The sequence below is a fragment of the Pseudomonas sp. 1152_12 genome, from assembly GCF_052850675.1.
In genome coordinates this window covers 1-115343 of sequence record NZ_VXCW01000001.1, presented here as the reverse complement: position 1 = coordinate 115343, position 115343 = coordinate 1, and the positions used below count along the sequence as shown (strand labels likewise).

Below are 115343 nucleotides of genomic sequence, written 5' to 3'. Positions count from 1 at the left end.
ATCATTCTTGTCATTAACACAGGGTTATTTGCGAGCAAGGACGAGGTCGGAGGGTGGCGCACAGGACAGCCCTCGCACGCTGCGGGCGAGGAAGTCACCAAAGATGAGGGGGGAGCCGAGTAGCTTCATGGTTACATCAGTCTCTTACGGCCGAGGCTTGCGTGAGCGCAAGTCCATATTCTTGTATGCGTAAATCGATTCTACACAGCGTAACAACGTTTGTCCGCACTCTTATCAAATCCCCAATAGCTTGGCCGGTGCAAGGGGTTTGTTGCACAGATAGATACCCAGCAGGATCAGCGCCCCGCCCAGCAGCATCGGCGCGGTGAGTGGCTCACCCAGCAGCAAGGCGCCGCAGAAGACCGCCGTCAATGGGTTGAGCGCGATGAACACGCCGGCACGGGTCGCACCGATACGCCGGATGCCGTCATACCAGACGATGTAGGCCAGTGCCGAGCCGAGGATGCCTAGGTATAGCAGGCTGAGCAGTTGCGGCAAGTGGATCGTACTCAGGGCACTTAAGGTGAACTTGCCGGCAACGAGCGTGGTGATCGTCAACATCGCCGTACCCAGCAAGATCGACCAGGTCACCGTCTGCAATGGCCCCAGGCTCTGGTTGAGGCTTCGGGAAAACAACGAATACGCGCCCCACCCCACGACACAGCCGAAAATCAGTAGGTCTGCGGGCCAGGCATGCGCGGCTCCCTGGAGGAGCTGCGGGTTGCGACTGATGATGACCGCGCCAGCGCCGCCCAGGCACAAGGTAATGCCCAGACATTGGGTCGCGCCCAAGGGCTCCTTGTAAAGCAACCACGAAGCCAGGCCGATCACCGCCGGGGTCAAGGCCACGATCAGGGACGCCCGCGACGCATTGATGTACTGCAGGCCGTAGAAAAAGCACAGGTTGTAGAAAAAGATGCCGAAAAAACCCAGCATCGCCAACTGCCCGAGCTGGCGAGTACTGGGCCGCGCCAGGCGAACGCGTGCAAGGGCCATGAACCCCAGCAGCGCGGCACTTGCCAGGATAAAGCGCAACGTGGCAGCCAGCAGCGGGTCAACATCGGCAGCCAGGTAGCGGCCGGCCACGAAGGTTGCGCCCCAGATCATGGTGACGGCAGAAAGCTTTAAGTAGGTCAGGCGGTCGGGATACGTCATCAGCGGTGCTCAGCGAGTGTCGGGATTGGGGTATCCTCAGGCTAATGACCGATCATCGTAAAATGAGTTATTGCTCATGACCCTCACGCAACTGCAGCTCTTTTCCCATGTGGCCGAGCTGCAAAGCTTCACCCTCGCCGCGCACCGCCTGGGTATCAGCCAGTCAGCGGTGTCCCATGCGATCAAGGCCCTTGAGCAGGAATTGGGCGTCGAACTGTTTCGCCGCCATCAGTCCCGGGTCGAACTCAGCGACATCGGCCGGCAACTGCTGATACGCGCGCGTACGGTCTTGGGCGTTGCCGACACCCTGCAACAGGAAGCCTCGGATGCACGCGGCATGAAGCGTGGCACGCTGCGCATCGGCTCGTTTGGCCCGACCTCTTCCAACCGCCTGCTGCCGCGCATTCTCAAGCAGTACAGGATTGCGCATCCAGGCATTGAGGTGCATGTGGACGAAGGCCCCGATCGCCAAGTGATCCAATGGCTGGACGAGCGGCGTATCGACGTGGGTTTTGTGGTACTGGAACAGGAGCGTTTCGATACGTTTGCGCTGTACCGGGATCAACTGGTTGCCCTGCTCCCCGCTGGCCATCCGCTGGCCGCACAGACCTGCGTAGAATTGAAGGCGCTGTGTGACGATCCGTTCATCCTCACCGACGCCGGTTCGCAGGAACTGGTCACGCGACTGTTCAGCGCCGCGCGGCTGACGCCGAATGTACGTTATCGCTGCTCGCAACTGCTCAGTACCCTGGAAGCGGTAGGCCGAGGCGATGGAGTGAGCGTGGTGGCGCAGGCGTCGCTGCCGGAAGCGCCGGACGCGCGTTATCAGGTGCGCCCGCTGTCCCCCCGGATCAACCGTGATATCGGTCTGGCGGTGCTGGATCAACGCGAGTCGACGCCGGCGACCCTGGCGTTTATTCACTTGGCGCAACGCCTGGACTTCGAGCGATGACACCTATCCAAATGGCCAGGTACGACGAGCTTAATTCCCGCACGCCATCTATCATCTGAATAATCTGATCAGCCCTTCGGTGCTTTTCCCATCCTGCGACAGGCCATTCATGCCCCTGACCATCAACGGCACGCGAAACCGCGCCAACCGCTACTTGATCACAGCACTCAGTGGCCTGCTACCCATCGCGCTGGGCGTGGTCATCCTGTATTGGCAGGCCGAACGCACCCTGCAGCAAAGCACGGCGCAAACCGCCCGCGAAGCAGTGCGCCAGTTTGATCTGATGCTCGACAACACCGCCCTCGCCGCCCAGACCTTGTTGCCGCTGGCAGGTCAGCCTTGCGACAACGGTGCGCAATTAGCGCTGCGTGAACAAGTCACGCGTCGGCCCTTTGTGCGGGCCACGACGTTGTCCTGGCAGAAAAATATCTATTGCAGCTCGCTGTTCGGGGGCAATTACCAGTCCCCCGTCAACCCCGATGACTATGTGGACGGTACGCTGTGGCTGATGAACGGCAACCCGGTGACACCGGATACCGCGCTATTGGTTTATCGCCTGGTCGACGGTGACAAGGGCGCATTCGCCTCAATCGATGGTTACCACCTGACCAACGCTCTGCGCCTGATCAGTCGCTATGCTGACTTGATTCTGCAAGTGGGGCCCGACTGGCTGGACGCCGACGGCAAGGTTCGCAACACGGCCGTGCCGGAGTTTGCCGTGGCCCATCACCATTTGGCGTCCGAGCGCTATCACTACAGTGTCGATGTCGGCATGCCGGCCGGTGAAGTGTGGCGTTTTATGGAAGCGCGCTACCCCGCACTATTCAGCCTGCTGGTGTTCTTTGGTGTGCTGGCCGGCGTGCTTGCGCACTGGTTGCAAAAGCGTTCGTCTGCGCCCACCCATGAGCTGCAGCGCGCATTGGGCGCCAACGAATTCATTGCGTATTTCCAGCCAGTCGTACGGGGCGATACGCTTGCCTGGGCGGGCTGTGAAGTACTGATGCGCTGGCAGCATCCGAAGGAAGGCCTGGTGCGTCCAGATTTGTTTATCCCACTGGCGGAGCATTCCGGCCTGATCGTGCCAATGACTCGCGCCCTACTGCGCCAGACCGCCACGCAGCTCGCCCCGCATGCCGAGCGTTTCAATCCAGGCTTCCATATCGGCGTAAATATCACCGCCCTCCACTGCCAGGACCTGGACCTGGTAGAAGACTGCCGGGAGTTTCTCGCCGCCTTCGCACCCGGCCAGGTAACCCTGGTACTGGAGTTGACCGAACGCGAGTTGATCAAGCCGACCGTTATTACCCGTCAACTGTTCGATGCCCTGCATCAGCTGGGGGTGATGATTGCGATTGATGACTTTGGCACCGGTCATTCCAGCCTGGGTTACTTGCGCAACTTTAATGTTGACTACTTGAAAATCGATCAAAGCTTTGTGGCCATGATTGGCGCGGATGCACTCTCGCGGCATATTCTCGACAGTATCATCGAACTCTCCGGCAAGCTGGACCTGGGCGTCGTTGCCGAAGGTGTGGAAACAGCCGAGCAGTGCGAGTATCTGACGGCTCACGGTGTGGATTTCCTTCAGGGTTACCTATTTGGTAGACCGTTACCCTGCGACCAATTCATTAAGTCGCTGACCAGCCATTGAATAGCCAGCCCAAGCGCTTGATGAAATAATCTTGTTTAGGTAAACGATATGATTTACTCGTGGGGCATTAACTACTACAATTTTTCTTGCCTGTGCTGAACTCGCAGAAAGGCCTCTTTCTTTGAGTCACCTTATAAGCGCTTGGCTTATAGCTTTGTCTGCAGTTGATATCAGCAAACACTATTATTGGAGTACAGATTTTGTCCAGACTCGCCGAATTTCGCGCAGCAGAAAAAGCCCTTCAAGAGCAGCTTGCACAGCTGGAATCCTTGAAGAACGACGCCGGTTTGAAGAAAGAAATCGAATTCGAAGAAAAGCTGCAAGGCTTGATGAAGCACTACGGCAAAGGCCTGCGCGACATCATCTCGATCCTTGACCCAAACCCTGGCAAGGCTGGCGCCGCGCCCGCCGCACCAAAACAGCGCCGCGCACGCGTGGTCAAAGTCTACAGTAACCCGCACACCGGCGAGCTGATCGAAACCAAAGGCGGCAACCACCGCGGCCTGAAAGCGTGGAAGGAACAGTATGGCGCCGCCACTGTAGATTCTTGGCTGCGCGGCTGATCGGAACGCATTAGCAAAAAGCCCCGCATTGCGGGGCTTTTGTTTAAGGTTCGAAAAGGAACTTAACTAACCGTTCACTTCGTTCAAAATCGATCAACATCATGCATTAAAGTTTCAGGCTGTCGCGTACCGAGCCGACTTCCTCTTTGCTGGCCTCGTAGGCTTGCGCTTGACCGGCGTATGAAAAAACATAGGCTTTATCGGTATCAACTGCGCCTACCAATGTTTGCGACAACACGTGTCGCCCATTCTCAGTAATCACGCAAGTCGTTTCCAGTGCCTCAAGACGGCTCAGTGTGGTCGGGTGCATCTTGGTGCACACGCTTTGATAACCGCTACCGGCAAAATCTTTCTGGATGGATTTACGCATTTCCAGCAATACACCTTGAAGATTAACTTTATGACCGGACTCAATCGGTGTGCCCGTCAACTCCATAACCATCAAGGTATTGCCATTTTCATCATTCTTGATCGCGCGCAGGCGAGACACCGCCTGAGGTTTTACCCGCGCATCGCCGTCAGCCTCAACTTCCTCGACTTGCCAGCCGCTGGGCCAGTGAATTTCTGGGTCGGCCGCCCACACAGACGGGCTACCCAACAACAGACACAAAGCGCCCAACAACGATTTATGGAATTCAATCATTACGAGAAACACCCAAGGTTCAAGCGTCAAAGTTTGAGCCCCGGCACCCGCTGGTAGCAAGTGCTGCATGACCTTTTTCATTTGGCGCAGTGAGGGGCCTTGCGTATCATGGTTCGGCTGCATGGACGCTTGCCGCAAGCCAACGGACCGCGCCTCTCATTTCAAGTCGCGTTTGCCCCATTTTTTCTGGAGGGCCCATGAGCCTGCACGATCTGAACACTTTCCCGGGCGTCACCGCCCAGCCTGACACCGCCACCTCGAACTTCGTCTTCAACCACACCATGCTGCGGGTCAAGGACATCACCAAGTCGCTGGATTTCTACACCCGCGTCCTGGGTTTCTCACTGGTTGAAAAGCGCGACTTCCCGGAAGCCGAATTCAGCCTGTACTTCCTGGCGCTGGTGGACAAGGCCCAGATCCCGGCCGACGCCACTGAGCGCACCCAGTGGATGAAGTCGATCCCTGGCATTCTCGAACTGACCCATAACCACGGCACCGAAAACGATGCCGACTTTGCCTACCACAATGGCAACACCGACCCGCGTGGCTTTGGCCATATTTGCATCTCGGTACCGGACATCGTCGCTGCCTGCGAACGCTTCGAAGCACTGGGCTGTGATTTCCAGAAGCGCCTGACCGACGGCCGCATGAAAAGCCTGGCCTTCATCAAGGACCCGGATGCGTACTGGGTTGAGATTATTCAGCCAGCGCCGATGTAAAGCGTTCAAGCATTAAAAAACCCCATGATCACTCATGGGGTTTTTCATTTCCGGGCCCGGATTTACGCCGGTGCGGAGGTGCGAATCAGGTGATCGAAAGCACTTAGAGAAGCCTTGGCGCCCTCGCCCACCGCGATCACGATCTGCTTATACGGCACGGTCGTTACGTCACCGGCGGCAAATACACCTGGCAGTGAAGTCTCGCCACGCGCATCGACAATGATCTCGCCGCGCGGGGTCAGCTCCACTGTGCCTTTGAGCCAGTCAGTGTTGGGCAGCAAACCGATCTGCACAAAGATGCCTTCCAGGTCGAGGGTCTTGAACTCGCCACTGTCGCGATCTTTGTACGCCAGGCCGGTGACTTTCTGGCCGTCGCCTTTGACTTCACTGGTCAGTGCACTGGTGATCACGTCTACGTTCGGCAGGCTGTAGAGCTTGCGCTGCAACACGGCGTCGGCGCGCAGTTTGCTGTCGAACTCGAGCAAGGTCACGTGGCTGACGATACCGGCCAGGTCGATGGCTGCTTCAACGCCGGAGTTACCGCCGCCGATCACTGCCACGCGCTTGCCTTTGAACAGCGGGCCGTCGCAGTGCGGGCAGAAGCACACGCCCTTGGCTTTGTATTCCTGCTCGCCCGGCACACCCATTTCGCGCCAGCGGGCGCCAGTGGCCAGGATTACGGTCTTGGACTTGAGGGTCGCACCGCTTTCGAAGCGAATTTCGTGCAAGTCGCCAGCGTTTTTCGCAGGGATCAAGCTGCTGGCACGCTGCAGGTTCATGATGTCCACGTCGTATTGACGTACGTGGGCTTCCAGCGCGCTGGCGAGTTTCGGCCCTTCGGTTTCCTGCACGGAGATGAAGTTTTCGATGGACATTGTGTCCAGGACTTGCCCGCCGAAGCGCTCAGCAGCCACACCGGTACGGATGCCTTTACGCGCAGCGTAGATCGCTGCCGAAGAACCGGCTGGGCCACCGCCGACAACCAGTACATCAAAGGCGTCTTTGGCGCTGATTTTCTCGGCGGCTTTTTCGATACCGCTGGTGTCGAGCTTGGCGAGGATTTCTTCCAGGCCCATACGACCCTGGCCGAAGTTCACGCCGTTGAGGTACACGCTAGGCACCGCCATGATCTGGCGCTCATCGACTTCAGCCTGGAACAACGCACCGTCGATGGCGACGTGGCGGATGTTCGGGTTGAGCACTGCCATCAGGTTCAGCGCCTGGACCACGTCCGGGCAGTTCTGGCACGACAGCGAGAAGTACGTCTCGAAGCTGTAGTCGCCGTTGAGGGCGCGGATCTGTTCAATCATATCGACGCTGGCCTTCGACGGGTGGCCACCGACTTGCAGCAGGGCCAGCACCAGCGAAGTGAATTCATGGCCCATGGGGATGCCGGCAAAACGCAGACTGATATCGGCACCCGGGCGGCTGATGGAGAAAGACGGCTTGCGCGCATCATTACCATCGGTTCTCAGGGTAATCAGCGTGGTGAGGCTCACAACATCTTGCAAAAGGGCAAGCATTTCCTGGGATTTCGCACCGTCTTCGAGGGAGGCGACGATCTCGATCGGCTGGGTGACCCGTTCCAGGTATGACTTCAACTGAGCTTTAAGATTGGCGTCCAACATACGGGCGATTTCCTATTAATTCGATTTATTGCAGACAAAAAAACGCCCGAGCGAATCTCGCCCGGGCGTTTTGAGGGCGGATGCAGCTTACTTAGGTGCGGAATCCCGCCCTGGGTACTTCACTTAGATCTTGCCGACCAAGTCCAGGGACGGAGCCAGAGTGGCCTCGCCTTCTTTCCACTTGGCTGGGCACACTTCGCCTGGGTGGGCAGCAACGTACTGAGCGGCCTTGATTTTGCGCAGCAGCTCGGAGGCGTCACGGCCAACACCGCCGTCGTTCAGTTCAACGATCTTGATCTGACCTTCTGGGTTGATCACGAAAGTACCGCGGTCTGCCAGGCCGGCCTCTTCGATCAGTACGTCGAAGTTGCGCGAGATGGTCAGGGTTGGGTCGCCGATCATGGTGTACTGGATTTTGCCGATGGCTGGCGACGTGTTGTGCCAGGCAGCGTGGGCAAAGTGGGTGTCGGTGGAAACACTGTAGATTTCGACGCCCAGTTTCTGGAATTCGGCGTAGTTGTCAGCCAGGTCTTCGAGCTCGGTTGGGCAAACGAAGGTGAAGTCGGCTGGGTAGAAGAATACGACGGACCATTTGCCTTTCAGGTCAGCGTCCGACACGTCTACGAAGTTGCCGTTTTTGTAGGCGGTAGCTTTAAACGGTTTTACTTGGCTGTTGATGATAGGCATCGTTGACTCTCCGTCAGGGGTTAGTAAGTTGATGGGGTGAATCCTACCGACTCTTCCTCGCGATGGCTCATTGGCAAACCTGATGCTGACGATTGGTTTTCTCTATCAGGTAGGGGTATTAATAGAAGAAACCTCAAATCAGCGATTGGGTCGCCAAGGTCATGCCGAGAAAAGGCGTCGCTTCAACATAGCGCATGGCGGATTTCATGTCGCTCCAACCGACGTAACTCATCAATGACTTCAGGTCCCAGCCACTGCGATGGGCCCAGGTGGCAAAGCCTCGTCTCAGTGAGTGACTGGTGTATTGATCAGCTGGAATACCCGCACGCTCAAGCGCTTGGCGAAGCAGCGGGATCACACTGTTGGGATGCAGCCCCTCCTCGCCCAGGTTGCCCCAGCGATCAACTCCACGGAACACCGGGCCGCGTACCAGTGCCGACGCGCTGAGCCATTCGCTGTAAGCCTGCACCGGGCACAGTCGCAATAACGCCGGAGTCTGGTAGGTCTTGCCAAGGTTGTCGCGGTCACTTTTGCTGCGTGGCAGGTATAGGCTGATGCCTGCCCCCTGCACCGCTTGCACGTGCTCAATGCTCAAGCGGCACAGCTCATCGCTGCGAAACCCCCGCCAGAACCCCAACAGGATCAGTGCGGTATCGCGCTTGGCGCGCAGCAATCGGGGCGGGTCCTGGTCTTTGCTCGCCTGCAGTGCCTCTGCCTCCAGCCAGGCAACCACCTGCTCCAGGTGCTGGAGCTGCAGCGGCTCGGCCTGTTTCTCCTGCGCCGGGTGTACGGCGCGAATCCCCTTGAGCACCTTGCGCACTACCGGCGCCTTGGTCGGGTCAGGAAAGCCCTGACTGGTGTGCCACTGCGCCAGCGCAGAAAGCCGCAGCTTCAATGTATTGATCGCCAGCACGCCAGCATGTGCCACCAGGTAGCGCGCCACGCTTTCGCTGGTAGCTGGCAGGAACCCACCCCAACTCACTTCGAAGTGTTCGATGGCCGCACGGTAGCTGCGGCGTGTGTTGTCACGCGTGGCGGCGTTGAGATACCGATCCAGATCGCTCATGAAAGGCCCATTCGTACTGCTAAAAGGTGAATCCGCGCTTAAAACGGCTATGAGGCGGGATAATACGCCAATATCCCATCTGTTAAATCATGAATTTGAACGACTTTTTATTCATGATAGAGTATGTATCTACATACCCTGTACCACAGTACGAAATCGACGGAGACCCCATGGCCCGCGGCGGCATAAACAAAGCAGTAGTTCAAACGGCACGCTTGGCGATCCTGGCCCGTGGCGAAAACCCCAGCATCGACGCTGTACGCATCGAGATGGGCAATACCGGCTCGAAAACCACAATTCATCGCTACCTGAAGGAATTGGACGATAGCGAAAGCCGACTGACCATCACCGAAGCGCCGATCGACGACGAGCTCAGCGAACTGGTTGCACGGCTGGCTCTACGCTTGAAAGAGAAGGCTCAGGAACCTATCGACCTGGCCGTGGCGCAATTCGAACAACACAAGGCTGCCCTGCTCGGCCAGATAGAGACACTGGAAGCCGCTCACGCAGACCTCAGACAGCAATTTGATATCCAGGCCGCAGCGCTGGCAGAAGAAAGTGCCGCCCTGCAAACCGCCAGCACCAGCTTGCAGACCGAGCAAACCCGCAATGCCGGGCTCAGCCAGGCGTGCAGCGACTACGAACTGAGGATTAGCGACAAGGACGAACAGATTCGCTCGCTGGAAGAAAAGCACCTGCACGCTCGGGATGCCCTGGAGCATTACCGCAATGCGATCAAGGAACAACGTGAGCAGGAACAGCGACGCCATGAAGGCCAGTTGCAGCAGGTCCAAGCGGAACTGCGCCAGCTCCAGCAAAGTGCCATGGTGCGCCAGGACGAGATCACACAGCTGCACCGCGACAATGAGCGACTGTTAATTGAGCACCGCGTAACCGCGAAGGAACTGGTCGCCCTGCAGGAGCAAACCCGCAAAGACCAGGCCGTGCAGCAAAAGCTCAGTGAACAGGTGAACCTGATTGAAAGCGAACGCACCTTGCTTCAGGAGCGCCTGCGGGTTGCGGTGCTAGAGAGCCAGTCACGCCAGCAAGCGTTGAGCGAACACCAGCAGAGCAACAAAAGCTTGGAACTGGACCTTATCAAGGCCCAGGCGAGTATTGAGGCACTGCGCCTGGCAGCTGCCGTTGCAGCAGCGCCAGACGCAACCCCGCAAGCCTGATCAGTGCGCCACAGGCGTGCGCATGGTGACGAATTCTTCCGCTGCGGTGGGGTGCACGCCGATAGTTTCATCGAAATGCTGCTTGGTTGCGCCCGCCTTGAGCGCAATCGCCAGGCCCTGCACGATCTCGCCAGCGTCCGGGCCGACCATGTGACAACCCAGCACCTTGTCGGTGTCGGCGTCGACCACCAGCTTCATCAAGGTTTTTTCCTGGCAGTCGGTCAATGTCAGCTTCATGGGGCGGAAGCGGCTCTCGAAGATCTGCACCTTGTGGCCGTTCTTTTTCGCTTCTTCCTCACTTAGGCCCACAGTGCCGATGTTCGGCAGGCTGAACACCGCCGTCGGAATCATCGCGTAGTCCACTGGGCGATACTGCTCAGGCTTGAACAAGCGCCGCGCAACCGCCATGCCTTCGGCCAGGGCAACCGGCGTCAATTGCACACGACCAATGACATCTCCGAGCGCCAGGATCGACGGCTCGGCGGTCTGGTACAGGTCATCCACTTCAACGAAGCCGCGCTCGTCCAATTTGACGCCGGTATTCTCCAGGCCCAGATTGTCCAACATCGGGCGGCGGCCGGTGGCATAGAACACGCAATCGGCGTCCAGCACACGACCGTCTTTCAGCGTGGCCTTGAGGCTGCCATCGGCTTGTTTGTCAATACGCTCGATATCAGCGTTGAATTGCAGATCCAGGCCGCGCTTGGTCAGCTCTTCTTTCAGGTGCGTGCGCACCGCACCATCAAAACCGCGCAGGAACAAGTCGCCGCGATACAGCAGCGAAGTCTGTGCGCCCAAGCCATGGAAAATGCCAGCAAACTCAACGGCAATGTAGCCACCGCCCACCACCAATACACGTTTAGGCAGCTCTTTAAGGAAAAACGCCTCATTGGAGCCAATGGCGTGTTCGTGCCCCGGAACCTGCGGGATTTGCGGCCAGCCACCCGTGGCGATCAGGATGTGCTTGGCGGTAAAGCGCTCACCATTGATCTCCACCTGATGCGGCCCCACCAAGCGTGCGTGACCTTCATGCAGGGTGACGCCGCTGTTGACCAGCAGGTTGCGGTAGATACCATTGAGACGGTTGATTTCGCGGTCCTTGTTGGCGATCAGGGTCGCCCAATCAAAGTTCGCCTCACCCAGCGACCAACCAAAACCGCTGGCCTGCTCGAAGTCTTCGGCGAAATGCGCGCCATACACCAACAGTTTTTTCGGCACACAGCCGACGTTAACGCACGTACCGCCCAGGTAGCGGCTCTCCGCCACGGCCACCTTGGCGCCAAAGCCAGCGGCAAAGCGCGCCGCGCGAACACCGCCGGAACCGGCGCCAATTACATACAGATCAAAATCGTAGGCCATTTTACTCTCCTTGGCAGAACACCAGCATACCGGCTTACATTGGGCTGAAAAACGAGAAAACCACCCGAAGGTGGTTTTTTTAGAACAGTCAGGCAGGCGCGAATCAGTAAGCCTTGCCGGTCTTGTAGAAGTGCTCGTAGCAGAAGTTGGTTGCTTCGATGTAGCCTTCAGCGCCACCGCAGTCAAAACGACGACCCTTGAATTTGTACGCGATCACACAACCGTCTTTAGCCTGCTTCAACAGGGCGTCAGTGATCTGAATCTCGCCACCCTTGCCTGGCTCGGTTTCTTCGATCAGCTTGAAGATGTCCGGGGTCAGAATGTAACGGCCGATGATCGCCAGGTTCGACGGCGCATCTTCCGGCGCTGGTTTTTCGACCATGTCGCGTACGCGGATCAGGCCATCACCAATGTCATCACCGGCAATCACGCCGTACTTGTTGGTCTCTTGAGGATCAACCTCTTGAACCGCAACGATGGTGCAGCGGTACTTTTGGTACAACTTGACCATCTGGGTCAGCACACCGTCGCCTTCCAGGTTGACGCACAGGTCATCCGCCAGTACCACGGCGAACGGTTCATCGCCAATCAGTGGGCGGCCGGTCAGGATGGCGTGGCCGAGGCCTTTCATCTGGGTCTGACGGGTGTAGGAGAACGAGCACTCGTCGAGCAGTTTACGGATACCGACCAGGTATTTTTCCTTGTCAGTGCCCTTGATCTGGTTTTCCAGTTCGTAGCTGATGTCGAAGTGGTCTTCCAACGCGCGCTTACCGCGACCCGTGACGATGGAGATTTCGTTCAAGCCGGCATCCAGTGCCTCTTCGACGCCGTACTGAATCAGTGGCTTGTTCACCACCGGCAGCATCTCCTTGGGCATGGCTTTGGTCGCTGGCAGAAAGCGAGTGCCGTAACCGGCTGCTGGGAACAAGCATTTCTTGATCATATGAGTCCTTACAAAGGGCTGTGCGTACGGAATTCGGCGCAGTCTAATCAGGCCGCAGCCACCTTACAATGGGGTCCTGCTGGCGTTGCGATGTCATGATAGAGAAAAAATGTGCGCGTAAGTTCCATTGATCCTACGAAGGGCGTTACCAACGGCACCACCAACCAAGCCTTGGCCCCTCAGTTTCAACGAACGGTAAAGGTTTTAGCATGCTTTTCGCCGCCCGGCACTGACCGACAACAACTTGCGCGCCCCCAGGCCATTTGGCGCTATCATTGTACGCTTGAACCACACCACGAGATTGATAGATGTCAGAACCAAAAGGCGTAAACGGCTACCTGATCACAAAGCGTTCAGACGGCTGGCACCTGATCAACTTCCACGGCGACAGCGTCGCTGGGGTATTCGCGACCGAAAGCCAGGCTGCAGCGGTAGCTGAGGTATTTGTGGATGAAGCGGGCCACGCATCAAGCAAACGGCCCAAGAGTAAGTAAGCCTTTTTGATGAGTCTATAAAGCCCCGCTAAGCGGGGCTTTTTTGTGGGTGTCCATTTTCCCAACATATCCAGACCAAACTCGAAGTTGGACAACCCGATTAAACGCTATTATTTTCGGGGAATGTCATCCCGCTCTGACAGAACACCACCCGCCTGAACTATTCTCATTAAGCAACTTGTAGCCCTCTTCTGACAGCCCATCTTGATGTTTTGGCAAATCGCCATATTCCTCCTATGTCGCGTGCTCCTGTGCGACTACACAACTAAACGAATCCGGCGACTTACTTCCTCAGGCTCAGCACTGACAATGGCCTCGCTTCAAACGCACTCACGAATTGCAATGCAAGTAGTTGGAAAACATAACGCTTTCAACTGCAACTCCGGCGCTGGCTGGCCGGGTTTTCGGATGTCACGTTTGACGTGAAAAACAAGCCCTGTGCAACGCTGCGACGGGCTCTTTATTGACATTTCGTAGGCCTCTGTAAATGAAAACTAAATTTAAAACTGCGCTGTTAACTCTCGGGCTGTTGGCGGGTTCGATGTCCGTTGCTCAGGCGGCGGATGGAACAGTTACTTTTTTGGGATCGGTCCACTCGGGTGCCTGCTCTATCAAGCCTGAATCCGTCGATCAAACCGTTAACCTGGGCGCCATTGCCAAGCATCAATTGCAAGATGGCGGAAAGTCTGAAGCGCGGCGCGTACAGATCGAACTTGAAGGCTGCGATCTGTCGAACCTGGTCGATAATACAGTGACCACAACCTTCACCGGCGCGCCATCAACCGTCGTTCCGGGTGCGATTGGTACGGTCGGTAGCGCGGGCCTCGTCGGCATCATGATGACCCACGGCGGCAGCCCGATTGTATTAGGCACCCCTACCACGCCGCAAACCATTGTCGCTGGCAATAACACGCTTGAGTTCGGTGCCTTTGTACAAGGCGCCGCCACCGGCGATATCGTCCCGGGTGATTTCAGCGCCGTCACCAACTTCACCTTGGCTTATCAGTAAGTCTTTCCCCCGCCACTTCAGGGTGGCGGGGGAAACTGATGGGAGATCACGGTGAAAACATTCATAAGTCTCGCTATCACCTCTTCAATAACGATGTTGATCAACCCCTATGTTCTTGCACAGACACCTGCGCAAGGCGATGGGATTGTCACGCTGGGTGGAGAGGTCGTTGACTCAGCCTGCGGGCTGGAATTGACCAGTGCCGATCAATCCATCGAGATGGATCCGGAACCCATAGGTCGGCTCTTACGCAACACGGAGGGAGCGCCGCACCCCTTCCAACTGCGTCTGGTCAATTGCTCATTGACTCGTCCCGATCCGTCGCGGCCGGGGGCAACTCTGCCTGACTGGGAGCATCTGCGCGTGACGTTTGACGGGCCCCGCGATCGAGAAGGCCGCTCATTTGCCGCCTTGGGTGATTCGCAAGGGGTGGCCTTTCACATTTGGGATTCGGCTGGCGAGGAGAGTATTCCGGGCGAGCCGATGGCCCCGCATCCGCTGGCCGAAGGTGACATGACCCTGAACTACATACTTCGACTGGTCGGCAATGGGCTGCCGCTGGGAGCCGGTGCTCACCGCGTCGCAGTGCGATTCAAGTTGGAATACTTTTGAACATTGATGGGTTGCTTCCATGTTGAATGCGTCGAAGATCAAAAATACGCTTCGCCCCAGCCTCTTTGGTGGGTTGATATCGCTGGCGGGAACTGCATTGGGTGCCGCAGATATCGAGTTCAATACTGACGTACTTGATCTCAGTGATCGCACCAATATCGACTTGTCACAGTTTGCACGCAGCGGGTTTATTCTGCCGGGCACTTACGTGATGGTGGTGCAGATAAATGGCCAGCCTGTTTCCGAGCAGTCGGTGGCCTTTTACCCCCCCGACAACGACCCCAAAGGCAGCCAAGCCTGTTTATCCAGGGCGCTGGTGGAACAGTTGGGTCTGAAGGCATCCGAAGTTGACGGGCTTACTTGGTGGAAAGGCGGCGAGTGCCTGGATATTCGAGGTTTACCAGGCATGGAAGTCAGTGGTGACCTGGCCACCTCCTCACTGAACATCAGCCTCCCCCAAGCCTACCTTGAGTACAGCGCCATTAACTGGGACCCGCCCTCGCGCTGGGATGAGGGCGTGCCGGGGCTGCTGGTTGACTACAACATGACAGCTCAGTCCAGCCACCAGAAGAACGAGCGGTCTCGCAATAATATCAGTGGTAACGGAACACTGGGGGCCAATGCTGGGGCCTGGCGCCTGAGGGCGGATTGGCAGGGGCGTGTCGACAACGAGAAGGAGGGAGCGGCCGGCAATCGAAAGCTCGAATGGAGCCGTTACTACGCTTACCGCGCGATTCCTGCGCTGAAGGCGCGCTTGGTGGTGGGAGAAAACTACCTGTACTCCGATCTGTTTGACAGCTTCCGCTTTACCGGCGCAGCACTGAACTCGGATGAAAGCCAGCTACCACCTAACTTGCGAGGTTATGCACCCGAGGTCGTCGGGGTGGCCAAGACCAATGCCAGGGTTGTCATCAGCCAGCAAGGCCGTGTGCTGTATGAAGCCCTGGTTGCCGCAGGCCCTTTCCGTATTCAGGACCTTAATGACGCCGTCACCGGCACGCTGGATGTGCGCGTGGAGGAGCAGGACGGTTCGGTACACACCTTCCAGCTCAACACGGCAGGCGTTCCCTACCTGACGCGTCCTGGGCAAGTTCGTTACAAACTGGCGACTGGACGGCCCTCCAACCTGCAGTACAACGGTGATGGCAGGGTGTTCGGGACCGGCGAGTTTTCCTGGGGGATCAGCAACGGCTGGTCGCTATTTGGCGGTGGGATCACCGATAACAACTACCGCGCGGCGTCTATCGGCGCAGGCCGTGACCTGCTCGCGTTGGGCGCCGTGTCGCTGGATGTGACCCAGTCCCAGGCCGAGATCTGGAATGAAACGCTGTCAGGTAGATCCTATCGCCTGCAGTACTCCAAGAACTTTGAAGAGTATGACAGCCAAGTCACCTTCGCCGGCTACCGCTTTTCCGATAAGAACTTCTTGAGCATGAGTGAATACCTGGATGCTCATTATTACGGGATGAATGGCGAACTCGCCGGGCGCGGGGAATACAACGGAAACGGCGACCACCAAGCGCAATGGAAGCCTATCGGCGGCAGCAAGGCGCTTTATACCGCCACGGTGAACAAACAGTTTCGCGATCTGGGGGCCACCGTCTACGCCAGTTACAACAAACAAACGTATTGGACGCGGCCAGCGACCCAGCGCTGGAACGTATCGCTGTCGCGCTACTTCAACGTCGGCAGCGTTAAAAACATGAGCCTGTCCCTGAACCTGTATCGCACCCTCGACTACAACTATAAGGATAATGGAATGGCACTGACCGTCAGCCTGCCATTGGGCCCCACCGGCACACTGTCGGTGGACGCGAATAGGGCCGCCGGCACTAATAGCCTATCGACGCGTTACAGTGATCGCATTGATCAGCGCAACAGTTACCAGCTCAGTGCAAGCGACAACTCCGCCAGTGGTTATCTGAGTCACATCGGTGACCAGGCTGATTTCACGCTCGCTGCCAGCCAGCAGCAAGGCAACCACACCAACCTCAGCATGTCCGCTCGCGGCGGTGGCACGCTCACGCCTTACGGCGCAGCGCTGCATCGCACCAGTAGCACAGGCGGCACTCGCCTGATGGTCGACACCGGTGGTGTACCCGATGTGCCTGTGCGCGGCTACGGCACCCCAACCCGCAGCAATGCTTTCGGCAAAGCGGTGATTTCCGATCTGAGCAGCTATCAGCGCACGGCAGCCAGCGTTGACCTGGAGAGCTTGCCAAGCAACGTTGAAGCGACCCAATCCGTGACCCAACTGACGCTCACCGAAGGGGCGATCGGTTATCGATCTCTGGAAGTGATTGCCGGCGAGAAGGCCATGGCGGTCCTGCGCCTGCCGGACGGCAGTTCGCCGCCCTTCGGCGCGACGGTGAAAAACACCAGGCAGCAAGACACAGGCATTGTGAATGACGGCGGCAGTGTCTACCTCAGCGGCATTCAGGCTGGCGAGCAGATGACCGTCAGTTGGGGCGGAAGCGAGCGATGCGTCCTCACGCTTCCCATCACTTTACCGGCTGATGGCTTGACCAACGCCCTGCAACTGGGCTGCCGGATGGTAGCCACCGATCAACCCTTGTCCGAGCCGGCACAGCTGACCGGCAAGCCCACCGCTACGGAGAACACTTCCTCATGATGCTGAATACACGCCTCACACTCCACACCCTCGCACTGCTGGCGTTGAGCATGAGCCAAAGCGCCAACGCCGCGATTGGCTTGGATCGTACCCGAGTGATTTTCGATGGGGGCAAAGACGCCACCAGCGTGAACATCACGAACAACAACACCCAACTGCCGTATTTGGCACAGGGCTGGATCGAGGATGAAGCCGGTCAGAAAATCACCACGCCCCTGATCGTGCTACCGCCGGTTCAGCGCGTGGAACCCGGGAAGCAGAGCCAGGTAAAAGTTCAGGCATTACCGGCCGCCAAGTCCCTGCCGCAGGATCGAGAGTCAGTCTACTACTTCAACTTGAGGGAGATTCCGCCGCGCAGCGACAAGTCCAACACCCTGCAAATTGCGCTGCAGACGCGGATTAAGTTGTTCTACCGGCCGCAAGCCATTACCCCCAGCCAGCAAGACCTGTCCAACCCGTGGCAGGAAAAGCTGACCCTTACCCGGCAAGGCGAGCGGTATCAGGTGAACAACCCGACGCCCTACTTCGTGACCCTCGTGGATGCGCGCACCACCAAGGACGGCAAAACCGTGCCGGGTTTCGAACCGCTGATGGTCCCGCCCAAAGGCTCGCTGCCCCTGGGACCTACTGCCCAGGCGCTCGGCACCAGCCCTTATTTGGCCTACGTGAATGACTACGGCGGACGTCCGCTGCTGGCCTTCACCTGCAGTGGTGAAACTTGCAAGGTGAACTTGCAAGCATCACCGCTTAACCAGTAACGCCTGCCGCCGGAGCAAGTCATGAAATCGCACTATGTAAAGGTCGTGGGCGGCCTGTTACTGGCCTTTGTGGGGCGCGCGCATGCCGAGGATGTCGAGGGCATGAATGGCGTGCTGAACATATCCGGCTCCATGCATGAAACCCCCTGCAGCCTGGAGATGACATCACTGCATCAGACAGTTGACCTAGGCGACGTGTCGACCAACCAACTGCAACGGCCTGGCGACCAGGCAAAAGCCATCGCATTTCAGTTGCGCTTCAACGAGTGCAACCGCACTGCAGGCAGCATCCGCAATGAACGTACGGGGAACCTGACGTGGAGCGCCTTTCAACCGGTGCTGTCAGTCGCGTTTGTCGCGCCTGCCGATGCCGATGATTCACGCTTGGTCAAAGTGCAAGGCATCACCGGGATGGGCCTGTATTTGACTGATTCCCTTGGGCGCAATGTGCAACTGGGCTCACGGGGCGAACCATTGTTTTTGCCCCTGGGCGGCAGCACAAAGACCTGGAACGTTCAGCCCACGCGTACCTCCGCGCCGTTGACCAGCGGAGCATTCAAGGCCGTGGTGGATTTCAGGCTCAATTATGAGTAAGGGCAAAACAATGGCTAAGTCAAATGGCCCCTGGGCCATCATTTTCGGGAGCGGCCTGCTGTGGGCCGCAAGCCTGGGTGTACAGGCCCAGACCAACCTGACCATCCGCGCGGTCATCATTGCACCGCCGCCGTGCGTAATTAACAGCGGCAGCACACTGGATGTACCGTTTGGCAATGACCTGCTGACCTCACGGATCGACGGGGTCAATTACCGCCGCGATGTGCCCTACACGGTCACCTGTGATTCCCCTTACAGCAACGCATTGACGCTGGAACTCAAAGGTACGGGGGCCGCGTTTGACAGCCGTGTGCTGTCGACGCGCAAGACAGATCTTGGCGTGAAGCTGTTCGTCAATGGCGCAGATTGGCCGCTCAATACAGCTGTGAATTTTACTAACCCGAACTTTCCAGCCGTGCAGGCGGTTCCCGTCAAGCGCGAGGGCAGCAAGCTGACAGGAGGGGCATTTGATGCGACCGCCACCCTTGTGGTCGATTATCAATGAAGAGGAATGATCAATGACATTTTGGAAGCAGCGAGCGTTGCTCGCCTTGTGCTCCATCGGTCTGTGCAGTGGTGCGTCGGCCAACCTGACGTTCAGCGGAACCCTGAACGAGCCTCCGCCCTGCACGATCGACGCCGGCAACACCATTGAAGTCGATTTCGGCGATGTCGGGGTAAAGCGTGTCGATGGTGAGAAATACCGCAGAGCGGTCGGCTACACCATCAGTTGTGGCACCGATACGCTCCCTTGGTTGCTGAAGCTGAGTGTTAACGGCACACCCACAGGTTTTGACGGCGCAGCACTACAAACCAGTGCGTCGGATCTAGGCATTCGGATTTTTCAAAACAGCCTGCCGTTCCTCCTCAATACGCCCATGGACATAACCCTGTCGTCACCGCCGATATTGGAAGTTGTGCCCGTCAAACGGCCAGGTGCAATTCTGGCCCCCGCAAGCTTTACGGCGGTGGCCACGCTGCTGGCCGAATACGAGTAGGAGTTGAGTTCATGCACCATCAACGTGTTTCTAAGGGGTGGCCCTACCCCGTGCTGGCACTGGCACTGACCTTGGGCCTGACCGCCGAGGGGAAAGCAGCGGACAACCTGAAATTCAAGGGCAATCTGGTTGAAGAAGCCTGCACGATTCGCCCCGGCGACGAGGCCATTACCCTGGAACTCTGGGACGTGACCAGCAAGCACCTCTACATCAACACGCGCACACAAGGTAAGGGTTTCAAGGTGCATTTGGAGGAGTGTGACACCACGATTGGCAACACGGTGACGATCACATTGGGTGGTAACGAAAACCTGGCGCTTCCGGGTCTGCTCGCACTGGATGGCGGCAGCGGCGCTTCAGGGATTGGAGTCGGTATCGAGACACTGAGCAACAAACCGTTGCCCTTGAACACCGTCAGCGACAAACAGGTGTTGAGCGATGGCAGCAACAGCATCGAGCTCAAAGCCTATGTGCAGGGCGAGCCCCAAGCCATCCGGGATGAAACCATCGGGCACGGCGCGTATACGGTGACGTCCACTTTCACACTGGACTATCCCTAGCCAACCTCAGGCTTGAACAGCCGTGGGAAAACCTGTTGCTGCGGGTCGATTCTGCGCGAGATGAGCGCGTAATCGGCCTCCAGGCAATAAGAACAATGAGAATCCAAAATGAAACGACTCTATGGCGCCCTGGTGCTGCTTGTGCTGTTGGGTGTTACCCCCACCGCGCGAGCAGCGGATTGCCGCGTGAATGGCGGGCCGTGGCAAACGGTGAATCCTGGCGGGACCATAAGCTTGCAGATCCCGGTGAATGTGCGACTTGGCAGCGACACCACCCGCATTCTCTCACAACGTCTGTCAGCACCAACCGCAGGCTCACCTACTCATGCCCGGATGGCGGGATTAATACGCCGATCACCATCACTTACAAAGGCACGCCGACGTCATTCAACAATCGGTTGCTGACGATGACCCACCCGGACGTGGGCACGGCCCTTGTTCGTGCCGGCTCTGCGGTTCAAGTCAACGGTTCATTCCTGACTCGCATTACCAACAGTGGAGGTGGCGACGATGTGACGTTTTCGCTGGTTCGGCGAGCGGGGTCTCTGCCTGCCGCTGGAGCCATAAGCGGCAGCGGCGTACTCGTGATGGGGGTGCCATGACCTGCGCGCCTCAACACCCTTTATAGAAGGAACAAGAGATCAACATGAAACGACTTTATACAACCTCTGTGCTTCTCATCCTGATAAGTGCAAGTACGGCCGCGCTGGCCGTCGACTGTCGAGTCAATGGCGGGCCTTGGCAGAATGGCAATCCCAACTTGCAGGTTCCCGTTACGGTGACCTTGAGCGCAGACCGCAGCCGGATCTTTCTGGAGGGCGCACGGTTGGAATGTCGATTTACCTACAGTGGAGGCCCCGCCTGGCATGCGGACTTCTGGTCATCCGGGAGCGCAGCAGGCACCGCCTGGACGCCTGGTCCCAAGTTTGCCGGCGAAAGCACCGGTTTGCGCATCAACGGGGGGTTCTACAACACGCCTGTTCCGACGGGTATCGGGATAGTCACCGTCCCCAATAACGGGGTCTTTTACCCGATCAATGTCACACCCTACATTCTGATACGTAACTATCCGGCTAATCCGTTCGATGTTCGAATAGGCGATAACCTTGGCCTGTTGCGTCTCACCAGTTCAAACAACTACGACGGCACCCGTCCGCAGCTCACCGTCACGTATACCGCTGCCAACAACTTCACCGTCTCACCGTCAACATGCACGATCAACAATAACAACCCGATCGAGATCAACTTCGGCGACGTGCATCAGCGGGCGATTGGTACCGATCCGCTCACAACGTCTGTCACCACCAACCGCAGGCTCACCTACTCATGCCCGGATGGCGGGATTAATACGCCGATTACCATCACTTACAAAGGCACGCCGACGTCATTTAACAACCGACTGCTGACGATGACCAACCCAGACGTGGGCACAGCCCTTGTCCGTGCCGGGTCTGCGGTTCAAGTCAACGGCTCATTCCGCACCCAGATCAGCAACAGCACGGGAGGCGATGACGTGACCTTTTCTCTCGTTCGGCGTGCGGGGTCTTTGCCCGCCGCCGGGTCCGTCAGCGGCAGCGGCGTACTGGTAATGGGGGTGCCATGACACGCAAGAGCGGTTAAGTTCGATTGCCGGGGGGGCGTGCAGTCGTAGATCATATTTCTGCGACTGCACGACAGGTGGCAGTTCGCTATACTCTTGCGCCAACGCCCCACGACAGTGTCAGCGCCCTTCCCTTAGACCCTCGACGACGACCCAACACATGAACAAAATTCTGGCACTGACTGCGGTACTGGCACTCGCCGGCTGCACCACCACTTCCGACACATACCTGAAAAACGGCGAACAAGGTCTGACCATTGACTGTTCGGGTGAGGCCAATTCGTGGGCCAGTTGCTACGAAAAAGCCGACGCCTCCTGCGCAGGCACCGGCTACCGTATTGTCGGCACTGACGGCACGCCTTCGCTAAAAGAAAGCGACAAGACCCTGGGCAAGGACGTCGGCAACTTCAAAAGCCGCAGCGTCGTTGTGGTCTGCAAATAAGCCGTAGGCTAAAGGTGAATCTCGGCGAACTTGACCCCCAGGTCGCGCAATAGCTCGATCAGGTCATCCAGGCGCGGGAAGGACTCGACTTCGTCCTGATCATCCACCAGGAAGTAACTACGCCCGCCGCTTTTCTTGAAGAAGACGATCCACTCGCCCAAGTCGGCAGGATTTTGAATGATATGCGTGGCCGATATCTGACCCTCGGCATAGCGGGCTTTGACGTGTTCACGTTTCATGGCGGTTTTCCGAAAAAAGACAAATGCCGCGCGACTTTAAGGCTTGCGCGGCATTTTTTGCATTGAATACCCGACAGTTTAACGGATGCCTTGGCCGATCAACACGCCATCAACGGTTTGCCCGTACAAATTGACACCATCATTGGCGTGAAACTTGACGCGGGTTTTCTCCACTGAGCCTTCCACTAGGCGTGGATCCTGTGGCCGCTCATGGCTGTTGACGTAGGCGGCGACATCCCAGGCTTGCTGGTCGCTCAAGCTCCCGCCCTTGCCCAATGGCATATTGTGCTTGATGAAAGACGCTGCAGTATTGATTCGGTGCATGCCGGCCCCCCAGTTGTAGGAGTCTTTACCCCATAGCGGCGGCATCACGTAGCTGGCACCGACCTTCTGCCCCTGCCCTTCGGCGCCATGGCATACCGCACATTGCCCTTTATAGACCTCGGCGCCCTGGCCCAAGTTGTAACCTTTGGCCGGTTGCACCACATCGGGGTAACCACGCCCCGGCAGCTCTACGCCCAAGGGAGCCTTGCTTGCCAGCCAGTAGGCATACACAGACAACGCGGTAATCTCCGGGCTGTCCGCCGCAGGCGGAGTGCCGCCGTTCATACTGAACTGGAAGCACCCCTGCAAACGCTCGGCGAAGGTGTTGACCTTGTCATTCTTCTTTCGATAAGCGGGATACATCGGGTATGCGCCCCACAGCGGCGCAGAATTAGCCAGCCGACCTTGGTCCAGATGGCAGTTGCTGCAGTTCAGTCCGTTACCGACAAATTGTGGCGCCAGGCGCTTGGTGTCGACGAACAGCGCGTAACCCTGCCTGACTAATTTGCCATAGGCGTTGTCAGGCAATTCGCTTTCTTCAGGCGGTTGGAATTGATGGGCGGCCGCGTGCGCAGCGGACGGTTGCAATTGCGACTGGTCTTCCATGGCGATCGTGGCGGCATGGGTCTGCACGGTCAGCAGTAGGCCCAGCACGGGCGCAAACATGCACGGCTTCATGGCTTGGCCTCCGGGCTCAACGACGCGAAGTAGTGGGCGATGCCCTGCACTTCCTCGGCCGTTAGGGACTTGGCAATATGGCCCATCAAGTCATTGGGGTCATTGTGGCGAGTGCCGTTCTGCCACGCAGCCAGCTGCGCAATCAAATAAGCGGCAGGTTGGCCGGCCAGCGGTGGAAACGCATCGCCGACACCCGCTCCGGCAGGCCCATGGCAGCTGACGCAAGCCGGAATCTGCCGCTCCCAGGCGCCTTGCAATGCGAGCTTCTGCATCACGCTGCCAGGCATTTCGCTGCGGTGCGCCGTGGCGGGAGCCGGGAATGGCATCGCTGCCACAGCCTGGCTGACCGCAGCGATTTCGGCTTCAGTCAACGCCTTGGCCAGTGGCTGCATCACCGGATTGCTGCGCGCTGCACTGCTGAAGTCGACTAATTGTTTACGCACGTACTCTGCCGGCAAACCCGCCAAGCGCGGGAATCCGGCTGCGGCGAGTCCCAGCCCATCGGCGCCATGGCAGGCCACACAAGGCATCGCACCCGGCTGCGAGCCGCCCTGGGTAAAAATTTTTTTTCCATCCAGCGCGTGGGCATTGCCCAACAGCAACAACAGCGCGCCGCCGATAAAAACACGTTCCAGAAACATCATCACCGCTCCATTTTTATAGTTATAAGCTTAGCTCACCCGCACATAAGCCTACAGATAGTAGGGTAATGAACTTCTCGCTTCAACAGCCAAAATCCGCAAAAAAAAGCCCAGCCCTGCATCGGCAGGGCCAGGCTTTTTATCGGATTAAAGTGTGCGCGATGAGCCAGGGGCTCAGCCGGAAATACACGCTTCCGCAGCTTTTTTCACATCGCCCGGGCGGATCGGTACATTAGACATGCTCTCATAGAGCTTGATGCTGCTACCGCTTGAACGTTCTTCAATTTCAAAGATTGCCGACGGGTCAGCCGAGAATTTTTGCGGCACAATCACCTGAACACCGTCCTTATGCGGCTCGATCTGGGGTGGGCGCCGGGTTTCGGCCAGTTTGCGTACCACACACGCGGCATATTCCGGCGGCTTTTTCCCTGAAATGACCACCAGCGTTGGCGGGGTCTGCTTGATATCTGCAACCGAAGCACACCCACCTAACGCCAAGGCCAGAACCAACACACTCCACTTCATACTAAAACCTCCGATAAAGACCGTACGACAGCGTAGAGAGAAAATTTCTCCCGCCAGTGTAGGATTTATCTATAAAAACACTGTGAATAACTGTTTTAAATTGTCGAAGTCGTCGACGACGACCCGATAATAAACTCGCTGGGGCTGATAAACTCCATCTTAACCTACGTATCATTCTGATTTTTCAGAGAAAGCCCTTCTGGAGACCCCCCATGAAATTCATCCACCAGCGCGAGCACCTCAACGAGGGCGACATCGTTGTCATCGAATGCTCGCAAACCTGCAACATTCGCCTGATGAGCGACGCCAACTTTCGCAGCTTCAAGAACGGTGGCCGCCATACCTACCACGGCGGCGCATTCGACCAGTTCCCGGCAAAAATCACCGCACCCAGCACCGGTTTCTGGAACATTACCCTTGATGTGGTAACGCGCCGCGCTATCAGCGTTACGCGTAAACCGGCGTTGTCCCACAAAATTCGCATCGTTCGTCGCACCAGCACCAAGCTGAGCTGATCCAAGCACTCGATAGGAAAAAAGCTGTGACCACCACGACCAAATACGTCATCAAGTACAAGCTCAACGGCGAACGCCGCTTCGAATTCGCGCAGTTGCAGAACAACGACGTTGAAGAGGCCAAGCAAGCGCTGGCGAAAATCCACGGCACGACTGACAACATCACCGACATCAACGTGAGCAAGGCGTTGTAAGCCATGCCAGGCCCTACTGCCGATCTGTTCGCCGATGACGCCCTGCAACAACCGGGCGGGCGCGAACAGATTGGCGAAGAGTCTTACGTGTTAAGGGGCTACGCCCTGCCCTGGATTGAGCGTCTGTTACCTGAGCTGCGACGGGTACTGGCCCAATCACCCTTTCGGCAGATGGTTACGCCCGGCGGTTTTACAATGTCGGCGGCACTGAGCAGTTGCGGCGAACTGGGCTGGACCACCGACAGCAGCGGCTATCGTTACAACCCGCTTGACCCACGCAGCCAGCAACCCTGGCCAACCATGCCCGACACCTTGCGCGAACTGGCCGTGCTCGCTGCACAAGAAGCCGGTTTCAGCGATTTTGCCCCGGATGCTTGCCTGATCAACCGCTACGTGCCCGGCGCCAAGATGTCCTTGCACCAGGACAAGAACGAACGCTGCTACAGCGCTCCGGTTGTTTCAGTGTCCCTTGGCCTACCGGCCATTTTCCTGTTCGGCGGCCATGAGCGCAGTAACCGCCCGCAGAAAATCTCGTTGTTTCATGGCGATGTGGTGGTCTGGGGCGGCGTCGATCGTTTACGTTTTCATGGGGTAATGCCGATCAAGGAAGGCGTGCATTCGATCATGGGCTCGCAGCGCATTAACCTGACATTTCGCACCGCCGGCTAATTTGACCGCAAGCTTCAGGGTGCCCATCGTGATCGGCACGGTTAATCTGCCCATGACCCGTCAAGAGTGCAGGCCATGAATAACGAACAAGACCCCCGCTGGGCGGCCATCGTCGCCCGTGACGCCAAGGCCGACGCGCTGTTTGTCTACGGCGTAAAAACCACCGGGGTGTATTGCCGCCCCAGCAGTGCCTCGCGTTTGCCACGCCCGGAAAATATCGAATTTTTCGACACACCGACGCAAGCCGAAGCGGCCGGTTACCGGCCCAGCAAGCGCGCCTGCGGTGATCAGACTCAATTGGCTACGCACCATGCGCAATTGGTGGCTGATGCCTGCCGGCAAATACAACAGTCCGAAACGCCCCCCGGCCTGGAAGCGCTCGCTCGCGTCGCCGGGTTGAGTTCGTTCCACTTCCACCGTGTATTCAAAGCCATCACCGGCTTGACCCCAAAGGGTTACGCCAGCGCCCTGCGCTCGCACAAAGTACGCGAGCGCCTGAAGGAACAGCATTCGGTTACCGATGCGCTGTATGACGCGGGCTTCAACTCAAACAGCCGCTTCTATGAGTCTGCCGACCAGTTACTCGGCATGACGCCCAGTGATTACAAAGCTGGCGGCACCAATAGCGAAATTCGCTTTGCCGTGGGCGAATGCTCACTGGGGGCAATCCTGGTTGCCCAGAGTCAACGCGGCGTTTGTGCGATTCTGCTGGGCGATGACCCGGATAAACTGCTGCGTGACCTGCAGGATCAATTCCCCAAGGCTGAGCTGGTCGGGGCGGATAGGGACTATGAGCAACTGATCGCCCAGGTTGTAGGTTTTGTCGAGGCCCCGGCACTGGGCCTGGATTTGCCCCTGGACTTGCGCGGCACCGCCTTTCAGGAACGGGTATGGCAGGCACTGCGCGAAATCCCGGTGGGCAGCACCGCCAGCTACGCGCAGATTGCCCAACGCATCGGCGCGCCGAAGTCCTTTCGCGCCGTGGCCCAGGCCTGCGGCGCCAACCACTTGGCGGTGGCGATTCCCTGCCACCGCGTGGTGCGCAGCAACGGCGAACTCTCGGGCTACCGCTGGGGCGTCGAGCGCAAGCGCCAGCTGCTGGAGCGCGAGCGTCAGTAACAGCTAGCAGATACCGATATAGATCAGCGCCACGTCGTGCGCCTGGTACAACTCAAAATCAGTCACAAATGCACGCGACTCAACACCCGGCTGCTCGAAATACGCCCAGACCTGCTGCCAGGTACTGATAATTGCATCCGGCATCGGCCCGCGCGCCTCAAACACCAGATACCGCCCCGGCTCGATCACCAAGCTTTCATAGCCTGCAGCCGGTGCCTGCGTCGCGACTCCCGCAGTGACATCAAACAGCCCCTGCGCATCAGACTCATAGCCGCTGTACACCCCGTACATCGCTGATTCCGCCTGCTTGCCGGGGATTTTCTGGTAAAGCTCTTCAGCGAAAAACCGTTGCCACATCGGGCCGATTTTCGCGCGCGAAGGCACGGTTTCATCCGCATTTCGCGTGCGCACTTTCAGCCCCGAAATGCGAACGGCCGCCACCTGCTGTTCCTTGATCGTTTGCACCGCCCTCTCCTTTTAACGTTCCAGTTTGCGTTTACGAAACTCTGCAACCTTATGCCGGTTGCCACACAGCGCCATGCTGCACCAGCGGCGCTTGTGGGCCTTAGTCCGATCATAAAACCACAGGATGCATTCCGGATGCTCACAGCGGCGAATCAAGTTGAAATCGCCAGCCACCAATAAATTAGCCGCGGCTTCGGCAATCGGCGACAAAAATTGCTCCGCGGTCTGTTGCTTGCGCTGGCGCTCCAACTGAGGCGCCCCAGACGCCGGCCAGACTAACTGCGGGTGGCTCACTGCTTTGCGCAGAAAACTATTAAGCGCCGCAGGGTTGGCGGCCTGGCCGTTCTTGCGCGCAGCAACGAGCGCGCGGATGACCTCGCGCAATTCGCGCGCAGCCTTGAGCAACGCGCCCTCCTCAAACCCGGGGACTCGCCCCTCCTGGACCCATTCCAGGCGCACCAGCCAACGCGCGACGTCGGCATCGACTTGCCAGAAATCCCACGGCACGCCGTCGATATTCGCCAGGGTGTTGAGCATGTCCAGCACCGGATCATCGGCCAACACATAGGGTTCTGAAGGTGTCACTGCGGGTGTCGGGGTAGCCATGATTTTTCCTCTTGAGCACCGCGTGATCGTAACCGCTATTTTGCCGATTGGATAGTTACACCAGACAAGTTCATAACCGGAATAATACATTTGACAGGTTACAAAATTAAGTGCAACTTTGGAAAACGGTAACCCGTAATCTCAACTTATCAAGTTACAAAGGTGCTTCTATCATGTCGATCACAGCCCCCGTCGTTCGCCACCACCACGTCAATGCCGATGGTGTGTGCATGTTCTACCGCGAAGCTGGCGACCCCGCCGCTCCGGTCATGTTGCTGCTGCATGGTTTCCCTAGCTCTTCGCATATGTACCGCGACCTCATCCCGCTGCTCGCCACGCGCTTTCGGGTCATCGCACCCGACCTGCCCGGCTTCGGCTTCACCGAAGTGCCAGCCGAGCGCGATTACCACTACAGCTTCGATAACCTGGCCATCACCGTCGGGCATTTCGTCGATGCGCTGAAACTCGACCGCTACGCCCTGTACGTTTTCGATTACGGCGCGCCGGTGGGCCTGCGCTTGGCTGTCGCGCATCCGGAGCGGGTCAGCGCGCTGGTCTCGCAGAACGGCAACGCTTATCTGGAGGGGTTGGGTGATGCCTGGGCGCCAATTCGTGCCTATTGGGCCGAACCGAGCCAAGCCAATCGCGAGGTGATCCGCAACGCGGTGATCAGCCTGCAAGGCACGCGTTATCAATACCTGCATGGCGTGCGTGAGCCGGAGCTGATCGCGCCGGAGTCCTACATGCTGGATGTGCTGTTGATGCAACGCCCCGGCAACGATGAGATCCAGTTGGACTTGTTCCTCGACTACCGCAACAACCTCTCGCTGTACCCGGCGTTCCAAGCGTTTTTCAACGCCACGCAGTTGCCGACACTGGTGATCTGGGGCCAGAACGATCCGTTCTTCATCCCGCCTGGAGCCCATGCGTACAAAGGCGATAACGCCAACGCGGTGGTTGAGCTGCTGGATACTGGCCACTTCGCGTTGGAAACCCACGCGGCCCACATCGCCGAGCGCATTCACGCCGTGCTGGGGCCTACCATCGACTGATGGTCGCTGCACGAAACGCAGCCCTCGTCCAGTGAATAATACAGACTGGCCGGGTGCCAATGGCCCTGCTAAAACAGCGGAAAGCCTTACTAACGCTGGAGACGCACCCCATGAGCACCTGGCCAGACACTCGAATTCTTGATCTGCTGGGCATTGAAGTGCCCATTATCCAGGCGCCCATGGCCGGGGCGACGACCACTGCCATGGTCATTGCCGCGAATGAGGCTGGCGCGCTGGGCTCGATGCCCGCCGCAGCCCTGACTATCGAGCAACTGCGCGAAGCCCTGACCACTGTCCGCCAGGCAAGCTCGCGCCCCATTAACGTGAACTTCTTCTGCCATCAGCCGCCCGCCGCCAATGCGGCCGCTGACCGCCGCTGGAAGGACTTGCTGGAACCCTATTACCGCGAACTGGGCGCCGATTTTGATGCGCCAACGCCCGTGTCCAACCGCGCGCCCTTCAACGACGCCGCCTGCAAAGTGGTCGAGGCGTTCCGTCCCGAGGTGGTAAGCTTTCACTTTGGCCTGCCGGGAAAAGCCTTGCTCGAACGGGTGAAAGCCACCGGCGCCAAGGTGCTGTCATCGGCCACCACCGTGGAAGAAGCCATCTGGCTGGAACAGCATGGCTGCGACGCGATCATTGCGATGGGTATCGAGGCAGGTGGGCATCGCGGCTTGTTCCTCAGCGACGACCTCAACACACAGATCGGCCTGATGGCACTGCTGCCGCAAGTGGTCGACGCAGTCAGCGTGCCGGTGATTGCTGCCGGTGGTATCGGTGATGCCCGCGGCATTGTGGCGGCATTCGCCCTGGGCGCTTCGGCGGTGCAAATTGGCACGGCGTATCTGTTCACCCCCGAGGCCAACGTCAGCGTCTCCCATCACCAGGCGCTGCGTCACGCCCAGGCCAGCGAAACCGCGTTGACCAACCTGTTTACCGGCCGCCCGGCGCGCGGCATCGTCAACCGCGTGATGCGTGAACTCGGTGCGATCCACCCGCAAGCTCCTGCCTTCCCTACGTCCGGCGGCGCCTTGATGCCACTCAAAGCCAAAGATGAAGCTGGCTTCAGTAACCTGTGGGCCGGCCAGGCCCTGCGCCTGGGCAAAGACCTATCCACCTATGACCTGACCTGTGAATTAGCCGAAGAGGCGTTGGCCAAGCTCAAGTAGAACGGGCAGTAACGGCCACTTTGCACTGTACCGGCAAGGGCCAACCGCTATATATTCCTATACATAGCGGTAACACCTTCTACCTATAACAAGCCGTACACCCTCAAAGGAGCTGCTTCATGATGATCCGCGCCTCACGCCTGGCCCCCACGGCCCTCGCCAGCCTGATTGCCGCCTTTGCCTTCGGCCCGGCCCAAGCCGATGAAGTACAGGTCGCCGTCGCCGCCAACTTCACCGCGCCAATCCAGGCGATTGCCGCCGATTTCGAGAAAGACACCGGCCACACACTGGTCGCGGCCTATGGCGCCACCGGTCAGTTCTACACGCAGATCAAGAACGGCGCGCCGTTCGAAGTGTTCCTCAGCGCTGACGACACCACCGCGCAAAAACTCGAGGCCGAGGGCGACAGCGTCAAAGGTTCGCGCTTCACCTACGCAGTCGGCACCCTGGCGCTATGGTCGGCCAAAGCCGGTTATGTCGATGCCAACGGCGAGGTGCTGAAGAAGAATGAATTCAAGCACCTGTCCATCGCGAATCCGAAAGCTGCGCCCTACGGTTTGGCCGCCACACAAGTGCTGGCAAAGGAAGGCTTGACCGACAAGGTCAAGGACAAGATCGTTGAAGGCCAGAACATCACCCAGGCCTATCAGTTCGTGTCCACCGGCAATGCCGAGCTGGGCTTCGTCGCGCTGTCACAGATCTACAAGGACGGCAAGATCACCAGCGGTTCGGCGTGGCGGGTCCCCGCCTCGATGCATGACCCGATCAAACAGGACGCGGTGATCCTCAACAAAGGCAAGGACAACGCCGCCGCCAAAGCCCTGGTCGAGTACCTCAAAGGCCCGAAAGCTGCAGCCGTGATCAAGTCCTACGGTTACGAGCTGGCTAATTAAATGCCGCTGTCGAGTGCCGATTTCTCCGCTATCTGGTTGACGATCAAACTGGCGTCACTGACCACCGTGATTTTGCTGATCATCGGCACTCCGATTGCCTTGTGGCTGTCGCGCACCACGTCCTGGTGGCGCGGGCCCATCGGGGCGATTGTCGCGTTGCCGTTGGTGTTGCCCCCGACGGTGATCGGTTTTTACCTGCTGTTGACCATGGGGCCCAACGGCTACTTCGGCCAGTTCACGCAATGGCTGGGCCTGGGCACCCTGACGTTCAGCTTCGCCGGGTTGGTCATCGGCTCGGTGATCTATTCCATGCCGTTTGTGGTGCAGCCATTGCAGAACGCCTTCTGTGCCATCGGTACTCGCCCACTGGAAGTGGCCGCAACCTTGCGCGCCAATCCCTGGGACACTTTCTTCACGGTGATGCTGCCCCTGGCCCGCCCGGGGTTTATCACCGCGTCGATTCTCGGTTTCGCCCACACCGTCGGTGAATTTGGCGTGGTACTGATGATCGGCGGCAATATCCCCGACAAGACGCGTGTGGTCTCGGTGCAGATCTACGATCACGTGGAAGCCATGGAGTATGCCCAAGCACACTGGTTGGCCGGCTCCATGGTGGTGTTCGCCTTCCTCGTATTGCTGGCGCTCTATGCCCGCGGTAAAACCAAGATGGGCTGGAGCTGACCGCTATGATTGAGGTACGCCTGCAACTCAATTACGCCGGCTTTGCGCTGGAGGTAGACTTGAATTTACCCGGCCGTGGCGTGACCGCGCTGTACGGTCATTCGGGTTCGGGCAAAACCACTTGCCTGCGCTGTATCGCCGGGCTGGAACGGGCCAAAGACGGCGTTGTGCAAATCAACGGTGAGGTCTGGCAAAACAGCCGCAACGCCGTGTTCGTGCCGCCGCACAAACGCGCGGTGGGTTATGTATTCCAAGAGGCCAGCCTGTTTGCGCATTTGTCGGTGCGGGCCAACCTGGAGTTCGGCCTCAAGCGCATTCCACCCAATCTTCGTCGAGTAGACATGGCCCAGGCCACCGAACTGCTGGGCATCGGCCACCTGCTCGAGCGCCATCCGCAGCACTTGTCCGGCGGTGAGCGCCAGCGCATCGGCATCGCCCGCGCGCTGCTGACCAGCCCGCGACTGTTGTTGATGGATGAACCGCTGGCGGCGCTGGACAGCCAGCGCAAGAGCGAGATCCTGCCGTACCTCGAACGCCTGCACGATGAACTGGATATCCCGGTGCTATACGTCAGCCACGCCCAGGACGAAGTGGCCCGGCTGGCCGATCACATCGTCTTGCTCAGCGACGGTAAAGCGCTTGCCAGCGGCCCCATTGGTGAAACCCTGGCGCGGCTGGATTTGCCCCTGGCCTTGGGCGACGACGCCGGCGTGGTGATCAACGGCACCGTCAGCGCCTACGACGAACACTACCAATTGTTGACCCTACGATTGCCCGACAGCCCGCTGCAGATACGCGTGGCCCACACGACGCTGCTGTTGGGCAAACAGCTGCGGGTCAAGGTACAAGCGCGGGATGTCAGCCTCAGCCTGCAGGCACAAGAATCAAGCAGCATCCTCAACCGCCTGCCGGTGACGGTGACCGGAGAAATTTCGGCGGATAACAACGCGCATGTACTGGTGCGCTTGGACGCAGGCGGTACGCCTCTGTTGGCGCGCATCACACGCTTCTCCCGCGACCAATTGCGATTGCAGCCCGGGCAGACACTGTGGGCGCAAATCAAGGCGGTAGCGGTACTGGCATAAGTATTTTGCACGACGGCAAAACGCTGCGGTCAATCAGACATACCGGCCTGATTACCGCCAAGGAAATTGCACCATGCCCGACTCCGCGCCGCCTGCCGACCTGCCCCGCGACTTGCACTACGTTGACGATACCCAGCCCGGCATACGCCGCAAAAAACTGCGCGGCACGTTCCAGTATTTTGCCCCCAATGGCCAACGCATCACTGACGCGGATGAAATCAAACGCCTCAACGCTCTGGCTGTGCCACCGGCTTACACCGACGTATGGATCTGCGCCGACCCGCACGGCCATCTGCAAGCCACGGGGCGCGACGCCCGGGGCCGTAAGCAGTACCGCTATCACCCGCGCTGGCGTGAAGTGCGTGACAGCGACAAGTACTCACGCCTGCAAGAATTCGGTAACGCGCTGCCCAAGCTGCGCAAGCAATTAGAGGCGCAAATCGCCGCACCGGGTTTCACCCGTGAAAAAGTGCTAGCCACAGTGGTGATGCTGCTCGACGCCACACTCATCCGTGTCGGCAATACCCAGTACGCTCGCGACAACAAATCCTACGGACTGACCACCTTGCGCAACCGCCATGTGGACGTCAAGGGCAGCGAGATTCTGTTCCAGTTTCGCGGCAAAAGCGGGGTTGAGCACCAGATCAGTGTCAAGGATCGGCGCCTGTCCACGGTGGTCAAGCGTTGCCTGGAGTTGCCCGGGCAGAACCTGTTTCAGTATCTGGATGAACACGGTGAGCGGCATACCGTCAGCTCTCACGACGTCAACGCTTACCTGCACAGCCTCACGGGCGCCGATTTTACCGCCAAGGATTACCGCACCTGGGCTGGCACCGCCCTCGCATTAGCCGTGTTGCGTGAGCTGGAATGGCAACCGGAGTCCGATGCCAAACGCCACGTAGTCGCGATGGTCAAAGGCGTCGCCAAGCAACTCGGCAACACCCCGTCGGTGTGCCGCAAGTGCTATATCCACCCGGCCGTGCTGGAGCATTTCAGCTTGGGCGAGCTGTCCAAGTTGCCCAAGCCACGGGTGCGCAAAGGCCTGAAAGCAGAAGAAGTCGCACTGGCAATGTTCCTCGAGCAATTGGCCGCCGACTTGCCGAAGAAAGCCAAGGTGGGGTAGCCTTGGCGTCCCTTCTGACTCACGGGATGACCGCCGACGTGAACAACTAAGCCTTCCAAAATGTACCTGCAACGAGCCGCCTGGCGCGCTTGTTGGCCTGTTTGACATTTTTTTGGAGGTGCTGATGACTGACCTCACCCGGCTGCCCGTACTCGTTTCCCTGCAACACGTAGCGTTCCAGTTCGCCGATGGCGAAACCTTGCTGGAAGACCTCAACCTGTCGATTGATCACATACCCACCGGCATTGTCGGCCGTAACGGTCGTGGCAAAAGCATCCTCGCGAAGCTGCTGGCCGGGCTGCTGGCGCCCTCTTGCGGCACGCTGAACGGCTCCGCCAGCGTGGCTTACGTTGCCCAGGCATGGGCGGTTCAACCGGATCAGACCCTCGCCGATATCACCGGCACTGCCCAAGTGTTGGCGGCACTTGAGCGCATGGCGCGGGGCGAGGCTCACGCACACGATCTGGATCTGATCGACGACCGCTGGGACCTGGCCGAGCGCCTGCGCACGGCATTGGACACAGCGGGCTTGCATGCACTCGATGCGTACACGCCGGCCGAGCACCTCAGCGGCGGCCAGTTGGCCAGAGTCGCGCTGATCGGTGCACTGCTGGCCTCTCCGCAGTTGTTGATTCTGGATGAGCCCACCAACCACCTCGACAGCGCAGGTCGTGACTGGCTATTGCATCTTCTGGCGAGCTGGCGCGGCGGTCTGGTGGTGGTCAGCCATGACCGGCAATTGCTCAATGCCATGGGCCGCATCATCGAACTGTCGCCACTCGGCGCGCAGGTGTATGGCGGTAACTACGCGGCCTACCGCCTGCAACGCGACAGCCAACGACACGCCGCCCTCAGCGCGTTGGAACACGCGCGCCTGGCGCGCAGCCGCGAGCGGCGGCGCCTGCAAAAAGACCATGACAGCTTGCAACGCAATGCCGCCCGCGCGCGTAAACACGTGGAAACTGCCAACGTCACCGGGTTCGACAAAGCGCGCTGGAAAGGTGCCGCCAAGGAGGTCGTCAGCAACGTGCGCAGCGCCCAGTGCGCGTATAAAAACGAGCTTGATGCGCAGGTGCGCCAGGCCTACGAGCGCATTATCGACGAAACCCCCACGCTGCTGGCCCTGCCGGGCTCCGCAGTGCCTAACGGGCGCCACATACTGACGCTGAACCAGGCCCAACTGCCATGGTTAGACCCGCTCAAGCCCTCAACCTTCGTCACGCTTAACCTCTCAGGCCCAGTTCGCATTGCGGTGCGGGGGCCGAACGGCTGTGGCAAATCCACACTGCTCAAGCTGCTCGCGGGGCAATGGCCAGCCGTCAGCGGCGAATGCGCGGTGCATGTGCCCAGCGCGTATATCGACCAGCCTCTGGCGTTGCTGGAAGACCAGCGTTCTATCGTCGAGCAGCTCAACCTGCTCGACACGCCTCTGGCCGAAGCCGAATTGCGCACACGCCTGGCCTTGCTGCAACTGGATGCGTTGCGCGTAACTCAACCCGCCGGTCGCTTGAGTGGTGGTGAGCGCTTGAAAGCCGCAATGGCGATCGCCTTATGGCGCGAGATACCGGCGCAATTGCTGTTACTGGATGAGCCGACCAACCACCTGGATTTGGAATCCGTGCTGGCTTTTGAACAGGCGCTGCGCGGTTTTACCGGGGCGCTGGTCGCGGCGTCCCATGACGAGGCGTTTGTGCAGGCTATCCGGCCGACGCATCTTTTGACCTGGCATCGCGAAGGCTGGCGACTGGAGTGTGTCTTGGGTCATTGCATGCCCAGTCAAAGCGTCCTACGGTAGTGGCCGAACAATCTCACCGAGGAGCCCGGCCTTATGCTGCCTGCAGCCCGCAAACCTTACGCGAATGCCGCACTGGCCCACCGCCAACGCTGGCGTGGCCGAGTCGGCATGATGCTGGTGGCCAGCCTGTCGGTGCTGGCGGGCATGACCGATGCGATCGGCTTTATGGCCAGTGGCGATTTTGTCTCGTTCATGAGCGGCAATACCACGCGCCTGGCGGTGGCGATTGGCGCGGGTGACCTCGGCTTAACCGGACGCTTGCTGCTGCTCATCGCGATGTTCGTTGTCGGCAACGCGCTGGGCGTGGTGGTCAGCCGCTTCGCCAGGCGGCATGTGTTGCCCTTGCTGCTGTGCATTGCGGCGCTGCTGTGCGGCGCTGCCGTGTGGCCCTTCACCGAAACCTTGCCGGCATTGCTGGCGGCAATTATTGCCATGGGCATGCTCAATGCGGCCGTGGAAGAGGTCAACGGTCTGCCGGTGGGCCTGACGTACGTGACGGGAGCGTTGTCACGCTTTGGTCGTGGGCTCGGGCGCTGGATGCTCGGAGAACGGCGCAATGGCTGGCGGGTGCAGTTGATCCCGTGGGTCGGGATGTTCGTCGGCGCAGTCATCGGCGCGCTGCTGGAGCAACAACTTGGGCTGAAGGCGCTGCTGGCCAGTGGCGTATTGGCCGCGTTATTGGGGTTGGTGTCGCTGAAGATTCCCCGGCGCTGGCATTTGGGTTACATGCCGCGATAAGGAAGAAAAGAAGCCCGCCCGACGTTTCGGCCTCGACGTCCGTGTACCGGTAAAGAGCCAGCACATCGAGCGAGCGGGAGAATAATAAGCCAATGTCCGGCGGCTGTCCCGCCGGGCGTTTCCGAAAAACACTAAGGTAACGGATTACAGGCAGGTCGCGAGTGCGGCCAGGCGCCGTTTAGCCGGCATTGAGTCTTCGCCCGCGAAGTAGTTGACGGTAGAGCCGGCGCCCGTGCTGCGCACGTCGACAAAGTAGTCGCCACCGGTGGTGTACACCGTGTAACCGCCTGCTTCGATGGGCTCCTTGAAGCCGCCGGCGTCAACGCCGAACACAGCTTCGTCCTGCCAACCGAACTGGATGCACTGGGCAACCACCAGCGGGGCTTTCTGCGAAGCCAAAGTTTTGTATGGCGTGCCGGTGCGCGCCTCTTTCATCTTCGAGCCCGCGCAACCGGACAGTGCTGCCACCACCAATGCGCCAATTACCACCTTTCGCATGCCATTGCCTCCTTGGAAAAACCGCGACTCTACCATTAGCAGGCGACACCCAAGGGTTATTACGCCACCCTGTCGCCTACTTACGGCCTCGCTTGCAACTGGAAAACCGATGCCCCCCAACGCAGAACGCTACAACCCTTCCACTTTAAGAATTATCCCTTCTGCTCGCGCTCCCGCGGGTTTTTTCTGCCTGGTCGGTGGCGGCTGTCAGCCATTACCGCTGCATCGGATATACAGCCAATAACCGCGTACAGATCACCACCAACGAAACAGATAAAATAACCCCATGCTCAACAGCACCGTAACCAACACACTACGCGTCCAAAACATCAACCCCACCGCGCAAATACCCGCCAGCAAATAAGGATTGCCCAGGCTCAGATTCAACTTACGATCAGCAAGAAAAATAATCGGCCCGCAAATAGCCGTAAGCATCCCCGGCACCGCAAACCCCAGAAACTCACGTGCGCCACGGTTAAGCCGCACCGGTAAACGCGGCTCGATAAACAGGTAACGGTTAAAAAACACCACGCCCCCCATGGCCACAATCATGATGTAGATCATCGTTGCGTCGCCCCCACTCCAAGCCGCTTGCAGGCAAAACCCGCACTCATTCCAAGCACGCCCGACAGCACCACCGCCGACTCCCAGTGCAAGTAACTCAACCACACCGAGCACAACAGCGAAACCGCCACACACACCACCGTAGGCACGTCTCGCACTACCGGCGTGATCAGCGCGATAAACGTCGCAGCAATCGAAAACTCCAACCCCAGTTGATCAAGACCGGGAATGCTTTTGCCCAGCACGATGCCCGCCAGGGTAAACAGGTTCCAGATGATATAGAACGTCAAGCCGACGCCCAGCGCATACCAGCGGTTGAAGGTCTCACGGTCATAGTGATTGACCAGCGCAAAAAATTCGTCAGTCAGCAAAAAACCGAGGCTCATACGCCAGCGTGCATTGAGCGACGACAGCGCCGGGCGCATATGCATGCCATAGAGCAAGTGTTGGGAAGTCAGCAGCAAGGTGGTCAGCACAATCGAGATCAGGCTGGCACCGCCCTTGACCATACCGATAGCCACCAATTGTGCGGCGCCAGCAAATACGATCGCAGACAAACCCTGGGCCTGTAGCGGGGTAAATTGCGCATCAATGGCCATGGAGCCGGCCAGCAGCCCCCAGGGTGCACACGCCAGAGACAAGGGAATAACGGCGATCGCGCCACGACCAAAGGCGTAATGAGGTAAGGCTGTAGGCATGGAGAAGGCTCATCGATAGACAGTCGACAAGCATGCCAGCGTCATAAGGGGCTTGTCTTGAACGATCGTGCTCAGGCGAGCTTAACTGAGACCTGCTCCACCGAGTCACGCGCTTCGCGCAACTCATGTGCATCCTGGTTGAGCCGGTGAATGGTGTTGAGCAGACGTTGGCGCAGCACTTCATCGCCGAGTTTTTCGACGGCGCGCATCAGGTCAAACGCCGCGGTTTCATTATTGTCCGCGACGGAATCGAGGGTCTTGCGCAGGTTGCGAGTGGCACGGGTCACGCGGGCTCTTCCTTCATCAGCTATGGGCAGGCACTTTAGGACATTCGTGTTTCATTTTAATTTCAGTCACTTGTGGCTGATTGGGCGGCATTTGATCCACATCAAACGAATTCAGGATTTGACCTACATATTCGATTATCCGTATATTCGGATATACGTATGTATGGACCTGGATCATGTCGGACCTCTTCTCCCCACCCACCCTATTCAAATGCCTGGCGGATGCCACCCGCACGCGACTGACATTATTGATCCTGCGTGAGGGCGAACTTTGCGTGTGCGAACTGATCCATGCTTTGGACGAAAGCCAGCCAAAAATCTCCCGCCATTTGGCGCAATTGCGCAGTGGCGGGCTATTGCTCGATCGCCGTCAGGGTCAATGGATCTATTACCGCATCAATCCGGCACTGCCCGCCTGGGTGACTCAGGTGCTGGAGACCACCTTGCAAGCCAACCTGCCATGGTTGCAGAGCGACGCGCTGCGTCTTGATGCAATGGGCGACAGACCACAACGGGCCAGCACCTGCTGCTAAGCCATTGGAGCTTCTATTCATGCTTGTCGCCATTGCGATTTTTATCTTCACCATCATCCTGGTCGTCTGGCAGCCAAAAGGCTTGGGCGTCGGCTGGAGCGCAACGCTGGGCGCGATCCTGGCGCTGGCCTGCGGTGTCATCAGCCTGGCTGACATTCCAGCGGTCTGGCACATCATCTGGAACGCCACCGGTACCTTTGTTGCGCTGATCATCATCAGCCTGTTGCTCGACGAAGCCGGGTTCTTCGCCTGGGCCGCGCTGCATGTAGCGCGCTGGGGTCGTGGGCGAGGCCGTCGCTTGTTCGCCTATATGGTGCTGCTGGGTGCCCTGGTCTCGGCATTGTTCGCCAACGACGGTGCAGCGTTGATCCTCACACCGATCGTCATGTCGATGCTGCTGGCCCTGCGTTTTTCCCCAACTGCTACGTTGGCATTCGTGATGGGCGCGGGGTTTATCGCAGATACGGCGAGCCTGCCGCTGGTGGTGTCGAACCTGGTGAACATCGTCTCGGCGGATTACTTCAAGATCGGCTTCAACGAATACGCCGCGGTCATGGTGCCGGTGAACGTTGTCAGCGTGGTTGCCACCTTGGCGGTACTGCTGTGGTTTTTCCGCCGCGACATTCCCCAGACCTACGACCCGGCCGATTTGGAAGAACCGACCAGCGCCATCCACGACCGTGCGACCTTTCGTGCCGGTTGGTGGGTACTGGGTATTTTGCTGGTCGGTTGTTTCGCCCTGGAGCCGCTGGGCATTCCCATCAGTGCGATTTCTGCGGTGTGCGCCGTGTTGCTGCTGGTGATCGCCGCCAAGGGCCACAGAATCTCCACGCGCAAGGTGCTGAAGGAAGCCCCGTGGCAAATCGTGATCTTTTCCTTGGGCATGTACCTGGTGGTCTACGGCCTGCGTAACGCAGGCTTGACCACCTACCTGGCAACCTGGCTCGACAGCTTCGCCACCTATGGCGTGTGGGGCGCGGCGATGGGCACCGGCGTGCTGACAGCACTGCTGTCGTCAGCGATGAACAACTTGCCGACGGTGCTGATCGGCGCACTGTCCATCGAGTCCAGCCATGCCGTGGGCGTGGTCAAGGACGCGATGATTTACGCCAACGTGATCGGCAGTGACCTGGGGCCAAAAATCACGCCTATCGGCAGCCTGGCCACCTTGTTATGGCTGCACATTCTCGCACGCAAAGGTATCACCATCACCTGGGGTTACTACTTCAGAGTCGGGATTGTGCTGACCTTGCCGGTGCTGTTGATCACCCTCGCGGCGCTGGCCTTGCGCCTGAGCCTCTAAAGGAAACTCGCCATGAAAGTCCTGTTTATGTGTACCGCCAACAGTTGCCGCAGCATCTTGTCCGAAGCGGTGTTCAACCACCTGGCGCCGCAAGGCTTTGAGGCGATCAGCTCCGGCAGCTTTCCTCGAGGCCAAGTACTGCCGCGCAGTCTGAGCACGCTGCAGGCGGCGGGCATCAGCACCGACGGCTTGTACAGCAAGGGCAATGATGCCTTCGAAGGCAGCCCGCCGGATGTAGTCATCACCGTGTGCGACAAGGCCGCCGGTGAAGCGTGCCCGGTGTATTTCGGGCCGGCGCTGAAGGCGCACTGGGGGTTGGAAGATCCGTCGGAACTGCACGCTGATGAGACCCAAGTCGACGCTGCGTTTAACCTCACACTGGGCATCATCGCCAACCGCTGCCGCGCGTTTTTCGCCCTGCCTTTTGCCCGCCTGAGCCCGGATGAACTGAAAACTGAACTCGACCGCATTGCGCGTTTGTAGCCGGAGTCCCTGATGACCACCCTGCCCAATCTCGACACCACCCTGACCACGCCGCCTACCGAACTGACGCATCCGCCGCGCATCCTGCTGCTCTATGGCTCTACGCGACCGCGCTCATTCAGCCGCTTGCTGGTAGAAGAAGCCGCACGCCTGTTGCGTCACTTCGGTGCCGACACACGGATTTTCAACCCGTCGGGCCTGCCGCTGCCTGATGATGCGCCCACCGATCACCCCAAGGTTCAGGAGCTGTTGGACCTGATGCAATGGTCCGAAGGCCAGGTCTGGTGTTCGCCGGAACGTCACGGCTCGATGTCGGCGGTGTTCAAGGCGCAGCTCGATTGGGTGCCGCTGGCTCTAGGCGCCGTCCGGCCCACCCAGGGCAAGACCTTGGCGGTGATGCAAGTGTCCGGGGGGTCCCAATCGTTCAACACCGTCAACCAACTGCGTGTGCTTGGCCGGTGGATGCGCATGTTCACCATCCCTAACCAGTCCTCGGTGCCCAAGGCCTTCATGGAATTTGATGACCAGGACCGCATGAAGCCGTCGGCACTCTATGATCGTGTCGTCGATGTAATGGAAGAACTGATGAAGTTCACCCTGTTGCTGCGCAATCACCCGGAGCTGGTTGACCGCTACTCGGAGCGTAAGGAAAGCGCTGCTGAGCTGTCGCAGCGCGTCAATCAACCGTCGATCTGAGCCGCCCTGTCGACGTATGCTCATACCCGTCCTCTAACCGAGTTATAGCGATGAGCACCCTGCAACACGCCTGGCTGGGCAACTACGAAGTCAGCAGCACGCACTGCACCGGCCTCACCTTTGCCCGCCACAGCCACGATGAATGCGTGATCGGCGTGAACCTGGTCGGTGAGGAAAAGGTCTGGCTCGACCGCCGCGAGTTTGAGGCTGGGCCCGGCAGCATTACCCTGTACAACCCCGGGCAGATTCAGGGGGGTGGCGCGGCTGACGGCGCGCCTTGGCACTTTGTCAGCCTGTACGCCACGGCGGATCAACTGGCGATGGACCTGGGGCTGGCGCATTTTGAATTTGAACGATCGCTGTGCTTTCAACCGGACCTGGCGCGGCGCCTGGCGGCGGCGGTGAAAGGTGCCTTGAGCGACGATGCCTGGGTCTGCGAACTCAATGAGGAAACCTTGGTTTTGCTGTTGGGTGACGTGGTCGGCGTCAGCGGTGTGCGCCTGGCAGGCAGCCCGAACACCGGTAAAAGCCTGATCAACCGCGCACAGGAATTGCTCGCCTCGCAGTTGCACCTGTCGCTGCCCCTGGAACAGTTGGGTGATGAGCTGGGCCTGTCTAAATATCACCTGCTGCGCGCCTTTCAGAAAGAAACCGGGTTGAGCCCCAGGCAGTGGGCCATGCAATTGCGCACGTGCCGTGCCAAGGGCCTGTTGCGCAACGGCACGTCGGCCAGCGCCGTCGCCCATAACCTGGGCTTTGCCGACCAGAGCCACCTCAACCGACACTTTCGCGCCGCCTACGGCATCACGCCAGGCCACTATCAAAGCCTATTGAAGCGCTGAAAGCGCAATCTGGTTCAAGACACCTATTCCACACGCCCGCACACTGCCCGCCTCTCTTGAAGGAACGCGGGCATGTTGACGATCTTTTTTTACGCGCTGGTATTCGGTTTCGTGTTTTGCCTCTCGCCTGGCGCAGTGCTGGCCGAGACGTTGCGCCGAGGCTTGCTGCACGGCTTTATCCCAGCCTTGCTGGTGCAGATCGGCTCACTGGTGGGCGACGCCGTGTGGGCGGTGATCGGCCTCACCGGCATCGCCCTGCTGATTCAACACGACGCAGTGCGTGTACCGCTGACCATCATGTGCGCGCTCTACCTGGCCTGGCTGGGTGTGCGCAGCCTGATCGACGCCTGGCACTTGCCCGTAGCGGCCACCGCGCCGGCCCGCTCCGGGCAAAACGCGCTGGCGGTGGGCGCGGCGATTTCCCTGGCCAACCCGAAGAACATCGTTTACTGGGGCGCATTGGGCAGCGCGTTGTCGGGCATCGTCGGGGCCACGCCCAGCCATGCGCAAACCCTGATGTTTTTTGCCGGCTTTATGCTGGCGTCGGTGCTGTCATGTTTTCTGATTGCCGCACTTGTCAATCTGATACGCAAGAACGCCTCGCCGCTGTGGCAGCGCATCAGTTATGGCGTGTGTGGTTTGGTATTGATGTCTCTGGCAGTTCTGGCGGCACAGGGTGTATGACGTTATATATCCGGTAACTTTCCGAGCGACTTATCTGAATGAACTCTGAACGCGGGTTAATTTAATTAATCATGCGTTGACATTTTGTAACCGTCTGAGTAGATTGCCCCTGCCCACAACTGGGGCCTTTTTTAAACCTCACAAAAGAAGCCAATGGACACAGTATCTAGTCGCTGTCCGAACACCGCTGACGCGGGCGTCGGGCGCCAAAAACAGAATATGACAGGACTCGCCTTCCAGGTCCGGTAAGCTGCGCTAGAGCTTGATGCTCCACCGTAACTGCCTCACCGGTCGCCCGTCCGGTCCCGAGGTGTGTTATGACCTTCCAACGCTTAGTTTTGCCAGATGTACGTACGCTAGCCGCAGCCCTGCGCGCCAAGCTGTACCGTGAGCCTGTAGGCTTTTCGCCTGCGCGTTCCGCCTTTGCTGTGCCTTCCCCCCAAGTGCGTCCGGCGCCCCCGCTGGCGCACTGGCGTATCTGCCCTGCCAGCGGCCAACTGCTGCAGCACTGGGACCACGCCGACCCTCAAGACCCGCAGAGACCCAAGGTTTCCATGCTGGCTCAAGCGAGCCTGTTGCTCGGACTTTACCTGAGCACTCGCGCCGCTTAATCCGGCTGGAAACAGCAACTTCCAAATTGATGTTCTGGAGTTCTTTATGAACACGTCCAGTAGTAGCCCGCTGCGCGTTAGTTAACTAACGTGCGTCTGGCGGGCGCTGTAGAAGTTATGTGAATACCTTATTTAAACCGATCGCGAAGTCCGCGGCTCGGCATGCTTTCGCTCGCCTGTATTCAGGTAAGTACCGGGTATGTTTTGTCGAGAATTGGCGACAGGAGTACAGACAATGAGCGCCGTAAAAAACACGCCTCTGCACAAGAAAAATGGCACCGCAACCGACACCAAACTGTCGATGCGTGCCGCCCGCGAAGCCCAGAACGGCCTGCAGGCCACCCTCGCCAACGTGCGAGCCACCCAGGATGGTTTGACCGAACTGGACGCCTCGGCGCGTCTGCAACGCGAAGGCTACAACGAAGTGGCCCATGACAAGCCACCTCACGCCATCGTCCAATTCCTGCAGGCACTGAACAATCCCTTCATCTATGTGCTGCTGACTTTGGCTGGTATCAGCTTTGTCACCGACTACTGGCTGCCCTTGCAGGCCGGTGAAGAAGTCGACCTGACCAAAGTCATCATCATCATGACCATGGTGCTCCTGAGTAGCCTGCTGCGCTTCTGGCAGGAACACCGCTCGGCCAAATCCGCCGAAGCGCTGAAAGCCATGGTACGCACCACGGCCACGGTGCTGCGCCGCGAGCAAGTCGGCGCCCAGCCGACGCTGCGCGAAGTGCCGATGCGCGACCTCGTCGCCGGCGACATCGTGCAATTGTCGGCTGGCGACATGATCCCCGCCGACATCCGCCTGATCGAATCCCGTGACCTGTTTATCAGCCAGGCCGTGCTGACCGGTGAAGCCTTGCCGGTCGAGAAATACGACACGCTCGGTGACGTCACGCACAAATCCGCCTCTTCGCTGGCGGCCGACCAAAGCAACCTGCTGGACCTGCCGAACATCTGCTTCATGGGCACCAACGTGGTCAGCGGGCGGGCCAAAGCCGTGGTGGTCGCTACCGGGCCGCGCACTTACTTTGGCTCGCTGGCCAAGGCAATTGTCGGCTCGCGGGTGCAAACCGCGTTCGACCGTGGGGTCAACAGCGTCAGTTGGCTGTTGATTCGCTTCATGCTGGTGATGGTGCCGATCGTATTCCTGCTCAATGGCTTCTCCAAAGGCGACTGGGGCGATGCATTGCTGTTTGCCCTGGCAGTGGCCGTGGGCCTGACCCCGGAAATGCTGCCGATGATCGTCAGCGCCAACCTGGCCAAAGGCGCCACCGCCATGGCTAAGCGCAAAGTGGTGGTCAAACGCCTCAATGCGATTCAGAACTTCGGCTCAATGGATGTGCTCTGCACCGACAAGACCGGCACCCTGACCCAGGACAAGATCATCCTCGAACACCACGTCAACGCCTTCGGCCAACGTGATGATGCGGTGCTGTCCCTGGCCTGGCTGAACAGCTACCACCAGAGCGGCATGAAGAACCTGATGGACCAGGCCGTGGTGCAGTTCTCGGAACACAACCCTAAGTTCCAGTTGCCATTTGCCTACAGCAAGGTCGATGAATTGCCGTTCGACTTCGTGCGCCGTCGCCTGTCGATCGTGGTCAAGGATAGCGCTGGCGACCAGTTGCTGGTGTGCAAGGGCGCGGTGGAAGAGATGCTGAGCATTTCCACGCACGTGATGGAGGATGGCGCGGCGGTGCCGCTGGATGATCGTCGCCGTGACGAATTGCTGGCACTGGCCAATGACTACAACGAGGACGGTTTCCGTGTACTGGTGGTCGCCACCCGTAACATCCCTAAATCGCTGGCGCGCCAGCAATACACCACCGCCGATGAGCGCAACTTGGTCATCCAAGGCTTCCTGACCTTCCTGGATCCACCGAAGGAAACTGCAGGCCCAGCGATTGCGGCGCTGCAACAAATCGGCGTGGCGGTCAAAGTGTTGACCGGCGACAACGCCGTGGTCACCAGCAAGATCTGCCGCCAGGTTGGCCTTGAGCCAGGCCTGCCGCTGCTGGGCTTTGAAATCGAAGCAATGGACGACGCCACCCTGATGCGCCGCGTGGAAGAACGCACGGTGTTCGCCAAGCTCACGCCGCTGCAGAAATCGCGGGTGCTCAAGGCACTGCAAGCCAACGGCCACACGGTCGGCTTCCTCGGTGATGGCATCAACGATGCACCGGCGCTGCGCGACGCCGACGTGGGTATCTCAGTAGACAGCGGCACGGACATCGCCAAGGAATCGGCCGACATCATTCTGCTGGAAAAGAGCCTGATGGTGCTGGAAGAAGGCGTGCTCAAGGGCCGCGAAACCTTCGGCAATATCATGAAGTACCTGAACATGACTGCCAGCTCCAACTTCGGCAACGTGTTCTCGGTGCTGGTAGCCAGTGCGTTCATTCCGTTCATGCCGATGCTGGCAATCCACCTGCTGTTGCAAAACTTGATGTACGACATCTCCCAGCTGGCCTTACCGTGGGACAAGATGGACAAGGAATACCTGGCCAAACCGCGCAAGTGGGATGCGAAAAACATTGGCCGCTTCATGATCTGGATCGGGCCGACCTCGTCAATCTTCGACATCACCACCTTCGCGCTGATGTGGTACGTGTTCAGCGCCAACAGCGTGGAAATGCAGACCCTGTTCCAGTCCGGCTGGTTTATCGAAGGGCTGCTGTCGCAAACCTTAGTGGTGCACATGTTGCGTACCCGCAAGATCCCGTTCTTCCAGAGCACGGCCGCCTGGCCGGTGTTGATGATGACCGCCATCGTCATCGGGCTGGGGATCTACGTGCCGTTCTCGCCGCTGGGCACCCTGGTCGGCCTGGAGCCACTGCCGCTGGCGTACTTCCCATGGTTGGTCGGCACCCTGCTCGCCTACTGCTGCGTGGCGCAACTGATGAAAACGATCTACATCCGCCGCTTCAAGCAGTGGTACTGATCACCCCCGCCGTTTAAACGGTGGCGGTCGCCCGGCCGCCACCGTGCAACACAAGGATTGCGAACATGCGCGTCTTGATCTGTGCAGGTCGTCATTACGCCGACACCAAAAAGTCCCGCCAAGTGCTGGACGCTTACCACCGCCTGCGCCCAGTGCAGGTATTGATTCACGGCGGCAACCAGTTCCTGGGCAGTGACTTCGAGGAGTGGGCGCGGGAAATCGGCATCGACGTGGTGCGCTACCCGCCCAACTGGCAACGCCACGGCAAGCAAGCGGAACGACAGCGCAACCATTTCATGCTGGCCGACAGCCGCCCCGACGTCGTCATCGCCCTGCCAGGTGGTGACGACACCTCGGAGCTGGTCTGCCAGGCCAAAGCCAGCGGCATTTCGGTGCTGACCGTAGAAAGCTGAATTCAAGCGAGGTGCATCATGCACAAAAAACACACGCCTCTTCGCAACGACGGGTTTGCTAAATACCGCGTGCGCCACAATCGCGGCGCCCGCCACACCTTATTGCTGTTGCCGCCAGCCAAGCGGCGTGCACTGCAACGAAATCTGACGTTTATCGGCGTAACCTTGGGCCTGATTTTGCTCATCGCGCTGCTTTCCAAGGCCCACGCGGCCGGTGGTGCTTATGTGGTTGACGACGGGGCGGTGAACGCTCCGGGCGAGTGCAATGTCGATGCCTGGTACAGCGCTAATCGCCACCAAGGCAACGTCCATAACCAAACCTTGAACCCGGCCTGCACCTTCAGCGCACTGCCTTCCGTGCAATGGAGCGCCGCACTGTCGCGCGCCAGTAATGCGGGTGACGCCGAAACGCAGGTCAGCCCACAAGTGAAAGCCCAAGTGTGGTCGCGGGAGGACTTGGGGCTGCAAATGGCGGTTTCGGCAACGTCGCATTTTGCGCTGGACCGCCAGCATGCGTTCGACGGCGCGGATTTGAATGTGCCGCTTACCTGGCAACCGGTGGAGGCCCTGCGCCTGAACCTCAATGGCGGCTGGACACATGCCTATAATGGCGGTGAGCAAAATCATCGCCTGACGTGGGGCACCGGCTTTGAATATCAGCTTGCCGACGCGCTGACGCTGATGGGTGAGCGTTACGGTCAGGAAGGGGGTGACCAGGCGTGGCAGGCTGGACCGCGCTTTCATGTCGGGAAGCTTGTCGATGTGGATGTGGTGATCGGGCAAAGTTTGAGCGGTGAACGCAACCAGTGGTTGAGTACCGGTGCTACTGTGCGGTTCTGAGGAACAGGTGTTGGGTTGAGAGTGCTGGGGGGTTGGGGTGCATTTGTGTGTATATCTGCTGCTGCAGCAACGGATATACACCCACCTAAGCAACCCACCCACCCAACACACCTCTAAACTCTAGCCTGCTGCTCCAGGTGCACTTGCAACTGCGGATCGATGTTCAACTGCCCTGCCAGCTCATCCAGGTAATTGCGCTCCGCATCCTGTTGGTCGTTTACCAGCATCACACTGGCCAGGTAGATCTCCGAAGCCACTGCAGGGTCATTCGCATACTGGGCAAAATCCGCTGCATCCAGGGGCTTGGCGACTTCGGCATCGAACCACTGCTGCAACTGCGGATCATCGGTGTGACGGCCGATCTCGGCAGACATCATCCTTTGCTCCTGCTCATCAACCTCGCCATCCGCCTTGGCCGCTGCGATCAGCGCGCGCAACAATGCATGGCTATGCGCTTCAGCTTCAGCGCCGTCAAGCTGGTCAACCGTTTGGATAGCCTGCTGCGGCGCCGTCGACTGCTGGCGCTGCCAGGCCTGATACGCCTGAAATGCCGCCATCCCCAACGAGGCCAACGCCGCGTAGTTCATCCCGCCAGAGCGCGCCTGCGTTGGACCGCTGGCGGGTGCGCCGCCCAACAAACCGCCGAGGCCACCCAATAACCCACCCAGGCCGCCACCTGCCGAGGCATTGCCGATGCCGGTGCCTTTCAATAAACCGCCGAGCAGCCCGCCCAGGCCACCGCCACCGCCCGAGCCGGCTGCGCCTTGCTGCCCGGCACGCAACAGTTGTTCGAGTAGATCGTTGGTGTTCATGGTGTCACCCTCCCAAGGCGTAGTATTGACGTTAAACAACCATAGCCCGCCGCCGCTGGAACACCATGACCGCTGGGCGGGTACGCTTTATGATGGCCTCACCGCGCCGTTTAGAGAGAAAGCACGTGAACCGCATTGAACAGATTGCGCTGATGGCCGACTACAACCAGTGGATGAACCGCAAGGTCTATGAAGCCGCCGCCAAGCTGACGGACGCAGCGTTAGCGGCGGATCGACAGGCCTTCTTCGGCTCGATTCTCGGCACGCTGAACCACCTGACGCTTGGCGATACCGTCTGGCTCAAACGCTTTGCCCAGCACCCGACAGGCTTCTCGGCGCTGGCACCACTCAGTGCTATCGCTACACCTGACGACCTCAAGCAACTGGCCTACGCCGATATCCGCGCGCTGGCGGCCCATCGCGCCTGGCTGGATCAACTCATCATTGAGTGGGCCCGCAGCCTGAGCGAGCCTGACCTGGATCAGCAACTGAGCTATCACAACATGCGTGGCGTGGCGAACAACAAGCCGTTTTTCGGCTTGCTGGTGCATTTTTTCAACCACCAGACCCATCACCGGGGCCAGGTAACCACACTGCTAACCCAGGCCGGAGTGGATGTCGGCGATACCGACCTGCTAGCGCTGATTGACTAAACTCAGCGCGCGCTGAACGCAGCGTAGGCCTGCATCAAGCGCGGGAAGTCGTGCGGCTCCGGTAATTGTGCGAAGCTTTCGACGGCCGGTGTGTTGGCCCAAGGCAGCTTTTCGCTGGTCCAGGTTTCCATGAACGGCACGTAGCCATGGGCGTTATCCAACAAGGTTGCGCGCACGTTGACGAATTCGTCGATGCCATGGGGGCGTGTGAACAGCCAGCTCATGCAGTGCGGGCAGCAATAGTGGCGATCCACACCGTGCAAGCCGCCGATGACCGGGCAACCTTGGGTCACGGTAAAGCCGCTGGCGGGAATCAGCGCGCTGAGGGAGAACGCGCTGGCGGTCATTTTCTGGCAGCCGCGGCAATGGCACGCCATGGTGATCACCGGTGGAAGACTGATGCTGAAACGCACCCGATTACAGCGGCAACTGCCTTCCAAAGGGAGGTTTTCGACGCTCATCATTTATTCCTTTTTATGATTTTTGGCCTCACAGGGTAACGTGATCAGGCTGCGTAACAAAACCGAACGCTGCGCTGTGCCTGGGGTCGAAAACGTAAGGCGTGGGGGTTATTTACCCCGCCCCGCTCGCGCGCAACCACTGCTTTCGCAGGCGCGTACCCCCATAAGAAGGAGACGCTTACATGGTCACTCACTTCAAGGTCGCCGGGCATTTGGCCTGCGGCCATCACGGCACCAACCTCCCTTCCAGCACCGAGCTGAACCGAGTCAAATGTCGTACCTGCCGCAATACCGAAGCCTACAAAGAAGCGCGCCGTACCCAGCGCAATGCCGCTCGCCGCTCCGCGCGCAAAGCCAAGACCCACACCGCCAGCGACTGGCGCAGTGCGTGGACAAAGCGCCTCACCGACCTTCCCGGGTTGCAGCGTCTGCCACGGGGTTTCAGCGGGCAGCCATTTGTCTGACCTGGCTTGGTTTTGAAAAGATATTTACCAGGTTCCCGTCGGGATCCTGGAGCAGCGCGCATGTATTACCCCACGGCATCTTCGTCACGGGCACAACAACTTGCGCGCTGCTGACCCGCAGCAAAACTGCCTCGACATCCTCCCCCTGCAACGCCAGGATCGCCGACCGATTGCTCGCGGCAACCGCCACCCCGTGGTGTGACCGCATTCTGATTCAGGCCAGCGTCAGTTTTTGACAGGAGCGTTTCGCAAGGCGTCCAAGACCTCTTCTGAGCACCAGGTTCCCCATGTAGATCACTGATCCTACAAGCTTTTTCAGCACCGCGTGAGTGCGATAAACACAGCTTTTGACCTTGCATCCAAGCGCGTGGCTCTATATATTCCCAACCCTGTTGCAACGCGCTACCGCCCGAATGGCGAAACTGGTAGACGCATGGGACTTAAAATCCCCCGCTCGTAAGGGCGTCCCGGTTCGATTCCGGGTTCGGGCACCATAGATATCAAGGGCTTGCCGGGGAAACCTGATGCAGGCCCTTATCTTTTTTATTCCGCGATTTTACTAGCTGTTCCGCAACTATCCATCCCCCGGCGTCCTGCCGACTGAATGACGGGTTGATGTTCTGGCGCCCCCCGATAACCATGAGAACGATGCTTGGAATAAAGGCAGCGTGGTTCTCTGATCATTTCAGCGCACCCAACCCCGCCGCCAACACTTCAAGTACCATCCGAACCTTAGGCTGGGTTTGACGGCTTCTGACCCAGCCCAAGTTGATCTCAAACCCCTCGATCGCCAGGTGCGACAGCACCTCCACCAGTGTCCCTGCTTGCAGTTGTTGTTCGATCAGCCAGGATGGCAACTGGACAATACCGTAGCCGGCCAAGGCGGCCATCACCAGCGCGTCCCCATTACCGACGACCAGTTGCGGCGCGAATTGCCTGTGCAGCGTTACGCCCTGCTCGCCGGTATAGCGCCAAGGGTTGATACGCCCATCAACCCAGCCGTAGGCAATGCCCTGATGCTGCTCAAGGTCGCATTCCGACAATGGCGTGCCGTGGCGAGCGAGATACGCCGGGGATGCACAAAAGATATGCCTCTCACGCGTGAGCACCCTGCGCGCTATCGTCGGCGGCCACTCATCCGCATTGCCGATACGGACCACGATGTCGACGCCGGCCTGAAAGGGGTCGATCAAGCCATCAGAGAAGGTGATGTGCGGCACCAACAACGGGTGCGCCTTCATCCATGGCAAAAGGCTCGGCAGTACCTGTGTGCGCCCGAATGAGCCTGGCAGGTCGATGCGCACTCGCCCGCGCGGCTCGGTACTTTCGGCTTGCAGTGAGCGCTCGGCTTCTTCCAGGTCGACCAACACTGCGGCACACGTGCGCAGGAACACCGTGCCCGCATCGGTCAGCGCCAATGTACGCGTCGTACGTTGAAAAAGCCTGGCGCCCAAACGCTTTTCCAGCCTTGCGATGCTTTTACTGATGGCCGAGGCCGTCAGGTTCATTTTCTCGGCGGCCGCCGCGAAGCTGCCGCACTCCGCGACGCAGACAAACACATCGATACCCTTCAAGCGCTCAGAGGAAAACATCGACATCCCTTATTCATGAACCCAGTTCCTTTCATTCGATAGTAAGCATCCTAAATCAGAATCTGCGTCACCAGTAAGCTGTGTCGCGTGAACCTTATAAATGGACGCTGAGGCTCGAATGCTCGCCACGCTAAAAAACTACTCCGCACCCCTTAACCTGCTGCTGTCTGCGTCACTGGTACTAACCCTTGCCCGCGCGATCACGCTGCCTTATCTGGTGATTTACTTGTCGAGCAACTTTGGCTTGAGCATCGCCGATATCGGCTTGGTGATCGGCAGTACGCTGATCATCGGCTCGCTGTTAAGCCTGTATGGCGGCTTCCTGGTCGACAATATGTCCAGTTACCGGCTGATCCTGACCTTTTGCGCCGTATTCACCTTGAGCTTTGTTGGTGCGTATCGCGCCTCCGAACTTTGGCTGTTCTACCTCTGCCTGGTGTCAATCAACCTGGCGTATGCCGTCATTGATATCGCAGTGAAGGCCGGGTTCGGTAGCCTGCTCCCCGTCGATCAGCGCAGCGAAGTATTTTCGATCAAATACACGCTGACCAATATCGGTTATGCCGTCGGGCCGTTTCTTGGCGCGGGCTTGGCCGGCCTGGACATCAGCCTGCCATTTTTGCTCTCGGCCGGGCTGGGCGCCGGGTTCTTTTTTGTCTACTTCGTATGGGGCGACAGAGGCTTGGTGAGTGTCGAAAAAAACCTCCCACCCACGCCCTTCCTGGCCGTCGGCAAACTGCTGCTGCGTGATTACCGCCTGGTGTGCTTTACCCTCGGCGGAGTGTTGAGTGCCGTGGTGTTCGGCCAATTCACGGCTTACCTTTCGCAGTACCTGGTGGTGACCACCACGGCCCAAGCGACTTACCGGATTATCAGTACGGTCGTTGCGACTAACGCCCTGATGGTGATCAGCCTGCAATACAGCATCGGCAAACGGATTTCCCATCAGTTCCTGAACCTATGGCTCGCCGGTGGACTCGCTCTGTTTATCCTGGGGTTGGGCGGATTTGCGCTGTCCACCACGCTTATAGTGTGGGTGATATCCATGGCCATCTTCACCTTGGGCGAGATCATCGTGTTCCCTGCCGAGTACATGTTCATCGACAACATTGCGCCAAGTCATCTGCGCGGCATGTATTACGCGGCGCAGAACCTCAGCAATGTCGGCGGCGCGCTAGGGCCGGTACTGTGTGGCATCGTACTGGCGACGCAGCCAGCCCACACCATCTTCTACATGCTGATGCTGTTTGTCATGGCGGGTGGGGCGCTGTACTGGCTGGGGGTTGCCCTTGCCGGCAAGGCAACGGCTCACGAGGTGAAGTGAGCAGACATTGAGCGCTTCGGTAGGCCCTATGATCGGCTGGGTCGCGACGACGTCAACCAAGAAGGCAAGCGCTTGGCCTTCGCCGCCGACCCGCAAATGGCCGGCGACTACTTTGGCTACGACGACCTTATATCCCCACCGCGGCTTTCCATGCTCGCGTTGAGTGTGCGCTGCGCTCTGACACTTGCCCTACCCATAGTTAAAGGGCAAAAACAAGATAACCAGGTAGCAACATAGCGCCACCGTTGCGACTGCCGCTCTCGATAGCGGGCTGGCATTTCTGCCCACGCTCGCTGGGGCAATACTGATTGTTCTACCACTCATATAGCAGTACATACCTTGTACAAACCACAACTGCCCTATGACCATCGCGAAAAAGCGTTCGACGTTGCCATCAAGCGCTTGGCGCTTTCATCAGGGTTGTACCCCAGGCCTGCGAGCAGGTAGTCCGAACTCATGAATTGCTTGAGGTCAGTGAGTACCGGGTTGGTTTCGATCAGGTATTTGTGCGGCTGCGACACCGCCTTGCTACCCGGCAAGCCTTGCACACGGTTGAGGGTTGGGCCGTTTGCCGAAGAAACCGGTCCGGTTGTGGCCAGCGGTGTAAGGCCTGGCAGGTTCAAACCACCGGCCTGGTTCGCGCCTACGCGGGTGTCGCGATCAGCGCTGGAGACGCCTGGCACGTTCAGGGATGGCAAACTCCCCGGCGCTGTCACGAGGTTGCGCGGGTCTCTGTCCGCTGGGTACAGACCGCCACCGGTAACGGCTGGCGCCCCCGTTGAGTGTCCAGCAGTGATTCCATCGACCCGTGTGCTGTCGGTGCGGCCCGGCAGCACAATGCCGGCGTCTGCATTACCGACACCGGATGCATCGACGGTGCGTGCCTGGACGTTGATGCCGTTGGCTTCACGGGCGGCGACCACGACCTGGTGGGTGTTCGCAGCAACCTGGGCCGCCCCTTCCACCTGAAGGGTGCGGCCCAGGTTTTCCGGCAACGCCTGTTGACGTTGCGCCAGGTCGATGTCCGCCCCGCCCATCGTCCAGCTTTGCGAATGGGAATGCCCTTGACCCGCAGGCTGGGCGCTGGCGCCGTCCTCGCTCAGGCGGAAAAGACCGTTTTGGCCGCTAGGCAAGCTGAATCCACGCAGGTTCACGGGGTTGACTTGCTGTTGAGCCAGGTCCGCAGGCAGTTGGCGATTAAGGTTGATGATGGTCGTGTTGCCGCGCAACAGTCTTTTGTAATCACTCCTATTGATAGCCCCCTAACGAAACCGGCATTCTAGAGGGCTAATCCCGCGCTTATATCATTCCGAATGATAGTTACCTTTGTTTCATTCGATTCGTGACATAGCACCTCGCCGCGCATGATCCGCCCATCTCAAATACATTGGCGGATGCACCTCATGGAACAGTCACTCAAACATTTGCGCTTCCCCTTGGCGATCTTGGCCGTAGTGGTGATGAGCGCGTGCGGCAAGAGCCCGGAACAAGCGGCCGCCATGCCCCCTGCGAAAATCAGCGTGGCCAAGGTGCTTGAACAACCGGTCAACGAGTGGGATGAATTCACCGGTCGCCTGGAAGCCCCGGAAACCGTGCAGATTCGTCCGCGCGTGTCCGGGCAGATCGACCAGGTGGCCTTCACCGAAGGCGCCTTGGTGAAGAAAGGCGATGTGTTGTTCCAGATCGACCCGCGTCCGTTCCAGGCTGAAGTGCGCCGCCTCGAAGCCCAGCTTGCCCAAACCAAGGCCGCCGCCACCCGCAGTAATAATGAAGCGCAACGTGGCGACCGCCTGCGCCAGAGCAATGCGATCTCCGCCGAACTGGCCGACTCGCGCACCACCGCCGCCCAGGAAGCCCGCGCCGCAGTGGCCGGTATCCAGGCGCAGTTGGACCTGGCCAAGTTGAACCTGAGCTTCACCCGCGTGACCTCGCCGATCAGCGGCCGTGTCAGCCGTGCCGAAATCACCGCCGGCAACCTGGTCACCGCCGATGTCACCGCACTGACCAGCGTGGTCTCCACCGACAAGGTCTACGCCTACTTCGACGCTGATGAGCGCGTGTACCTCAAGTACACCCAACTGGCGCGAGAAGGCCGTCGTGGTGCAACAACGCCTGTGTACCTGGGCCTGTCCAACGAAACCGGCAACCCGCACCTGGGGCAGATGAACTTCGTCGACAACCAGGTTAACCCGGCCACCGGCACCATCCGTGGTCGCGCCGTGTTCGATAACAGCAAGGGCGAATACACCCCAGGCCTGTATGCGCGCTTGAAGCTGGTCGGCAGCGGCACCTACTCCGCCGTGCTGATCAACGATGAAGCCGTCGGCACTGACCTTGGCAAGAAGTTCGTGTTGGTGATGGACGGCGACAAGCCAGCGTATCGCTCGGTAGAACTGGGGCCGAAGATCGAAGGCTTGCGCATCGTGCGCAGTGGCTTGAACAAGGACGACACCATCGTCGTGAAGGGCCTGCAGCGGATTCGCCCAGGGTCGCCGGTTGCTCCGGAAACGATCCCGATGGCCAGCAAAGAAACCCTCGCCGCCTTGGCACAACAACGACAAGCGCTTGAAGCCAGCAACCTGGAGCAAGTGGCGCCGGACAAAGCCGCGCCAAAAGTTGCCAGCGTCGCGACTCCACGCGGTTAAGGGATACAACTCAAGATGAATTTTTCCAAGTTCTTCATTTCGCGGCCGATCTTCGCAGCGGTGTTGTCGCTGTTGATCCTGATCGCCGGTGCAATTTCGCTGTTCCAACTGCCGATCAGCGAATACCCGGAAGTGGTGCCGCCAACGGTCGTGGTACGCGCCAACTTCCCCGGCGCCAACCCTAAAGTCATCGGTGAAACCGTGGCCGCTCCCCTGGAGCAAGCTATCACTGGCGTCGAGAACATGCTGTACATGTCCTCGCAGTCGACCGCCGACGGCAAGCTGACCCTGACCATCACCTTCGCCCTGGGCACTGACCTGGACAACGCGCAGGTGCAAGTACAAAACCGTGTGACGCGCACCCAGCCAAAACTGCCTGAGGAAGTGACCCGCATCGGTATCACCGTGGACAAGGCCTCCCCTGACCTGACCATGGTGGTGCACTTGACCTCCCCGGATCAGCGTTACGACATGCTCTACCTGTCCAACTACGCCTTGCTCAATGTGAAGGATGAGTTGGCCCGCCTGGGCGGCGTGGGTGACGTGCAGCTGTTCGGCATGGGCGACTACTCCTTGCGCGTGTGGCTGGACCCGAACAAGACCGCTTCGCGCAACCTGACCGCCACTGATGTTGTGAGTGCGATCCGCGAGCAAAACCGCCAAGTGGCCGCCGGTGCGCTGGGAGCTCAACCTTCACCGAATGCCACCAGTTTCCAACTGTCGGTCAACACTCAGGGCCGCCTGGTCACTGAAGAAGAGTTCGAGAACATCATCATTCGCGCAGGCGATAACGGTGAAATCACGCGCCTGAAAGACATCGCACGGGTTGAGCTGGGTTCCAGCCAATATGCGCTGCGCTCGTTGCTCAACAACCAGCCAGCGGTGGCGATTCCGATCTTCCAGCGCCCGGGCTCCAACGCAATCGAGATTTCCAACGAAGTGCGCGGCAAGATGGAAGAGCTGAAAAAGAGCTTCCCACAAGGCATGGACTACAGCATCGTCTATGACCCCACCATCTTCGTACGTGGCTCCATCGAAGCGGTGGTTCACACCCTGTTCGAAGCACTGATCCTCGTAGTGCTGGTGGTGATCCTGTTCCTGCAAACCTGGCGCGCCTCGATCATTCCGTTGGTAGCGGTGCCGGTATCGTTGATCGGTACGTTTGCGGTGATGCACCTGTTCGGCTTCTCACTTAACGCGCTGTCGTTGTTCGGTTTGGTACTGGCCATCGGTATCGTGGTGGACGACGCCATCGTGGTGGTGGAGAACGTCGAGCGAAACATTGAATTGGGATTGAAACCGTTCCCGGCCACTGAAAAAGCCATGAGCGAAGTGACCGGCCCGATCATCGCCACCGCGTTGGTACTGTGTGCGGTGTTCATTCCGGCGGCCTTTATCAGTGGCTTGACGGGGCAGTTCTATAAGCAGTTCGCCTTGACCATTGCGATTTCCACGGTGATCTCGGCCTTCAACTCGCTGACCTTGTCCCCTGCCCTGGCCGCCGTGTTGCTGCGCAGCCATGACGCGCCGAAGGATCGCTTCTCCAAGGTGCTTGACAAGCTGTTGGGTGGCTGGTTGTTCCGTCCGTTTAACCGCTTCTTTGAGAAAGCCAGCCACGGGTATGTCGGCACCGTGCGCCGGGTGATTCGCGGCAGTGGTATCGCCCTGGTCCTGTACGCCGGCCTGATGGTGCTGACGTGGCTGGGGTTTGCCCACACCCCCACCGGTTTTGTACCGGCCCAGGACAAGCAATACCTGGTGGCCTTCGCGCAATTGCCGGACGCTGCGAGCCTGGACCGCACTGAAGAGGTGATCAAGCGCATGTCCGACATCGCGCTGAAGCAACCCGGTGTGGAAGCCGCAGTGGCGTTCCCGGGTCTGTCGATCAACGGTTTCACCAACAGCCCGAACAGCGGCATCGTGTTCGTGACCTTGAAGCCGTTCGACGAGCGCAAAGACCCGAGCATGTCGGCAGGCGCCATTGCCGGTGCACTGAACGGCAAGTACACCAGCATCGAAGAAGCTTACATGGCTATCTTCCCGCCGCCGCCGGTACAGGGCCTGGGGACGATCGGCGGGTTCCGCCTGCAGATCGAAGACCGCGGCAACCTGGGGTATGACGAGCTGTACAAAGAAGTGCAGAACGTCATCACCAAGAGCCGTACCACGCCCGAGCTGTTCGGCCTGTTCACCAGCTACACGGTCAACGTGCCCCAGGTCGATGCTGCCATCGACCGCGAAAAAGCCAAGACCCACGGCGTGGCGGTCAGCGATATCTTCGACACCCTGCAGATCTACCTGGGGTCGTTATACGCCAACGACTTCAACCGCTTCGGCCGTACTTACCAGGTCAACGTGCAGGCTGAGCAGCAGTTCCGCCAAGATGAAGACCAGATCGGCCAGCTGAAAGTACGCAACAACAAAGGCGAGATGATCCCGCTGGCGACTTTTATCAAGGTCAGCGACACCTCGGGGCCGGACCGTGTGATGCACTACAACGGCTTTATCACCGCTGAAATTAACGGCAACGCCGCACCAGGCTACAGCTCGGGCCAGGCTCAGGCTGCGATTGAAAAGCTGTTGAAAGAGGAACTGCCCAACGGCATGACCTACGAGTGGACCGACCTGACGTATCAGCAAATCCTCTCGGGCAACACCGCGCTGTTTGTGTTCCCGCTCTGCGTACTGCTGGCGTTCCTGGTACTCGCGGCCCAATACGAAAGCTGGAGCCTGCCACTGGCGGTGATCCTGATCGTACCGATGACGCTGCTGTCGGCCATTACCGGGGTGATTATCTCCGGCGGCGACAACAACATCTTCACGCAAATCGGCTTGATCGTACTGGTGGGCCTGGCGTGCAAGAACGCGATTCTGATCGTCGAGTTCGCCAAGGATAAACAGGCCGAGGGGCTCGATCCGCTCGCTGCGGTACTGGAAGCCTGCCGTCTGCGTCTGCGGCCGATCCTGATGACCTCGTTCGCCTTCATCATGGGTGTGGTGCCACTGGTGTTGTCCAGCGGTGCCGGTGCCGAGATGCGTCATGCCATGGGCGTGGCGGTGTTCTCCGGGATGATCGGGGTGACCTTCTTCGGCCTGTTGCTGACGCCAGTGTTCTACGTATTGATCCGTCGCTATGTGGAGCGCAGCGAAGCGCGCAAAGCGGCCAAGGCCTTGAAGCTGGAGACACAGCAATGAGTGTGAAAGTCTTTCTGCCGAGCTTGCTGGTCCTGGCGCTGAGCGCCTGTGCCGTAGGCCCGGACTATAAAACCGAGCAATTGGAGGCGGCCAACATCACGGCCGCCGCCGACACCAAAAGTTATGACCATGCCAAGTACGAAGGCATCTGGTGGCAGCAGTTCGACGACCCGACCCTCGACCAACTGGTAACCCAGTCGTTGAACGGTAACCGCGACCTGCGTGTGGCGTTCGCCCGCCTGCGAGCCGCCCGCGCGATTCGCGATGACGCGGCCAACGACATCATGCCGGTGGTGACCAGCCGCGCCAGCAGCAACGTGGGCAAAGGCCAGATCCCAGGCCAGACCACCAAGCGCGTCAACAGCGAGCGTTACGACCTGGGCCTGGACATGGCCTGGGAAGTGGATTTGTTTGGTCGCATCCGCCGCAACCTGGAAGCCAGCGACGCTGACCAACAAGTGGCCGAAGCCGACCTGTACCAACTGCAAGTCACCATGATTGCCGAGCTGGTGGACGCCTACGGTCAACTGCGCGGCGCGCAACTGCGTGAACGCATCGCCCTGGACAACCTGAAGAACCAGCAGGAATCGCGCGCCATCACTGTGAGCCTGCGTGATGCCGGCGTCGGTGATCAGCTCGATGTGGAACGCGCCGATGCACGTCTGGCCGCCGTTGAAGCCAGCGTGCCGCAACTGCAGGCCGAGCAAGTGCGCGAGCGTAACCGCATCGCCACCCTCCTCGGCCAGCGCCCCGACAAGTTGACCGTCGACCTGAGCCCCAAAGACCTGCCAGCGATTGCCAAGGCGTTGCCGATCGGCGACCCAGGGCAACTGCTGCAACGGCGCCCGGACATCCTCAGCGCTGAGCGCAAATTGGCCGCCGCCACCGCGCGTATCGGCGTGGCCAAGGCCGACCTGTTCCCACGGGTGAGCCTCAGCGGCTTCCTCGGTTTTACCGCTGGGCGCGGTTCGCAGATCGGTTCGGCCGCAGCGAATGCCTGGTCCCTTGGCCCGAGCATTACCTGGGCCGCCTTTGACTTGGGCAGCGTACGCGCGCGTTTGCGCGGCGCGAACGCCGAGGCCGATGGCGCGCTGGCAACTTATGAGCAACAAGTGTTGCTGGCACTGGAGGAATCGGAAAATGCGTTCAGTGATTACGGCAAACGTCAGCAGCGCCTGGTCTCGCTGATTCGTCAGAGTGAGTCGAGCCGCGCCGCTGCCGATCTTGCGGCGATCCGTTATCGTGAAGGCACTGTGGACTTTTTGGTATTGCTCGACGCGCAACGTGAGCGTCTGGCGGCTGAAGACTCACAGGCTCAGGCCGAGGTGGACTTGTATCGCGGCATTGTCGCGATCTACAAAGCCCTCGGTGGTGGCTGGCAGCCGGACACAGTCGTAGCCAGCAGCAAGTGATGTAAAGAGCTCCTTTGGTTGGTCGCATCCAGCCAATTTTTAGCCCTGCGGTCCATTCGGTCGTGGGGCTTTTTTTGCGCTTTCAATACTCGCCGGCGTTTGATTCTGAGTGACGCATTGCCGCTTTCTTGATAGGGGCTAAGGCGTGATCGGCGAATGGAAACTTGTACACACGAATGCTTGGAAGGCTTAGGAGGAGTCTGCTGTTAAGCGGTAAAAAGGGCTTTCAGAATGTTGGCTCCTTTTAATCTGGAGCGCTTTCGTGAGTTTATTCAACGCCGATGCAGGAAAAGCTTACTACCGTGAGAAGTTTTTCGCGCCCCAAGCTCACATCAAAAGAAAAGAGTCAACCAGTGCGCAGGTGCCCGTTCAGTCGGGTCGGTCGGTTGACGTGCAGAAAAAAGCTGACGATGAACTGGCCAAGTTTTTAGCCGACGTCCACAACAATATCGGCTTGTGGCGGCCTCTGCCCAAACAGACCTCGGTTGGCAAGTGGCTGGATCTTTTCAACCAGTCGTGGGGAGCGCCTGCAATGCAGGCTTGGATGAAGGCGCAAAACCTCATACCTCGCTCGCTTCGCCTACAGGGTTCCACACTGACAGCGCAATCGATCATGGACGGCAAAATCACCCAGAGGACCTTTACCCCATCGGACGGCTCCGGTTGGTGGCCGATAGGGCGCCAAGCTATCGCCAGCGCCGCCGTACTTGACCCGCAGCAGTCAGGCCTGGTCGGCGGCGCTCGGGCTGTGCTCTGGCCGGAGAACGTCATGGCGTTCTACGGCTTAACTTGGCCTCTCAGTCATGCGCAGGCCGACCAACTCAGGGCCAGCGGTTTCCCCGCCGTGAGCGTGGCGCATGATTACTTGCGCTCCCCTGAAGTTCTGGAGCTGGCATCACGCGAGTTCATGGACGCAGAGCAAGAAGCCGCGTTGATAAAGACACTGCTCAGCGCCATCAAGGATAAGCCTGACCATGCGCGAATCGATTTACGCACGACGCTTCAGGCCCTTACGCCGGGGTCGTCATTCGCGATTGCCAATAAGTCCAAGCCCCAACTGTTGAAGAACCTGAGGGACCACCCCCTCATGCTGCCTGTCCTGCGAGGCTGCCAAGCAGATTGGAATGCTCCCGTTCGGCTGGTCGATGGAGAATTCTTTATAAAGAGCCGTGGTCGATTCGCCCAATGGATCAACGTGACGGTAGACGTTAGAGGCAAGCCAGAACTGGCCTCCCTTCTGGATAACGCTATCAAACAAGCGAAAAGTACCGGAAATATCATTAATTCAGGCGCAAAGGCCAGCGCGGAGCAACTGCTGCGCTTTGCGGGGATTGACGCATTGCCCGCCAGAGTCAGTGTCACCGAGCTGCAGAACCTGTTGAACTGGAAACTCAACCCAGTGCCACCGGGGCCTTCATTGGGCAGCTACGCCCGTGACTTTCTGACGTTCGCACAATCACCCGACTACTTAAGCACCGAACAGCGCGTCAGAGTGCGCCGTTCTGCTTCTGCCACGGATGCAGCGCCAACGTTGGTGATGCTCGATTGTTCGCCGCAACCCTGGTCAGGGAACACCCTGGAGCACATACGTGCGAACGCCGACGAACTCATCACCCAGTCGTTGACTCAAGGCGCAGGCTTGGGGCGGTGCGACCCCATTTTGCGCGCATTAAAAGACGATCCGTCATCGCCAATGGAAGAGGCGTCCCCAAGCTACCGCAAACAGATGATCCTGACCCGTGATCTGCTCTGCATTGATCCAGAGCTGGGCTTAAAACGTAATCATATTGCTGGCTACGACCTGTACTCAGCGTCCAACACAGGAAAAACACTGTCCGAGGTGCGTGCTGAGCTGGAACAATACATTGGCGCAACTAAACAGATCCCCATGAACCAGGCTGTATTGGTCACGCATGCCTTGTTGGCGACTGTCGCTCCCGAGTTCCTGGTTAAGGGGGCTGGCGAAGAACGGGTCGGGTGTTCGGCGCTGGTGAACTTGCGAATTCAAACCGCAATGGTGGAACTGGCCGCTCAAGGCAGTTCGCGTGAAATGAGTACAGAACAGATCAGTTCACGCGCGCTCTTGAGCCCTGTATCCAATGATCACCAGCAATTGCAAGCGGTTGAGAGCGCTGGGCCCATTTATGATTGGGCCCTTGCGCAGGGGGTGGTCCGCCCACAGGATGATTATTCGCCGTCAGCCGTCAAACGGGCGCTTAAGAGCTTCAACCAACGTATCGATGAACACACGGCCATGAGCCGTAATCTTGATAAAGCCCGCGCAGTTTATATGACCCGTCTTGAAGCAGGCCGGCAGGAGCTCGAGAGGGTGTGCCCAGGTAATAGCGACTTTTTCAAAAAAGCCACGATTTACGCTGAGCCAGACTCAGTTTTATACAAAATCGGAAAAGCCTTTTTATCTTTTTCCGGCTCTATATCAGGCGCGCACGCCGCCGTTATTGATGGTCTCCCCGTCTCGACGGCGGAGCATCTAATTGAAGCTAGCTCCCTCTACGACCTGTACATTTGCGGCGTATTGACGGCAGAAAATGTATCGACCAAGGCATGGAAATTTACCAGTCCTCAAGCACGCATGAAATTTGAGGCGCTAACGCCGCAGCTATCAAAGTTAAAACCTATCTACCAGGTGTTCGATGGCACGTTCAATGCCGGGACTGAGCACTTGGAGAAATTTAAGCTGATGTCAGCCAGAGTGATGATGAGCGAAATGCCGCTCGAGGACAGGGTACGGCTGGAGTTTGGCCAGGTCTTCGTATTGGGTGCCTCAGCGACTCAACGGCCCGAGAACGGCGGCCTCAGCCAAGCGCAGGCCCAACAAGAAATGGGGCCGATTGTATATGCCAGTGATGCCTCGGGCGCCCAGTGTTATGAGTTTCTCCCGTCGACAAACAGTTATAGATTGCGCCCGGAATTGCTGGCCGGCATGAATACCCTAAAAAAAGTTGATATCGAGAAACACAAAAATACCTTCAGCCTGCTCAAAAAACAGTATCCGACATTAGCCGGGGATATTGATATCAAGGGGTATTTCCCCGCAGATAAACACTATCAAAACGGATCCGCACAAGTACCGAACACCTATTCGTCCACGAGGACAAATGAACTGATTAAGGTCTTCAAGAATAATAGACTGCTCATCAACCGCCCCTTGATGCTGACGCGCGCCAAGGGCACCACGAAAAATGAGAGCGTACAACAGCGATTTGACGCGGCGGAATCATTCATTATCAACACGCTCATTCCTTTCAAGTCCAATATTGAGGACATCGCCTCAGGCGATCCGAAACGTGCGGCGATGGGGATGCTCGGTCTCGGGCTGGAAATTTTCGGCGCCCTGTTCGTGGTGGGTAGCGCTGTCAAGGCGGCCGCAAAAGGTACCACGATAGCGTTCAAGCTTGGACAATTGGGTAAGGCAGCTGTATCGATGTTCAACCTTCCTGGTGCCGTCATGGACACCAGTAAGTCGTTGTACCGCCTCTCATCAGTCGGGGTCAGAAGCCTAGGCAATGCCGGATCTGGAACCTTGGCTAAAGGCCTTGCCGACATTCGAAAATGGGTGTCCGGCGTACACAGCCAGAGCCAGGCCAGGCGTTCGTTCAAGGCCTGGACGGCCAAAGACACTGCGGATTTGCTGAGTAACACAGGGTTGATCAACACCGGGATCGGAGCACGTGGTTTTAGCCAAGAACCCTTACCCGAGCAGTCACCCGGCAGCACCATAAACGCTCTAACTTAACCATTCCCCATTCGAGCAGGGATGCTCATCCCCGTTAAACTTCTCCCCCCACACCCCGCGCCCTGACACCCTCGAAACCCGACTCGAAAGGCTTCACGATGACCGCAGTTAGAGGCCGGTGAGTAGACCATGATCGGTACTGAGCGTCCCTGCTCAACGCAAAAGAACCTTAATACTTAAATTTGCGCAATAGCAGCACTGCCTCGCGACTCCGCCGGGGGTGTTTGTTGAGAAAAGTCCACCGCTCCATAAACAGTATTTATCAGGCCGGTATTCTCAAGCAATCGAGTGGCTTCTTTACGCGCCGACCAAGACGGAGCACGCCTGATGATACGTTGAGTTTGTTTGTTTGCACCAAACGCGTACCGCCTAAGGACAGTGAGCGCTTTCCCTAACGTTTTAGGTATCACGCCTTGACCGACACTTCTGACCCCCATTGAGGTGAGACGGTACAGGGATTGCGTGGTACCACCGATAGCGCTCGGAAGATTAAACATTGAAATCGCTGCTCGGCCCAAGTTCCCAAGTTTCGCTGCCGCGGTAGCCCCCTTGCTAAGCGCACCGGCGACCACGAACAAGGCACCAAATACTTCCAGCCCAAGGCCGACAGCGCCTACCAGGACGCGCCTGGGATCACCTGACAGGATCTCTTCAATATTGCCTTTGAACGGAATCAGGGTATTGATGATAAACGTATCGATGGCGTCGAACGTCGCCTGCATACGCTCGCTGGTCGTCGTGCCTTTGGCGTGCTTCAACAAAAAGTCGCGGTCTACAAGCAGCTTATCCTTCTGGAGTATGTTGATAATTTCATTGGTGCGTGGCGAAGAGTAAGAGTTCGGCATAGCCCTTGTTACGCCATCAGAGGCTTCGAGCCCTTTGAGGTGTGCCTTGATTTCAATATCAGCCGGGAGCGTCGGATGATTGCGCTTACGCATGGGAAGCGCCAACTCACTGGCGAGTGCATAAAATTTAATAGGCGATTTCATGGCGTCGACCCACTCCGGGTGCTCCACGTATGTTTTAGTCATCGGAAAGAACTCATAGCACTTGTCGCCCAATGCATGCTGAACGAAGAGGATAGGCCCCATTTTTTGCTGGGCCTGTTCCTGCGTGAGTACATTCGCCCCGACCTCCTGAAACTTAGCAGCACCAAAAACAGTAACATCACCGAACTCCAGCCTGATTTTATCTTCGACTGGCATTTCGCTCATTAGCGTTCTGGTCGACAGGACGCTGAGCTGGCTAAAGTGCCCAGTTGCGCTATTGAACGGATCATCAAACACGGTTGTTATCGGCTTCAGACGTTCGAGCATAGGCTTTAACGCCTCAAACTCTATTCGGTCCTGAGGGTCTATAAGCGTCCACTTTACCGTCTTGACGTTTTCAGGCGTCAGCACGCCCGACAGGTATAAATCCTTGATGGAAAAACCTCCGGTTATCCGCGCATTGATAGAGGGATGGGGGCTGTTCGCTGCCAACAGTGAGTCGAATAGATTGCCAGGCGGCCTGGAGGTTAGTAGGCCGATCGCTATGCTCCTAGGTTCAATGTAAAGGATGGGTTTATCAAGAAACGCAGCGTTACCAGGGCAAGCGCTCTCTAATGCCTGTTCGCCCACCTCCACACGGGTTTTAAAATTCGACCTGGCGTTATCGAAGCCACGGGCACTGGCGTTGTACGCATCAAGGCGTTGGTTGTAGGCAGTCAGCGCTACATTAATCGCCCAAGGCGAGTAATCATCCGTGACGGGGACCAGCCCCTGCGCCAGTGCCCAATCATAAATAGGCCCTGCACTTTCTACCGCTTGCAACTCTTTGTGTTCAGCCGCAATCTCCCCCAGCAAGGCGCGTGAACTGAGCTGTGCGACGCTCATGTGGCGTGAACTGCCTTGGGAAACCCCTTCCACCAAGGACGTTTGAACGCGCAAGTTGACCAGTTCCAATGTCCCCACCCGAACATCACCGGCTCCCTTCACCAAAAACTCGGGAGCGGAGGTTGCCAACAACGCGTGAGTGAGCACTGTCGCTTGGTTCAGCGGAATCTTGTTGTGGCCTGCGATGCGTTGTTCAAGTTCAGTACGTACCTCAGACAGTGTTTTTCCGGTGTTCGATACTGAGTACAGGTTGTAGCCTGCAATATGATTACGTCGCGTACCCAGTTCTGGATCAACGGTGAGTAGATCGCGGGCCAGGATCATCTGTTTACGATAGCTCGGCAAAACATCCCCGGTTGGAGAGGTGGGATCGTCTTTCAATGCCGCGAGAATAGGTTCACAACGCCTCAGCCCTGCGCCTTGAGTCAATGCCTGGCTGATGAGTTGGTCAGCCTGCTCACGTATCTGCGTGAGGGTCTTGCCTGCCCAGGGCTCCGGTGAACAATCGAGCAGCGTCAACTTCGGCGGTACACCGGTGTCGGGAGCTGATCGGCGCACCCTGAGGCGCTGGTCGCTATCCAGGCAATCCGGTGATTGCCGATCCTCCAGAAAACTCCGCGCATAGCCGCCCAATGAAGGCTCTGGTGGCAGCGGGTTGAGCTTCCAGTTCAGAATGCTCGCCAATTCGCTGACAGTAACAGTGGCCGGCAATTCGCTCGACGTTGCAAACCGCAGCATTTGCCATACGTCAGTGGTTGACTGTGAACTTATAATGTTTCCGGTTTTACATGAGTGCTGGACGGCACTCTCCAGGATTGGCGCCAAATGAGGATGGGCCAGAACTCGCGCCGTCACATTGCGCCACGATCCAGGTTTGCCGTCGGCGCTTATAAACAACTCCCTGTCCACCAGTGAAACCTTGGCTTTGGAGTCTGTGCGGTACGCGCTCAAGATCGGAGCCATCATGGGATCACGCATCAGGGGCTGCAACAGTTTGAGCCCCGACCGATTAGCAATGGCAAGTGACGACCCCGGCGTAATGCCCTGAAGAATCTTACTCAGGTCGATCTTTTCATCGCCGGGCTTGTCTTTGACTTTACCGAGCAGCGTCTTTATCAGTGCATTTTCATTTTCTACATCCATAAACTCGCGTGCTGCCAGCTTGCGTATTTCAGGTGAACGCATAGGGTCTTCCGCCACAGGCTTTACCGGAAAACCGTTAGCTTTGAGTTGTTCCGCATCTGTCTGGTTGATCGGCCAGGTAACGCCGTAGAAGGCCGCAATATCAGAGGGCCCAAATTGGGTTTGAGGATTGCCATTCAGCCCCTTCTTGTGCGGATCAAGAATTGCAGCACTGGCAATTACCTGCCGACCCAATGGCCACCAACCGGTTCCGTCAGACGGGGTAAACGTGGTGGTGATGCTTTTTTCGCCTACCAGCGATGTTACCGTCAGGGTAGTGCCCACTATCCGAAAGGTAGGCATCACGAAACGTTGCGCGCTCACCCAAGCCTGCATGGCCGGCGTGCTCCACGCCTGATTAAAAAGGCCCAGCCACTTTCCGACCGACGTCTCTGGCGACAGTTTTTGCCACTGCCAATCGTCCTGGTGCTTGTCAGCCAGCAATGTGGCAAGTTCAGCCTCGGCGTTTGTTTTCACACCCTCAACCGGCAGGTCTGATTGAGCAGTCGATGCGGACAGCCTCAGTTCACCCGGTGGAGGACTCGACTGTGGGGGGGTTCTTGAATCAAGGGCCGATAAACTCATGAAAAGTACTCCAGAGAAAGGAGTCCAATATTCTGAAAGTCGCCGACTCCGACGGGAGCGGCTTTCTCTGAAGTTTCTCATGCATCTATATGTACAAATTACCACCCGCCGACATACCCACGCCTTGTTTCAGCAAGCCGGTAACGCGTCACTTAAAATTAAACTGCGGTAGTGCCCTGGGTTCGAGCCGGACCATTTGCGGAAGGCTTTATAGAATGAGCTGACATCGGCAAAGCCCAGTCGCGCAGCGATTTCAACAAAACTGATATCGGCCTCAGCCAACCAGACAATCGCCAACTCCTTGCGCACACTGTCTTTGAGCCCCTGATAGGTCTGCCCTTCATCCGCCAGGCGGCGACGCAGGGTCGACGCTGAGATACACAAGCTGGCCGCCAGACCGTCGGTTTCCGGCCAGGTATCAGCAGGCATCTGGCGCAGGTCGTTCTTGAGGCGGGTGGCCAGGCTATCCGGGTCGCGGTATTTGACCAATATGTTGGCTGGCGCATAGGCCAGAAAACGCTTGAGTTCCTCCGGGCTGCGCTTGATCGGCAGGTCCAGGCAGTCGGCGGAAAAGATCATGCGGGTGCGCGGCCGGTCGAAGCGCAAGTTATCAGAGAACATCACCCGATAGTCGTCATAGAAGTCCGGCTGCGGGCACCGTAGCTCGATGGCAAGAATCGGGATACGCCGCCCCGCCAACCAGCAGGCGACGCCGTGCACGATCATCCAATAAGTGAAATAGGTGAATGCGCGCTTAGGCTCAGGTTCGAGCAACACGATTTCCGCCAGGCTTTGTTGGCGCACCAGTTGCGCGGGCATCTGCTCCAGCATCAAGGATAGAAAACCCAGGCCGGTTTCCAAGCTCGCGCCCAGGCTGGGCTGCGCCATCGCGGCGCCACACAGGAACGCCAGGCTACCGGACTTGAGCTTGCGCGGGTCCATGCCGAAGAACTCATCATCCCTACGCCGCGCCAACAAACGCCACAGGCGCGCGTATGCGGTGGCGGGTACCCGAGCGTCGGGCTGCTCGAGCAACGCCGGGGCGATCCCGACCTTGCTCAGCGCTTCAACCGTGGCCGCCCCTGGCGCACAGCTCTGCAGCAGGGCTTCGCGCACAAGGTGGATAGAAATGGTGTCTTTTTCCGACATGGGAAATGAGCTTTTCGGCTGTACATGAAGATGGGGTGCATCATAAGGGCGGTTGCGCTTCGCCACCACCGTTCAGCCGCAGTTCAGCAAACCTCAACAATGGCTGTTTAGTAATGAGTATCATTATGTTACAAATTACCATCCTCTCCAGTCTCGATGCGGTGCCGAATGCTCGTTCCCTTTCTAATCATGCTGCGCGAAGGCATTGAAGCCGCATTGATCGTTGGCATCATCGCCAGTTACCTGCAGCAAACCGGCCGCGGCCAGTGGATGCCTGCAGTGTGGATCGGCGTATTTCTGGCTGCCGCCCTGGCCCTGCTGGTCGGCGGTGGCCTGGAACTGGTCAGCGCGGAGTTCCCGCAAAAACAACAGGAACTGTTCGAAGGTGTGGTCGGCCTGGTGGCCGTGGGCATTCTCAGTTCCATGGTGTTCTGGATGCGTAAAGTGGCGCGGTCCATCAAACACTCCCTGCATGAATCCCTCGACCACGCGTTGGCCGGCTCCAAACACCAAGTGATTGCACTGATCGCGATGGTGTTTTTCGCCGTGGCCCGCGAAGGCCTGGAAACGGTGTTCTTCCTGCTCGCAGTGTTCCAACAAAGCGAAGGACCGGGCGCGCCGATTGGCGCCCTGCTCGGCCTGATCCTGGCGATCATCGTCGGTTTCCTGATCTACACCGGCAGCATGCGCTTGAACCTGGGTGCTTTTTTCCGCTGGACCGGCCTGTTCATCCTTGTGGTCGCCGCCGGCATTCTCGCCAATTCGGTGCAGGCCCTGCACGAAGCCGGGGTGTGGAACCACTTGCAAACCGTCTTGTTCGATTTCAGCGCAATACTGCCGATGGATGGCCCATTGGGCTCGGTGCTGGCCGGGATGTTCGGCTATCAGGATGCGCCGACCGTCAGCACCTTGGGCGCCTATCTGATTTACCTGGTGGTAGCTCTGGTGATGTTCTTCCTGCCTTCGGCCCCACCCAAGCCTGTCGTCAAAACCTCTCCCGTTTCCAGCCAGTAAGGACCGTCTCTTGTCCAACCCAACCCCTCAACCGGCTCCGCCCTCCCGCGCCTTGCGCTGGGCGGTGGCGGGCTCGGTAGTCGTGATGATCGCCGCCGGTGCGCTGTTCTATTACGCCTCGCAATTGGCCGCTGCCAAACGCCAGACCCACCCCAATGAAATCGCCGTGACGATTCACGCTCACGCCTGTGAGCCTAACGAACTGAGCGTACCTGCCGGGCGCGCGAGCTTTCGTATCATCAACCGCTCCGACCGAGCGGTGGAATGGGAAATCCTCGACGGCGTGTTGGTGATCGAGGAGCGCGAAAATATCGCTCCGGGCTTGAGCCAAGTGATCAACGCCAACCTGTTACCCGGTGACTATACGATCACCTGCGGCCTGCTGAGCAACCCGCGCGGTACGTTGCACGTAACACCAACTGCGGAGTCCGACGCCCAGGCCAAGGCCAAACCGTCGATGGTGGCTTTTATCGGCCCACTGTCAGAGTTTCGCGTGTACCTGAGTGGCCAAGGCAGTGCACTGGTCAAGGCCGTGACTGCGCTGCAGCAAGCCATAGAGGCCGGCGACCTGGCTCAGGCGCAGGCACTCTATGTGCCAGCACGTGAGGCCTACCAGCGCCTCGCACCCGCGTCGCAACGCCTGGCCGAGCTGGATAACGCGATCAACGCCCGCGCCGACTATTTTGAAAAACGCGAGCAAGATCCCGCCTTCATTGGCTTCCACCGCCTCGAATACAGCCTGTTCCAACAGCGCAGCCTGGATGGCCTGGCCCCCGTTGCCCAGCGCCTGGTCACCGACGTCAACAGCCTCAAACAACAACTGCTGGCCCAGTCGCTGCCACCCGAGCAACTGGTGAGCATTGTGGTGCGCAACCTCAACAGCCTGGCGGATGCACGTGCCGCCAGTGGCGAAGAGGAACGCTACAGCCATATCGACTTGAACGGTTTTGCCGCCAACCTGGAAGCCGCCCACAAGGTGGTGGAGTTGATGCGCCCGTTGTTGACCAAGTCCGCTGCTGACTTGCAACCAAAAATCGACAACGCCCTCGCCGCCTTCGATGCCGAATTGAAGGGTTTGAACGTCGACGGTCAGTTTATCCGCTACGACAGCGTCACGGCCGATCAGCGCAAGCAGATCGCCGAAAAGGCCAAGGCTCTGGCCGTTGCACTCGATGGAATCGACCCCGCCCTTGGCCTCTCCGGCCTGCAGTGAAGACGACCTACAACATGAGTGATTCAGAACAGTTTTGCACAACGCGTCGCCGTGTCCTGCTGGGCATGGCGGCCACCGGGGCAGCGATTGCCGGCAGCAGCCTGAGCTGCCCGGCCATGGCGGCTGCCGCCGAGCAAGTCACCACCGCACCGCGCAGTGACAAAACCCAGGACCACCATGACTTTTTCGGCAAGCACCAGAGCGGCATCGTCACCCCACGCCCAGCCTGCGGCATGGTGGTAGCGTTCGATGTACTGGCCAGCGACCGTGAAGACCTGGAGCGCCTGTTCCGTACCCTGAACGAGCGCATTGCGTTCCTGATGACCGGCGGCGCCGTTGCGCAAGTCGACCCGAAACTGCCGCCTACCGACTCCGGTATTCTTGGCCCGGTGGTCACACCCGACAACTTGACCATCACCGTGTCCGTTGGCGAATCGCTGTTCGATGAGCGCTTCGGTCTCACCGCCGTCAAACCCAAGCGCCTGAGCCGTATGGTCGGTTTCCCGAACGATGCGCTGGAACCCGCACAGTGCCACGGCGACCTAAGCCTGCAGTTCAGCTCGAACACCCCGGACACCAATATCCACGCCCTGCGCGACATCGTGAAGAACCTGCCGGACCTGTTGCTGGTGCGCTGGAAACAAGAAGGCAGCGTACCGCCCCAGGCGCCCGCCAAGCCTGGCGAACCTGCGCAGAGCGCGCGCAACTTCCTCGGCTTTCGTGACGGTTCGGCCAACCCGAACTCCAACGACGATAAGGCCATGGACCAGATTGTCTGGGTACAACCGGGCAGCGATGAACCCGCCTGGGCCGCCAATGGCAGCTACCAGGCTGTGCGCATCATCCGCAACTTCGTCGAACGCTGGGACCGTACCCCGCTGCAAGAGCAGGAAAGCATCATTGGCCGCGTCAAACCCACGGGCGCACCGATGGATGGCCACACAGAAACCCAGGTGCCTGATTACAGCAAGGACCCGCAAGGCAAATTGACCAAGCTCGATGCCCACATCCGCCTGGCCAACCCGCGCACCCCGCAGACTCAGGCCAACCTGATCCTGCGTCGGCCGTTCAACTACTCCAACGGCGTCAACAAAAACGGTCAGTTGGACATGGGGCTGTTGTTCATCTGCTACCAAGCGGACCTGGAGAAAGGCTTTATCAGCGTGCAAACCCGGCTCAACGGCGAGCCCCTGGAGGAATACCTCAAGCCAGTCGGCGGCGGGTACTTCTTCACCTTGCCGGGCGTCACGGGGCCTAAGGATTTCATCGGGCGCGCGCTGCTCGCTGCAACGCACCATCAAACCACTGCCAACACCTAAAACACACCAGAGCGAAAACGTCCCATGAAGAAGTCGACTATCGCGTTGTCGTTGTTAATGACCCTGGCGCCGCTGACAGCGTTCGCCGCTACCGCGCCACTGGACCTGGTAGGCCCGGTCTCGGACTACAAAATCTATGTCACCGAAGAAATCGGTGAGCTGGTCAACCAGACCAAGGCGTTCACCGACGCCATCAACCAAGGCGACCTCGCCGCTGCCAAGAAGCTCTACGCGCCAACCCGCATGCACTATGAATCCATCGAGCCGATCGCCGAGTTGTTCAGCGACCTCGACGCGTCCATTGACTCACGCGTGGACGACCACGAAAAAGGCGTGACCGCCGAAGACTTCACCGGCTTCCACCGCATCGAGTACGTGCTGTTCTCGCAGAACACTACCCAAGGCTTGGAAAGCCTGACCGCCAAGCTCAACACCGACGTCAACGACCTGAAAACCCGTGTCGACGGTCTCACTTTCCCGCCTGAGAAAGTGGTCGGCGGTGCCGCCGCGCTGCTGGAAGAAGTCGCCGCCACCAAGATCTCCGGTGAGGAAGATCGCTACAGCCACACAGACCTGTATGACTTCCAAGGCAACATCGACGGCGCGAAGAAAATCGTTGACCTGTTCCGTGGCCAGATCGAGAAACAAGACAAGGCTTTCCTGGCCAAAGTCGACAAGAACTTCGCCGCCGTTAACAAGGTCTTGGCCAAGTACAAGACCCAGGATGGCGGCTTTGAGACCTATGACAAAGTGAAGGAAAACGACCGTAAGGCCCTGGTGGGTCCGGTCAACACCTTGGCTGAAGACCTGTCGACCCTTCGCGGTAAGTTGGGCTTGAACTGAACCAATCCCGTGCCATGTGCGCTGTTGGCGTATGCATGGCTCGGGCTTCAGCAACGGGTGTGTTCTATACGCTCGTCGCGCTCAGCGGTTTATACCCCGGCATCGGCGTGCCTAACGGCAAGCCAGTGGCTGGGTTAGTCGCATACCAATACTCACCGACCTGCACCGCGTTAACGGGCACGTCATTATTGTGCCCGTTGTGAGTGGCAGGCTGCTCGCCGTCAGCCTGAGCGGTTTGGTTTTTTTTCAACGCCTCTCTCGTATTGAAGAACGTGCGCATCTTTTCCTCTACAGACCACAGAGTCGTCGTCAACGGTGGTTTCAGCCCCTTGCTCGACAGCTTCGGAAGCGCAACGAGCCCTCTCGTAGCACCCACCATAATTTTTGCCGTGCCAGCAAACGGGTTCAGGAAGCCGTTGACGACGCGTACGCCGCTTTCCAGTACCTGCATAGACTTGGCGCCGAAGGGCGCAAGGACCTTTGTGGCTTTGGCAAAAGCCTTCAAGGTTGACCCTGCCCCTCCTAGAAACGCGCCGGCCGTATCGAGAAGCAGCCCTTTTGTACCGTCGACAATGTTGCCCTCTGCCAGGTCCATGATTGCGCCTACAAAGGGGATCATACTCAGCAGAATACGATCATTGTTCTTCAATACCTCGCGCTGTTGCTCCAACGGCAACTCGCCGTGGGCGATCTTCAACACGCTGTCGCGATGATGAACAAAATTACCCTGCATGATCCGGTCGACAATCGCCTCGGTTCGTTCCGAGAAAAAACTCTCGGGTACAACAGTTCCTTCATCTCCCGGCACAGGCGGCGGTGCGCTGAAGGTATCACCCAACTGTTCGATAATGATGCCCTTCGACTTCGCATCAGGCCTGGGCAAAGCGTCAGTGCTGTAGGCCGTAAAATCAATCGACACCTCGTCCCCAACATGCCGTTGAGTGTTTCCGCGCACCCACGAAATTAAAGTAGGAGGGGGAGGTATCACGGCGCCTCCCAGCTTCAATTTACCCACCAGGTCGTCGCGCTCGACGATCAGCATCTTGTCCGGGAACACCTCTAAAACGTAGCTCACACCGAGGTGTTTGCACGTTATCAATGAACCTTTTCGCCCGCGTCGCTCGTCCACCTGCTCAGGTGTCAGGTGCGCGCTGGCCGAGTCTGGTACGTTCTCACGCAAGGCAAGTACTTGGACAGTCCCAAATTCCAGGGCCTGGCGAACAGGCAGTGACAGGTTCGAAATCATCCGCTTTGTAAAGACGCTCAAAGCAAGCTTGAGGCCGCTCAGATAAGTATCGACTTCAGCGGACAAGTGGGTCTCAAGATTCGGCAGATTGGCGACCCTGGCATTCAAGTCCTTAACGTTTTCGTCGATAGCCTCCTGCTCTTTCTTGCTAAAGCCTCGGTTGAAATCAAACGGCGTTATCTGCTTAGCGGGCGTCGGTATCGGCTCCCCTGGCTGCAACAGCATCCACTGATTCTTGGTCAGGTCGTCGGTCATGTACGTCTCTACCAGAGAGCGAGTTTGCGGCTCCGACGACTTCGAGTTGCGGATCTTGTCACGGTCTGCGGTGTGCACCCTCATAGCCAGCAATTGTTTAACGCTGTACTCGGGAAACACCCCTTTCAAATTCTGGATCGCCAGGTTTTCTCGAGTAGGCAACGGCTCATTGAAATGTGTAAAGGCACTGAGAAGTTGATTGCGTTGGGCGGTGAAGGCTTCAGTGGAGTCCTGATGCATCTGTGGTGTATATAGACCGTCCGCCGGCTGGCTGTAGACCCCTTGCATTAAGCCCCAATCCAGCAATGCATCGACGCCATAGTTATCGAGCACAGCGGCCTCTTCCGGCGTGCGGGGGCCCAACCGGGTGAGACTAATGAGGTCTTTGTAGCTCATGACACGTGATGTCCCCGGCCCACCCAGGTTCTCGGCAATTGCAACACCCAGGCGTAAGTCTGCCCACTCCAGGGTGCCTACGCGCAGGGTGGTGGGCGTGTCCCGAACAAGAAACTCAGGCGCCACACTTGCCAGGAAGAGATGGCTTACAAGCGGCGCGGCTTTGGGGTTGAGCAGTGGGTTTTTCTTCAATTGGGTTTCGATTTTCGCACGCACCTCGGCCAGGCTGCGCCCGCTGTTGCCCGGCTGATAAATATCGTAGCCGGCGATGGTCCCCGCACGCCCAGGGGCGTCAGGATCAATCTGTAGCTTGATGGCGGCGATTAACCATTGCCTGCGTTCAGCGTCCGACATCTGTGTGGTGCCAGATGCCCCGTGGTAACCCTGCTCCTGGGCAAACATTTCGCCCCAATGTAACGTCTGCTCGTGACTGAGCAACTGACCGAGAAAACGATCAGCTTCAGTGCGCAGCACGTTGGATGAGTACCGATCCAGAAGACTATTCTCAACATCCAGCGCGGCCAGTAGGTTATAGGCGCTGGATTTTTTCGGATCCTCACGATTGTTCAATTGGATCAAATAGTTTTTGTCGGCGTCAGACATGCTTCCCGGCGACCATTTTTTTGATAAAAGGTCGGAGGTGTAATTCCCATAAAGTGGCGGCGATGGCAAAGCTGCCTTGAGCCAGCACACGGCATTACGCAACTCGCCTGCCGTCTTGGGCAGCGGCAACCCATAGGTTTGCAAAACGTCACCGATCGGTGCGTTGCCGGTCGCATCGCGGACCAGCGCCGAGGTGCTGCTGAGCTGTACCTTCAGATCGGCCAGTGATACCTCTTCGTCATCCGCCTTGTCTGCAATAAGGTGTGTCAGGGTGCTTGCCAAGTGGGCGCGATCATCCAGGTCATCAATGATGTGCCTTGCCGTTTGCACCCGACTTTCCAGCGCAGCCCTGTCGGCCATTGTCAGCTCATGTCCAGACTGTGTCATATTGGCCGTGTTGACGGAAGACGGGGTCGAATACCATCGCAGAACCGAGTCAAGAGGCAATGTATCGGCGTCCTGGTGAACGTACGGCAAGCCCTTGCCCTCGGAATCGAGTGCTTGCACAGCGGCGCGCAACTTTGCACTGACTTGCCACCAACCCGAAAAATCATGGGTGGTAAAGGTTTGCACGCTGCTCACACCGCTTTTGGTTACGCTGCCGCTGACAGAGTCCGGCCTAACCACCAGCGATGACAGCACAATGCCTTTGCTCTGGAACCACGCCCGCAACTCTGGCGAATTCAACGCGCGTCGGTAAGCATCAAAGAGCGGAAAAATGGTTGCTGCGGGCTGCAGCTGGACTTTCCTGTGTGCAGCATGACGCGTGTTCGGCTCGTCGCGCTTTTCGAGCAACCAACGATCGGCGGCTGCAGACGCTTCGGTTGAAGGCGTCGGTAAGGGCTGAAGTGTCCACGGGGAGTTCTGCACGGTGATCGAGGCAGGGCTGCGCTTGGCGCGGGTCGCGGTTTCGGATGAAGGATTCGCGACAGACGCTTGTGCGAAAGGCAACACCGATGGAGTTACCCCGCGCCCCTGTTGGCTGAGACTGATGTTCGGCATGTTCAATTTCTCTCTACCAATGGGAGGTAATAGCTCTTGTCCATAAGAACCGCCAACGAAGAGCCTACGAAGGAACACCAAGAACATGTGCAGGAAAACTCTCAATGCATTGAGGGGATTATCGTTGGCAGAAAACCCTCAAGAAGCCCGAGCTGAATCAGGCGCGTGGTCGACTTCCTCAGAGGACGTTTACCGCTCTGGTTTGTTTTTTGCGGCGGTGGAGTGCATGCCCGGTGGCCGATAAACGTTTAATCTACAGTAGCGCCGGGCTTGCCCTCTCACGCGGGGAGCGTGGCCGTCGGTTTAAAGTCAGACAATGGCGTGGCATCCGCCTTACCCGTTTGTAGGTTTATCGCATACCAAAAACCATTGATCTGAGACGCAACGACGGCTAGCCCCTGGCTGGTTCCGGCCACACCTGTTTGCTGAGACCCTGGTGCGGGGTCAAACCCACCTGCCAACCAGTAAGCCCTCAGCTTCTCCTCAGCGACGACCACGTGTGGCGCTGCGCCGTTGAGCTTCGACGTGCTCACATGTGCCAAGCTTTTCAGCCCCTTGGCCCCGGCATTCACTAGGTCCACATAGCCGTCCGCCGGGTTCATTGCCGCACTCCCTAACAACGCTGATTCCCTGATAAAGTTAAAGGCCCTGTCGCTGAAACTCGCCACTGGCTTTGTCCACGCGATTTTGGGGGTGAGCGGCGCGACTGTACTTCCCAGCCTGCGAACGATGCCACCTATCGGGTTGGGCGTGAGTGCCTTAGTCGCGCGTATCAACGTTCGGACCTGACCGCCTGCGCCAATGATCAGCCCACCCACGTCAAGCGTCAGGGCGAACATCCCCGCGCCAATATTTCCGTTTGAGAACTCCTGATAAGCCCCCAGGAATGGCACGAGCCCCTTCAATATTGCCTTGTCACGTGCGAGGTCTTTTCGTTTTTCCTCCAGGGGTAATGTGCCCTTGGCTCTCTGCAGCAGGGCCTCATCGCTTTCATATAAATTGTGCTCGGCAATAAGCGTCACTATGCTTTGGGTCTTTGCTGATGCAAAGGTATTAGTCGGGCCAGTGTCCAGCCCGCTGCTGGCCGTTGCCGTAGCGCCGATAATCGGCGTGCCGATGCTTTCAATGATAACGCTGGAGGAGACATTCGGCCTTGGCGCAGTACCATTCTTGTAGGCGTCCAAGTCCAAATTGACGCTGAACCCACGCGAAGCAAACTTCTGGTAACGGTTATTCCAGTAGTCAGTATTGGGTCTGCCAGTAAGGACATCGCCCAGTCGCAGCTGTTCAGGAAGATCGTTGCGCTTGATGATTTTCCCATTCGCAAACACTTCGAAATAACACACCCGTGTGTCCAGCTCGACCCTCATCAAGGTGCCTTGCCGCCCTCTAGCCGCCTGCACATCGTCGCTGGTCTGATCGGACGGAGACAACCCAGTCTCCCCGCGCACGGTGTACAAACTGACGATGCTTTGAGGGTTGTTCAAAAGCTCACGATCGGTCTGTGGGAGCTGGGAAAACATGAGTTTTAGCTGGGTAGCGTAGGCTTTCTTGAGCGTAGCGGTGTGCGCATCGACTGAAGCTTTGAGCATAGACTCCATATTGGGCAGTCGACCAATCCGCTCATCAAGTTCTGCGCACTTATCGGCCGGTGCCTCGACTTCCAGGTTTGTTTGAAAGGGGCTAGTTCGGGGTGTCATCAGCGCTTGCGGCATATCGCTTCTGAGTACCCACTTGCCAGGTATCAGATCGCCCGTCATGTAGGTTTGTATCAGCGAGCGTGTACGCGGCTCGGATATAGACATATTGCGTCGAGCATTGGTATCGGCAATCAATACATTCATGCCTTCCAACTGGCTGCGCGTGGTTCCCGGAAATACCTTGAGCAATTCCCTGATCGCCAGGGCCTCTCGTGACGGTATCTCTGCCACGGCATTCAACGCGTCGCTAACCTCTTTACGCTGTTTGAAAAACGCTTCGCTGGCGGTCTTGACCGACGACACGGTATGTTCTCGTTTCGATGCAGCGAGAATCACACCATTGAGTACCGCCCAATCCAGCAAGATCTTTATGGCCCCCAGCTTCATCAAACTTGCCTGCCCCTCGCTAGTGGGGGCCAGCGTAGTCAGATCGCTGATCTGCTCTTCGTTCATCATGCGGCTCGTGCCTGGCGCTTTGAGATTCGCCATCTCACATCCCAGGCGCAGTTCCATCCAGGCCGGCGTGCCGATAAGTATTTCGTCAGGCACCTCCTTTACCAGAAATTCGGGCGCCGCCTGTGCAAGAAGAATCTGGGCCGTCAGCACCGCGAGTCTATGCTCAAGCCCCCGATTAACATGCAAGTGTCTCACCAGATCCCCACGGACTGCGGTGAAGGTACGGCCCATATTTTTCGGTTGGTAAAGGTTATAGCCAGCAACGTGGCCTGGTTTTGCAGGCTCCCCCTGCTGTGCATACAAAGTTAGCGCGGCGGTGACCAGTTGTTGGCTAACCCTCTTGGGCACTGGCGAACCTTGCCATTTGAGTATTCGCGCCAGTTGTTGACCGTAGCGCAGGGCATCGGTGCTGTTGAGGAATTGTTCCAGGTGCTCTGCCGGGTTCTGCTCCAGCACCTCTTGAGTTGCGTTATTCAGGTATTCAAAACTTTCAGGGTTTGATCCAGCCCAACACTTGTCGGCCTCAGCCTTGAGGGTGACTCTATCGCCGGATGTCAATTTGCCGGGTGCCCACGGTTCTTCAATAAGACCGGCGTAATCGCCCAGGGCGGGCGCGGGTGGCAAGGCAGTGCGCAGCCATCGCACAACGTTGCGCGTCTCGCCAGCAGTGCGTGGCGAACCCAACCCTTTATGATCCAAGAGCTGGCGGATGTCGTAAGCAGGCACCGAATACAAAGCGTTTCCTCGGTCCTGACTCAGTGCGATCAACTGGCGAAGCTCAAGTTTCAGACTGCTGACTTCAGTGACATGTCTCGTAAGGTCCAGCCAATGCCCATCCGGCGTCTGGTGTTCGAATTTACCCTCCGACACCCGGAAAGGCTTGCCTGGCCAAAACGAGCCTGTTTTTTCCAATAGCGTGCGCAGCGCAGTCGACTCGGTAAACCGTCGAAGATGTTCTCGCGCCGCATCATCGCCCACGACCAGCGGTGAACTGGCCGACGGTTGCACCTGATGCTCTGACCAATCCCTGGGCCTATCATCAGGCACGTTCTTGAGCTGACTCTCCAGATAGTTGGCCAGGTAGGCGCGTTCATCCAGGTCACCGATATCTTGCCGCAATGCCTCCAAACCGCTGTTGATTCGCTGATAGTTTGCGGCGGGCATCGTCAACCCGGTGTTCTGCAACTGCGCTATCAGCCCTTCTCGGCCTCCAGTAGGGTTCTGCGGCAAACCGTAAGCCTGCAAGGCCACCGAGGTAGCCACCCATGACTCTCCTTCTGGCAGGTAATACATACCCTCGTCCGCAGGGTCCAGCAAATCCCTGATCATGCGCAGCTTGGCGCTCACTTGCCACCACCCGGAATCGTCAGACGTTGTGAAGGTCGCGTCCTTACGCACACCGTCACGTTCGACAACGCCGCTGATGCTGTCCTTGTGCAGCATCAGCCCTTCGGGTTTTAACCCTTTGCTGTTGATCCACGCTTGTAGCTCCGGCTGGGCCAGGACCTCTCGGTAAACATCAAGAGCGGACGACAAGGACGTGCCTTGCGGGACTTCTATAATGCTATAACCCGTTCGCAATCCGCGGATCAAGGATTTACCGAAATGGGTATCGACAGACGCACGGTCCGGGTTCTCCGGCCTTGAGGAAGGTAGCGTCCAATGCGCTGGCGAAGGCGGCAGGGTGTTGGCCAGCGCGCTGGCGGCCGTGGAGACTTGCTCACGCGTGCCAGGGTACCCCAGGCCGCAAAACGCTAGGAACTGACGCGCATCGTACATAGGCTGTGAGTACAGCGTGTTTCCGACTGATTGACTCTTCTCTACGAGTTGCTTGAATTGCGAATCGAGGGCTCTGATCGCGAGCTTTTCCGCAGGGCTGCCACCTACTCCGACTTTGCTGATTTCATCCTCTAGAAAAACCCCCAGAGAAAACCACTGATTATCGCGCTGGCGTATTTGAAGGTCCCCATCAAACACCCTGTAGATTTGATCCTCGCCACCATAGCCAAGCTTTTCAATGAATGTCTTGAACGCCGGCATCGCCAACCACTTGGCAAAGGATTCACGCAACACCCGACTTTTTTGCGCCAGCGTCGACGCTGGCCGTACCGCGGCAAGTTGGTCGCCCAGGTTCGGTGTTTCCCCCTCTGCCGCGTCATTCATCAACTTATGCAGTTGAGAAGTCAGGCTCGTCCGGGCATCAATGTCACTGATTTTCTGCTGGAGCTGCCCAAACTGCTGCCGCCAAACAAAGTATTTCCGGTCGGTTAGCGCCGGCCAGCCTACCGTATTAAGTAATATGCCTAACGGTGCTGTGTTTTCATCCGCGAGGGGGGGGCGCAAACCGTAAAAATTAAATACTGCATCTAAATCCAGGAATCGCCGCGTTATTTTATCGGGCAGCAACACCCCGCAAGACTGAGGCGACAGCATGTTCGCCGCCTCTGTCAATTTAGCCCCGACCTCGTTCCAACCTGAGGTGTCGGTAGCGGTGAATCTTCGCTTGACCTTTTCACCGTTGATCAAGACCGTGCCTTCAACCCCGTCACTGAAAACGCGTACTGTCGATACATCCAAACCCTTGGCCTCAAACCAGGCCTGCACCTGAGGTTCCTGAGCAGCATAGGTGAACGCATCAATGAAAGGCCTGATAGAGGCGTTTTGAGGAAACGGGTCGTCTTTAATCACGTCGCTGATCAGCCACAGAGTGAGCACTTTTTGCAGCTCTATATCTGCTCTCTTCGCGTCTGCATCCTGCGCAAAGGCCTGGCTGATAAGCCCGACGTCGGCCAGGGGCGTGGAGTTTTGCGACGAATTTTCGCGCTTGTGGCGAACAGAGGCTTGTTCAAACTTGGCCTGCGTCAACTGCCCATCACGTCGGCGCGCTAATCCTGCACTGAATGCGTGTGGGGTTTCGCCGGAACGGTCCTGGAGCGTTGGCGCAACCGGAGAACGAGGTTCAGATTCAGCTGCGTGTTCTGTTGGAACGAATAAAGGCGTGGACGCCGGAAGCGTACCCAATGTAGACATTTCAAGTTCTCTTCACGGTTAAACGTAAGAGTTCTTGTCCTTAAGAACAGTTAACCGCAAGCCTACGAAGCGGCGCCTGTTTAGCCTGTAGGCATATTCTGAACAAGGCGTTTAGCCCAATTACAAAATACGGTAAAGCAACCGCTCAATCCGCACCCGACTCACCCGCCGCAAAAACTTACCCACTGCTTGCGGATAATCCACCAGCGTCTGCAACTGCTGGTAACGCTCGATGCGCGTGGTGTACTGGAAAATTTGCGCAAGCTCCGTACGCCGTGGCTCCAGCCACTGGCCTTGCGGGTCATCAATCAGCACGGCGTTTTCCAGGTCCAGGCGGAACGCCCTCGGGTTGAGGTTGTTGCCGGTGAGCAAGGTGTAGCGCTGGTCGACCCACATACCTTTGAGGTGATAGGTGTTGTCGCCGTCGCGCCACAGGTGCAGGTTCAACTGGCCAGCTTCAATCATTGGCTGATGGCGCTTGGCGAAACGGCGCAGGCTGATTTCATAAAGGTAAGGCAGCGCCGCGATCACCTTGAATGGCTCGCTGGGCGGGATGTAAAAGTCGTTGGCGGTTTTGTCGCCGACGATGATGTCGACCTTCACGCCGCGTGCCAGGGCGCGGTTGATTTCACGGGTCACCGGCAGTGGCAGGTTGAAGTACGGCGTGCAGATGGTCAGCTGATGCTGGGCGCTGGCGATCAATTCGAGGATCACTCGGTTCAGCGGGTTGTTCTTGCCGACACCAAGCAACGGGCTCACCGACAGGTGGCCGTTGGGCAACAGCCCGGTGGTGGTGTCGTAGGCAGCATGCTTGAGGCGGCTGCGCAGGTCGCCGATGTCGTTGCGCAGGCTGCGGGTGGTAGGCGGATTGGGCAGGTCCAGGCGATGTACCGCCTTGGAGGTGATCAGGCCGTGCTCCACCAAGTGCTGCATTGAATCAGCCAGTGGTTGGCTATGGATCAGGTGATAACGGTCGTAGCGGTACTTGTCGAACTTATGCAGGTAAACGTTGTTCAGGCTGGCGCCGCTGTACAGCACGCTGTCGTCGATCACGAAGCCCTTGAGGTGCAACACGCCGAACAGTTCGCGGGTCTGCACCGGCACACCGTACACCGGCACCTCACTGGCGTGGGATTGAGTCATGGCCTGATACCAGGCGCTGTTGCCCGGCTGCTTACCGGCGCCGATCAACCCGCGCTGGGCGCGGAGCGAGTCGACCACCACCACAATGTCAAGTTCGGGGCGTGCGGCCTTGGCAGCGTGCAAGGCGTCATAGATCTCCTGGCCCGCTTCGTCCTGCTGCAGGTACAGCGCGACAATGTAGATACGCCGCGTGGCCTGGGGGATTTTTTCCAGCAGGCAACGACGAAACGCAGCGGCGCCAGCCAGCACCTCGATGGCCTCGGGAGTCAGTGGAAAACCGCGCAGTTTAGGCAACAGGGAGCGTTTGAAGAACGACGGCATAAGGCTCGCAATGGGTCGAATCCGAAGAGGCCCAGAGCTTACACCATGGGGCTGCTCAGGTCTCGCTGGTAAACAGCTGAAAAGCCACTTGACCAAGAAGAACGATCATTCTACTGTTTGCAACATGAATGACATGACCCGCAATGAAACCCGCGACATTATCCTCGACGTTACCGAGAAGTTGATCTATCGCCATGGCATCGCCGCCACTGGCATGGACCTGCTGGTGAAAACTGCCGGGGTCTCGCGCAAAAGTATTTACCGTTACTTCGTCAACAAAGACGAGTTGGTGATTGCCGCGCTGCAACGTCGCGACGAACGCTGGTTACAGTGGCTGCGCAGTGAAGTTGAACGCAGCGACTGCAGTGGCGAGCGGTTGCTGGGGCTGTTCAGCGCTTTGAAGACCTGGTTCGGCACGGCGGACTTTCGCGGTTGCGCTTTCATCAACACCAGTGGTGAAACCGGCGACCCGCAAAACCCGGTACGCCTGCTGGCCAAGGCGCATAAACAGAAACTGTTCGAGTACGCACTCCAACTGTGCAAAGCACATGGCACCCCCGACCCCGAACGGCAGGCCGCGCACCTGCTGATCCTGATCGATGGCGCCATTACCGTTGCCCTGGTGATGGGCGATTCAACGGCCGCTGATAATGCGCAAGGCATGGCGCAAACATTATTGGGGCTCTGAACGCACAGGCCAGGCAACTTTCGATAACCCCTTATTGCTTCAGGAGCCGCCTCCATGTCGTCATCTAACGCAGAACTACGCCCGCCCCTGCCGCCGTTTACCCGCGAATCGGCCATTGAGAAAGTGCGCCTGGCCGAAGACGGCTGGAACTCCCGCGACCCCCAACGGGTATCGCTGGCTTACACCCTCGACACACAGTGGCGTAACCGCGCTGAATTCGCGCATAACCGTGAAGAAGCCAAAGGTTTCCTCACCCGAAAATGGGCCAAGGAACTGGACTATCGCTTGATCAAGGAGTTGTGGGCCTTTACCGGTAACCGTATCGCCGTGCGTTATGCCTACGAGTGGCACGATGATTCCGGCCACTGGTTCCGCTCCTATGGCAATGAGAACTGGGAATTCGACGAGAACGGCCTGATGGCCAACCGTTTTGCCTGCATCAACGACCTGCCGATCAAGGAAAGCGAGCGCAAGTTCCACTGGCCGCTGGGCCGGCGCCCGGATGACCATCCGGGGTTGTCTGAGCTGGGGCTTTAAGCGCTACCCGGTCACCCCGTGGGAGCTGGCTTGCCTGCGATAGCGTCGCCTCGGTGAAGCTGACACACCGAGTCGTCTGCATCGCAGGCAAGCCAGCTTCCACACGAGCCCATTTCCACATTCAGTCCTGGTTCAGACCTACCCGGTACAACACGCCGTCATCCTCATCCGTCAGCACATACAAGAACCCATCCGGCCCCTGCCGGACATCGCGGATCCGTGCTTTCAAGCCGCCGAGCAAGCGCTCTTCATGAATCACCTTGTCGCCATCGAACTGCAAACGAATCAACTCCCGACTGGCCAACGCACCGATAAACAGGTTGTGCTGCCACACCTTGAACCGGTCGGCGTCATAAAACGCCATGCCACTGATAGCCGGTGATTTCTCCCAGACGTGATGCGGCGCTACCGTGCCTTCCATGGCCTTGCCCTTGGCTTCGGGAATCGGCGCCAGGGAATAATTGATGCCATGGGTCGCCAACGGCCAGCCGTAGTTCTTGCCACGCTCGATGATATTGACCTCATCACCACCGCGCGGCCCATGCTCGCTTTCCCAGATCGTGCCGCTCCATGGGTTCAACGCCAGCCCCTGCGGGTTGCGCTGGCCATAGGACCAGATCTCCGGGCGCACGCCCTCTTGGCCCACAAAGGGGTTGTCATCCGGCACGCGACCATCCGGGAATATCCGTACGACCTTGCCTTGCAGCTTGTCCAGATCCTGGGCCGTCGGGCGGTCGTTGTTCTCTCCCAAGGTCACGAACAGGTAGCCATCACGGTCAAAGGCCAGGCGCGAGCCGAAGTGGTTGCCGGTGGACAGCTTGGGTTCCTGACGCAGGATCACTTTGAAATCCTGGAGGCCAGTCACGTCATCGGCCAAACGCCCACGGCCCACGGCAGTACCGGCTTTGCCACCCTCGCCACCGCCTTCCGCGTATGACAGGTAGACCATACGGTCCTGCTTGAAGTCCGGCGACAGCACCACATCGAGCAAACCGCCCTGCCCTTTGGCCCACACCTGCGGCACGCCGGTCAAAGGCGCGGAAAGCTTGCCGTCGGGGCTGACAAAGCGCAGATGGCCTGGGCGTTCAGTCACCAGGAAGCCTTGTTTGTCCGGCAGAAACGCCACGGCCCAAGGGTGATCCAGACCTTGGACAATCGGGGTCGCGGTGATGCGGCCTTGTTCGCTCGTGAACGGCTGAACATCGGCCGCGTAGACCGCCGCCAATGGCAGCAACGTAGTTGCACACACAGCGGCTAGCAGGGTTTTGCGTAGGAACATAAGACGGAATCCTTACCGGCGATTGCCGTTGGCATCGTAAGTGGGCGCTTTAGTTTCAGTGGCAGGACGACTCGGCACGGCATTACGCGTTGGGTAGCGATTGCCGATGCCGCCGTTTTCCACAGTGGGCGCCGGGCGGGTCGGCACTGTTTGGATACCGCGAACGGGCGGCGCATGAGGCTGAGTGCCCTGCATGCTGTTCGGGTTGGCCCGGTGAATAGGGCTGTTGTTGGTGTCATAGGTGCCGGGCAGGTTCTGCGCCTGAGCAAATGGCGCAAGCGCCAGGCCCAAAGCGAGTACGGCCAGATAACGCACACAGCTGTTCATGACAAAGCCTCTCTGGGGCGAGTAGTACATGCTTTCGATAACACGCTACGCCTTGGGTTCGGCTTTCGACACCAAATAGTTTCTCATCAGGTGTAACACAATCTGTCCACGCATCCGCCCGCCGAAACGTTTCCCGGCGCCTGCGAGTCATCAGAACACCGTCTCTTCTCAAGGAAACGCAGGCATGCCAAGGGCAATCTGGAAAGGCGCCATCCGTTTCGGCTTGGTCCATATCCCGGTATCGCTGGTCTCAGCCACGGCCTCCCAAGGCGTTGATTTCTTTCCGAGACCTTTGCCGCCATTCAATGCGACATCTTCCAAAGTGCCTGCGACCTGGTGCTGGGAGGCGTGATCGGGTGGCGCTGAAAAACATCTACGCGCAGCTCTCGCCCGTGGAACGCAAAACACTACCGCTGGAAAAATCCCTCACCAGCACCCAGGCACGCGGCGTGCACTGGGTTGAACCCGAGCTGGTGGGCGAGGTGAACTGCGCCGGATGGCCCCGCGAAGGCGTAGTGCGCCAAGCGTCGTTCATTGCGGGTGGCGCAGATCACTCATGAGCTGCCGCGCAGGGCCACTTGCATCACCCAGGCTGCCCTCGCGAGAAAAAAGATCAGCAGCGGCGCGAAGCCACCACCGTGATTCGCGCCCGAGGGTGTTTTAGATGAGGATAAAGATCAGCGCCAAGCCAGCAAAAATCGCCCATTTTTCCAGGTAATAGCGTGCGCGATTACGCTTTTTCAGCTCTTTGCCACGCAGTCGAATTTTGTACAGGCGGGTAAACGCGCGGTTCAGGCCGCCGGTCTTGTCGCCGTCATCATTGGGCGAACCGGCCGCCGCCATCACGTTACGGCTGAACCAGCGGTTGAACGCCGCCGCCCAGCGGTACTTCATCGGGCGTTCGATATCGCAGAACAGGATGATACGGTTCTGCTGCGTGGTGTTTTCCGCGTAATGAATGTAGGTCTCATCAAACATCACCGGCTCACCGTCGCGCCAGTAATAGCTTTCACCGTCCACATTGATGTAACAGCCAGGATCGTTAGGTGTTTCCAAGCCCAAGTGATACCGGTAGGAGCCAGCATAAGGGTCGCGGTGGCGCACCAGCTTGGAGCCCGGCGGCAACTCGGCAAACATCGCGGCCTTGATCGAACCGATGCGTTGCACCAGCTCAGTGGTGCGCGGGCACAGTTTCATCGCCGATGGGTGACTGTCGCCGTACCACTTGAGGTAGAAACGCTTCCAGCCAGACTTGAAGAACGAGTTGAAACCCACATCGTTGTACTGGTCCGAGCGCTTGATTTCGCCCATGCGCATGAGGTTCTGGCCTTCCTGGCGAATCTCTTCCCAATGTTCCTGCAGTGGGCTCAGGTCCGGAAAGTCGCTGGGCGACAGGAATGGGCGGCTGGGCTGCTTGGAGAACAAGTAGAGGAAACAGTTGATCGGCGCCAGGAACGTCGAGTGATCACTAAGCTGGCGACCCAGCTTGTGTCGCACCCGACCACGCAGGTGAACATACGCAATACACGCAACGTAGAGAGCAACAATGATGAGTTTCAAGGGATTCGTCACAAGTTAGTAGAGAGAACAGGCTGCTCCTGCGCCTGCAAAGGGCGAGGATTGGATAAGGAGCACCTGAAGTCACAATTCACAGATACGCGACACGACCGGCGGTGCGACCACCGGTTCATGGCCATTGGTAGTTATTTAGCCACAGTTTGTAACCAAAGGTTAACTAAGAATTGTGAAAAGCTGTCCTTTCATTGTGCTGGATCAACACCGGCGCTTGTCTCGCCGCAGCCGCCGTGGTGCACTATAGGAAACAACCTTCAATAAAATGGAATTTGTATGTCGGCTCTGTTACACAGCGATCATCAAGCCCTGCAAGGCGCCTGGGAGCAAACCGCGCTCGAGGACAGCGGAGTACTCAACCCGGTCGACGCCCACAGCGCGCCGGGCGCCCTGACCACCATCACCGGCGACCGCTTTGAAGTGCGCACGACGAGCGGCGAGATGCTGCTGGCCGGTCGATTTTCCCTAGACAGCAGCACCACGCCAAAAAGCATTACCTGGATTGACGCCATAGGCGAAGACGCCGGCAAGCAACTGCCCGCCAGCTACCGCCTCGAAGGCGATGATTTTGTGTTTATCGCTGCCGATGAAGGCATGCCCCGGCCGACAGTTTTCAGCACCGGGCCAGGGCAGACCATGCGCACCTTCGTGCGCCGCCGCTGAGATGTACACGTCCGAACTTGCGACAGCGTTTTCACAGGGCCTTCACTTCTCGGCCTATAGGGTGAGGCCTACCTACTCCAGTGGTTAACTTGGCCCGCCTCTCATCGCGGGCCTTTTTTATACGACGATATCCTCGCCAGCGAGGGTCCCATGCACATCAATGTGCATGTCCAGCCTGCCATCCCGTATCCATCCTGAAGTGCGTTCGCTGAAAGCTCGTGTCGCAAGTCACGCTTGGGATTTACTGTGATCCAGAGGCAGCGGGGAAACAACGTTCAGTGGGCCCAATTGCTTACTCGAGTTGCGCCTTGCGGGCAAACGCTTGCTGCAGAGGACTCAGCGACATAAACGCTGTGAACTTGATATCGTCGTTTTCAGGTTTGACTTGCGCGAACACACCTCGCTCCGCTGTGGAAAACTCAAACGTCATCTCTGTCGTGCCATTTCGATTGCTATCAGCCCAACGAGCACCAGGACGCTTTTGGCGTATATCAGGCGGGACGTTTAGTGGCGGTCAAGGTAAAACACAACGGCAACTGAGCTGGCTGATGCTCGTACTGTTCGTACAACTCCTCGCGGTTGCAATGCGGGTACTCCTGCAGATGCTCAATCTGCAAGTGGGCCGCAATCACCCCACTGACCACGCTGCCCAGGGCATGCACGTACCAATAGGACGTCGGCCCGGCAATATCAGCCTGCCCTTCGTAGACAATCGACTGCTGCAGCACGAAGGGGTCGCGCTGGAAATACGAGCTGTCGGGCAATAACGGATTTGCGCCCTTGGGATCAAACATCTCCAGAAAAGGGTGAGTTTCATAGATCACCAGTGTGCCGCCAGGCTTGAGCACACTCGCCACGTGACGCATAAACAGCGCCACATCGGGCATCCAGTTCAGTACGCCAATGGTCACCAGCGCGACATCAAACCGAGCGTGCAAGCGTTCAGGCAGATGATGGATATCGGCTTCAACAAATTCAGGGTTATGCGCCGACACCTCGGCCAGTTCCTGCGCTTGCTGCAAAAAAGCGCGGGATTGGTCGACACCCACCACGCTGCGTGCGCCCAGGCCGAACAACGATAGGCTTTCACGCCCATTGTTACAGCACAGCTGAATCACGTCTTTGCCGGCCACGCCGACATCTTGCAGCAACGCGGTGATGGTCGGGTCCAGGCACGAAAAGTCCGGTTGGGCGACCGATTCGAGCAACGCGTTCCAGGTGGCGGTGTCTTTGTGCAGCTTGGCGGACGCGTCCCAGGCGTCTTTGTTGCTGGCGATGGCCTGTTGGGCTGAGGGCATGTCCATTGCGTCTCCAGAGAGTCAGTAAGGCAGCCTCGGAAAATAAGCCAATTACCTGTCAGATGAAACCCTCTGTGGCGGCGAAACTTCTATCCAAGCCTGCAGGTCACTAGCCCATTGAGTGTTCGCCCTGAACACCCTTGCCGAAGACAGCGCTATGGCCAATCACTCCGACCTGCGCAATACCTTGTCCTTGGACAGCTTGAATTTCTTCCTGGCGGATGTTCGCGACGGCCTCGGCCCCTACTTGGCAATTTACCTGCTAGCCGTGCACCAATGGGACCCGGCCAGCATCGGCGTGGTCATGACCCTGGCGGGCATCGCCGCCCTGCTCTCCCAAGGCCCGGCAGGTGCGCTGATCGACCGCACGCGCAGCAAACGCGCGGTGATCGCGGTGGCGGCCGTTCTCGTCACTGTCAGTTGCCTGGTTCTGCCGTTTGTCAGCTCATTCAGTTGGGTGGCGTTGACCCAGGCGGTCAGTGCCATTGCCGCCTCAGTGTTTGCTCCGGCGATTTCGGCCATTTCCTTGGGAATTACCGGGCCAGGCGCCTTCACCCGCCGCACCGGGCGCAACGAAACCTTCAACCACGCCGGCAACGCCGTAGCGGCGCTGCTGGCGGGCGGGCTGGCGTATCTGTTCGGCCCAGTCGTGGTGTTTTACCTGATGGCATTTATGGCGATCGCCAGTGTGGTGGCGGTCAGCTGTGTATCAGCGTCGGCGATTGACCACGAGGTCGCTCGGGGCTTTGACCCCGCTCACGCCCATGAACACGAACAGCCCTCCGGCGTGAAGGGGCTACTGGCCAATCGCCCGTTGCTACTGTTCGCGATCTGCTGTGCCCTGTTCCACCTGGCGAATGCCGCGATGCTGCCGCTGGTCAGCCAGAAGCTGGCGCAGATCAACCTGCACATGGCCACGCCGCTGACCTCGGCCTGCATTGTCGCCGCGCAAGGGGTGATGGTGCCGATGGCCTGGCTGGTGGGCAGCAAAGCTGACGTGTGGGGACGCAAGCCGTTGTTGCTGGCCGGGTTCATGATTTTGCCGCTGCGTGGCGTGCTGTATACCTGGTCCAACGACCCTTATTGGCTGGTCGCCGTGCAGATGCTCGATGGCATCGGCGCGGGGATTTTCGGTGCGCTGTTCCCGGTGATCGTCAAGGACCTGACCCAAGGCACCGGCCGCTTCAATGTCAGCCTGGGCGCACTGTCCACGGTGTTTGGCCTGGGCGCGGCGCTGAGCAGCAGCCTGGCCGGTTTCGTGGTGCAGCAGGCCGGCTACAATGCCGCCTTCCTGACCCTGGCGGGCGTCGCGGCGGCGGCCCTGGCGCTGTTATGGCTGGCGATGCCGGAGACATTGAAGAAACCATCGTTCGCGCACATTACAACTGTCGCCTGACATATGCGACAATGCGCGCCAAATTCCAACACACAGCCAAAATTTTCTGCTCAGCGACCGGGTTTCGCGCCTTGATGTCGCTGTTGACGCATGCCTGAAGGCTCCTGCCGCCACGCTCGCAACCCATTGATAGGTAAAGTAATTGATCTCCACAGCTAACATCACCATGCAGTTCGGCGCCAAGCCGCTCTTCGAGAATGTCTCGGTCAAATTCGGCGCCGGCAACCGTTATGGTTTGATCGGTGCCAACGGTTGCGGCAAGTCGACCTTCATGAAAATCCTCGGCGGCGACCTCGATCCGTCCGGCGGCCAGGTCATGCTCGAGCCGAATGTACGCCTGGGTAAACTGCGCCAGGACCAGTTCGCCTACGAAGAATTCACCGTACTCGACACCGTGATCATGGGCCACGAGGAGCTGTGGAAGGTCAAGGCCGAGCGCGACCGTATCTACTCGCTGCCGGAAATGAGCGAAGACGACGGCATGGCCGTGGCCGAGCTGGAAACCGAGTTCGCCGAGATGGACGGCTACACCGCCGAATCGCGTGCCGGTGAGCTGCTGCTGGGCCTGGGCATTCCCCTGGAACAACACTTCGGCCCGATGAGCGAAGTATCCCCAGGCTGGAAACTGCGGGTATTGCTGGCCCAGGCGTTGTTCTCCGACCCTGAAGTGCTGTTGCTCGACGAACCGACCAACCACCTGGACATCAACACCATCCGCTGGCTGGAAAACATCCTGACCCAGCGTTCGAGCCTGATGATCATCATCTCTCACGACCGTCACTTCCTGAACAGCGTGTGCACCCACATGGCTGACCTGGACTACGGCGAGCTGCGCCTGTTCCCGGGCAACTACGACGAGTACATGACCGTGGCGACCCAGTCCCGCGAGCAACTGCTGTCGGACAACGCCAAGAAGAAGGCGCAGATCTCCGAGCTGCAATCCTTCGTCAGCCGCTTCTCGGCGAACGCCTCGAAAGCCAAGCAGGCCACTTCTCGCGCCAAGGCCATCGACAAGATCCAGCTGGCCGAGGTCAAGCCTTCGAGCCGTGTGAGCCCGTTCATCCGTTTCGATCAGAACAAAAAGCTGCACCGTCAGGCGGTGATGGTCGAAAAAATGGCCAAAGGCTTCGACGGCAAGCCACTGTTCAAAGACTTCAGCTTCCAGGTTGAAGCTGGCGAGCGTGTTGCGATCATCGGCCCGAACGGTATCGGCAAGACCACCCTGCTGCGCACGCTGGTCAACGAACTGACGCCGGACGCCGGCAGCATCAAGTGGACCGACGCCGCAGAGCTGGGTTACTACGCTCAGGATCACGCTTCCGACTTTGAAGACGACATGAGCCTGTTCGACTGGATGGGCCAGTGGACTCAGGGCGAACAAATGATTCGCGGTACTTTGGGCCGCATGCTGTTCTCCAACGACGAGATCCTCAAGTCGGTCAAAGTCATCTCCGGTGGTGAGCAAGGCCGCATGCTGTTCGGCAAGCTGATCCTGCAAAAGCCGAACGTGCTGATCATGGACGAACCGACCAACCACTTGGACATGGAATCCATCGAAGCGCTGAACCTGGCGCTGGAAAACTACCCGGGCACGCTGATCTTCGTCAGCCACGACCGTGAGTTCGTATCGTCCCTGGCCACCCGCATCATCGAGTTGAGCGCCAACGGCGTGATCGACTTCAGCGGCACCTATGATGACTACCTGCGCAGCCAAGGCGTGGTGTTCTAAGCAACGCCACTGCCGTTGTGGCGAGCAGGCTTGCCCTGCGCTGGGCTGCAAAGCGGCCCTAAAATCAAACACCGCGTTCTGTCAGGCAGAACGCGGTGTTTTTTATTGGGGCTGCTGCGCAGCCCACCGCGGGCTATCAAACAAACTAGTTAGCCTGCTTCCTTTTCCCCCACGCCCTTGCCATCATGCCGTCACCGCCCGCCCGCGAACGAGTGACCATGCCTGCCGTCGCCCCCAGCTCAATGTCGATCACTTTGCAGATCGTCTCCATTGTCTTCTATACCTTCATCGCCTTTGTCTGCATCGGCCTGCCGATCGCGGTCATCCCAGGCTATGTGCACGAACAACTGGGCTTCAGTGCCGTGGTGGCCGGAATCACCATCGGCTCGCAATACCTGGCCACCCTACTCAGCCGGCCTATGGCCGGACGCATGTCCGACGACGTCGGCACCAAGCGCGCGATTGTGCTGGGCCTGGCTGGAATTCTGGTCAGCGGTGTGCTGACGTTTTTCGCCACGCTGGTCGAGAGCCTGCCCACCCTGAGCCTGGGCATCCTGATCAGCGGCCGGCTGCTGCTCGGCGTGGCTCAGGGCCTGATCGGCGTGGGCACCATTAGTTGGTGCATGGGTGCCGTCGGCGCCGAACACACGGCGCGCTCGATTTCCTGGAATGGCATCGCCTCCTATGGCGCGATCGCCATTGGCGCGCCGCTGGGTGTGGTGATGGTGGCCGAGTATGGCTACAGCAGCCTCGGCATCGCGTTGACGGTGCTGGCGGCGTTGGGCCTGGTGCTGATCCGCACCAAGCCATCGGTGTCAGTAGTTCGCGGCCAGCGGCTGCCGTTCTGGGCGGTGTTCGGGCGTATCGCACCGTTTGGCGCCAGCCTGTGCCTTGCGTCAATTGGCTACGGCACGCTGACCACCTTTATCACCCTGTATTACCTCAATCGCGGCTGGGCCGGGGCCGCGTATTGCCTCAGCGTGTTTGGCGTGTGTTTTATCCTGTCACGCCTGGTGTTTATCTCGGCCATCACCCGCTTCGGCGGTTTCAGCGCAGCGATTGCGTGCATGACCATAGAAGCCCTGGGCCTGACGCTACTATGGATTGCGCCCTCGACCGGGGTGGCGTTGATCGGCGCGGGACTGACCGGTTTTGGCTTGTCGCTGGTGTACCCGGCGTTGGGCGTAGAAGCCATCAAGCAAGTCCCTAATAGCAGCCGTGGCGCCGGGCTGAGTGCGTATGCGGTGTTTTTTGACCTGGCCCTGGCGATTGCCGGGCCGTTGATGGGCGCCGTGGCCCTGAACCTCGGCTACGGCTGGATCTTCTTTTGCGCCGCACTGTTGTCGGTCACGGCGCTGGCCTTGACCGTCCTACTCAAGCGCCGTGCTTACTGATCGGCGGTCTGCAAACCGGCGCGGGTCATTTGCCCGAGGGTGTGAGAGAAGAACCGCCCTGCCTCTGAAATCAAGTCGCGGTGAATGCCTTCGCGGTCGACGCCATCGGCGTCTGTGCAGATGGCCGGCATGGCCACTAACTGATCGGTGTCACACGGCGCCATGAATACAAAGTGCCCTGCCCCGGCCAACAGTTTGAAATCCGGCGGTTCCGGCAGCTTGCGCGCCAGTGCAGCGGCGTTTTTGTCCACCGCCACCAGCTTGTCGCCGTCGCCGCTGTAGAGCAGCACCGGCACGTGCACGTCGGCCAAGGTGTGACGACCGAACATCAGGCTCAACGGCGCCATCAGCATCAACGCGTGGATGCGTGGGTCGGCCTGTGGTTGCAAGTCGTCACGGTCGACCACCAGCTCACCTTTGGTGGTACAGGCGTCGCGGTCTTCCGGGCGTTCCTGGCAATAGCGGCGCAGGCGGTCGAAATCCGGCTTGGCGCCGGCCAGGATCAAGGCGGTTTCGCCGCCAGCGGAATAACCGATCACGCCCACCTGTTCGATATTGACGAACGGCGACAGCATTGGGTCGCTGAGAGTGGCGGTAATCGCTTCGGAAATCTGGATCGGCCGACCATACAGGTTGCTCACGGTGCCCAGGCGGCTGTGGTCCTTGTAGTTGTCGCCGGGGTGCAACACCGCCACCACCACAAACCCCTTACGCGCCAGTGAGGTGGCCAGGTCGTGCAGGGCCAGCGGGGTGCCCGTGTTGCCGTGGGACAGCATCAGCATCGGGAAGCGGCCAATGGCGACCTTGGAGTCTTCAGCGGCGGCGACGTGATAGGCGCCCAGTTGCGTGCTGTGCTCGTCGTCGGTGGACGGGTAAAACGCGATGGCCTTCATCGGCTGCGCATCCAGCGGGTCGAGAAAAGTCATGCGATGGAAGCCCACACTCCAATGCGGATGCGGCGCTGGGGCGGCGTGCACTGAAATCAGGCCACCGAGCAGGGAGAGTACCAAAACAGCACAAAGACGCATCATGGGGATGTTCACCTTTGCTGCGTGACCACGTTCAACACCCGCGGCATATCTGTATGAAAAGTCCATGGTTCAAGGTGCTCACACCGGGTGATAAACCCATGCGTGCATAACCTGGGCCAAAGTAGTGACAGCGGGTAAACGAAAAAACTCCGTACTCCGGTCGTGTTGAGGCGATCAGAATACAGAGTTTAGGCGCCGGGTTTCAGATTGGAACCGGACAACGGCGAACTTTACACAAGCCTTACGCGGCGGCGAACAATTGTTCGTTGATGATGACGTTTGCGTCGCTCAACGCCTTGCTGCGCACTTCCTCACCGTAGGCCAGGCCCTGGGCGCGGACGAACTCGATGTCGGTGATGCCAAGGAAGCCAAACACCAGTTTCAAGTAATCTTCGTGGCCGACGTTGCTTGCCTGGCCGGCATGCAAACCGCCAGCGGTGGAAACGATGATCAGCTTCTTGCCACCGCACAGGCCTTCAGGACCGGCTTCGGTGTAACGGAAGGTCTGGCCGGCGACGGCGATGCGGTCGATCCAGGCCTTAAGCTGGGACGGTACCGAAAAGTTGTACATCGGCGCGCCAATCACCACAGCGTCGGCGGCGATGAATTCAGCCAGCGACGAAGCGCTGAGGTCAGCCTCGTGCTTTTGTACGGCGTCGCGCAACTCGGCAGCGGTACCCAGGGCGCCCAGGGTCAGGCCGGAAAAGTGGCTGATGCCTTCGCTCGCCAGGTCACGGTAAGTCACTTCCACACCCGGCTCAGCCGCTTGCCAGGCCTTGACCACACCAGCGCTGAGCTGACGCGAAGCCGAGTTGTCGCCGAGGATGCTGGAATCGATATGCAACAGTTTCATGTGGGATCTCCAAGTGAGGATCGCGGCTAGGCGATCGAGTGAGGTTAATCCTACAGGTGCATCCAATGATCGATTAGAGGGGCTAAATGTGATTGTTCGTCCCGCCAGCAGGACAATCCTCGTTTTACAACAGACCGTCCAACAGGCTTAGGTGTCGAGCCCGCCGTCGCAATCAATGTGACGATACATAAATCGACGCCGACGTAGGCGCCGGCAGCGCATAGGTGCGTTTCATCCACTGGATCTCCTCCAGAGGCGTGCGCCCGAAGAAGCGCTTGAACTCCCGGCTGAACTGCGAGGCGCTTTCATAGCCGACCTCGGCGCAGGCCGTGGCGGCGGTGATGTCGTTGCGCAGCATCAACAAGCGCGCCTGGTGCAGGCGCGTGGACTTGAGGTATTGCATCGGCGAGGTGTCGGTGACCGTGCGAAAGTGTGCATGGAAACTCGGCACGCTCATCATCGCCTCCTTGGCGAGTGCCTCCACGTCCAAATGCTGGTGATAGCACCCATGAATCTTGCGAATCGCCCGCGCCACCTTGCCGAACTGGCCTTGGCGATTGAGCGCGGCGCGCATGGAGCCGCCCTGCTCGCCCGTGATGATCCGGTAGTAGATCTCGCGCATCAGCGTCGGGCCGAGGATCTGCGCATCCATTGGTGTACTCATGGCCTCAAGAAAACGCAGCAGTGATTCGCTGAGTTGCTCATCCATCGGCGATGAATACATACCCCGGGGCTTGGCCTCGACCAACCCCGGAAAGTCATCCAATGCCAGCATCAATTCGGCGGCCAGGGTGAAATCAAGCCGCAGGTACACCGCCAGCATGGGTTCCTCTTCACTGGCCTCGGTTTCCATGGTGAACGGCACCGGCACCGACACCACCAGATAATGCTGCGCGTCATACAGGTAAATCTCTTCGCCCAGATAACCGCGCTTGCGGCCCTGGCAGACAATCACAATGCCCGGGTCATAGAGTACCGGAACGCGGTGCAAGGGCTGATTCGAACGCAGGAAGCGCACGTCATCCAAAACGCTCAGGTTATAGCCTTCGACACGCGCCAAGCTGCCCATCAGCTCGATGATTCGTTGGGTACGGTCCATGGTGCAGGGCTCCTGGCGAAAACAACACGTTACTGCGCAAACGTCGCTGTGGCTACGCGCTCATAGGAATAGGCAATCAGCACATTGGAATGGATATTCGCTCCCAGCACACATTTGCGTAGCCTGAAACAACACGTTCAGCCCTCGGAGATTGCCCCATGCTTATCGTCTACAACCCTGCCACCGGCGAAGAAATCGGCCGCGTTGCCAAGCACACCTCGGCTGAGGTCAAGGCCGCGGTCGACCGCACCTGCGCGGCCTTTCCTGAATGGTCGTCGAAGCTTGCAAAAGAGCGCAGCGAAATCCTGCGCCGTTGGCACGACGCCGTGAGTGCCGATAAAGAAGCTTTCGCGCAACTGCTGTGCCGCGAAAACGGCAAATGCCTGACCGAAGCCCGTGGTGAAATCGACTACGGCCTGGGCTTTATCGAGTGGTACGCCGAAGAAGCCAAGCGCGTCTACGGCGACACCATCCCCACCCACGACCGCAACGCCAACGTACTGGTGACCAAAGAAGCCATCGGCCCGGTCGCGGCGATCACCCCGTGGAACTTCCCGTTCATGATGATCACCCGCAAAGTCGCCACGGCCTTGGCGGCGGGCTGCACCATGGTGATCAAGCCTGCCGAAGACACGCCGCTGACCGCCTTTATGCTGTTGGATTACGCACGCAAGGCCGGTATCGAACCCGGCGTTCTGGAAGTGGTGGTCGGCGACCCTAAAGAAATCGGCCTGATCTTCACCGGCGACCCGCGCATTCGCAAAATCACTTTTACCGGCTCCACCGGCGTCGGCAAATTGCTCGCGGCGCAATGCGCAGCCACCCTCAAGAAAATGACCCTGGAACTGGGCGGTAACGCACCGTTCATTGTTTTCCAGGACGCCAACCTGGATGAGGCGGTCAAGGGCCTGGTCAGTGCCAAATTGCGCAACTCAGGCCAGGTGTGCATCTCGCCGAACCGGATATTTGTGCAGCACAGCATCCTCGATGACTTCATCAAACGCGTAAAGGCTGCCGTCGCCAAGATCGAAGTGGATCAAGGTCTGCGCGAAGATTTTGTGGTCGGGCCACTGGTCAATCAACTGGGGTTTGACAAGGTCGTGCGCCTGGTCGAAGACGCCAAGGCCGCCGGTGCCAACGTGTTGATGGGCGGCAAGCCCCACATCAAGGGTGGGCTGTTCTACGAGCCCACTGTTTTGACCGGCCTGCGGGACGACTCGCCGCTGGCCACCGAGGAAATCTTCGGCCCGGTGTTCGCCATCTACTCGTTCAAGGATGAAGAGGAAGTCATTGCGCGCGCCAACCAAACTGAATTCGGCCTGGTCGCGTATGCCTACACCAGCGCATTAGGTCGTTCGTTGCGTCTGTCGCGCCAGCTGGAAGCTGGGATGGTGATCCTCAATTCGGGTTCCGTCGGCACCGCGTCGATTCCGTTCGGCGGCATCAAGCAGTCCGGTTATGGGCGTGAAGGCAGTTATTACGGGATCGAAGAGTACGTGCATGTGAAGTATGTGCTGATGGCCGGCGCACAGTTCTAGCCCCGATGAACCACCCTGTTGTGGCGTGGGGGCAAGCTCCCTCGCCACATTAAGCTCACATCGGCTTTTGTAGTGGATTTGCCCTCGTCAGACGCGGATAGTTCGTCCCATTGACAGGACAATAGGTTGACCATGCAAGACCTTAACGACCTCTACTATTTCGCCAAAGTTGTCGAAGCTGGCGGCTTTGCAGCAGCAGGCCGCCTGCTGGGGATTCCCAAGTCGCGGCTGTCACGGCGCATTGCCGAGCTGGAAGAACGCCTCGGCGCACGCCTGTTGCAACGCACCACACGCCAACTGACCCTGACCGCCGTCGGCGAGCGCTACCTGCGCCATTGCCAGGCCATGCTGCTCGAGGCGGAAATGGCTGACGAGGCCGTGGCCAGTATGTCCAGCGAACCGCGCGGGCGCCTGCGCGTCAGTTGCCCGGTGGGCATGGCCCAGCACATGCTGCCGGACATGGTCGCGGGCTTTCTCGCCGCCCACCCGCTGGTACAGCTGGAAATGACGTTGGTGAACCGCCGTGTCGATTTGGTGGCCGAAGGCATCGACGTGGCCCTGCGCGTGCGCGAGTCGGGCGATGAAGACCCGCTGCTAGTGACCAAACGCCTACGCCAGGCCCAGACCATCGTGGTGGCCAGTCCTGAGTTCATCCAAGGTCGGCAAATCGACAGCCTAGACGACCTCAAGCAACTCCCAGTATTGGGAGCCCTGGAAGCCGACCGTCTGGTGCACCTGCGCCTGATCGACCCGCAAGGCAAAAGCGAAGACCTGGCGCTGGAAGCACGCCTGGGCATCGACGACTTCATTGTGCGCAAAGCCTGCGCCCTGAAAGGCTTGGGCTTTACCGTACTGCCGATGATGTATTGCGAAGAGGAATTGGCCAGCGGCCAGTTGGTGCAACTGCTGCCGCAGTGGTCCTCGCCGGGCGGCTGGTTGCAGGCGGTGTACCCGCACCGTCGTGGCGTACTGCCGGCCATTCGTGCCTGGATCGACTACCTGGAAGAAGCCTTCAAGGGCTGCGGAGATCGCTTGCTATGAAAATGACTGAAGCCCACGTCGCCGCTTTCTGCCTGAGCCTGCCCGGCGCGCGGGAAGACTACAAATGGGGCGGCGTGCGCGTATTTTCGATTGCCGGCAACAAGATGTTCGCCCTGCAAAACCTGCGCGGCGAGTCGCTGGCGTTCAAGGTCGACAAAGAACTGTTCCTCGGCCACGTCGACCGCCCGGGCATCCACCCGGCGCCCTACCTCGCGCGGGCCCAGTGGATCATCATGAACACACCCTACCCAATCGGCGCCGAGGAACTGCGTGGGCTGTTGCAGCGTTCTCACCAATTGGTGGTGAGCAAACTGCCCAAGCGCACGCAGGTGGGGCTCAAGTTGGATTAACAAAAGGCACCGCGCGCTCAATGGCCATCGCCGCCGCCAGCGCCAAATGCTCGTGCCACGGTCGCGCGACGATCTGCACGCCCACCGGCAACCCCAAGGCATCCGTACCCGCGCGCACCACCACGCAGGGCCAGCCTGCCAGGCTGTACGGCAAGGTGTGATTGAACAGTCCCGGCCGCTCCGATCTCAGGCGCGGCGCGGGCGCGGCGTCAACCGGGCACAGGATAAGGTCGTAGTCCGCCATGAACCCCAACATGGCCGTGCGAAAGCGATCCCAGTCTGCAAACAATTTTATCGCCTGTGCCCCGGTGCCTTTGCTCATCGCCCAGTAGCGTTCGGTTATGTCGCGCGAACGACTTAATGCAGAGGGGAAGGCGCTATGCAACGCGGCACCTGCGCCTTCCAACACGCTGGCAGCCATCTGCAACGTTGCCTGGGTTATCGGGTCAGCAGGTTCTATTCCGCCATCGCTGTACCAGGCCACGCGCAAACCGCTCAGCGCTTGAGCCTCTACAGCGCGCAAGGGCATTGGAATCACCCCGGCATCCTGACCGTCTTCGCCTGCGATCACCCGGAGCACCAAGGCCAGGTCTTCGACATGTCGGGCTATCGGGCCAATTTGGCTGCGACAGTCACTCAACCCGCCCGGGTGATCGAAAACCCCGGTGTTAGGCACGCGGCCACTGGTAGGTTTTAAGGTGCTAACACCGCAAAAATGCGCCGGTACGCGCAGACTGCCGCCGGAATCACTGCCCAACCCCACCGGTGAAAGCCCCGCAGCAATGGCCGCCGCTTCGCCACCGCTGCTGCCGCCTGGGCTATGGGACAGCGCATGCGGGTTACGGGTGGCGCCATAGACGGGGTTGTCGGTCACCCCACCGCCACCGCCCGGCGGGCAGTTGCTTTTACCCAGCAGGATGGCGCCGGCAGCTTTCATGCGCACCACCACCGCGGCATCCTGCGCCGGCCGGTAGTCAGCGCGCTCAGCCAAACCCGCCGCCGACACCACCCCACAGGTATCGATAACGTCTTTGACGGTAAAGGGAACGCCCTGCAGCACGCCGCCATACTCACCTTGAGCGACGGCCCGATCCGCCGCCCATGCGCTAGCCAATGCCGTCTCGGCACACACTTGCACCAGCGCGTTGATCGCGGGGTTTTGCGCCTCGATACGGGCAAGGTAGGTGGAAACAATGGCGGTGGAGGTGAGCTTGCGCTGTTGAATCAGTGCGGCAAGCTCAGTCGCTGAATGGCGTAGCAATGAATCCGAGAAAGACATTCGTGTTGGCCCAGTGCATTCAAGTACAAGGAGCATAACGCCAGCGTGACCTCGGTTCATACCGGCTATTGGGTAAGAAGCCTCCCGAAAATCAGTCGGTCGTATCCCAGCACTTGAGCCCTATAAAATCGACAGCAGCGTACCGCCCAGGAACAGTTGATCAAGCCAGAACACTTGGTGCAGCAACACAATCACCCAGAACAGAACCTGATAGGACACCTTGCGCGTCTTGTGCCGAAACACCTGCTGGGCGATCAACGCCCCAGGCCATCCGCCCGCAAGCTCCACGGCGTGCAAGATGTTTTCGCGAACACGGCGGCCATCGGTTTGCGCCCTGCGCTTGTCGCCCCAGTACAGAAAAAACGCCACTACGCTGACCACGCCATAAGCCACCAGCGCAATGACCGTCTCGCCGCGATACCACACGAGTGCGGAGCCCATCAGCGGCGCCGTGCACAACAGCAAAAAGATCAACGCCTTCAAGCGCGGATGCTGAATACTCATGGCTTGACTGCAGACCAGTCGATCCAGCCAAACTGCCAGGTCGCCAGAATGAGCAGGCCAAACGCGATCCGATACCAGGCAAAGGCCGCATAACTGTGGCTGGCGATGAACTTGAGCAAGGCCTTGACCGCAATCATCGCGAAGATGAACGAGGTGACAAAACCAATCGCAAACACCGGCAGGTCATCGGGCTGGAACAGGTGACGGTACTTGTAGCCCGAATACACCGCTGCGCCGACCATCGTGGGCATGGCCAGAAAGAACGAAAACTCGGTGGCGGTCTTGCGCGACAAGCCAAACAGCAGGCCGCCAATGATGGTGGCGCCAGAACGCGAGGTGCCTGGAATCATCGCCAGACATTGGGCCAGGCCGACCTTTAGCGCATCTTTCCAGGTGATTTCATCCACCGTTTCAGCGTGAACCTTATGTTGGCGGCGCTCGGCCCACAACATGATCACACCGCCCACCACCAGCGCGGTGGCCACGGTGATCGGGTTGAACAAGTAATGCTTGATCAGGTCGGCAAAGATCACGCCCAGTACGATCGCTGGCAGTACCGCGATCATCAGGTTGACCGTAAAGCGCTGGGCGTTGCGCTGGGTCGGCAAGCCAATGACCACGTCGAGGATCTTGCGCCGAAACTCCCAGACCACGGCCAGGATCGCGCCCAATTGAATGATGATGTTGAACGCCTCAAAGCGTTCGCCGCCGAAGCCGATCAAATCGGCGACGATGATCTGGTGGCCGGTGCTGGAGATCGGCAGGAACTCTGTCAGCCCCTCCACCACGCCAAGAATCAATGCCTGTATGGCAGTCCAAAAATCCATGTTTCCCCCAAAGGTCATGCTCAGCTACTTGCCTTGATAGTCTTTTTAAGCGTCCACTGACGCCGAGCACACTCAAGTGCCCGAGGTGGATTTTCACCATCAGCCCGCAAAAAATTCGTGAAAAATCAGGGAGTACTCAGGTTTTTCGATTATTTGCCGAAAGCCTATCAGACAAGCCGGAAATGTCGATGCAACGCCCACAAATATAAAAGCATGGAGTGACGGGACGATGAACAGTTTGCGCAGCATGTCGATCAGCCGCCGCCTTTGGCTGATCCTGGTAGTCGCCGTATTGATGCTGCTGACTTTGGGGCTGTTAATGCTCAAGCAGATCCATGGCGACCTCTACCAGGCCAAACGCCAGCAGACGCAGCACGTGGTGCAGACGGCCGGCGGCGTGCTGGCCTATTACCAGAATCTTGAGAAAACCGGGGTACTGACGCGTGAAGCTGCGCAGCAGCAAGCCTTGAGCGCGGTGCGTGGCCTGCGCTACGACCACGACGATTACTTCTGGATCAACGACCTGACGCCGGTGATGATCATGCACCCGGCCAACCCCAAGCTTGACGGCAAGAACCTGTCGGCGATTCGCGACCCGGACGGTTTTGCAGTGTTCAACGAGTTCGTGATCCTGGCCAAGGCCAAGGGCGCCGGCATCGTCAACTACCGCTGGCCCAAGCCCGGTTCCGACGCGCCGGTGGCAAAAACCTCGTATATCCAACTGTTCGAGCCCTGGGGCTGGATTATCGGCTCCGGTGTTTACGTGGACGATGTGCAAGCCGAATTCAATGGGCAGGTGTGGAAAACTTCGCTGATTGTCCTGTGCATCGCGCTAGTGATGACGTTGCTGGTAGTGCTGATCGCCCGCAGCATCGTGCAACCCTTGCAGGCGGCGGTGAACGCCATGGGCAATATCGCCAGCGGCGAAAGCGACCTGACGCGCAGCCTTGACACCCACGGGCGCGACGAAGTCACCCAATTGTCCCAGCACTTCAACAGTTTTACCGCCAAGCTGCGCCAGGTGGTCGGCCAATTGCAGATGTGCGCCAACGCCTTGGGCCAGTCGTCCACGGAGCTGGGTGCCAGCGCCAGCCAGGCCAATGAACGCAGCCAGCAGCAGTCGCAACAAATGGAGCTGGTGGCGACGGCGATCAATGAAGTGACCTACGGCGTGCAGGACGTGGCGAAAAACGCCGAGCACGCCGCCAGCGAAATGCGTGACGCCCAGGCCCAGGCGCAGCAAGGACAAGTGAATATCGACGGCAGCTTGCAGCGGATCGACCAGCTCTCCAGCACCATCAGCCAGGCCGTGGAGGTGATCCGCACATTGTCCAGCGAAAGCACGCAGATTGGGGGGGTGCTGGAGGTGATTCGCTCCATCGCTGACCAGACCAACCTGCTGGCGCTTAACGCTGCGATTGAAGCTGCACGCGCGGGCGAACAGGGCCGTGGCTTTGCCGTGGTCGCCGACGAGGTCAGGTTGCTGGCTCAGCGTACGCAAAAATCCACCGCTGAAATCCAGGCGATGATCGAGCGCCTGCAAGGTCACTCGGAAGCGGCGGTAAAGGTGATCAGCGACAGCCACAGCGCTTCGCAACTGACCATAGAACAAGCCGGCCAGGCCGGTGCCAGCCTCACCGCCATTGGTCAGGCCTTGCATAACCTCAATGGGCTGAATGCCTCGATTGCCAGCGCGACCTTGCAACAGGCGCATGTGGTGGAAGACATCAACCAGAACGTCACCCAGGCTGCCGGGTTGTCCCACAGTACGGCGTTGGCGGCGGAGCAGTCGAGTGTGGCGAGTGCGCAACTGCGTGGGCTGAGTGAACAGCTGGATGGGTTGTTGCGCCAGTTTAAGGTTTAGATCGCGCGGCTGAACGGCTGGGCTATCGGGGCTGCGGCTGGGTAGGTGTATATCCGTTATTTGGGGAATGGCTGATAGGGGTTGCGCCCTTAACCAAATAACGGATATGTACTCACACCAACGTTTGAAGAAAACTCACCTCTGGTTACAATCACCGCCCTCTTCCACTCTCCCAAGGAACCACCATGTCCGGGCTTGAACTGTTCGCCGCCGCCCTGGGGGTGATCGCTGTCTGGCTGACGGTCAAGCAGAACCCCTGGTGCTGGCCCATCGGCCTGGTCATGGTGTTGCTCTACACTTGGGTGTTCTTCGACGTAAAACTCTACTCCGACATGCTCCTGCAAGTGGTCTACGCCGCGCTGCAACTCTACGGCTGGTGGCAATGGACCCGCGCCGGGGAGGTCAAGCAAGGCCGCCAAGTCACCCGCCTCGGCGTACCCGCGATCATGACCAGCCTGGCCATCGGTGCCGTCTTCAGCCTGTTGCTTGGCGCCGCCATGGCCCACTGGACCGACGCCGCCCAACCGTGGCTCGACGCCGCCCTCACCGGCTTCAGCTTGGTGGCGCAAATGTGGATGGCGCAAAAACGCGTGCAGTGCTGGCCGCTGTGGATTGTCGTGGATGTGATTTTCGTCGGCCTGTTCCTCTACAAAGGCCTGTACCTCACCGCCGCGCTCTACGCGCTGTTCACCGTGATCGCCGTGCAAGGCTGGCGTGAATGGCGCGCCGATCCGGCGTTGCGCGCATGAAGGTAGTGGTACTGGCCGGCCCCGAGTCCAGCGGCAAAAGCTGGCTGGCGGCTGAACTGCACGCGCACTTCGGTGGGCTGATGGTCGGCGAATATGTGCGCTACTTCATCGACCACCACCAGCGCGACACCAGCTTGGCAGATATCCCAGCGATAGCGCGTGGCCAATTGGCCTGGGAGGACGCGGCCCGCGCCAGACGTCCCAACCTACTCGTCCTCGATACCCACCTGCTGACCAACACGCTGTGGAGCCAAACCCTGTTCGGCGACTACCCGGCGTGGCTGGATGACGAACTGCTTGCTCGGCATTACGACCTGCACCTGCTGCTCTCACCCGAAGATGTGGAGTGGACCGCCGACGGCCAGCGTTGCCAACCGCAACTGGCAGATCGCCGCCTGTTTTTCCAGCGTAGCCTGGAGTGGAGCGAGCAGCACCCGACCCCGTTCGTGGTGATTCGCGGCAACTGGGACGAGCGCCGTGCTCAGGCATTTGAAGCGGTGCAGCAACTGCTCAACGCGTAATACCGACCACAGGATCAACGCAGTCCCTTTGTCTTCGCGCCAGTCAATCGTCTAAAGGAGATTGGCCTATCAACATGCGCATCATTGAAGGTGGCGATTTCCAGCGCGTTCATGGGGCGGGGTCCATCCAGGGCTCTTGGGGTAGAGCCCGGAAGGTGTGCTGATGCTCAATCAGCCCTTAGTAACCGAGCGACAACCCCGTGTTACGACGCGGGTCGTTAGCCCCGTAGAAGCGATTGTTGCCCACCGGCTTGCCGCCCAAGGACGGCGCCCCCACCAGAATGGCCGCCAAGTGGTTGGCGTCCTGAGGGCCGGCAAACTTGTGGCCCCAGCTTTCGAGGATTTTTTGAGTGTCCGGGCTCACCGCGAAGGTTTCGAGGTTGGTGGTCTCAGGCATCCACTGCTGGTGGAAACGCGGCGCATCCACGGCTTCCTGGATGTTCATCTTGTAGTCAATGACATTCAGGATGGTCAGCAAGGTGGCCGTAATAATCCGGCTACCACCGGGCGTACCCACCACCATCACCGCCTTGCCGTCCTTGGTCACAATGGTCGGGCTCATCGACGACAGCGGCGCCTTGCCCGGTGCGATGGCGTTGGCTTTGCCCTGGACCAGGCCGTACATGTTCGGCACGCCGACCTTGACGGTGAAGTCGTCCATTTCATCGTTGAGGATCACCCCGGTCTTGCTCGCCATCACGCCGGCGCCGAACCAGTCGTTGAGTGTGTAGGTAACCGATACCGCGTTCCCCCACTTGTCGACGATGGAATAGTGCGTAGTGTTGTTGCCTTCATGCGGCGACACCCCCGGCTTGATCGCCTGGGAGTCCCCGGCTTTTTGCGGGTCGATGGCAGCGCGCAGCTTGGCGGCGTAGTCCTTGTCCAGCAGGTGGGAGATCGGGTTCTTCACGAAGTCCGGGTCGCCGAGGTAGCTGTTACGGTCCACGTAGGCGTGGCGCATGGCTTCGATCTGGTAGTGCAGGCCTTGGGCCGAGTGATAGCCCAGGTCGGCCATCGGGTAGCCTTCGAGGATGTTCATGATCTGGCAGATAACCACGCCACCCGAGCTTGGCGGCGGCGCCGAGACCACGTGATAGCCACGGTAGTCGCATTCGATGGGCGCCATTTCACGGGTCTTGTACGTGTCGAGATCAGCCTGGGTGATGATGCCTTTGCCGGCCTGGCTGGAGTCCACCAGTGCCTTGGCGACCCACCCTTTATAAAAACCGTCGGTGCCCTTGGCAGAGATTTCCTTGAGGGTCTTGGCCAGGTCTTTCTGTACCAGCTTCTGACCGACCTGCATGGGCTGGCCGTTGTGCAGGAAGATCCCACGCAAGTCCTTGTCTTTTTCGAACTCGCCGGTGGCGGTGTGCAACAGGTCGACATCGCCCTGTTCCAGTTCGAAGCCGTTTTCCGCCAGCCTGATCGCCGGGGCAATCACTTGGGCGCGCTTGAGGGTGCCATATTTGCTCAGCGCCGCCTCCATGCCGGACACGGTGCCGGGCACGCCAACCGCCAAGTGGCCTTTGGCGCTGAGGCCTTCGATGACCTTGCCGTCTTTGTCCAAATACATGTCGGCAGTCGCCGCCAACGGGGCTTTTTCGCGGAAGTCGAGGAAGGTCTTGCGCCCGTCCGCCAGCTGTACGGTCATGAAACCGCCGCCACCGAGGTTACCTGCCGCCGGGTACACCACCGCCAGCGCGTAGCCTACGGCCACGGCCGCATCGACCGCGTTGCCGCCAGCCTTGAGCACATCCACACCGACATGAGTGGCCAAATGCTGGGCGGTCACCACCATGCCATTTTCACCGGCCACCGGAGCTTGGGAGGCGGCCTGCACACCGCTGACCGTCAACACCAGGGCAGTGGCAATCAAGGTACGGCTGAAGGGTTGGTATTTCATCCATGGCTACTCTAGTTATTGAGATGCACCAAAATAGCCCGACTCGAATTTAATCCCCAGCGCAATGGCGTTTTTATTACAGAACTTGTCGGTCACAGAACGGCCGCGAAAATGCCCATGCTGTATTTCGCCCCCAGACTGGCTGCAAGGCACTTTGAGAGGGTGATCAAGAAGACCGGTATTCGGGCTCAACAGGCCGACCAGACGCGTGCGCGCATCCTGCAGACGGCCGTCAAGGTGTTCACCCGCGACGGCTATTCCGGCAGGCGCGTCGACACCATCTCCAAGGCAGCCGACTCCAACGACCGCATGCTTTAGTACTATTTTGGCAGCAAGGAACACCTGTTCATCTGCGTGCTGCTGGTCGCGATAGGCCTGTGTAGAATAGTGCGCCGTGCTGAAGCGATCACTCGCGCCGTGGAGCAAGCGCCCCGGCAGCTGTCGGACGCAATCAGCGCTGGCCTATAAAAATAATGGCGCTAGAATCAGCGCCATTCTTGCGCCCGCCTACCTGATACGAGCCCCCCATGAGCTTTGATTTCGACACGATCCACCCCCGCCTCGGCACTGGCAGCACCAAGTGGAACCGTTACCCGCAAGACGTCTTGCCGATGTGGATCGCCGACATGGATATCGCCGCGCCGCCTGCCGTACTGCAAGCGCTGCATGCTCGCCTGGATCAGCAAATCCTGGGCTACAGCGTGGCTGGACCGGACGTGCGCGAGGCCATCGTCGCCGACCTGTGGGCCAAGTACGCGTGGCGCGTAGCGCCTGAAGAATTGCTTTTTTTGCCCGGCGTCGAACCCGGCTTCAACATGGCTTTGCACGCGTTCGTAAAGCCCGGCCAGCCGGTGGTGCTGCAAACCCCCAACTACCGCCCGATTCGCCTGGCGCCAGGCCACTGGAACCTGCCACGTATCGAAGTGCCGTTCGAGCAGGTTGACGCTGAATACCTCACGCCACTGCCCGCCATGCGCCAAGCACTGACCGGCGCCGGTGCACTGCTGCTGAGCAACCCACACAACCCCATCGGCAAGGTCTTCCCGCGTGAAGAACTGCTGGCCATCGCCAACGCCTGCATGGAAAACGGCGCGCTGATCATCAGCGACGAAATCCATGCAGAACTGTGCTTCGACGGCCGCCGCCACATTCCCACCGCCAGCCTCAGCGCGGAAATCGCCCAGCGCACCATCACCCTCATGTCAGCGAGCAAGGCCTACAACGTGGCCGGTTTGAAGACCTGTTTCGCCGTGGTGCAAAACGCCGAGGTGCGCGAGCGCTTCAATAACGCGCGCTGCGGCATGGTCGACAGCGTCAGCCCGCTGGGCCTGGAAGCCACCCGCGCCGCCTACAGCCAATGCGGCGAGTGGCTGAAGGCGTTGGTGCAGTACCTGCAGGCCAACCGTGACTACCTGCTCAATGCCGTGCAAACCCGTTTGCCCGGCGTGGTGATGCATGCCCCTCAGGGCACGTTCCTGGCGTGGCTGGATTGCAGCGCTCTGGGCCTGGATGACCCACAGCAGTTTTTCCTGGATCAGGCCAAGGTTGGCTTGAGTGCGGGGATCGAGTTCGGGGATGACAGCCAGCAATGCGTGCGCCTGAACTTCGGCTGCCCACGCGCAATGCTGGAAGAAGGTGTGCAACGTATGGAACGCAGCCTGAAAAACCGTTGAAATAGGCTGGCACCTTCCCGGTGCCAGCCCGCTCTCATGCCTTATGCTTGGGGCTTGCCAGCCTCAACCTTCATGCGGCTCACCTGCGCAACACGGCGGGATGATCCCGCCTGACGGGGTGCATTGATCGTCATCAACACGCCATCGTTGGTGATGAATGTCGGCCGTGCTTTATCGTTCGCCGAGTCAGCGGGAAAGGCATTCTTGATCTTCAGCAACCGCCGTAGTTGAGGTGTATCACCGCCCAGCGTTACGACTAAATCCCCCTCAGGCGTCACGCTCCAGTCAGACACTTGGGCGGCGCTGTAGTCCAACCGGACCACACTGTCAGCTGGATCATTGATGCTTACTGTTCTGTAGTCTTTGTTTATCAAGTAAGTGTTGAAACCGCCCTCTCCGGTGACAGTGGCGCCGCCGTTGATCACGATAACGTTCGCGCCTTGGCCGGTGAACACCACATCTTTATGACCATTGAGGGTGAACAGGTTGTTCTGGCTATCACCGTGGATGAGGCTCTCGCCGTCGGGCACCGTGGTTGCATTAGAAAATGACTGGAAATGCGCAATTTTTTTTATGCCTTGCGTATTCGAATCTTCGGTTTTCACCGCAATCGTGTGGGTATTGAAGTTGATGACATGCCCAGCATATCGAGCTGTTTTGTCCTTGCCGGCTGCCTTGAAAGCGGTGCTTAAAGGACCGGAAAATATCAGTGTGTTACTGCCCCCGCCGCCATTGAGTGAGGTTTGCCGAGCGCTAAAACCGGCTTCTTCGGTTTGCTCAACCTGTTGCGCCTGCTCAAGCGTCTGGCGCGCATCTGCGCTGAGCACCACCTTATCGTCGGCATCTCCACCGTTAACGCCTTTTTTACCTCCCCCCAATAGGAAGTAATTGGGCTTGTGTTTCACACCTTCCACCCAGTCATCGCCATCGCCCATGTCCCAGAGCGTTGCCTTATGCTCACCCGGTATACCTTCCACCGCGTTGACCGGCTTGCCGTTCCATGAGTTTAAAGCTCCGGACGTATGATCGTTACCGCCTTTGACACTGACAGCAGGCACCAGGCCAGGTATTTTGATCTCATGCAATATCCACGTAATGGGTGACCACCAGCGTGAAGTTACCAGCCCAACTTTCCCCAGTCTCTGCGTGGCCTTGATGTCTGCAGAACCGAACACCACGCGCTCAAAATGCTCTTTGCCCGCGCCATTCAGGAATGCCGCGTGGCGCTCCCTGCTCTGCGCCTCATACGCCTCGGAATATTTCGCTTCCAAATAGGGTTTCAGGATAGGGAACCCCGGCTCATCCCCAAGGAAAGACTGCAGGCCGAGGCTGAATTTCTGCTGGCCTGTGAGCGATGCGTACTTTTCAATGTCCTCAACGGTACGCACCGCCGAGTAAATCGCTTGTGCGGCCATCAATGTCCCCGCCACGATTATCCCCGCCGGCCCGGCAGCAGTGGCACCCGCCATGAAGGCGGCGCCCAAGGCAATGGAGGTGTAGGCATTCGCGACGGCGAAAGCCCCATTGACGTAGTGGTCTTGGGCTTCTTTGCCGGTACTGTTACCGGCTTTTTGGAATGAGTCGACAGCGGTGTAAGTATCGAAAGGCAGGCTGAACACCAACCCGGCTCCGCCAGCGGCCTTGCCGATCATATTGCCCATGCTGCTGGCCTTGAAGCCTGCGATGGCTGGCGCCTGACGGCTAATGACTTGCTGCGCAACCTTGTTCAAGCCAAACTCCACGCCCATGCTCGCGTAATCCGCCGCCACCGCGCCAAGGCCTATGGCGCCCGCCGTCGTGTCGCCACGCTGGATACTCTCAATAGCGCTGCGCAGCCCCTGGAATGTGCTGAAGGCCTGAAACCCGAGGCCTGCCGAATTCGACGCCCCAGGTTTACCCGCGGTTTGCGCGGAAAAAAAGTCAGCGGGTAACGGTTTTTTACTGCCCACCCACTCGCGCAGTGCACCCGCGTGTCGCGAGGTGTCACGAATAGCGTTTTGCAGCCCCGCGGGAATGCTTCCACCGTCACGCCTGCTGGTCAGCGGTGAGGCGGCTGGGTCGCGAGCGGCAGCGATCTCAGTGAGCACAAGCGTCGCGCGTTCAATGGCGTCACTGCTACCCGACCGGAGAAACGCCTCAAACCGCTGATAATCAAGGTGCATCGCACCGGCTAACTTATGGCCATTGGCATCACCCGCGAGCGGGCTTTCGATCGGCTGGCCATCGATAGTGAAGCCCATTTTATACAGCTCGACACGACTGAGCTTTTCTTCGCCGAGCTGAATCGGAACGCCAGCATCATCCAGCTGTTGCAGGCGCTTGATTTCAACCTCGTTAATGGGCGCCAGCAGCGGGGTCGCGGTCACCCCGCCGGTGCTGGGTAGCGGGCTGGGTGCTGGACTCGGTACGGCCGCGGCACGCGAGGCACGTCCGGTCGCAGAGAAAAGATCGTTTAAGGTGGCAGCGGCGTGACCGTCGAGTTTCCCATCGTAGAGACGTGCGGTGAAGGCTTCCGTAATAAAGTCCAGTGCGCTTCTGTTGGCGCGCTTACTGAGAGGCGGGCCGTCTTCGCGAAGCCCACTCGTGTTGCTGGCCATCTCGAGGAATTCTTTGGCGTCCGTTTTGTAATAACCCAGTACCCCAAACTTACCTGCGAGCAATGCGGCTTGCTTATGCGCCGCAGCGTCATCGCCATCGAGCTGCGCCTGATGACCCATGCGATCCGCAACGGTTTCGCCGTCCGCAGACACAGGGGCGAAAAAGTCGTCACCGATAATCAGCGTGGGCGGGTTGGTGAAACGCAGCTGTGTTTCCGGCTGATCACCTTTATTGGCAATCGTCACGTTGATCTCCGGGCCCACCGCTTTCTCGGTTTGCGGATCGCTTTGCTGAAGTTTCAACAACGCAGCCTCCACGGCGTTGGTCACGAGTTTATATTGACTCACGTCGAGGTTGGCATGACCGGTTAAGTGTACGTCTCTGCCCTGCACGACCTCGGTCTGCAAATTGATCACTGCACCGACTTTGTCCTCAGCCAAATAGGCACGTTGTTGCTCTATACGCTCAAAGGAATAGGGATAGTCAATCGGCGCAGCCGCCTCATTGATCAGGTTGATCAAGGTTTGCTCCAGGTCCTTAAATGGCGATAACAGTGCGGAACCTGGGTGGTTATTTAGAAACTGTCGGACTGACTGTAGTACGGCGGTGGCGTGATGAAACTGCGACATGCCTTTAGACGCATGCAATCTCTCCAAGCGCCCCGAGACTTCTTCGTAATCGGCCAGCGCGGCACCGACAGGAGCAGGCGCTAGAAGATGAAGGCGCTGCGGCGTAGGCACACGCGTGGCATCAATCACCTTGATATTGTCGAGCCCGCTCAGCGGCGCGTCATACATAAACCTTATATCGTTGAGTGTGGGGGCGATGTCGGGAAGGTGGTGTGGGTTGAACACACTGATTAAGTATTTAGGGTCGGTAGCACTTTGATTAATGGGGTCATGCATATGCTTCAACTCCGGGCCGGTAAATATTTTCTTCAGGCCTTTCTCGAACGCGGCCTTGGAAGAAAAAGCCGCAAACCCAACATTCGGGTCGTTGTAGTAATAGGTTCGATCGCCATTGGCGCCCACGATCACACCGGCTGACAGTCGATGCCCGTCTGCGCTGATCAGCAAAGTTTTGGTGGTAGCCGACGTGGTGAGTCGCGGCGCAATGGTGGTATAGGGCGCCAGTGTCAAGGTTGCACGATCATGCGCTATAGCCGCCGTATCCGTGAGGCTCTGTACCTGGGCCAACTTATTAAAGAACGCCTGGGACTCAGGCTCATCAGGGTGAGCCAGCGCCTGGTAGATGTTACCGAGAAAAACCTGATGTTTGCCCTCTGCGGCGGCCAACGACAGAAGATGAGTAATCCCCGCACAGTCCCCTTCGTTCAGTCGGTTGATCACCGCAATATAATAACCCTGAGGCATTGGCGTTACTTTCGTAGCGGTGTCCGTGAGGACTTTAGTAAATACCCTTGCGTCATTGTGAGCTTCATTTATAAGACGCTGTTCACTCAAACGGTAGAGCGCCCCCAACTGCTCTGGGGTGAATCGCTGATTGAGTGCCAGCCTCATCAGTGACGTCTCGCCCATAGGTGCATAATAGCCTGGCAGCGCTACCGCGGAGGGCGTGTTATAGCCTTTCATGAACTCCTTACGACCGGGCCCCACTTTGGTGTCGCTCATTGTTTGCATAAAATAAAGCGGTACATCTACATCTTTTATAATAGCGGGAAGTGCCGATCGATCTCGCGTGGCGACGTTTGACGTAGCCCTGCGCGGCCGAAGGCTCTCGGTTACATTTTGTTGATCATTGTGCACCATGGACGTGCTCTCGGTGGGCACCTGAATCGACAATGGTTTAGCGAGCGACGAAGATAACTGCATAAATGCTTCCAGAGTTAAGTATATAGGCCCGTCATCCCTGTAGTCATGGCTCCTTAGACGTACCAACATACGAACAAGCCCAACTAACAACCATCAGACTTATCTGCCAACGCGCTGAGCTGCACGCAAACAATGAGTTCCGTATTACGCTTGTTTTTTTGTCTCGGCATATGGCCATAAGTTAGTTAGTCGCAATAACTAACCCGCCCCTAGGTTCAATTCACAACGTTTCGTAACACGCTCACAGGACCTGCTGTTACTGTTTCTGCCTCCGTCCCACCGGCAACAACAGGCGTTCGATGGCTTGGCGACTCAGCCCCTTGATCGCTCAACCGATCCCAAATCCTTCCATAAAGCCAAGGACGAGGGCGTTAAACGCCCGTAAATACCCCTGCGCGCAATGTCACCCGTTGCCCACGTAGATCAAGCACCTGCGCCTAACTGACATGAACCTCGCCACAGCGAGTTCTTACCGTCATCGACGCCGAGCCTGGCACCTTCACGGCCAGCTCAGCGTCCACCAGCGTAATCCGCCGTCGCGCGCCGTGGCGGTGTTGAGTTGAGTGCTGCTGCCATCGGCCAACGGCAAGCGCCTAAGCTCGCCCGAGGCGGCGTGCAGGTCCGCGCGCCATGCAACGCATGAAGAGATGGGTTGAGCCGAATGGCTAGCTAGGCCTGGCGGCCTGCGCCAACCATTAAAAGTCATGGCGGCTGTGAGTTTTCTCATGACCACTGCGACGATCGATGCCCTCGCGTGTCGTTGACCTACCTTGTTACACACAATATAGTGTGCCGACAAACAGAACAGACCACTACATAGTGTGCAGTATCGGTATTCACCGACCCCACTACGCGCAGTAACTCAATGCCTAGTAGCCTGCAAACCGCCTATTTTTGGACGGGTTCACACACCGTCAGAACAGACCAGGAAGGAGTATTTCAATGCTGAGTTGGGATGAAGTCGACAACGAAGACACCGGTGCAGCGGTGATCAAG

101 protein-coding genes, 1 tRNA gene and 5 pseudogenes are annotated in these 115343 nt (G+C 58.7%); 67 read left to right on the top strand and 40 right to left on the bottom strand.

Translation table 11 applies throughout. The features are described 5' to 3' along the window. Positions 1 to 234: 234 nt before the first annotated feature. Positions 235 to 1155, bottom strand: coding sequence for a DMT family transporter (locus FW764_RS00535; protein WP_446432246.1), 921 nt, complete (start codon positions 1153 to 1155; stop codon positions 235 to 237). A 76-nt stretch (positions 1156 to 1231) separates the two neighbouring features. On the opposite strand from FW764_RS00535, the gene FW764_RS00530 reads away from it, so the two are divergent. The 3 genes from FW764_RS00530 (at position 1232) to FW764_RS00520 (ending at position 4321) form a co-directional block, all read left to right on the top strand. Further along, positions 1232 to 2107: a LysR family transcriptional regulator gene (locus tag FW764_RS00530; protein ID WP_446432245.1), complete on the top strand. Its 876-nt coding sequence runs from the start codon at positions 1232 to 1234 to the stop codon at positions 2105 to 2107. Positions 2108 to 2216: 109 nt separating this feature from the next. Then, the gene (locus FW764_RS00525; protein ID WP_446432244.1) at positions 2217 to 3758 is read left to right on the top strand and encodes an EAL domain-containing protein; all 1542 of its coding nucleotides are present in this window, start codon (positions 2217 to 2219) and stop codon (positions 3756 to 3758) included. Between the two features lie 200 nt (positions 3759 to 3958). Then, positions 3959 to 4321 carry a histone-like nucleoid-structuring protein, MvaT/MvaU family gene (locus tag FW764_RS00520; protein WP_446432243.1) on the top strand — a complete coding sequence of 121 codons (363 nt, stop codon included), beginning with the start codon at positions 3959 to 3961 and terminating at the stop codon, positions 4319 to 4321. Between the two features lie 106 nt (positions 4322 to 4427). Here the strand turns inward: FW764_RS00520 and FW764_RS00515 are convergent, their stop codons facing one another. Beyond that, positions 4428 to 4964, bottom strand: coding sequence for a DUF4946 domain-containing protein (locus tag FW764_RS00515; RefSeq protein WP_446432622.1), 537 nt, complete (start codon positions 4962 to 4964; stop codon positions 4428 to 4430). A 197-nt stretch (positions 4965 to 5161) separates the two neighbouring features. Between FW764_RS00515 and gloA the strand changes: the two genes are divergently transcribed. Further along, on the top strand, positions 5162 to 5683 hold the full coding sequence (gene gloA, locus FW764_RS00510; RefSeq protein WP_446432242.1) for a lactoylglutathione lyase: 522 nt from the start codon (positions 5162 to 5164) through the stop codon (positions 5681 to 5683). A 62-nt stretch (positions 5684 to 5745) separates the two neighbouring features. Here gloA and ahpF read toward each other — a convergent pair whose 3' ends face one another. The 3 genes from ahpF to FW764_RS00495 form a co-directional block, all read right to left on the bottom strand. After that, positions 5746 to 7311, bottom strand: a complete 1566-nt coding sequence (ahpF, locus tag FW764_RS00505) for an alkyl hydroperoxide reductase subunit F (protein WP_446432241.1) — start codon at positions 7309 to 7311, stop codon at positions 5746 to 5748. Positions 7312 to 7434: 123 nt separating this feature from the next. Beyond that, entirely contained in the window at positions 7435 to 7998 is a 564-nt protein-coding gene (gene ahpC / locus FW764_RS00500; protein ID WP_010210361.1) for an alkyl hydroperoxide reductase subunit C, read from the bottom strand. 133 nt (positions 7999 to 8131) lie between these two features. Next, complete coding sequence (locus tag FW764_RS00495) at positions 8132 to 9064, bottom strand: site-specific integrase (RefSeq protein ID WP_446432240.1); 933 nt, start codon at positions 9062 to 9064, stop codon at positions 8132 to 8134. A gap of 170 nt (positions 9065 to 9234) precedes the next feature. On the opposite strand from FW764_RS00495, the gene FW764_RS00490 reads away from it, so the two are divergent. Then, the gene (locus FW764_RS00490) at positions 9235 to 10242 is read left to right on the top strand and encodes a DNA-binding protein (RefSeq protein WP_446432239.1); all 1008 of its coding nucleotides are present in this window, start codon (positions 9235 to 9237) and stop codon (positions 10240 to 10242) included. Here the strand turns inward: FW764_RS00490 and gorA are convergent, their stop codons facing one another. Both gorA and galU read right to left on the bottom strand, forming a co-directional pair. Beyond that, entirely contained in the window at positions 10243 to 11601 is a 1359-nt protein-coding gene (gorA, locus tag FW764_RS00485; RefSeq protein ID WP_446432238.1) for a glutathione-disulfide reductase, read from the bottom strand. A gap of 103 nt (positions 11602 to 11704) precedes the next feature. Continuing rightward, positions 11705 to 12544 carry a UTP--glucose-1-phosphate uridylyltransferase GalU gene (gene galU, locus FW764_RS00480; RefSeq protein WP_003212579.1) on the bottom strand — a complete coding sequence of 280 codons (840 nt, stop codon included), beginning with the start codon at positions 12542 to 12544 and terminating at the stop codon, positions 11705 to 11707. 308 nt (positions 12545 to 12852) lie between these two features. Between galU and FW764_RS00475 the strand changes: the two genes are divergently transcribed. The 12 genes and pseudogenes from FW764_RS00475 (at position 12853) to FW764_RS00420 (ending at position 22243) form a co-directional block, all read left to right on the top strand. Continuing rightward, positions 12853 to 13038, top strand: coding sequence for a hypothetical protein (locus FW764_RS00475; RefSeq protein WP_446432237.1), 186 nt, complete (start codon positions 12853 to 12855; stop codon positions 13036 to 13038). Positions 13039 to 13525: 487 nt separating this feature from the next. Next, on the top strand, positions 13526 to 14047 hold the full coding sequence (locus FW764_RS00470) for a fimbrial protein (RefSeq protein WP_446432236.1): 522 nt from the start codon (positions 13526 to 13528) through the stop codon (positions 14045 to 14047). Positions 14048 to 14098: 51 nt separating this feature from the next. Further along, entirely contained in the window at positions 14099 to 14659 is a 561-nt protein-coding gene (locus tag FW764_RS00465) for a fimbrial protein (RefSeq protein WP_446432235.1), read from the top strand. Positions 14660 to 14678: 19 nt separating this feature from the next. Further along, positions 14679 to 17291, top strand: a complete 2613-nt coding sequence (locus tag FW764_RS00460) for an outer membrane usher protein (protein WP_446432234.1) — start codon at positions 14679 to 14681, stop codon at positions 17289 to 17291. Beyond that, positions 17288 to 18049, top strand: a complete 762-nt coding sequence (locus FW764_RS00455; RefSeq protein WP_446432233.1) for a fimbria/pilus periplasmic chaperone — start codon at positions 17288 to 17290, stop codon at positions 18047 to 18049. The genes FW764_RS00460 and FW764_RS00455 overlap by 4 nt, the downstream gene beginning before the upstream one ends. Before the next feature lie 21 nt (positions 18050 to 18070). Next, the gene (locus tag FW764_RS00450; protein WP_446432232.1) at positions 18071 to 18643 is read left to right on the top strand and encodes a fimbrial protein; all 573 of its coding nucleotides are present in this window, start codon (positions 18071 to 18073) and stop codon (positions 18641 to 18643) included. 10 nt (positions 18644 to 18653) lie between these two features. Beyond that, entirely contained in the window at positions 18654 to 19148 is a 495-nt protein-coding gene (locus FW764_RS00445) for a fimbrial protein (RefSeq protein ID WP_446432621.1), read from the top strand. A 13-nt stretch (positions 19149 to 19161) separates the two neighbouring features. Next, entirely contained in the window at positions 19162 to 19641 is a 480-nt protein-coding gene (locus FW764_RS00440; RefSeq protein ID WP_446432231.1) for a fimbrial protein, read from the top strand. An 11-nt stretch (positions 19642 to 19652) separates the two neighbouring features. Continuing rightward, positions 19653 to 20201: a fimbrial protein gene (locus FW764_RS00435; protein ID WP_446432230.1), complete on the top strand. Its 549-nt coding sequence runs from the start codon at positions 19653 to 19655 to the stop codon at positions 20199 to 20201. Positions 20202 to 20500: 299 nt separating this feature from the next. Next, positions 20501 to 20803: pseudogene (locus tag FW764_RS00430) on the top strand (fimbrial protein); the annotation flags it as partial. A 44-nt stretch (positions 20804 to 20847) separates the two neighbouring features. Then, positions 20848 to 21804 (top strand): fimbrial protein, encoded by a 957-nt coding sequence (locus FW764_RS00425; protein WP_446432229.1) that lies wholly within the window; start codon positions 20848 to 20850, stop codon positions 21802 to 21804. Between the two features lie 157 nt (positions 21805 to 21961). Further along, positions 21962 to 22243, top strand: a complete 282-nt coding sequence (locus FW764_RS00420; RefSeq protein WP_446432228.1) for a hypothetical protein — start codon at positions 21962 to 21964, stop codon at positions 22241 to 22243. Between the two features lie 8 nt (positions 22244 to 22251). Here the strand turns inward: FW764_RS00420 and FW764_RS00415 are convergent, their stop codons facing one another. The 4 genes from FW764_RS00415 to FW764_RS00400 all read right to left on the bottom strand — a co-directional run bounded on the left by FW764_RS00415 (position 22252) and on the right by FW764_RS00400 (position 24650). Further along, positions 22252 to 22482 (bottom strand): hypothetical protein, encoded by a 231-nt coding sequence (locus FW764_RS00415; protein ID WP_446432227.1) that lies wholly within the window; start codon positions 22480 to 22482, stop codon positions 22252 to 22254. A gap of 78 nt (positions 22483 to 22560) precedes the next feature. Next, positions 22561 to 23412 (bottom strand): c-type cytochrome, encoded by an 852-nt coding sequence (locus FW764_RS00410; RefSeq protein ID WP_446432620.1) that lies wholly within the window; start codon positions 23410 to 23412, stop codon positions 22561 to 22563. 68 nt (positions 23413 to 23480) lie between these two features. Then, positions 23481 to 24128 carry a c-type cytochrome gene (locus FW764_RS00405; protein ID WP_446432226.1) on the bottom strand — a complete coding sequence of 216 codons (648 nt, stop codon included), beginning with the start codon at positions 24126 to 24128 and terminating at the stop codon, positions 23481 to 23483. Positions 24129 to 24299: 171 nt separating this feature from the next. Next, the gene (locus tag FW764_RS00400) at positions 24300 to 24650 is read right to left on the bottom strand and encodes a hypothetical protein (RefSeq protein WP_446432225.1); all 351 of its coding nucleotides are present in this window, start codon (positions 24648 to 24650) and stop codon (positions 24300 to 24302) included. 212 nt (positions 24651 to 24862) lie between these two features. On the opposite strand from FW764_RS00400, the gene FW764_RS00395 reads away from it, so the two are divergent. The 4 genes from FW764_RS00395 (at position 24863) to ada (ending at position 27147) form a co-directional block, all read left to right on the top strand. Continuing rightward, positions 24863 to 25165, top strand: coding sequence for a DUF1883 domain-containing protein (locus FW764_RS00395; protein WP_034119651.1), 303 nt, complete (start codon positions 24863 to 24865; stop codon positions 25163 to 25165). A gap of 26 nt (positions 25166 to 25191) precedes the next feature. Continuing rightward, positions 25192 to 25359 carry a hypothetical protein gene (locus FW764_RS00390; RefSeq protein WP_446432224.1) on the top strand — a complete coding sequence of 56 codons (168 nt, stop codon included), beginning with the start codon at positions 25192 to 25194 and terminating at the stop codon, positions 25357 to 25359. Between the two features lie 3 nt (positions 25360 to 25362). Next, a complete protein-coding gene (alkB, locus tag FW764_RS00385) occupies positions 25363 to 26028 on the top strand; it encodes a DNA oxidative demethylase AlkB (RefSeq protein ID WP_446432223.1) in 666 nt (221 codons plus the stop codon). Between the two features lie 75 nt (positions 26029 to 26103). After that, positions 26104 to 27147 carry a bifunctional DNA-binding transcriptional regulator/O6-methylguanine-DNA methyltransferase Ada gene (ada, locus tag FW764_RS00380; protein ID WP_446432222.1) on the top strand — a complete coding sequence of 348 codons (1044 nt, stop codon included), beginning with the start codon at positions 26104 to 26106 and terminating at the stop codon, positions 27145 to 27147. Positions 27148 to 27150: 3 nt separating this feature from the next. Here ada and FW764_RS00375 read toward each other — a convergent pair whose 3' ends face one another. Together FW764_RS00375 and FW764_RS00370 are read right to left on the bottom strand one after the other, a co-directional pair. Beyond that, entirely contained in the window at positions 27151 to 27612 is a 462-nt protein-coding gene (locus FW764_RS00375; RefSeq protein WP_446432221.1) for a GyrI-like domain-containing protein, read from the bottom strand. A gap of 12 nt (positions 27613 to 27624) precedes the next feature. Continuing rightward, positions 27625 to 28218: a CGNR zinc finger domain-containing protein gene (locus FW764_RS00370; RefSeq protein WP_446432220.1), complete on the bottom strand. Its 594-nt coding sequence runs from the start codon at positions 28216 to 28218 to the stop codon at positions 27625 to 27627. Between the two features lie 173 nt (positions 28219 to 28391). Here FW764_RS00370 and FW764_RS00365 point away from each other — a divergent pair, with 173 nt between their 5' ends. From FW764_RS00365 to FW764_RS00330, 8 genes are all read left to right on the top strand, one after another. Then, complete coding sequence (locus FW764_RS00365; protein ID WP_446432219.1) at positions 28392 to 29270, top strand: alpha/beta fold hydrolase; 879 nt, start codon at positions 28392 to 28394, stop codon at positions 29268 to 29270. A 110-nt stretch (positions 29271 to 29380) separates the two neighbouring features. Next, positions 29381 to 30439, top strand: coding sequence for an NAD(P)H-dependent flavin oxidoreductase (locus FW764_RS00360; RefSeq protein ID WP_446432218.1), 1059 nt, complete (start codon positions 29381 to 29383; stop codon positions 30437 to 30439). Between the two features lie 119 nt (positions 30440 to 30558). Continuing rightward, positions 30559 to 31332 (top strand): molybdate ABC transporter substrate-binding protein, encoded by a 774-nt coding sequence (modA, locus tag FW764_RS00355; protein ID WP_446432217.1) that lies wholly within the window; start codon positions 30559 to 30561, stop codon positions 31330 to 31332. Continuing rightward, positions 31333 to 32013, top strand: a complete 681-nt coding sequence (modB, locus tag FW764_RS00350) for a molybdate ABC transporter permease subunit (RefSeq protein WP_446432216.1) — start codon at positions 31333 to 31335, stop codon at positions 32011 to 32013. A 5-nt stretch (positions 32014 to 32018) separates the two neighbouring features. Beyond that, on the top strand, positions 32019 to 33098 hold the full coding sequence (gene modC / locus FW764_RS00345) for a molybdenum ABC transporter ATP-binding protein (RefSeq protein WP_446432215.1): 1080 nt from the start codon (positions 32019 to 32021) through the stop codon (positions 33096 to 33098). Between the two features lie 73 nt (positions 33099 to 33171). Then, positions 33172 to 34221 (top strand): DNA topoisomerase IB, encoded by a 1050-nt coding sequence (locus tag FW764_RS00340; protein WP_446432214.1) that lies wholly within the window; start codon positions 33172 to 33174, stop codon positions 34219 to 34221. A gap of 124 nt (positions 34222 to 34345) precedes the next feature. Beyond that, positions 34346 to 36016 carry an ATP-binding cassette domain-containing protein gene (locus FW764_RS00335; protein WP_446432213.1) on the top strand — a complete coding sequence of 557 codons (1671 nt, stop codon included), beginning with the start codon at positions 34346 to 34348 and terminating at the stop codon, positions 36014 to 36016. A 33-nt stretch (positions 36017 to 36049) separates the two neighbouring features. Next, a complete protein-coding gene (locus FW764_RS00330) occupies positions 36050 to 36754 on the top strand; it encodes a YoaK family protein (protein WP_446432212.1) in 705 nt (234 codons plus the stop codon). A 144-nt stretch (positions 36755 to 36898) separates the two neighbouring features. Here FW764_RS00330 and FW764_RS00325 read toward each other — a convergent pair whose 3' ends face one another. The 4 genes from FW764_RS00325 to FW764_RS00310 all read right to left on the bottom strand — a co-directional run bounded on the left by FW764_RS00325 (position 36899) and on the right by FW764_RS00310 (position 38801). Next, positions 36899 to 37252, bottom strand: a complete 354-nt coding sequence (locus tag FW764_RS00325; RefSeq protein WP_407021638.1) for a hypothetical protein — start codon at positions 37250 to 37252, stop codon at positions 36899 to 36901. Between the two features lie 255 nt (positions 37253 to 37507). Then, positions 37508 to 37816: an AzlD domain-containing protein gene (locus tag FW764_RS00320; protein ID WP_446432211.1), complete on the bottom strand. Its 309-nt coding sequence runs from the start codon at positions 37814 to 37816 to the stop codon at positions 37508 to 37510. Next, entirely contained in the window at positions 37813 to 38514 is a 702-nt protein-coding gene (locus FW764_RS00315; protein ID WP_446432210.1) for an AzlC family ABC transporter permease, read from the bottom strand. Before FW764_RS00315 ends, FW764_RS00320 begins: the two co-directional genes overlap by 4 nt. A gap of 71 nt (positions 38515 to 38585) precedes the next feature. After that, positions 38586 to 38801, bottom strand: a complete 216-nt coding sequence (locus FW764_RS00310) for a hypothetical protein (RefSeq protein ID WP_017138831.1) — start codon at positions 38799 to 38801, stop codon at positions 38586 to 38588. 176 nt (positions 38802 to 38977) lie between these two features. Here FW764_RS00310 and FW764_RS00305 point away from each other — a divergent pair, with 176 nt between their 5' ends. The 10 genes from FW764_RS00305 (at position 38978) to FW764_RS00260 (ending at position 48156) form a co-directional block, all read left to right on the top strand. Continuing rightward, positions 38978 to 39334 carry a metalloregulator ArsR/SmtB family transcription factor gene (locus FW764_RS00305; RefSeq protein WP_446432209.1) on the top strand — a complete coding sequence of 119 codons (357 nt, stop codon included), beginning with the start codon at positions 38978 to 38980 and terminating at the stop codon, positions 39332 to 39334. Positions 39335 to 39353: 19 nt separating this feature from the next. Next, entirely contained in the window at positions 39354 to 40637 is a 1284-nt protein-coding gene (locus FW764_RS00300; RefSeq protein ID WP_446432208.1) for an arsenic transporter, read from the top strand. Between the two features lie 12 nt (positions 40638 to 40649). After that, a complete protein-coding gene (locus tag FW764_RS00295; RefSeq protein ID WP_446432207.1) occupies positions 40650 to 41120 on the top strand; it encodes an arsenate reductase ArsC in 471 nt (156 codons plus the stop codon). Positions 41121 to 41129: 9 nt separating this feature from the next. Next, positions 41130 to 41816, top strand: coding sequence for an arsenical resistance protein ArsH (gene arsH / locus FW764_RS00290; RefSeq protein WP_446432619.1), 687 nt, complete (start codon positions 41130 to 41132; stop codon positions 41814 to 41816). Between the two features lie 50 nt (positions 41817 to 41866). Further along, positions 41867 to 42658 (top strand): AraC family transcriptional regulator, encoded by a 792-nt coding sequence (locus FW764_RS00285; protein ID WP_446432206.1) that lies wholly within the window; start codon positions 41867 to 41869, stop codon positions 42656 to 42658. A gap of 72 nt (positions 42659 to 42730) precedes the next feature. Then, the gene (locus FW764_RS00280; RefSeq protein WP_446432205.1) at positions 42731 to 43342 is read left to right on the top strand and encodes a LysE family transporter; all 612 of its coding nucleotides are present in this window, start codon (positions 42731 to 42733) and stop codon (positions 43340 to 43342) included. Between the two features lie 317 nt (positions 43343 to 43659). Next, positions 43660 to 43953, top strand: a complete 294-nt coding sequence (locus tag FW764_RS00275; RefSeq protein ID WP_446432204.1) for a hypothetical protein — start codon at positions 43660 to 43662, stop codon at positions 43951 to 43953. 235 nt (positions 43954 to 44188) lie between these two features. Beyond that, complete coding sequence (mgtA, locus tag FW764_RS00270; protein WP_446432203.1) at positions 44189 to 46903, top strand: magnesium-translocating P-type ATPase; 2715 nt, start codon at positions 44189 to 44191, stop codon at positions 46901 to 46903. 65 nt (positions 46904 to 46968) lie between these two features. Continuing rightward, positions 46969 to 47316 carry an SLOG family protein gene (locus tag FW764_RS00265; protein WP_446432202.1) on the top strand — a complete coding sequence of 116 codons (348 nt, stop codon included), beginning with the start codon at positions 46969 to 46971 and terminating at the stop codon, positions 47314 to 47316. 18 nt (positions 47317 to 47334) lie between these two features. Beyond that, positions 47335 to 48156 carry a hypothetical protein gene (locus FW764_RS00260; protein ID WP_446432201.1) on the top strand — a complete coding sequence of 274 codons (822 nt, stop codon included), beginning with the start codon at positions 47335 to 47337 and terminating at the stop codon, positions 48154 to 48156. Positions 48157 to 48269: 113 nt separating this feature from the next. Here the strand turns inward: FW764_RS00260 and FW764_RS00255 are convergent, their stop codons facing one another. Then, on the bottom strand, positions 48270 to 48968 hold the full coding sequence (locus FW764_RS00255) for a tellurite resistance TerB family protein (RefSeq protein ID WP_446432200.1): 699 nt from the start codon (positions 48966 to 48968) through the stop codon (positions 48270 to 48272). 125 nt (positions 48969 to 49093) lie between these two features. Here FW764_RS00255 and FW764_RS00250 point away from each other — a divergent pair, with 125 nt between their 5' ends. Further along, the gene (locus FW764_RS00250; protein WP_446432199.1) at positions 49094 to 49621 is read left to right on the top strand and encodes a DinB family protein; all 528 of its coding nucleotides are present in this window, start codon (positions 49094 to 49096) and stop codon (positions 49619 to 49621) included. A 2-nt stretch (positions 49622 to 49623) separates the two neighbouring features. Here the strand turns inward: FW764_RS00250 and FW764_RS00245 are convergent, their stop codons facing one another. Then, on the bottom strand, positions 49624 to 50082 hold the full coding sequence (locus FW764_RS00245) for a GFA family protein (protein ID WP_446432198.1): 459 nt from the start codon (positions 50080 to 50082) through the stop codon (positions 49624 to 49626). Positions 50083 to 50264: 182 nt separating this feature from the next. On the opposite strand from FW764_RS00245, the gene FW764_RS00240 reads away from it, so the two are divergent. After that, complete coding sequence (locus FW764_RS00240; RefSeq protein WP_446432197.1) at positions 50265 to 50546, top strand: hypothetical protein; 282 nt, start codon at positions 50265 to 50267, stop codon at positions 50544 to 50546. On the opposite strand, the gene FW764_RS00235 is transcribed toward FW764_RS00240, so the two are convergent. After that, on the bottom strand, positions 50524 to 50754 hold the full coding sequence (locus tag FW764_RS00235; protein ID WP_446432196.1) for a VOC family protein: 231 nt from the start codon (positions 50752 to 50754) through the stop codon (positions 50524 to 50526). The two genes, FW764_RS00240 and FW764_RS00235, sit on opposite strands and share 23 nt — an antisense overlap. Before the next feature lie 199 nt (positions 50755 to 50953). On the opposite strand from FW764_RS00235, the gene FW764_RS00230 reads away from it, so the two are divergent. Beyond that, a tRNA-Leu gene (locus FW764_RS00230) sits at positions 50954 to 51040 on the top strand. A gap of 186 nt (positions 51041 to 51226) precedes the next feature. On the opposite strand, the gene FW764_RS00225 is transcribed toward FW764_RS00230, so the two are convergent. Further along, a complete protein-coding gene (locus FW764_RS00225; protein WP_446432618.1) occupies positions 51227 to 52138 on the bottom strand; it encodes a LysR substrate-binding domain-containing protein in 912 nt (303 codons plus the stop codon). A 118-nt stretch (positions 52139 to 52256) separates the two neighbouring features. Between FW764_RS00225 and FW764_RS00220 the strand changes: the two genes are divergently transcribed. Further along, positions 52257 to 53462, top strand: a complete 1206-nt coding sequence (locus FW764_RS00220; RefSeq protein WP_446432195.1) for an MFS transporter — start codon at positions 52257 to 52259, stop codon at positions 53460 to 53462. Positions 53463 to 53821: 359 nt separating this feature from the next. Here FW764_RS00220 and FW764_RS00215 read toward each other — a convergent pair whose 3' ends face one another. After that, positions 53822 to 54691 (bottom strand): hypothetical protein, encoded by an 870-nt coding sequence (locus tag FW764_RS00215; protein ID WP_446432194.1) that lies wholly within the window; start codon positions 54689 to 54691, stop codon positions 53822 to 53824. A 174-nt stretch (positions 54692 to 54865) separates the two neighbouring features. Between FW764_RS00215 and mexE the strand changes: the two genes are divergently transcribed. The 4 genes from mexE to FW764_RS00195 all read left to right on the top strand — a co-directional run bounded on the left by mexE (position 54866) and on the right by FW764_RS00195 (position 64471). Then, positions 54866 to 56107, top strand: a complete 1242-nt coding sequence (mexE, locus tag FW764_RS00210; protein WP_446432193.1) for a multidrug efflux RND transporter periplasmic adaptor subunit MexE — start codon at positions 54866 to 54868, stop codon at positions 56105 to 56107. Positions 56108 to 56122: 15 nt separating this feature from the next. Then, positions 56123 to 59302: an efflux RND transporter permease subunit gene (locus FW764_RS00205; RefSeq protein ID WP_446432192.1), complete on the top strand. Its 3180-nt coding sequence runs from the start codon at positions 56123 to 56125 to the stop codon at positions 59300 to 59302. Continuing rightward, positions 59299 to 60714, top strand: a complete 1416-nt coding sequence (locus tag FW764_RS00200) for an efflux transporter outer membrane subunit (protein ID WP_446432191.1) — start codon at positions 59299 to 59301, stop codon at positions 60712 to 60714. The genes FW764_RS00205 and FW764_RS00200 overlap by 4 nt, the downstream gene beginning before the upstream one ends. Positions 60715 to 60976: 262 nt before the next feature. Continuing rightward, positions 60977 to 64471, top strand: a complete 3495-nt coding sequence (locus FW764_RS00195; protein WP_446432190.1) for a hypothetical protein — start codon at positions 60977 to 60979, stop codon at positions 64469 to 64471. Positions 64472 to 64647: 176 nt separating this feature from the next. On the opposite strand, the gene FW764_RS00190 is transcribed toward FW764_RS00195, so the two are convergent. Together FW764_RS00190 and FW764_RS00185 are read right to left on the bottom strand one after the other, a co-directional pair. Further along, entirely contained in the window at positions 64648 to 68112 is a 3465-nt protein-coding gene (locus FW764_RS00190) for a hypothetical protein (protein ID WP_446432189.1), read from the bottom strand. A 129-nt stretch (positions 68113 to 68241) separates the two neighbouring features. Further along, positions 68242 to 69261 carry an AraC family transcriptional regulator gene (locus FW764_RS00185; RefSeq protein WP_446432188.1) on the bottom strand — a complete coding sequence of 340 codons (1020 nt, stop codon included), beginning with the start codon at positions 69259 to 69261 and terminating at the stop codon, positions 68242 to 68244. A gap of 168 nt (positions 69262 to 69429) precedes the next feature. On the opposite strand from FW764_RS00185, the gene efeU reads away from it, so the two are divergent. The 4 genes from efeU to efeO (FW764_RS00165) are packed head-to-tail and all read left to right on the top strand — an operon-like array spanning position 69430 to position 73650. After that, positions 69430 to 70275 (top strand): iron uptake transporter permease EfeU, encoded by an 846-nt coding sequence (gene efeU / locus FW764_RS00180; RefSeq protein ID WP_446432187.1) that lies wholly within the window; start codon positions 69430 to 69432, stop codon positions 70273 to 70275. Positions 70276 to 70285: 10 nt separating this feature from the next. Further along, positions 70286 to 71488 (top strand): iron uptake system protein EfeO, encoded by a 1203-nt coding sequence (gene efeO, locus FW764_RS00175; RefSeq protein WP_446432186.1) that lies wholly within the window; start codon positions 70286 to 70288, stop codon positions 71486 to 71488. Between the two features lie 14 nt (positions 71489 to 71502). Beyond that, the gene (efeB, locus tag FW764_RS00170; protein ID WP_446432185.1) at positions 71503 to 72807 is read left to right on the top strand and encodes an iron uptake transporter deferrochelatase/peroxidase subunit; all 1305 of its coding nucleotides are present in this window, start codon (positions 71503 to 71505) and stop codon (positions 72805 to 72807) included. A 24-nt stretch (positions 72808 to 72831) separates the two neighbouring features. Next, positions 72832 to 73650 carry an iron uptake system protein EfeO gene (efeO, locus tag FW764_RS00165; RefSeq protein ID WP_446432184.1) on the top strand — a complete coding sequence of 273 codons (819 nt, stop codon included), beginning with the start codon at positions 72832 to 72834 and terminating at the stop codon, positions 73648 to 73650. Positions 73651 to 73714: 64 nt separating this feature from the next. Here efeO (FW764_RS00165) and FW764_RS00160 read toward each other — a convergent pair whose 3' ends face one another. The 3 genes from FW764_RS00160 to pssA form a co-directional block, all read right to left on the bottom strand. Continuing rightward, positions 73715 to 77152: a hypothetical protein gene (locus FW764_RS00160; RefSeq protein WP_446432183.1), complete on the bottom strand. Its 3438-nt coding sequence runs from the start codon at positions 77150 to 77152 to the stop codon at positions 73715 to 73717. Positions 77153 to 77430: 278 nt separating this feature from the next. Continuing rightward, positions 77431 to 82338, bottom strand: a complete 4908-nt coding sequence (locus FW764_RS00155) for a hypothetical protein (protein WP_446432182.1) — start codon at positions 82336 to 82338, stop codon at positions 77431 to 77433. 120 nt (positions 82339 to 82458) lie between these two features. After that, positions 82459 to 83802, bottom strand: coding sequence for a CDP-diacylglycerol--serine O-phosphatidyltransferase (pssA, locus tag FW764_RS00150; protein WP_446432181.1), 1344 nt, complete (start codon positions 83800 to 83802; stop codon positions 82459 to 82461). 124 nt (positions 83803 to 83926) lie between these two features. Between pssA and FW764_RS00145 the strand changes: the two genes are divergently transcribed. After that, positions 83927 to 84490, top strand: coding sequence for a TetR/AcrR family transcriptional regulator (locus FW764_RS00145; RefSeq protein ID WP_446432180.1), 564 nt, complete (start codon positions 83927 to 83929; stop codon positions 84488 to 84490). Positions 84491 to 84544: 54 nt separating this feature from the next. Then, positions 84545 to 85027: a nuclear transport factor 2 family protein gene (locus FW764_RS00140; protein ID WP_446432179.1), complete on the top strand. Its 483-nt coding sequence runs from the start codon at positions 84545 to 84547 to the stop codon at positions 85025 to 85027. Positions 85028 to 85148: 121 nt separating this feature from the next. Here the strand turns inward: FW764_RS00140 and FW764_RS00135 are convergent, their stop codons facing one another. Continuing rightward, complete coding sequence (locus FW764_RS00135; protein ID WP_446432178.1) at positions 85149 to 86306, bottom strand: PQQ-dependent sugar dehydrogenase; 1158 nt, start codon at positions 86304 to 86306, stop codon at positions 85149 to 85151. Positions 86307 to 86318: 12 nt separating this feature from the next. Then, complete coding sequence (locus tag FW764_RS00130) at positions 86319 to 86633, bottom strand: hypothetical protein (protein WP_446432177.1); 315 nt, start codon at positions 86631 to 86633, stop codon at positions 86319 to 86321. Positions 86634 to 86817: 184 nt separating this feature from the next. Between FW764_RS00130 and FW764_RS00125 the strand changes: the two are divergent. Both FW764_RS00125 and FW764_RS00120 read left to right on the top strand, forming a co-directional pair. Further along, positions 86818 to 86913 (top strand): annotated as a pseudogene (locus tag FW764_RS00125) (Ku protein); the annotation flags it as partial. Positions 86914 to 86983: 70 nt separating this feature from the next. Next, positions 86984 to 87169: pseudogene (locus tag FW764_RS00120) on the top strand (ATP dependent DNA ligase); the annotation flags it as partial. Between the two features lie 124 nt (positions 87170 to 87293). On the opposite strand, the gene lpxO reads toward FW764_RS00120, so the two are convergent. After that, a complete protein-coding gene (lpxO, locus tag FW764_RS00115) occupies positions 87294 to 88193 on the bottom strand; it encodes a lipid A hydroxylase LpxO (protein ID WP_446432176.1) in 900 nt (299 codons plus the stop codon). A gap of 288 nt (positions 88194 to 88481) precedes the next feature. Between lpxO and FW764_RS00110 the strand changes: the two genes are divergently transcribed. Further along, a complete protein-coding gene (locus FW764_RS00110; protein WP_446432175.1) occupies positions 88482 to 88868 on the top strand; it encodes a TIGR03067 domain-containing protein in 387 nt (128 codons plus the stop codon). Between the two features lie 491 nt (positions 88869 to 89359). Here the strand turns inward: FW764_RS00110 and FW764_RS00105 are convergent, their stop codons facing one another. Further along, complete coding sequence (locus FW764_RS00105) at positions 89360 to 90172, bottom strand: class I SAM-dependent methyltransferase (RefSeq protein WP_446432174.1); 813 nt, start codon at positions 90170 to 90172, stop codon at positions 89360 to 89362. A gap of 151 nt (positions 90173 to 90323) precedes the next feature. Here FW764_RS00105 and FW764_RS00100 point away from each other — a divergent pair, with 151 nt between their 5' ends. The 3 genes from FW764_RS00100 to FW764_RS00090 all read left to right on the top strand — a co-directional run bounded on the left by FW764_RS00100 (position 90324) and on the right by FW764_RS00090 (position 94685). Then, on the top strand, positions 90324 to 91562 hold the full coding sequence (locus FW764_RS00100; protein WP_446432173.1) for an MFS transporter: 1239 nt from the start codon (positions 90324 to 90326) through the stop codon (positions 91560 to 91562). 142 nt (positions 91563 to 91704) lie between these two features. Beyond that, complete coding sequence (locus FW764_RS00095) at positions 91705 to 93291, top strand: ABC-F family ATPase (protein ID WP_446432172.1); 1587 nt, start codon at positions 91705 to 91707, stop codon at positions 93289 to 93291. Positions 93292 to 93509: 218 nt separating this feature from the next. Continuing rightward, positions 93510 to 94685: an MFS transporter gene (locus FW764_RS00090; RefSeq protein WP_446432171.1), complete on the top strand. Its 1176-nt coding sequence runs from the start codon at positions 93510 to 93512 to the stop codon at positions 94683 to 94685. Here FW764_RS00090 and FW764_RS00085 read toward each other — a convergent pair. The 3 genes from FW764_RS00085 to FW764_RS00075 form a co-directional block, all read right to left on the bottom strand. Further along, positions 94679 to 95716 carry an alpha/beta hydrolase family protein gene (locus FW764_RS00085; RefSeq protein ID WP_446432170.1) on the bottom strand — a complete coding sequence of 346 codons (1038 nt, stop codon included), beginning with the start codon at positions 95714 to 95716 and terminating at the stop codon, positions 94679 to 94681. The genes FW764_RS00090 and FW764_RS00085 overlap by 7 nt on opposite strands. Before the next feature lie 241 nt (positions 95717 to 95957). Beyond that, positions 95958 to 96569: an FMN-dependent NADH-azoreductase gene (locus FW764_RS00080; protein WP_446432169.1), complete on the bottom strand. Its 612-nt coding sequence runs from the start codon at positions 96567 to 96569 to the stop codon at positions 95958 to 95960. Between the two features lie 172 nt (positions 96570 to 96741). Next, entirely contained in the window at positions 96742 to 97668 is a 927-nt protein-coding gene (locus FW764_RS00075; RefSeq protein ID WP_446432168.1) for an AraC family transcriptional regulator N-terminal domain-containing protein, read from the bottom strand. Between the two features lie 158 nt (positions 97669 to 97826). Here FW764_RS00075 and FW764_RS00070 point away from each other — a divergent pair, with 158 nt between their 5' ends. The 3 genes from FW764_RS00070 to FW764_RS00060 all read left to right on the top strand — a co-directional run bounded on the left by FW764_RS00070 (position 97827) and on the right by FW764_RS00060 (position 100597). Continuing rightward, positions 97827 to 99206: an NAD-dependent succinate-semialdehyde dehydrogenase gene (locus FW764_RS00070; RefSeq protein WP_446432167.1), complete on the top strand. Its 1380-nt coding sequence runs from the start codon at positions 97827 to 97829 to the stop codon at positions 99204 to 99206. A gap of 132 nt (positions 99207 to 99338) precedes the next feature. Continuing rightward, a complete protein-coding gene (locus FW764_RS00065) occupies positions 99339 to 100247 on the top strand; it encodes a LysR substrate-binding domain-containing protein (protein ID WP_446432166.1) in 909 nt (302 codons plus the stop codon). Beyond that, positions 100244 to 100597, top strand: a complete 354-nt coding sequence (locus FW764_RS00060) for an MmcQ/YjbR family DNA-binding protein (RefSeq protein WP_083358264.1) — start codon at positions 100244 to 100246, stop codon at positions 100595 to 100597. Before FW764_RS00065 ends, FW764_RS00060 begins: the two co-directional genes overlap by 4 nt. On the opposite strand, the gene FW764_RS00055 is transcribed toward FW764_RS00060, so the two are convergent. The 3 genes from FW764_RS00055 to FW764_RS00045 form a co-directional block, all read right to left on the bottom strand. Continuing rightward, positions 100584 to 101876, bottom strand: a complete 1293-nt coding sequence (locus FW764_RS00055) for an amidase (protein WP_446432165.1) — start codon at positions 101874 to 101876, stop codon at positions 100584 to 100586. The two genes, FW764_RS00060 and FW764_RS00055, sit on opposite strands and share 14 nt — an antisense overlap. 120 nt (positions 101877 to 101996) lie before the next feature. Beyond that, complete coding sequence (locus FW764_RS00050) at positions 101997 to 102380, bottom strand: DUF1294 domain-containing protein (protein WP_446432164.1); 384 nt, start codon at positions 102378 to 102380, stop codon at positions 101997 to 101999. Continuing rightward, complete coding sequence (locus FW764_RS00045; RefSeq protein ID WP_446432163.1) at positions 102377 to 103207, bottom strand: undecaprenyl-diphosphate phosphatase; 831 nt, start codon at positions 103205 to 103207, stop codon at positions 102377 to 102379. Before FW764_RS00045 ends, FW764_RS00050 begins: the two co-directional genes overlap by 4 nt. 229 nt (positions 103208 to 103436) lie before the next feature. Here FW764_RS00045 and FW764_RS00040 point away from each other — a divergent pair, with 229 nt between their 5' ends. The 3 genes from FW764_RS00040 (at position 103437) to FW764_RS00030 (ending at position 106341) form a co-directional block, all read left to right on the top strand. Continuing rightward, positions 103437 to 105071: a methyl-accepting chemotaxis protein gene (locus FW764_RS00040; RefSeq protein WP_446432162.1), complete on the top strand. Its 1635-nt coding sequence runs from the start codon at positions 103437 to 103439 to the stop codon at positions 105069 to 105071. A 185-nt stretch (positions 105072 to 105256) separates the two neighbouring features. After that, the gene (pnuC, locus tag FW764_RS00035) at positions 105257 to 105820 is read left to right on the top strand and encodes a nicotinamide riboside transporter PnuC (protein WP_446432161.1); all 564 of its coding nucleotides are present in this window, start codon (positions 105257 to 105259) and stop codon (positions 105818 to 105820) included. Continuing rightward, positions 105817 to 106341 (top strand): AAA family ATPase, encoded by a 525-nt coding sequence (locus FW764_RS00030; protein ID WP_446432617.1) that lies wholly within the window; start codon positions 105817 to 105819, stop codon positions 106339 to 106341. The genes pnuC and FW764_RS00030 overlap by 4 nt, the downstream gene beginning before the upstream one ends. A 178-nt stretch (positions 106342 to 106519) precedes the next feature. On the opposite strand, the gene ggt is transcribed toward FW764_RS00030, so the two are convergent. Continuing rightward, positions 106520 to 108244: a gamma-glutamyltransferase gene (gene ggt, locus FW764_RS00025; protein ID WP_446432160.1), complete on the bottom strand. Its 1725-nt coding sequence runs from the start codon at positions 108242 to 108244 to the stop codon at positions 106520 to 106522. Between the two features lie 117 nt (positions 108245 to 108361). On the opposite strand from ggt, the pseudogene FW764_RS00020 reads away from it, so the two are divergent. Beyond that, positions 108362 to 108559 (top strand): annotated as a pseudogene (locus FW764_RS00020) (hypothetical protein); the annotation flags it as partial. A 212-nt stretch (positions 108560 to 108771) separates the two neighbouring features. Then, positions 108772 to 109917 (top strand): MalY/PatB family protein, encoded by a 1146-nt coding sequence (locus FW764_RS00015; protein WP_446432159.1) that lies wholly within the window; start codon positions 108772 to 108774, stop codon positions 109915 to 109917. Positions 109918 to 109958: 41 nt separating this feature from the next. Here the strand turns inward: FW764_RS00015 and FW764_RS00010 are convergent, their stop codons facing one another. Together FW764_RS00010 and FW764_RS00005 are read right to left on the bottom strand one after the other, a co-directional pair. Next, entirely contained in the window at positions 109959 to 114347 is a 4389-nt protein-coding gene (locus FW764_RS00010) for a hypothetical protein (RefSeq protein WP_446432158.1), read from the bottom strand. Between the two features lie 440 nt (positions 114348 to 114787). Continuing rightward, a pseudogene (locus tag FW764_RS00005) lies at positions 114788 to 114978 on the bottom strand (sugar ABC transporter substrate-binding protein); the annotation flags it as partial. Positions 114979 to 115343 lie beyond the last annotated feature (365 nt).

Coding starts and splice junctions, on each gene's coding strand:
- mgtA (WP_446432203.1), top strand. CDS start 44,189: ATGAGCGCCGTAAAAAACACGCCTCTGCACAAGAAAAATGGCACCGCA.
- ahpF (WP_446432241.1), bottom strand. CDS start 7,311: ATGTTGGACGCCAATCTTAAAGCTCAGTTGAAGTCATACCTGGAACGG.
- FW764_RS00535 (WP_446432246.1), bottom strand. CDS start 1,155: ATGACGTATCCCGACCGCCTGACCTACTTAAAGCTTTCTGCCGTCACC.
- FW764_RS00475 (WP_446432237.1), top strand. CDS start 12,853: ATGTCAGAACCAAAAGGCGTAAACGGCTACCTGATCACAAAGCGTTCA.
- FW764_RS00155 (WP_446432182.1), bottom strand. CDS start 82,338: ATGTCTACATTGGGTACGCTTCCGGCGTCCACGCCTTTATTCGTTCCA.
- mexE (WP_446432193.1), top strand. CDS start 54,866: ATGGAACAGTCACTCAAACATTTGCGCTTCCCCTTGGCGATCTTGGCC.
- FW764_RS00395 (WP_034119651.1), top strand. CDS start 24,863: ATGAAATTCATCCACCAGCGCGAGCACCTCAACGAGGGCGACATCGTT.
- FW764_RS00445 (WP_446432621.1), top strand. CDS start 18,654: ATGGCTAAGTCAAATGGCCCCTGGGCCATCATTTTCGGGAGCGGCCTG.
- FW764_RS00160 (WP_446432183.1), bottom strand. CDS start 77,152: ATGCCGAACATCAGTCTCAGCCAACAGGGGCGCGGGGTAACTCCATCG.
- ahpC (WP_010210361.1), bottom strand. CDS start 7,998: ATGCCTATCATCAACAGCCAAGTAAAACCGTTTAAAGCTACCGCCTAC.
- FW764_RS00260 (WP_446432201.1), top strand. CDS start 47,335: ATGCACAAAAAACACACGCCTCTTCGCAACGACGGGTTTGCTAAATAC.
- FW764_RS00295 (WP_446432207.1), top strand. CDS start 40,650: ATGAAAGTCCTGTTTATGTGTACCGCCAACAGTTGCCGCAGCATCTTG.
- FW764_RS00320 (WP_446432211.1), bottom strand. CDS start 37,816: ATGATCTACATCATGATTGTGGCCATGGGGGGCGTGGTGTTTTTTAAC.
- modC (WP_446432215.1), top strand. CDS start 32,019: ATGATTGAGGTACGCCTGCAACTCAATTACGCCGGCTTTGCGCTGGAG.
- FW764_RS00460 (WP_446432234.1), top strand. CDS start 14,679: ATGTTGAATGCGTCGAAGATCAAAAATACGCTTCGCCCCAGCCTCTTT.
- gloA (WP_446432242.1), top strand. CDS start 5,162: ATGAGCCTGCACGATCTGAACACTTTCCCGGGCGTCACCGCCCAGCCT.
- FW764_RS00525 (WP_446432244.1), top strand. CDS start 2,217: ATGCCCCTGACCATCAACGGCACGCGAAACCGCGCCAACCGCTACTTG.
- FW764_RS00470 (WP_446432236.1), top strand. CDS start 13,526: ATGAAAACTAAATTTAAAACTGCGCTGTTAACTCTCGGGCTGTTGGCG.
- FW764_RS00130 (WP_446432177.1), bottom strand. CDS start 86,633: ATGAACAGCTGTGTGCGTTATCTGGCCGTACTCGCTTTGGGCCTGGCG.
- FW764_RS00140 (WP_446432179.1), top strand. CDS start 84,545: ATGTCGTCATCTAACGCAGAACTACGCCCGCCCCTGCCGCCGTTTACC.
- FW764_RS00185 (WP_446432188.1), bottom strand. CDS start 69,261: ATGTCGGAAAAAGACACCATTTCTATCCACCTTGTGCGCGAAGCCCTG.
- FW764_RS00305 (WP_446432209.1), top strand. CDS start 38,978: ATGTCGGACCTCTTCTCCCCACCCACCCTATTCAAATGCCTGGCGGAT.
- FW764_RS00015 (WP_446432159.1), top strand. CDS start 108,772: ATGAGCTTTGATTTCGACACGATCCACCCCCGCCTCGGCACTGGCAGC.
- FW764_RS00420 (WP_446432228.1), top strand. CDS start 21,962: ATGAACAAAATTCTGGCACTGACTGCGGTACTGGCACTCGCCGGCTGC.
- FW764_RS00515 (WP_446432622.1), bottom strand. CDS start 4,964: ATGATTGAATTCCATAAATCGTTGTTGGGCGCTTTGTGTCTGTTGTTG.
- FW764_RS00135 (WP_446432178.1), bottom strand. CDS start 86,306: ATGTTCCTACGCAAAACCCTGCTAGCCGCTGTGTGTGCAACTACGTTG.
- FW764_RS00235 (WP_446432196.1), bottom strand. CDS start 50,754: ATGCGGTCACACCACGGGGTGGCGGTTGCCGCGAGCAATCGGTCGGCG.
- FW764_RS00325 (WP_407021638.1), bottom strand. CDS start 37,252: ATGCGAAAGGTGGTAATTGGCGCATTGGTGGTGGCAGCACTGTCCGGT.
- FW764_RS00105 (WP_446432174.1), bottom strand. CDS start 90,172: ATGGACATGCCCTCAGCCCAACAGGCCATCGCCAGCAACAAAGACGCC.
- efeU (WP_446432187.1), top strand. CDS start 69,430: ATGCTCGTTCCCTTTCTAATCATGCTGCGCGAAGGCATTGAAGCCGCA.
- FW764_RS00530 (WP_446432245.1), top strand. CDS start 1,232: ATGACCCTCACGCAACTGCAGCTCTTTTCCCATGTGGCCGAGCTGCAA.
- FW764_RS00030 (WP_446432617.1), top strand. CDS start 105,817: ATGAAGGTAGTGGTACTGGCCGGCCCCGAGTCCAGCGGCAAAAGCTGG.
- FW764_RS00090 (WP_446432171.1), top strand. CDS start 93,510: ATGCCTGCCGTCGCCCCCAGCTCAATGTCGATCACTTTGCAGATCGTC.
- FW764_RS00425 (WP_446432229.1), top strand. CDS start 20,848: ATGAAACGACTTTATACAACCTCTGTGCTTCTCATCCTGATAAGTGCA.
- FW764_RS00410 (WP_446432620.1), bottom strand. CDS start 23,412: ATGGAAGACCAGTCGCAATTGCAACCGTCCGCTGCGCACGCGGCCGCC.
- FW764_RS00415 (WP_446432227.1), bottom strand. CDS start 22,482: ATGAAACGTGAACACGTCAAAGCCCGCTATGCCGAGGGTCAGATATCG.
- FW764_RS00050 (WP_446432164.1), bottom strand. CDS start 102,380: ATGAGTATTCAGCATCCGCGCTTGAAGGCGTTGATCTTTTTGCTGTTG.
- FW764_RS00065 (WP_446432166.1), top strand. CDS start 99,339: ATGCAAGACCTTAACGACCTCTACTATTTCGCCAAAGTTGTCGAAGCT.
- FW764_RS00490 (WP_446432239.1), top strand. CDS start 9,235: ATGGCCCGCGGCGGCATAAACAAAGCAGTAGTTCAAACGGCACGCTTG.
- FW764_RS00045 (WP_446432163.1), bottom strand. CDS start 103,207: ATGGATTTTTGGACTGCCATACAGGCATTGATTCTTGGCGTGGTGGAG.
- FW764_RS00220 (WP_446432195.1), top strand. CDS start 52,257: ATGCTCGCCACGCTAAAAAACTACTCCGCACCCCTTAACCTGCTGCTG.
- FW764_RS00070 (WP_446432167.1), top strand. CDS start 97,827: ATGCTTATCGTCTACAACCCTGCCACCGGCGAAGAAATCGGCCGCGTT.
- FW764_RS00010 (WP_446432158.1), bottom strand. CDS start 114,347: ATGCAGTTATCTTCGTCGCTCGCTAAACCATTGTCGATTCAGGTGCCC.
- FW764_RS00040 (WP_446432162.1), top strand. CDS start 103,437: ATGAACAGTTTGCGCAGCATGTCGATCAGCCGCCGCCTTTGGCTGATC.
- pssA (WP_446432181.1), bottom strand. CDS start 83,802: ATGCCGTCGTTCTTCAAACGCTCCCTGTTGCCTAAACTGCGCGGTTTT.
- FW764_RS00435 (WP_446432230.1), top strand. CDS start 19,653: ATGCACCATCAACGTGTTTCTAAGGGGTGGCCCTACCCCGTGCTGGCA.
- gorA (WP_446432238.1), bottom strand. CDS start 11,601: ATGGCCTACGATTTTGATCTGTATGTAATTGGCGCCGGTTCCGGCGGT.
- FW764_RS00495 (WP_446432240.1), bottom strand. CDS start 9,064: ATGAGCGATCTGGATCGGTATCTCAACGCCGCCACGCGTGACAACACA.
- FW764_RS00265 (WP_446432202.1), top strand. CDS start 46,969: ATGCGCGTCTTGATCTGTGCAGGTCGTCATTACGCCGACACCAAAAAG.
- FW764_RS00455 (WP_446432233.1), top strand. CDS start 17,288: ATGATGCTGAATACACGCCTCACACTCCACACCCTCGCACTGCTGGCG.
- FW764_RS00440 (WP_446432231.1), top strand. CDS start 19,162: ATGACATTTTGGAAGCAGCGAGCGTTGCTCGCCTTGTGCTCCATCGGT.
- FW764_RS00055 (WP_446432165.1), bottom strand. CDS start 101,876: ATGTCTTTCTCGGATTCATTGCTACGCCATTCAGCGACTGAGCTTGCC.
- FW764_RS00315 (WP_446432210.1), bottom strand. CDS start 38,514: ATGCCTACAGCCTTACCTCATTACGCCTTTGGTCGTGGCGCGATCGCC.
- FW764_RS00075 (WP_446432168.1), bottom strand. CDS start 97,668: ATGGACCGTACCCAACGAATCATCGAGCTGATGGGCAGCTTGGCGCGT.
- FW764_RS00110 (WP_446432175.1), top strand. CDS start 88,482: ATGTCGGCTCTGTTACACAGCGATCATCAAGCCCTGCAAGGCGCCTGG.
- pnuC (WP_446432161.1), top strand. CDS start 105,257: ATGTCCGGGCTTGAACTGTTCGCCGCCGCCCTGGGGGTGATCGCTGTC.
- ada (WP_446432222.1), top strand. CDS start 26,104: ATGAATAACGAACAAGACCCCCGCTGGGCGGCCATCGTCGCCCGTGAC.
- FW764_RS00340 (WP_446432214.1), top strand. CDS start 33,172: ATGCCCGACTCCGCGCCGCCTGCCGACCTGCCCCGCGACTTGCACTAC.
- FW764_RS00245 (WP_446432198.1), bottom strand. CDS start 50,082: ATGAGCGTCGAAAACCTCCCTTTGGAAGGCAGTTGCCGCTGTAATCGG.
- FW764_RS00190 (WP_446432189.1), bottom strand. CDS start 68,112: ATGAGTTTATCGGCCCTTGATTCAAGAACCCCCCCACAGTCGAGTCCT.
- FW764_RS00405 (WP_446432226.1), bottom strand. CDS start 24,128: ATGATGTTTCTGGAACGTGTTTTTATCGGCGGCGCGCTGTTGTTGCTG.
- FW764_RS00080 (WP_446432169.1), bottom strand. CDS start 96,569: ATGAAACTGTTGCATATCGATTCCAGCATCCTCGGCGACAACTCGGCT.
- FW764_RS00365 (WP_446432219.1), top strand. CDS start 28,392: ATGTCGATCACAGCCCCCGTCGTTCGCCACCACCACGTCAATGCCGAT.
- modA (WP_446432217.1), top strand. CDS start 30,559: ATGATGATCCGCGCCTCACGCCTGGCCCCCACGGCCCTCGCCAGCCTG.
- FW764_RS00145 (WP_446432180.1), top strand. CDS start 83,927: ATGAATGACATGACCCGCAATGAAACCCGCGACATTATCCTCGACGTT.
- FW764_RS00400 (WP_446432225.1), bottom strand. CDS start 24,650: ATGAAGTGGAGTGTGTTGGTTCTGGCCTTGGCGTTAGGTGGGTGTGCT.
- FW764_RS00450 (WP_446432232.1), top strand. CDS start 18,071: ATGAAATCGCACTATGTAAAGGTCGTGGGCGGCCTGTTACTGGCCTTT.
- FW764_RS00360 (WP_446432218.1), top strand. CDS start 29,381: ATGAGCACCTGGCCAGACACTCGAATTCTTGATCTGCTGGGCATTGAA.
- FW764_RS00240 (WP_446432197.1), top strand. CDS start 50,265: ATGGTCACTCACTTCAAGGTCGCCGGGCATTTGGCCTGCGGCCATCAC.
- efeB (WP_446432185.1), top strand. CDS start 71,503: ATGAGTGATTCAGAACAGTTTTGCACAACGCGTCGCCGTGTCCTGCTG.
- FW764_RS00085 (WP_446432170.1), bottom strand. CDS start 95,716: ATGATGCGTCTTTGTGCTGTTTTGGTACTCTCCCTGCTCGGTGGCCTG.
- efeO (WP_446432184.1), top strand. CDS start 72,832: ATGAAGAAGTCGACTATCGCGTTGTCGTTGTTAATGACCCTGGCGCCG.
- FW764_RS00255 (WP_446432200.1), bottom strand. CDS start 48,968: ATGAACACCAACGATCTACTCGAACAACTGTTGCGTGCCGGGCAGCAA.
- FW764_RS00285 (WP_446432206.1), top strand. CDS start 41,867: ATGAGCACCCTGCAACACGCCTGGCTGGGCAACTACGAAGTCAGCAGC.
- FW764_RS00205 (WP_446432192.1), top strand. CDS start 56,123: ATGAATTTTTCCAAGTTCTTCATTTCGCGGCCGATCTTCGCAGCGGTG.
- FW764_RS00300 (WP_446432208.1), top strand. CDS start 39,354: ATGCTTGTCGCCATTGCGATTTTTATCTTCACCATCATCCTGGTCGTC.
- ggt (WP_446432160.1), bottom strand. CDS start 108,244: ATGAAATACCAACCCTTCAGCCGTACCTTGATTGCCACTGCCCTGGTG.
- alkB (WP_446432223.1), top strand. CDS start 25,363: ATGCCAGGCCCTACTGCCGATCTGTTCGCCGATGACGCCCTGCAACAA.
- FW764_RS00200 (WP_446432191.1), top strand. CDS start 59,299: ATGAGTGTGAAAGTCTTTCTGCCGAGCTTGCTGGTCCTGGCGCTGAGC.
- FW764_RS00335 (WP_446432213.1), top strand. CDS start 34,346: ATGACTGACCTCACCCGGCTGCCCGTACTCGTTTCCCTGCAACACGTA.
- modB (WP_446432216.1), top strand. CDS start 31,333: ATGCCGCTGTCGAGTGCCGATTTCTCCGCTATCTGGTTGACGATCAAA.
- FW764_RS00280 (WP_446432205.1), top strand. CDS start 42,731: ATGTTGACGATCTTTTTTTACGCGCTGGTATTCGGTTTCGTGTTTTGC.
- FW764_RS00275 (WP_446432204.1), top strand. CDS start 43,660: ATGACCTTCCAACGCTTAGTTTTGCCAGATGTACGTACGCTAGCCGCA.
- FW764_RS00330 (WP_446432212.1), top strand. CDS start 36,050: ATGCTGCCTGCAGCCCGCAAACCTTACGCGAATGCCGCACTGGCCCAC.
- FW764_RS00100 (WP_446432173.1), top strand. CDS start 90,324: ATGGCCAATCACTCCGACCTGCGCAATACCTTGTCCTTGGACAGCTTG.
- FW764_RS00370 (WP_446432220.1), bottom strand. CDS start 28,218: ATGGCTACCCCGACACCCGCAGTGACACCTTCAGAACCCTATGTGTTG.
- FW764_RS00225 (WP_446432618.1), bottom strand. CDS start 52,138: ATGTTTTCCTCTGAGCGCTTGAAGGGTATCGATGTGTTTGTCTGCGTC.
- FW764_RS00060 (WP_083358264.1), top strand. CDS start 100,244: ATGAAAATGACTGAAGCCCACGTCGCCGCTTTCTGCCTGAGCCTGCCC.
- galU (WP_003212579.1), bottom strand. CDS start 12,544: ATGATCAAGAAATGCTTGTTCCCAGCAGCCGGTTACGGCACTCGCTTT.